At 50.2% G+C, this 115,343-nt stretch carries 85 protein-coding genes and 2 tRNA genes; 40 read left to right on the top strand and 47 right to left on the bottom strand.

The features are described from left to right. Positions 1 to 116: 116 nt before the first annotated feature. Together KOO62_04125 and KOO62_04130 are read right to left on the bottom strand one after the other, a co-directional pair. Entirely contained in the window at positions 117 to 899 is a 783-nt protein-coding gene (locus KOO62_04125) for a hypothetical protein (protein ID MBU8933174.1), read from the bottom strand. 175 nt (positions 900 to 1,074) lie between these two features. Further along, on the bottom strand, positions 1,075 to 2,430 hold the full coding sequence (locus KOO62_04130; protein ID MBU8933175.1) for a sigma 54-interacting transcriptional regulator: 1,356 nt from the start codon (positions 2,428 to 2,430) through the stop codon (positions 1,075 to 1,077). 357 nt (positions 2,431 to 2,787) lie between these two features. On the opposite strand from KOO62_04130, the gene KOO62_04135 reads away from it, so the two are divergent. From KOO62_04135 to KOO62_04170, 8 genes are all read left to right on the top strand, one after another. Further along, positions 2,788 to 4,275, top strand: coding sequence for a hypothetical protein (locus KOO62_04135; GenBank protein MBU8933176.1), 1,488 nt, complete (start codon positions 2,788 to 2,790; stop codon positions 4,273 to 4,275). A gap of 696 nt (positions 4,276 to 4,971) precedes the next feature. Further along, positions 4,972 to 5,682: a hypothetical protein gene (locus KOO62_04140; GenBank protein ID MBU8933177.1), complete on the top strand. Its 711-nt coding sequence runs from the start codon at positions 4,972 to 4,974 to the stop codon at positions 5,680 to 5,682. A 188-nt stretch (positions 5,683 to 5,870) separates the two neighbouring features. Next, a complete protein-coding gene (locus KOO62_04145) occupies positions 5,871 to 6,296 on the top strand; it encodes a hypothetical protein (GenBank protein ID MBU8933178.1) in 426 nt (141 codons plus the stop codon). A gap of 102 nt (positions 6,297 to 6,398) precedes the next feature. After that, entirely contained in the window at positions 6,399 to 7,712 is a 1,314-nt protein-coding gene (locus KOO62_04150) for a TolC family protein (protein MBU8933179.1), read from the top strand. Beyond that, positions 7,705 to 8,727: an efflux RND transporter periplasmic adaptor subunit gene (locus KOO62_04155; GenBank protein MBU8933180.1), complete on the top strand. Its 1,023-nt coding sequence runs from the start codon at positions 7,705 to 7,707 to the stop codon at positions 8,725 to 8,727. The genes KOO62_04150 and KOO62_04155 overlap by 8 nt, the downstream gene beginning before the upstream one ends. 10 nt (positions 8,728 to 8,737) lie before the next feature. Continuing rightward, a complete protein-coding gene (locus KOO62_04160; protein ID MBU8933181.1) occupies positions 8,738 to 11,833 on the top strand; it encodes a CusA/CzcA family heavy metal efflux RND transporter in 3,096 nt (1,031 codons plus the stop codon). 24 nt (positions 11,834 to 11,857) lie between these two features. Then, positions 11,858 to 12,493 (top strand): hypothetical protein, encoded by a 636-nt coding sequence (locus KOO62_04165; GenBank protein ID MBU8933182.1) that lies wholly within the window; start codon positions 11,858 to 11,860, stop codon positions 12,491 to 12,493. A 188-nt stretch (positions 12,494 to 12,681) separates the two neighbouring features. Then, positions 12,682 to 14,034, top strand: a complete 1,353-nt coding sequence (locus KOO62_04170) for a hypothetical protein (protein MBU8933183.1) — start codon at positions 12,682 to 12,684, stop codon at positions 14,032 to 14,034. 77 nt (positions 14,035 to 14,111) lie between these two features. Here the strand turns inward: KOO62_04170 and KOO62_04175 are convergent, their stop codons facing one another. The 6 genes from KOO62_04175 to KOO62_04200 all read right to left on the bottom strand — a co-directional run bounded on the left by KOO62_04175 (position 14,112) and on the right by KOO62_04200 (position 19,765). Then, a complete protein-coding gene (locus KOO62_04175) occupies positions 14,112 to 14,315 on the bottom strand; it encodes a zinc ribbon domain-containing protein (protein ID MBU8933184.1) in 204 nt (67 codons plus the stop codon). A 303-nt stretch (positions 14,316 to 14,618) separates the two neighbouring features. Further along, positions 14,619 to 15,008 (bottom strand): DUF302 domain-containing protein, encoded by a 390-nt coding sequence (locus KOO62_04180; protein ID MBU8933185.1) that lies wholly within the window; start codon positions 15,006 to 15,008, stop codon positions 14,619 to 14,621. 68 nt (positions 15,009 to 15,076) lie between these two features. Then, entirely contained in the window at positions 15,077 to 15,496 is a 420-nt protein-coding gene (locus KOO62_04185) for an OsmC family protein (protein MBU8933186.1), read from the bottom strand. Positions 15,497 to 15,574: 78 nt separating this feature from the next. After that, positions 15,575 to 17,704, bottom strand: a complete 2,130-nt coding sequence (locus tag KOO62_04190) for a thioredoxin domain-containing protein (GenBank protein ID MBU8933187.1) — start codon at positions 17,702 to 17,704, stop codon at positions 15,575 to 15,577. A 112-nt stretch (positions 17,705 to 17,816) separates the two neighbouring features. Further along, the gene (locus tag KOO62_04195; protein ID MBU8933188.1) at positions 17,817 to 18,260 is read right to left on the bottom strand and encodes a hypothetical protein; all 444 of its coding nucleotides are present in this window, start codon (positions 18,258 to 18,260) and stop codon (positions 17,817 to 17,819) included. A 404-nt stretch (positions 18,261 to 18,664) separates the two neighbouring features. Beyond that, positions 18,665 to 19,765 carry an aminotransferase class I/II-fold pyridoxal phosphate-dependent enzyme gene (locus KOO62_04200; GenBank protein ID MBU8933189.1) on the bottom strand — a complete coding sequence of 367 codons (1,101 nt, stop codon included), beginning with the start codon at positions 19,763 to 19,765 and terminating at the stop codon, positions 18,665 to 18,667. Positions 19,766 to 21,049: 1,284 nt separating this feature from the next. On the opposite strand from KOO62_04200, the gene KOO62_04205 reads away from it, so the two are divergent. The 4 genes from KOO62_04205 (at position 21,050) to KOO62_04220 (ending at position 25,565) form a co-directional block, all read left to right on the top strand. Further along, positions 21,050 to 22,588: an outer membrane protein transport protein gene (locus KOO62_04205; protein ID MBU8933190.1), complete on the top strand. Its 1,539-nt coding sequence runs from the start codon at positions 21,050 to 21,052 to the stop codon at positions 22,586 to 22,588. An 11-nt stretch (positions 22,589 to 22,599) separates the two neighbouring features. Next, a complete protein-coding gene (locus KOO62_04210) occupies positions 22,600 to 23,940 on the top strand; it encodes a hypothetical protein (GenBank protein MBU8933191.1) in 1,341 nt (446 codons plus the stop codon). A gap of 64 nt (positions 23,941 to 24,004) precedes the next feature. Further along, positions 24,005 to 24,721 carry a bacillithiol biosynthesis deacetylase BshB1 gene (bshB1, locus tag KOO62_04215; protein ID MBU8933192.1) on the top strand — a complete coding sequence of 239 codons (717 nt, stop codon included), beginning with the start codon at positions 24,005 to 24,007 and terminating at the stop codon, positions 24,719 to 24,721. A 226-nt stretch (positions 24,722 to 24,947) separates the two neighbouring features. Continuing rightward, the gene (locus tag KOO62_04220) at positions 24,948 to 25,565 is read left to right on the top strand and encodes a hypothetical protein (protein MBU8933193.1); all 618 of its coding nucleotides are present in this window, start codon (positions 24,948 to 24,950) and stop codon (positions 25,563 to 25,565) included. 27 nt (positions 25,566 to 25,592) lie between these two features. Here KOO62_04220 and KOO62_04225 read toward each other — a convergent pair whose 3' ends face one another. The 6 genes from KOO62_04225 to KOO62_04250 all read right to left on the bottom strand — a co-directional run bounded on the left by KOO62_04225 (position 25,593) and on the right by KOO62_04250 (position 35,129). Then, entirely contained in the window at positions 25,593 to 27,428 is a 1,836-nt protein-coding gene (locus KOO62_04225) for a tetratricopeptide repeat protein (protein MBU8933194.1), read from the bottom strand. Then, on the bottom strand, positions 27,425 to 30,841 hold the full coding sequence (locus tag KOO62_04230) for a hypothetical protein (protein ID MBU8933195.1): 3,417 nt from the start codon (positions 30,839 to 30,841) through the stop codon (positions 27,425 to 27,427). The genes KOO62_04225 and KOO62_04230 overlap by 4 nt, the downstream gene beginning before the upstream one ends. An 81-nt stretch (positions 30,842 to 30,922) precedes the next feature. Continuing rightward, positions 30,923 to 31,531 (bottom strand): DUF4159 domain-containing protein, encoded by a 609-nt coding sequence (locus KOO62_04235; protein ID MBU8933196.1) that lies wholly within the window; start codon positions 31,529 to 31,531, stop codon positions 30,923 to 30,925. 365 nt (positions 31,532 to 31,896) lie between these two features. Further along, positions 31,897 to 32,823 carry a protein translocase subunit SecF gene (gene secF, locus KOO62_04240; GenBank protein ID MBU8933197.1) on the bottom strand — a complete coding sequence of 309 codons (927 nt, stop codon included), beginning with the start codon at positions 32,821 to 32,823 and terminating at the stop codon, positions 31,897 to 31,899. A gap of 20 nt (positions 32,824 to 32,843) precedes the next feature. Next, a complete protein-coding gene (gene secD, locus KOO62_04245; GenBank protein MBU8933198.1) occupies positions 32,844 to 34,577 on the bottom strand; it encodes a protein translocase subunit SecD in 1,734 nt (577 codons plus the stop codon). A gap of 108 nt (positions 34,578 to 34,685) precedes the next feature. Further along, positions 34,686 to 35,129 (bottom strand): hypothetical protein, encoded by a 444-nt coding sequence (locus KOO62_04250; GenBank protein ID MBU8933199.1) that lies wholly within the window; start codon positions 35,127 to 35,129, stop codon positions 34,686 to 34,688. A 214-nt stretch (positions 35,130 to 35,343) separates the two neighbouring features. On the opposite strand from KOO62_04250, the gene KOO62_04255 reads away from it, so the two are divergent. The 5 genes from KOO62_04255 to KOO62_04275 all read left to right on the top strand — a co-directional run bounded on the left by KOO62_04255 (position 35,344) and on the right by KOO62_04275 (position 40,997). Further along, the gene (locus KOO62_04255) at positions 35,344 to 38,049 is read left to right on the top strand and encodes an insulinase family protein (GenBank protein ID MBU8933200.1); all 2,706 of its coding nucleotides are present in this window, start codon (positions 35,344 to 35,346) and stop codon (positions 38,047 to 38,049) included. A gap of 153 nt (positions 38,050 to 38,202) precedes the next feature. Continuing rightward, a complete protein-coding gene (locus tag KOO62_04260) occupies positions 38,203 to 39,327 on the top strand; it encodes a Na/Pi symporter (GenBank protein MBU8933201.1) in 1,125 nt (374 codons plus the stop codon). 14 nt (positions 39,328 to 39,341) lie between these two features. Continuing rightward, on the top strand, positions 39,342 to 40,025 hold the full coding sequence (locus tag KOO62_04265) for a hypothetical protein (protein MBU8933202.1): 684 nt from the start codon (positions 39,342 to 39,344) through the stop codon (positions 40,023 to 40,025). Between the two features lie 121 nt (positions 40,026 to 40,146). Beyond that, on the top strand, positions 40,147 to 40,734 hold the full coding sequence (locus KOO62_04270; GenBank protein ID MBU8933203.1) for a sigma-70 family RNA polymerase sigma factor: 588 nt from the start codon (positions 40,147 to 40,149) through the stop codon (positions 40,732 to 40,734). Further along, positions 40,731 to 40,997, top strand: a complete 267-nt coding sequence (locus tag KOO62_04275) for a zf-HC2 domain-containing protein (GenBank protein MBU8933204.1) — start codon at positions 40,731 to 40,733, stop codon at positions 40,995 to 40,997. Before KOO62_04270 ends, KOO62_04275 begins: the two co-directional genes overlap by 4 nt. Before the next feature lie 67 nt (positions 40,998 to 41,064). Here the strand turns inward: KOO62_04275 and KOO62_04280 are convergent, their stop codons facing one another. Together KOO62_04280 and KOO62_04285 are read right to left on the bottom strand one after the other, a co-directional pair. Further along, positions 41,065 to 43,200 (bottom strand): DUF4388 domain-containing protein, encoded by a 2,136-nt coding sequence (locus KOO62_04280; protein ID MBU8933205.1) that lies wholly within the window; start codon positions 43,198 to 43,200, stop codon positions 41,065 to 41,067. Next, on the bottom strand, positions 43,197 to 44,282 hold the full coding sequence (locus tag KOO62_04285; protein ID MBU8933206.1) for a type IV pilus twitching motility protein PilT: 1,086 nt from the start codon (positions 44,280 to 44,282) through the stop codon (positions 43,197 to 43,199). The genes KOO62_04280 and KOO62_04285 overlap by 4 nt, the downstream gene beginning before the upstream one ends. Positions 44,283 to 44,494: 212 nt before the next feature. On the opposite strand from KOO62_04285, the gene KOO62_04290 reads away from it, so the two are divergent. From KOO62_04290 to KOO62_04300, 3 genes are read left to right on the top strand one after another with little or no spacing between them, the layout of a single operon-like run. Next, the gene (locus KOO62_04290) at positions 44,495 to 44,860 is read left to right on the top strand and encodes a septum formation initiator family protein (protein ID MBU8933207.1); all 366 of its coding nucleotides are present in this window, start codon (positions 44,495 to 44,497) and stop codon (positions 44,858 to 44,860) included. A gap of 6 nt (positions 44,861 to 44,866) precedes the next feature. Then, positions 44,867 to 45,658, top strand: coding sequence for a DNA repair protein RecO (recO, locus tag KOO62_04295; GenBank protein MBU8933208.1), 792 nt, complete (start codon positions 44,867 to 44,869; stop codon positions 45,656 to 45,658). Between the two features lie 19 nt (positions 45,659 to 45,677). Further along, positions 45,678 to 47,018: a glycine--tRNA ligase gene (locus KOO62_04300; protein ID MBU8933209.1), complete on the top strand. Its 1,341-nt coding sequence runs from the start codon at positions 45,678 to 45,680 to the stop codon at positions 47,016 to 47,018. Between the two features lie 102 nt (positions 47,019 to 47,120). Here the strand turns inward: KOO62_04300 and KOO62_04305 are convergent, their stop codons facing one another. From KOO62_04305 to KOO62_04330, 6 genes are all read right to left on the bottom strand, one after another. Next, the gene (locus tag KOO62_04305; protein MBU8933210.1) at positions 47,121 to 47,378 is read right to left on the bottom strand and encodes a hypothetical protein; all 258 of its coding nucleotides are present in this window, start codon (positions 47,376 to 47,378) and stop codon (positions 47,121 to 47,123) included. A gap of 186 nt (positions 47,379 to 47,564) precedes the next feature. Beyond that, the gene (locus KOO62_04310) at positions 47,565 to 49,700 is read right to left on the bottom strand and encodes a hypothetical protein (GenBank protein ID MBU8933211.1); all 2,136 of its coding nucleotides are present in this window, start codon (positions 49,698 to 49,700) and stop codon (positions 47,565 to 47,567) included. Continuing rightward, the gene (gene selD / locus KOO62_04315; GenBank protein ID MBU8933212.1) at positions 49,690 to 50,718 is read right to left on the bottom strand and encodes a selenide, water dikinase SelD; all 1,029 of its coding nucleotides are present in this window, start codon (positions 50,716 to 50,718) and stop codon (positions 49,690 to 49,692) included. The genes KOO62_04310 and selD overlap by 11 nt, the downstream gene beginning before the upstream one ends. 215 nt (positions 50,719 to 50,933) lie before the next feature. After that, a complete protein-coding gene (locus KOO62_04320) occupies positions 50,934 to 53,267 on the bottom strand; it encodes an AAA family ATPase (protein ID MBU8933213.1) in 2,334 nt (777 codons plus the stop codon). Continuing rightward, on the bottom strand, positions 53,260 to 53,463 hold the full coding sequence (locus KOO62_04325) for a hypothetical protein (GenBank protein MBU8933214.1): 204 nt from the start codon (positions 53,461 to 53,463) through the stop codon (positions 53,260 to 53,262). Before KOO62_04325 ends, KOO62_04320 begins: the two co-directional genes overlap by 8 nt. Positions 53,464 to 53,715: 252 nt before the next feature. Beyond that, a complete protein-coding gene (locus KOO62_04330; protein ID MBU8933215.1) occupies positions 53,716 to 55,431 on the bottom strand; it encodes a dockerin type I repeat-containing protein in 1,716 nt (571 codons plus the stop codon). A gap of 276 nt (positions 55,432 to 55,707) precedes the next feature. Here KOO62_04330 and KOO62_04335 point away from each other — a divergent pair, with 276 nt between their 5' ends. The 7 genes from KOO62_04335 (at position 55,708) to KOO62_04365 (ending at position 67,158) form a co-directional block, all read left to right on the top strand. Continuing rightward, positions 55,708 to 57,840 carry a hypothetical protein gene (locus tag KOO62_04335; protein MBU8933216.1) on the top strand — a complete coding sequence of 711 codons (2,133 nt, stop codon included), beginning with the start codon at positions 55,708 to 55,710 and terminating at the stop codon, positions 57,838 to 57,840. A gap of 25 nt (positions 57,841 to 57,865) precedes the next feature. After that, positions 57,866 to 58,174, top strand: a complete 309-nt coding sequence (locus tag KOO62_04340) for an MGMT family protein (protein ID MBU8933217.1) — start codon at positions 57,866 to 57,868, stop codon at positions 58,172 to 58,174. A 142-nt stretch (positions 58,175 to 58,316) separates the two neighbouring features. Beyond that, entirely contained in the window at positions 58,317 to 59,105 is a 789-nt protein-coding gene (locus KOO62_04345; GenBank protein MBU8933218.1) for a response regulator, read from the top strand. Between the two features lie 136 nt (positions 59,106 to 59,241). Next, the gene (locus KOO62_04350) at positions 59,242 to 59,637 is read left to right on the top strand and encodes a RidA family protein (protein ID MBU8933219.1); all 396 of its coding nucleotides are present in this window, start codon (positions 59,242 to 59,244) and stop codon (positions 59,635 to 59,637) included. Positions 59,638 to 59,833: 196 nt separating this feature from the next. Next, positions 59,834 to 60,970 (top strand): VWA domain-containing protein, encoded by a 1,137-nt coding sequence (locus tag KOO62_04355; protein MBU8933220.1) that lies wholly within the window; start codon positions 59,834 to 59,836, stop codon positions 60,968 to 60,970. A 354-nt stretch (positions 60,971 to 61,324) separates the two neighbouring features. Next, a complete protein-coding gene (locus KOO62_04360; protein MBU8933221.1) occupies positions 61,325 to 65,017 on the top strand; it encodes a S8 family peptidase in 3,693 nt (1,230 codons plus the stop codon). A 92-nt stretch (positions 65,018 to 65,109) separates the two neighbouring features. Next, complete coding sequence (locus tag KOO62_04365) at positions 65,110 to 67,158, top strand: T9SS type A sorting domain-containing protein (GenBank protein ID MBU8933222.1); 2,049 nt, start codon at positions 65,110 to 65,112, stop codon at positions 67,156 to 67,158. A gap of 21 nt (positions 67,159 to 67,179) precedes the next feature. Here the strand turns inward: KOO62_04365 and KOO62_04370 are convergent, their stop codons facing one another. The 6 genes from KOO62_04370 to KOO62_04395 all read right to left on the bottom strand — a co-directional run bounded on the left by KOO62_04370 (position 67,180) and on the right by KOO62_04395 (position 74,169). Next, positions 67,180 to 68,220: a hypothetical protein gene (locus tag KOO62_04370; GenBank protein ID MBU8933223.1), complete on the bottom strand. Its 1,041-nt coding sequence runs from the start codon at positions 68,218 to 68,220 to the stop codon at positions 67,180 to 67,182. 337 nt (positions 68,221 to 68,557) lie between these two features. Next, the gene (gene folE, locus KOO62_04375) at positions 68,558 to 69,124 is read right to left on the bottom strand and encodes a GTP cyclohydrolase I FolE (GenBank protein MBU8933224.1); all 567 of its coding nucleotides are present in this window, start codon (positions 69,122 to 69,124) and stop codon (positions 68,558 to 68,560) included. 3 nt (positions 69,125 to 69,127) lie between these two features. Continuing rightward, the gene (ftsH, locus tag KOO62_04380; protein ID MBU8933225.1) at positions 69,128 to 71,083 is read right to left on the bottom strand and encodes an ATP-dependent zinc metalloprotease FtsH; all 1,956 of its coding nucleotides are present in this window, start codon (positions 71,081 to 71,083) and stop codon (positions 69,128 to 69,130) included. A gap of 90 nt (positions 71,084 to 71,173) precedes the next feature. After that, positions 71,174 to 71,725 carry a hypoxanthine phosphoribosyltransferase gene (gene hpt, locus KOO62_04385; protein ID MBU8933226.1) on the bottom strand — a complete coding sequence of 184 codons (552 nt, stop codon included), beginning with the start codon at positions 71,723 to 71,725 and terminating at the stop codon, positions 71,174 to 71,176. Further along, positions 71,682 to 73,079, bottom strand: a complete 1,398-nt coding sequence (gene tilS, locus KOO62_04390; protein MBU8933227.1) for a tRNA lysidine(34) synthetase TilS — start codon at positions 73,077 to 73,079, stop codon at positions 71,682 to 71,684. Before tilS ends, hpt begins: the two co-directional genes overlap by 44 nt. A gap of 73 nt (positions 73,080 to 73,152) precedes the next feature. Continuing rightward, on the bottom strand, positions 73,153 to 74,169 hold the full coding sequence (locus tag KOO62_04395) for a potassium channel protein (protein ID MBU8933228.1): 1,017 nt from the start codon (positions 74,167 to 74,169) through the stop codon (positions 73,153 to 73,155). A gap of 137 nt (positions 74,170 to 74,306) precedes the next feature. Between KOO62_04395 and KOO62_04400 the strand changes: the two genes are divergently transcribed. From KOO62_04400 to KOO62_04425, 6 genes are all read left to right on the top strand, one after another. Continuing rightward, positions 74,307 to 74,720 (top strand): VanZ family protein, encoded by a 414-nt coding sequence (locus KOO62_04400; GenBank protein ID MBU8933229.1) that lies wholly within the window; start codon positions 74,307 to 74,309, stop codon positions 74,718 to 74,720. A 537-nt stretch (positions 74,721 to 75,257) separates the two neighbouring features. After that, entirely contained in the window at positions 75,258 to 80,591 is a 5,334-nt protein-coding gene (locus KOO62_04405; protein ID MBU8933230.1) for a T9SS type A sorting domain-containing protein, read from the top strand. A gap of 76 nt (positions 80,592 to 80,667) precedes the next feature. Beyond that, positions 80,668 to 81,744, top strand: a complete 1,077-nt coding sequence (locus KOO62_04410; protein ID MBU8933231.1) for a T9SS type A sorting domain-containing protein — start codon at positions 80,668 to 80,670, stop codon at positions 81,742 to 81,744. A gap of 162 nt (positions 81,745 to 81,906) precedes the next feature. After that, entirely contained in the window at positions 81,907 to 82,917 is a 1,011-nt protein-coding gene (locus KOO62_04415) for a protein phosphatase 2C domain-containing protein (protein ID MBU8933232.1), read from the top strand. Between the two features lie 111 nt (positions 82,918 to 83,028). Then, positions 83,029 to 83,102: transfer RNA gene (locus KOO62_04420), tRNA-Arg, on the top strand. Between the two features lie 131 nt (positions 83,103 to 83,233). Then, the gene (locus KOO62_04425; protein MBU8933233.1) at positions 83,234 to 83,932 is read left to right on the top strand and encodes a hypothetical protein; all 699 of its coding nucleotides are present in this window, start codon (positions 83,234 to 83,236) and stop codon (positions 83,930 to 83,932) included. Positions 83,933 to 84,011: 79 nt separating this feature from the next. Here the strand turns inward: KOO62_04425 and KOO62_04430 are convergent, their stop codons facing one another. The 3 genes from KOO62_04430 to KOO62_04440 all read right to left on the bottom strand — a co-directional run bounded on the left by KOO62_04430 (position 84,012) and on the right by KOO62_04440 (position 87,288). Then, positions 84,012 to 84,758: a hypothetical protein gene (locus KOO62_04430; protein MBU8933234.1), complete on the bottom strand. Its 747-nt coding sequence runs from the start codon at positions 84,756 to 84,758 to the stop codon at positions 84,012 to 84,014. Positions 84,759 to 84,841: 83 nt separating this feature from the next. Then, positions 84,842 to 86,638 (bottom strand): OmpA family protein, encoded by a 1,797-nt coding sequence (locus tag KOO62_04435; protein MBU8933235.1) that lies wholly within the window; start codon positions 86,636 to 86,638, stop codon positions 84,842 to 84,844. Positions 86,639 to 86,832: 194 nt separating this feature from the next. Continuing rightward, positions 86,833 to 87,288, bottom strand: coding sequence for an NUDIX domain-containing protein (locus KOO62_04440; protein ID MBU8933236.1), 456 nt, complete (start codon positions 87,286 to 87,288; stop codon positions 86,833 to 86,835). A gap of 186 nt (positions 87,289 to 87,474) precedes the next feature. On the opposite strand from KOO62_04440, the gene KOO62_04445 reads away from it, so the two are divergent. Further along, positions 87,475 to 88,425 carry a serine/threonine protein kinase gene (locus KOO62_04445; protein MBU8933237.1) on the top strand — a complete coding sequence of 317 codons (951 nt, stop codon included), beginning with the start codon at positions 87,475 to 87,477 and terminating at the stop codon, positions 88,423 to 88,425. An 18-nt stretch (positions 88,426 to 88,443) separates the two neighbouring features. Here KOO62_04445 and KOO62_04450 read toward each other — a convergent pair whose 3' ends face one another. Together KOO62_04450 and KOO62_04455 are read right to left on the bottom strand one after the other, a co-directional pair. After that, complete coding sequence (locus tag KOO62_04450) at positions 88,444 to 89,697, bottom strand: GNAT family N-acetyltransferase (protein ID MBU8933238.1); 1,254 nt, start codon at positions 89,695 to 89,697, stop codon at positions 88,444 to 88,446. A gap of 53 nt (positions 89,698 to 89,750) precedes the next feature. After that, the gene (locus KOO62_04455) at positions 89,751 to 90,107 is read right to left on the bottom strand and encodes a DUF4430 domain-containing protein (protein ID MBU8933239.1); all 357 of its coding nucleotides are present in this window, start codon (positions 90,105 to 90,107) and stop codon (positions 89,751 to 89,753) included. A 432-nt stretch (positions 90,108 to 90,539) separates the two neighbouring features. Here KOO62_04455 and KOO62_04460 point away from each other — a divergent pair, with 432 nt between their 5' ends. After that, positions 90,540 to 92,327, top strand: coding sequence for a hypothetical protein (locus tag KOO62_04460; protein ID MBU8933240.1), 1,788 nt, complete (start codon positions 90,540 to 90,542; stop codon positions 92,325 to 92,327). A gap of 48 nt (positions 92,328 to 92,375) precedes the next feature. Continuing rightward, the gene (locus KOO62_04465; protein ID MBU8933241.1) at positions 92,376 to 93,731 is read left to right on the top strand and encodes a DUF418 domain-containing protein; all 1,356 of its coding nucleotides are present in this window, start codon (positions 92,376 to 92,378) and stop codon (positions 93,729 to 93,731) included. Between the two features lie 68 nt (positions 93,732 to 93,799). Here KOO62_04465 and clpX read toward each other — a convergent pair whose 3' ends face one another. From clpX to KOO62_04510, 9 genes are all read right to left on the bottom strand, one after another. Next, positions 93,800 to 95,077: an ATP-dependent Clp protease ATP-binding subunit ClpX gene (gene clpX / locus KOO62_04470; protein MBU8933242.1), complete on the bottom strand. Its 1,278-nt coding sequence runs from the start codon at positions 95,075 to 95,077 to the stop codon at positions 93,800 to 93,802. Positions 95,078 to 95,154: 77 nt separating this feature from the next. After that, complete coding sequence (gene clpP / locus KOO62_04475) at positions 95,155 to 95,772, bottom strand: ATP-dependent Clp endopeptidase proteolytic subunit ClpP (protein ID MBU8933243.1); 618 nt, start codon at positions 95,770 to 95,772, stop codon at positions 95,155 to 95,157. A gap of 27 nt (positions 95,773 to 95,799) precedes the next feature. Further along, the gene (gene tig, locus KOO62_04480) at positions 95,800 to 97,080 is read right to left on the bottom strand and encodes a trigger factor (GenBank protein MBU8933244.1); all 1,281 of its coding nucleotides are present in this window, start codon (positions 97,078 to 97,080) and stop codon (positions 95,800 to 95,802) included. Between the two features lie 105 nt (positions 97,081 to 97,185). Next, positions 97,186 to 97,270 (bottom strand) — tRNA-Leu (locus tag KOO62_04485). 303 nt (positions 97,271 to 97,573) lie between these two features. Next, positions 97,574 to 98,884, bottom strand: coding sequence for a TolC family protein (locus KOO62_04490; protein ID MBU8933245.1), 1,311 nt, complete (start codon positions 98,882 to 98,884; stop codon positions 97,574 to 97,576). Next, a complete protein-coding gene (locus KOO62_04495; GenBank protein ID MBU8933246.1) occupies positions 98,877 to 102,059 on the bottom strand; it encodes an efflux RND transporter permease subunit in 3,183 nt (1,060 codons plus the stop codon). Before KOO62_04495 ends, KOO62_04490 begins: the two co-directional genes overlap by 8 nt. A gap of 8 nt (positions 102,060 to 102,067) precedes the next feature. Continuing rightward, entirely contained in the window at positions 102,068 to 103,213 is a 1,146-nt protein-coding gene (locus tag KOO62_04500; protein MBU8933247.1) for an efflux RND transporter periplasmic adaptor subunit, read from the bottom strand. Between the two features lie 260 nt (positions 103,214 to 103,473). Next, positions 103,474 to 103,923: a nuclear transport factor 2 family protein gene (locus tag KOO62_04505; GenBank protein MBU8933248.1), complete on the bottom strand. Its 450-nt coding sequence runs from the start codon at positions 103,921 to 103,923 to the stop codon at positions 103,474 to 103,476. Between the two features lie 96 nt (positions 103,924 to 104,019). After that, the gene (locus KOO62_04510; GenBank protein MBU8933249.1) at positions 104,020 to 105,378 is read right to left on the bottom strand and encodes an NAD-dependent succinate-semialdehyde dehydrogenase; all 1,359 of its coding nucleotides are present in this window, start codon (positions 105,376 to 105,378) and stop codon (positions 104,020 to 104,022) included. Positions 105,379 to 105,665: 287 nt separating this feature from the next. On the opposite strand from KOO62_04510, the gene KOO62_04515 reads away from it, so the two are divergent. Further along, a complete protein-coding gene (locus KOO62_04515) occupies positions 105,666 to 106,331 on the top strand; it encodes a hypothetical protein (protein ID MBU8933250.1) in 666 nt (221 codons plus the stop codon). Positions 106,332 to 106,399: 68 nt separating this feature from the next. Here KOO62_04515 and lepA read toward each other — a convergent pair whose 3' ends face one another. The 3 genes from lepA to folP form a co-directional block, all read right to left on the bottom strand. Continuing rightward, positions 106,400 to 108,202, bottom strand: coding sequence for a translation elongation factor 4 (gene lepA, locus KOO62_04520; protein MBU8933251.1), 1,803 nt, complete (start codon positions 108,200 to 108,202; stop codon positions 106,400 to 106,402). A gap of 110 nt (positions 108,203 to 108,312) precedes the next feature. Further along, positions 108,313 to 109,074, bottom strand: a complete 762-nt coding sequence (cdaA, locus tag KOO62_04525; GenBank protein MBU8933252.1) for a diadenylate cyclase CdaA — start codon at positions 109,072 to 109,074, stop codon at positions 108,313 to 108,315. Then, positions 109,071 to 109,958, bottom strand: coding sequence for a dihydropteroate synthase (gene folP, locus KOO62_04530; protein MBU8933253.1), 888 nt, complete (start codon positions 109,956 to 109,958; stop codon positions 109,071 to 109,073). Before folP ends, cdaA begins: the two co-directional genes overlap by 4 nt. A 189-nt stretch (positions 109,959 to 110,147) precedes the next feature. On the opposite strand from folP, the gene cysK reads away from it, so the two are divergent. Beyond that, positions 110,148 to 111,071 (top strand): cysteine synthase A, encoded by a 924-nt coding sequence (cysK, locus tag KOO62_04535; protein MBU8933254.1) that lies wholly within the window; start codon positions 110,148 to 110,150, stop codon positions 111,069 to 111,071. A gap of 30 nt (positions 111,072 to 111,101) precedes the next feature. Further along, positions 111,102 to 111,716, top strand: a complete 615-nt coding sequence (locus tag KOO62_04540) for a serine O-acetyltransferase (protein MBU8933255.1) — start codon at positions 111,102 to 111,104, stop codon at positions 111,714 to 111,716. Between the two features lie 55 nt (positions 111,717 to 111,771). On the opposite strand, the gene KOO62_04545 is transcribed toward KOO62_04540, so the two are convergent. Together KOO62_04545 and KOO62_04550 are read right to left on the bottom strand one after the other, a co-directional pair. Beyond that, positions 111,772 to 112,734 (bottom strand): hypothetical protein, encoded by a 963-nt coding sequence (locus tag KOO62_04545; GenBank protein MBU8933256.1) that lies wholly within the window; start codon positions 112,732 to 112,734, stop codon positions 111,772 to 111,774. Positions 112,735 to 112,801: 67 nt separating this feature from the next. Beyond that, positions 112,802 to 114,151 (bottom strand): sodium:alanine symporter family protein, encoded by a 1,350-nt coding sequence (locus KOO62_04550; protein ID MBU8933257.1) that lies wholly within the window; start codon positions 114,149 to 114,151, stop codon positions 112,802 to 112,804. A 242-nt stretch (positions 114,152 to 114,393) separates the two neighbouring features. On the opposite strand from KOO62_04550, the gene KOO62_04555 reads away from it, so the two are divergent. Then, the gene (locus KOO62_04555) at positions 114,394 to 115,290 is read left to right on the top strand and encodes a DMT family transporter (GenBank protein ID MBU8933258.1); all 897 of its coding nucleotides are present in this window, start codon (positions 114,394 to 114,396) and stop codon (positions 115,288 to 115,290) included. The last annotated feature ends 53 nt before the right edge of the window (positions 115,291 to 115,343 follow it).

Below are 115,343 nucleotides of genomic sequence, written 5' to 3' on the forward strand. Positions count from 1 at the left end.
CTGGTTTTCTGGTGGATACGAAGGCCTTTTGTCTCTCCTCCGCAGTGATCTGTCTTGTTCTCATCTAATCTCCAGTCCTAGCCGTTGTCGTTGCCACATCATAGGGCAAGTCGATTCTATTCATCGTGATCATCTTTTTTTGGTAATACTCCGCAACATGCTCGCTCGTGGCCGATGACCAGTCCCTCCAGAAGAGGAATCTTGCTGTTTGTTTCATCAGAGATTTGTTTCGCTCCCGGGTCCGGATCGATCAGTTGTATTCCATATTCCCGACAGCAACTCAGAATGGCTGGCTGTGAGGGACATACAAATACTCGAGCATTGCAACCAGAGGATGTTGCGCAGTGGAACTCAGCTATTTCCTGCTCCGGTCGATAGGTATGTGCACCACAGCAGATTGCTACCCGCACAGGACGATTACACACTGGACAATCAATCATGGCCACCAGATCAATGAGGAAAGCATCCTGGCCGGGTCCTTCAGAAACCGTATAGCCATGCTCTTCAAACAGTGTGCGAGCGTGATCAACCAATTCTTCGTGAGGCAGTGGACACAGTTCGGCCGGCTGGATATATTCTTCCGTCACTGAAGCCAGTTTGCCTGCGATGAATTGCCGGAGAGCATCGTCGACGCTCATACTGACTTTAGGGAAAACTGTTACGCCCGAGGCGGTTAGCATGTCAAGGTAGGAAGCTTTGATACCGTTGCAAATCAAGACCTTGACGCGGTGAAGCTGGAGCATCCGCAGACACTGGTAGACATCGGGACCAGCACAGGGCATGGACACCGACGAAATCACATCAGGCCCGTCAATCGTAGCAATTACAAGCATTTGGGCAGCCTCGAACCGGGGAGCCACCGCATCGCCAAACTGAGGTATTGCAACCCTTGTTGTCATGTACATGCAACATCGCATATACCATGCCAATCGTCATGAATACGTGTAATACGCTATATTATAGTATGATACAATAATGACAATTGTAATAACGCTGCATTCGTTGCAACAAAATATGTTGCATGCTGCGGTAGAAAGTGTTGCATGCAACGGTCGAAAATAGAGTGTGGAACGATCAGTCGGGTTGGTCAGAAGTGATCTGGTAGCGTTTTAGCTTGCGCCAAAGGGTAGTTCTGTGAATGCCAAGTGTAGCGGCGGCGGCTGTCATATTGCCGCCATGATGTCGCAGGGCGGAGATGATACGGTTCCGTTCGTCAATGGACTCAGCAATCGGATTACTGACTGATATCGATGGCTGGCTGGGTGATTCGGTACCGGTGAGTAGTTCTGTTGGCAGGTGCTCTTTCTGAATTATTGATCCGTGGCAGACTACGAAACCGTATTCGACTATGTTTTCGAGTTCCCTGATATTGCCGGCGTAGTCATGTTGCATCAAAACGCTCATCACCTCCGGATTGACACTCAAAATCCGCTTACCTTTGCGCGCATTGAATCTCTCGATAAAATAATCTACGAGGTAAGGGATATCCTCGCGTCGTTGGTTGAGTGATGGCAATCCGAACTTGACCACCGCCAGTCGAAAATACAGGTCATCCCGGAATTTTCCCTGAGCTGCCAGTCCCTTCAGGTCCCGGTTGGTGGCGGCGATAATCCTGATATCGGCTTTTATGGGTGTCGTTCCACCGATCGGTTCATATTCACGTTGCTGGAGCAGGCGTAGAAGTTTGACCTGGGTTGCAAATGGAAGTTCGCCGATCTCGTCGAAAAACACGGTGCCACCATCACCACTGGCCAGTTTGCCCGGCTTATCTTCCCTGGCATCAGTGAAAGCACCCTTGACGTAGCCAAACAGTTCCGATTCAAACAGCTGGTGCGGTAGAGTACCACAATTGATAATGACCAGCTTTTTGTCAGCGCGTGGGCTGAGATTATGGATAGCGTGTGCAAATAGCTCTTTGCCGGAACCGGATGGTCCCTGAATAAGAACCGTACTTTCGCTCTGAGCAATATCCGGCATGATGGCAAACAACTTGTGCATTTCAGGGCTCTTGGAGATGATGTCCTCAATCGAGTACGTCCGGCTGAGTTCTTTGCGCAGATGTTCGATGGCTGAGAGATCCCTGAAAGTCTCCACCGCACCTAAAACCTCGCCATCGTCATCCTTGAGCACAGCTGTTGATATACTGACCGGTATCTTCTCTCCGCGACTGTCGATAATGCTCACCGGGCGATCGATAGCCTCGACACCGGTTTTGAGCGTCTGTTCGAGCAGACAATTCTCACAGATGTCTGAGTGGAAAACATCCGAACAATGCCGTCCGATAGCTTTTGAGGCCGGTATGCCGGTGATGCGCTCGGCGGCAGGATTGAAACTGGTGATCGTGCGGCTGCTATCAACCGTGAACACACCGTCCGCAATAGAACTAAGAATGACTTTGAAAAACCTGAGGTCTTGAGGTGTGTTTTTCACTTCCTATACTCCAAATGACGCATGCTCACCTTCACTCGTTTATGGTATTGAATAATTCGATACTCCACAAGAAGAACTACCCCCCCGAACGACGCGTTCCAATAGCGTGATGCCCGGACTCTCTAAGAAATTACCGACGAACAACAAGCACATTATTGGAGGCATGATTCTTGCGACCAGCGGCTTCCGTCCTGCTGGTCTCTGACTCACGATTAGATGTGATCTCTATTTAGCGTGATAGCGCATTGGCGTTCTCGAGAACGGCTCTGGAGGTCTTAGTTATTGCAATATCCAGCCCTTTCGACTATATTAAATTGGATATTGATCAGTTTAATACTATCAATTGCGGAGGGAATCATGGCTACGCATGCTGTCTTGCAAAAGGTACTCATCACTCTCTTGACTGTCCTTGTCGCGATACTTACGACACCGGTAGTCAATGCAGAGGTACCGAGGACCATCAATTATCAGGGTCTACTTACTGACCAGGACACTGGTGAACCGATTACCGGAACAGTCGGAATTATGTTTCGGTTCTACAGACTGGAAACCGATAATGTTGGCGACTCCCTGTGGGGTGAATTGCATTTAAATGTCAGTGTCACAGAAGGTTTATTCCATGTTATCTTGGGTTCGACGTATCAGATACCAAACTCTGTTTTCAGCGAACCTGAATGTTTTTTGGGAATACAAGTTGGCTCTGATCCTGAAATTCTACCTCGAATCGAAATGACATCTGTAGTATACGCGTTTATGTCTACTCGTTCAGATACTGCAACATATGCATTGGCAGCTCCCGCCACATCAGACGGTGACTGGACAGTATCTGGAGGAAATGTCTTTCGCGAGAGTGGGAATGTCGGCATAGGGACATCAGATCCTTCAGATGATCTCCACATCGAAGGTGATCAGGTCAGAATCAGATTCAATGGAGATTCAGAGAACAATCTCTTGATAGTTGCCCCATACAGCCTTTCTCATGGTGGTCGCATCCAGTGCGCAAATGATGGTGGTGGGTCTCTTAAGGGATTGGAATTGCGCGCTGATCCAGTTGTGCTAATGGGCGGTCCAGTCGGCATCGGCACATCTGAGCCTGGCGGTTGGGCTAGACTACACGTTCAAGAGCTGTCATCGTCCAATTGTGCCTTCTTTGAGGGAGTGATGCGAGGAGTTATGGCGCGAGCCTACGGTCCGGCATCGGGTTCCTTTGGCGTTCAAGCAAGCTCCACTAATCCGGGCAACATAGATAATTATGGCGTTTCTGGAAGAGCTGATAGCTCGACCAACAATTATGGTGTCTATGGTAGTTGTAGCAACTCTTCAGCTGACTATGGAGTATATAGCTACGGGAATTTCCATGCAACTGGCTCGAGTACCAAGGGTGGCGGTGGATTTAAGATCGATCATCCGCAGAATCCTGAGAATAATTTCCTGAGTCACAGCGATGTCAGTTCGCCAGATATGAAAAACGTGTACGATGGCATGGTGACGATTGACGACAACGGCGAAGCAGTTGTTGAACTGCCACCGTATTTTGAATCGCTGAATGAGAGTTTCCGCTACCAATTGACCTGTATTGGTGACTATTCGCCGGTCTACATTGCAGAGAAGATCAGCGGCAACCGTTTCACGATAGCCGGTGGAAAACCATCCATGGAAGTTTCCTGGCAGGTGACCGGTATACGCAAGGACGCTTTTGCTAAGACCGTTTCAGTCGGAGTCGCTGAGATGAAAGAATCAGACAAGCAAGGATTGTACATGCATCCTGAGGCCTTCGGCTTCGGGATGGAGAAGTCACTGAATAAAAAGAATCATGAGCTGATGGAGGACTTCGAGAATCATTAAGATCGAGATTGAGTCGTTCATTCGGATTAGCTAATACAGGTGGGCAGGAGCAACAAGTTCCTGATCCTTGTGCCGTAAATACAGATCACATCCACGATATGTGGGTTGAACGATGGGTAGTTATGAGCCGCCTTCTTTCTTGTCTTTCTTCAGCAGTTCTTGGAAGCTCGGATCGTCGTGGAGCTGATCCCAATCTGGGCTATGTCTAATAGCGGTAGCTGAAACATTACCTCTAATACAATTCTATAAAAAAATCAGTTGTTACAATAATATCGCTGACAATTATGATATTTGTCGGTTGCTTCTCTCACGGAACCGGTGAAGAGCAAGTGTTCCACGTCAGCCTAATCAGAACAAGTTGGACTTGAAGTTTAGCCGTGATTTTGTAGATTTGGCATGTCATGATGGAGTTTGCATGAATCGCTAAAAAACGTAACTTCTATTTGGCGTGATACCACATTGGCGTTCTCGAGAACGTTCAGTTACGCCACCACGTTGACTCTTGCACTATCTCAATGTATACTTCACCAGAGCAGATGACAGGTCTTTCGTATCACCAACGGAGAGCTGGTACGTGGGAGCGAAAGAAGAGATACTGATCCAACGTCTGGAGATACCTGAAAGCAGTGGTAAACGCATAGAAATGATGTTTAGGTCATCCGGTATGCAGTAGATAATGAGGAAGGTATAGCTCGAATGTTTGCGATGTTACTCAAAGGAATGCTGATTATTTTCATGTTGGCCGGAGTAGTCGGTATACTCTATGGGGCTTGGGAAATCTGGCGCACGGTGAGTTTTGTGTCAAATTCGACAGACAAGGTCGAGGGAACCTTTGTAGGGTATCATCGGGAAATTCACAGAACCACTTCAATCAGGTCATATTCGCCCTCCAACCCAAATATGCCAAGTACCGTTGTATCAAATACAGTGGCAACCTATCCGGAGTTTGCCTACCGTACCGATCATGGTGATGAGCAGGTTATACGCGAATCCAAGGTGCATGTGTTTTCGGTCTACGAACCCGGTGAAGAAGTGGAGGTTCTCCTTTCATCTTCGGATCCACCGCGCATGGCTAGCTTCTACTCGCTCTATTTTCGAGACCTGGTGATTCTTGGGCTTGGTCTTATCGCTTTGTTATTGGCTCTCGTATTCTGGAATTTCGCTCTCCCGCTTTTCACAACGCCGCATCCGGTGGAGGTATACTCGGAAGGAACATCGCCCGGCACCGACACCCTCCAATCCCAGGATACAACATCAAGTGCAGAAGATGTCTTCAACGGGATCATGAATGAAGCGCTGGATTTCAAAGTTGGACCCATTACTATGCGCCAAATTCTTTATGGATTTCTTGCGTTGATGATATTAGTGATCATCCTGTCGATTTGTTTCGGCTCCAGCCGGACGTAGGAGATAGGTGGGCAAGTCTATGTCTGAGATGAAAATACGAGATTATTTTCTTAGTGAAACCAACAGTTCTCTGAGCAATTTGCCGATTCCCAAGGTATACAATCAGTTGATTGTAAAATTTGAACAGATTTAGTTCATTTAAATTCTGGTCATTGACAAAATACAATAGTTCATTATATTGCTACACTATGGGATTACTTCGAAAATCAATTACCTGGCCACTCTGCCTTCTGCTGGGTCTTAGCCTCTATTTGAGCAGTTTCTCACAGGTGCTGTGTATCGGCGATCAGGGCAATATCAAGATAGAATCAGCCCTTGCTCAGTCCTGTTGTGAGACCGAGTGTCCATCAACTGTTGTTGCTATCAAGACCGAGAGCAATCACCACCACGATTGTGCTGGTTGTTCGGACATTCCTCTCGACGGTTCTCAGTGGTGGCAACGTTCTAAAATTACTGACAGACCGGTTACAAGATCCTTTTCCCCGCCCCAAGCCAGTTTCCTTAGTGAATGGGCGGTTATTACCAACGGTTGCTCTGGTCGTGCCTGGGCACCAGTTGCCAAAGAGAGACGAACTGTTCCGATTGAGATGATTCCAACAGTTCTTCTCTCTTGATCTTCTTTTTTTAACACTACGCCAATTCTAACATGTCTGATTGGGAGACCCCTCCTGTGGGTTTGCCCTATCTGGAACGATGAATTTTATGGAGAAAAATGCATGAAAGGACGATTGTATACACTGGTGTTATTGACGCTACTATTATTATCTGCGCTGACAGCACCCGCAAGTGGATCTGACCGTTGGGAAGCCCCGTTTGCTATCATCGAGGCAACGGTCGGAGTCGATGATTCGGTTTTGACCCTTCCAGAATTGTTGCATCTGGTTGCTACGCGAAATCCGTTGTTGCCATCTCTTGACCTGAGACGAGAGGCGGCGCAGGGCGAGATTACCCAGGCCGGAGTCCGACCCAATCCGGAGCTTGAGGCTGAGCTTGGCGGAGTGACCTGGGATACTCCCGGTTTCGACGAATCTGAAATCGGAGTTTCCTTGTCTCAGGAGTTTGAGCTTTTCGGACAACGAGGAGCCCGAAGGAAAGTAGCTGAAGCTGAATGGCAAACATCTGAATTCGATGCCAGGGTGGCCGCGTTTGATCTCTATCTGGAGACGCGAGTTCGCTATTTCGCGCTGGCTCATGCCCAGGTACAGTATGATCTCTCGGACATTTCGATTGGGTTAGCTGAAGACATTGTAGCCACAATCCAGCAGCGAATTGAGCAAGGGGCAGCACTTCAGTCGGAATTGCTACTGGCCCAACTGGAACTTCAGCGTGCCAGACTGGCCAGCGGGGAGGTGGAACTGGACTTTGAGACCGCCCAAATTTCACTCGCGTCATTGTGGGCAGGAGATCCCGGAATCAGAGTGGTCGTGCCTGCCGAGCCGGATTTCAAATCTGTTTTGGACCGAATCACTGAATCTATAGCTGACTCGACCCGAGAGTTAATAACTTTGGACCGTCACCGGGAAGAATTGAAAGCCCAGCGATACCTGGCAGATGCCGAGGCAAAACCCAATCTCACTTTGAGCAGCGGTTACACACGGCTGGTCGCTGACAAGTCCAACTCTCTGATGTTTGGTATCTCCCTGCCGTTACCGTTTAGGGATCAGAATCATGGCGTTCTGCAGAGCCTGGATGCCGAAATCCAACGGATCGATTTTGAACGTCGGCAGGCACAGATAGAGAGTATGGCGGCGGTTGCATCCGGACTGGCACGTTTGAGACAGCTGAATAACCGCCATACCGCCCTTAACGCCGAGTTACTTCCGACTGCGGAGGAAACGTATCAGACGATGCAGGTTCTGTATCAGTCGGGCCGACTGCCATACACCAATCTATTGGAGGCAAATCGGGCACTGGTGGAGCTAAGATTCGAACGTAATGACATAGTGCTCGCTTTTCGCGAGCAGATAATAGCAATGGAACGGCTTGGAGGAAAAATCCTTCAGGCTCACGAGGAAACAAACAATGACTAATCGCATTTTGATACTACTATTGATAGTGCTGTACCTGGCATCGGCATCGCTGTTTGCTCAAGACGGACACGAAGGATGTGATCACAGTAGTAACACAGTTAATGAGTCGACGCCAGTTGTTGTGGAAGCAGGCGACCACGACCATGATTCCGATGCTCCGTGCGATGGAGATGACCATGATGAAATCGTAGTGAACCTGTCACTCGAGGCTCAGAAAATGGCAGGGCTAACTTTTGCGCGGGTGGCACCGGGGTATATTGTTAAAACGAGTGAATTGCCCGGTGAAGTCGGTTTCAACGAAGATCGATTGGTTCACATTGCACCGCGGTTTGCCGGAATAGCACTTGAGGCACGGTGTCGGGTGGGCAGCTATGTCAACGCCGGCGACATTGTCGCGGTGGTTGAGAGTAATGAGAGCATGAACTCGTATTCGATAGAAGCGCCGATCTCGGGTTGGATCATTGAGAGACACATAACTCCCGGCGAGTATGTTTCCGGCGAAAGCAGTATCTTCGCGCTGGCCGATCTTTCCACCGTCTGGGTCAATCTGGCTGTTTATCCCAAAGACGCCGGTATGGTCAAATCCGGTCAGGAAGTGCTTATTACGGCGATTGGGTCCAAGCAACAAGTGACAGGCACCATTGATTTTGTAACTCCCGTGCTGGACATACTCACCCGGAGCAGCACAGCACGAGTCGTTCTGCCTAATCCGGACAATGTCTGGCAACCGGGAACGTTTGTTCACGCACAGGTCGTTACTGAAGCCGGGGAACGAGGGCTGGTAGTTGAAAAAGAGGCAGTGCAGTTGATTGGTGAGGAGAGCGTCATCTTTGTAGTTGAAAGCCCTGACGAATTTGTCGCTGTGGAAGTAGTCGTGGGTGATTCAGATGAACATCATGTTCGCATCATAGAGGGGATAACCGAAGGGACCGAGTATGTGGCCGCAGGTGCCTTCGAGTTGAAAGCCCAGATCGTTACCAGTTCCTTGAGTGGTCATGCCGGTCACGGACATTGAGGAGAGCGAGATGAAATCCTTTTTTGAGTACGCTCTTAAGAACCGCCTTCTGGTAGTCATTGGCTTGATAGTGATCATAATGATGGGTGTTTACCAGTATCGACACTTACCGACTGATGCCTTCCCGGATATTTCACCGGTAATGGTCCCTGTCTTCGCTGAAGCACACGGTATGGCCCCCGAAGAAATCGAACGAATGATTACCTTTCCAATCGAATCAGCCATGAACGGTCTGCCCGGAGTGACGCTGATTAAGTCGACTTCTGCTTTCGGTATGGCCGTTATATATGTCTATTTCGGTGATGACGTAGACATTTACTTCGCTCGCCAGATAGTAGCCGAGCGCTTGGCTGCCGCTACCGCAGAACTCCCTGAGATGCACGATCCACCTGCGTTGGGGCCGATCTCAACTGGTCTGGGTGAAGTGTTCATGTATTATCTTGAGGCCGACAGTACGGTTGACACCGAGGGCAAGCATCTGACCACTTACCTGCGAGAACTAAACGACTGGGTGGTCAAGTATCAACTGCAATCTGTGTCCGGCGTGACTGAAATTCTCTCGATGGGTGGCCATGTCCTGCAATACCAGATTGAACTCGATCCATACGCACTCAACAAGTACGATCTGTCGCTTGAGGATGTGGTAGAAACCGTCAATTCGAACAACCGAAATGCTGGCGGACAGTTTTTGGTGCTGGGTTCAGAGGAATACCTGGTTCGCGGCATCGGGCTTGTGGAAGAACTTGAGGACCTTCGCAATCTGCAGATGAAAGTTGTGCGAGGTCGCCCGGTACGGTTAGGTGATGTCGCCGAGGTTGAATTCGGTCAGGAACTTCGACGTGGAGTAGTCACACGCAACGGCGTAGAAGAAGTGGTGGCCGGTATCATTTTGAAACTGTATGGCGAAAATACGTCAGAAATAATCGAACGTCTGGAATTATCTTTTGCCAAGGTTCAAACCTCGCTTCCCGACGGTGTGACGCTCGTGCCCTATTACAATCAGAGTACGCTGGTTGGTAGCGCCGTCAATACGGTGCTGACTTCTCTTTGGAAAGGTGCTCTATTGGTAGTTCTCGTGTTGTTCCTTTTCATGGGGAATGTACGCAGTGCCTCAATTGTGGCGTTGTCACTGCCGATCTGTGCTCTAGTCGCTGCTATCTGCATGGGATGGGCGGGACTGTCAGCCAACTTAATGTCGCTGGGGGGAATTGCTATCGCTATCGGGATGCTTGGTGACGCCTCAATTGTCATTGTCGAGAATGCATCGAGGCACCTCAGTATGGAGCGTAACAAAGGCCGGAGAAAGGTCGAGGTGATAGTCGCAGCCTGCCAGGAGGTGGCGCGACCGATCATCTTCTCGGTGCTGATTATCATCATCGTTTTTGTACCACTCTTCACGCTCGAAGGTGTAGAGGGAAAAATGTTTTCTCCGATGGCGTTTACTGTCACCTTTGCACTACTCGGCTCGCTATTGGCAGCTCTGATTTTTTCGCCAGCGTTGTCGTCGTATCTTCTTAAACATCGTGCGACGCAGGACCCTCTACTGGTACGGATTCTCAAGCGGTTCTATGTACCGTATCTAAAATGGAATCTTCGCCACAAGCTGGTGGTGCTGATCGGTTCGCTGGTAGCTTTTGGTGGGGCGCTTGCTTACGTTCCGCATCTCGGCACAGAGTTCATACCGACGTTGGAAGAGGGAGTAATCCAAATCAATGTTGTTATGGCGCCTTCTATTTCGCTCGATAAAGCAACCGAAACGATCATGAAGTTGGAGCGGGAGATCGTTTCCTTTGAAGAAGTGGAGCAGACAATCGCGAAGATCGGCCGACCCGAAGCCGGGAGTCATCCCCACCCCGTCAATTTTGCGAATATTCAACTGACGTTGAAGCCGCCGGCAAGTTGGGTCAATTACGACAACAAGGCACAACTGGTGGAGGCGCTCAACGAACGGTTATCATTGTACCCCGGCATACAGCTCAGTTTCACGCAACCGATCCAGAATCTATTTGATGAACTCCTCTCGGGGGTGCGCACCGAGCTTGCCCTCAAACTGTATGGCGAGGATCTCGGGCTGCTCCGCTCTCTGGCCGAGGAAATCAAAGATGTTATCAAAGATGTCCCCGGTCTGGTTGATCTGTCGGTAGAACAGAGTTTCGGTCAACCCCAGGTTCAAATAGTGGTTGATCGCGAAGCCTGTGCCCGATACGGAGCCAGTGTAACCGACATCCTTGAAGTGGTCGAATTGGCGATCGGCGGTGAGGTGATTGATCAGGTTTTTCTTCATACGCGACGGTTCGGAATCCATGTCCGATTTGACGAACAATATCGCAAAGACCCCGAGGCTATTCGATCGCTGTTAGTACACACATCGGAAGGTATGCTGGTTCCGTTGTCCCAACTGGCCGAAGTCAGGACCGAAATCGGACCGATACAGATCAATCGGGAGAAGAACCAGCGCCGCTGGGTCATCTCGGCCAATGTACGGGGCCGCGACATGGGGGGGGTGGTCAAAGATATCAAAGCGGCCGTAGATGAACATATCGGCCTGCCTCCGGGATACCATTTGGAATACGGGGGTCAATTTGAAAACCAGGAACGGGCGATGAGTCGGCTTGTCGTTATTGTTCCGATCACTTTTGGGTTGATCCTACTGTTGCTTTATGTGTCACTCGGTTCCTGGCGGTTTGCGACGCTCATTTTTGTGAACGTACCTCTGGCTCTAATAGGTGGCGTACTTGGATTGTTTGTCAGCGGGGAGTATTTGTCAGTACCTGCCTCGATTGGGTTTATTGCGTTGTTTGGGATCGCCGTTCAGAACGGACTGGTGCTGGTGACGTATATCAATCAACTGTTGCATGAAGGTACTCAGATGAGCGTGGCGATTGTCGAAGCCTGCTCACAGCGACTGCGACCCGTGCTCATGACAGCATTGACGACTATTCTTGGGTTGGTGCCGCTGCTTCTTTCGCAGGGCATGGGTTCGGAGGTACAACGTCCTTTGGCGGTGGTCGTGGTGTTCGGACTGGTTTCGTCGACTTTCCTGACGCTGGTATTGATCCCGGTATTGTACGAATGGTTTGCTCCGAAGCAAACGCAAATCAAGTAACCATAACACCTGAAAGGTTTGGACATGAACAAGATTCTCGTGAATTTACTACTCATATTACTATTTGCAGGAACAACCCTCGCCCAGGAATGCGGTCCTTCTTGCCCCGTCTGTTCCGGGGCAGGTAACAATGATGGTGCTTTACTTGCCCGGGGATCAATGATGATCTCCGGATTGAGCATTCCCACCGCTGATGAAGAGACTACAGTGCTAAAAACCAGATATGGAGTATTGAACTGGCTTGATGCCGGGGTTGGATATGCCTTTCGCTCTGAAACAATTCTCTGGAATGTGAGAACCCAACTGCTAACGGAAAAGACGAATGACTGGAGACCCGGCCTTATACTGGGCACCGGCAGCGTTCAGACTGGTGGTAGTGATCAGTCGGTGTATGTTCAATTCATTAAATCTTTGGAAATCGGTGGGATCCTGGACGTACGGCTATCGGTCGGAGCAGCTACACTCGTCCCGGATTTTGACGAGGTTTTCGGTCAAGCTGGTATTACGACGAGTCTCTATGATCGATACACTATCTTCGCCAATTATGATGGCGAATCGTTCCATGAGGGAATATCCTGGACACCTTTGGATTGGCTTTCGCTGTCATTCCTGATGGTTGAGACTGAGTACCCGGCGTTTTCTATCGCACTCAAGAGGTAGTTATTGAGAGTATTAAAATTATCTCACGAGATGGTAATTTACAGTCATCCGAGCCTGAGTTACAAGAGTTCAGTTGATTTCGAACGATGAAACTGAGATAACAAAATTACAATAAGGCAATTGCCAAAGAGCAAACCGTGTCTTAAATTTCAATGGACTTTATCCAGATCGATTGAAGACATACGGTGATGAGTATTACAAACGCACGCAAAGCAAAGCAGTATGGAAGTCCACTACCTATAGCCCTGATCAGTTTGATCATTTTCTCGTCCCGAATTCCGTTTTTGACTCCAGGTTATGGCAATGACCCTGATGCCTGGAGGGTGATCGAAGCCGCCAGGAATATTGCGCAAGGTGGACAATACGCGGTATCACGTTTCCCCGGGAACCCCGTTCATGAATTCGCTTGTGCTCTGTTATGGGATGCGGAACCATTTGTTCTCAATGGTTTAACTGCTTTGCTAAGTGTCATAGGGATAATCCTTTTCATGAAAATTGCCCAGTATCACCGTTGCAAGGATTATCTCTTGGCAGGTATAGCCTTGGCTTTCATCCCTGTATTCTACATAAATAGTGTCAACCTGATGGATTACCTTTGGGGATTAGTCTTCGTCCTGAGTAGCTACTATCTTGTTCTCAGAGGATATTCTGGTTTCGCAGGTATTTTTCTGGGACTTGCTGTCGGATGTCGCATAACTATGGGGATAATGGTTATTCCTCTTATGGTGCTCCAATATTATCACGGTATACCAAGTAGGAGATTCTACAGAATAATCCTATTTACAATTTTGACCAGCATCACCAGTATTCTTTGTTTTTTACCTTCAATCGATTCTTATGGCCTGGGCTTTTTCAGATTCTATGACACCAGTTACCCGGAACTCTCCCAAATAATAAGTGTGGCCACCGTTGGTATCTTTGGACGTCTGGGAGTAATTGCCATACTTCTGGCATTCATCTCAATGCTATTTGGTATCAAGAGAACCAGGGTTCATTTTACGAATGCAACTGCTTCAGATAGACTCAACGCTGTAGTGTGGCTTATTGTCATCATATTGTATTTGGCGGCGTTCTTGAGATTGCCTCATGAATCCGCTTATCTCATACCATTATTGCCATTCCTGATGCTTGTGTTCGCAAAACTGCTGAGAAGAAGTATATTCGTGATTATCTGTATCTTGTTCATTTCATCATCTTTTGTCAGTTTTGGGAGAACCGGTATATATGAAGGAGATATCTTCTCTGATCACGATACCCGGATCGAAAACGAAGAATTCGTCAACAAGATTCTCCAGAAAGTAGAATCCATTAATCATAAGTCAGTGATAGTTGTGGGCTGGTGGCGGCCCAAGCTTGCCATCAGACCGCTAGCCTTGTCGAATCAAATTGTTGAGTATATTTACGATCTGGAAGAATCAGAAGTTGAAGTGTATCTCAAGAGTGATTATGATATTCTTTATCTGCCCTCAATACGTGACTACAACCTGAGGAAATGTCAATTTGATTTGAATCGATTCGAACCCCTTGGTTTGGATTTGTAGTCTCGGGCGAGTCGAAGAACAATCTGTCTGATAATGGGTTGGTTTTGAGTTCTACCACCGGTAGAATGAGGTCATCCTCAGCCGGCTTTGGCGCTGCCGCATTTGCTCGGCACGCATGATGAGCCACAGCCGGAAGCAATCCCCTTCGATGAAATCAACGACACCATCTTGACCACATTTCCCGACGCGCATTTTAGGCAGGAGGGTTTTTCGCTGCTACTGAGAACAAGTTCCTCGAACTGTTCCTGACAATCTATGCACTGAAATTTAAATAGCGGCATCCGGCTACTTTCATCCTAATCTGTTATTGACATGACCGCACCGATCACAGCCCCTGCTGCCGTTGGCAGGTAGGGGTTACACATCAGCGGTCACGTTGAACCGATGTTAATGTACAGCATATACAGGCCGAATCCAAGTATTCCGCCGACAGCTGTGAAGCCGAAAGTTCGTTTTTGGAAAAGTTTTTTCATAGTCTATTTCTTTGAGTGTCGGTTCTGTGCTTTGGGTGGCCGGCTCAAACTCGTTTGGGCTGGAGTTTCGTCCGACATCATGCTTCGACTCCGCTCAGCATGACAAAGCACCTACACCGAAGCCTTCATGATTTCGACCAGAGTTTTCTCGACATCAGTGGCAAGGTCATCCAGACCGGCCTGAGGCAACATCTGGGCGATCATTGAGGGGCGAGCCAGGTCAATGATGGTTCTATCGCCATCGCTGTGGACGGCGAACCGGCACGGCATAAACAATGCCACCCCGATTTCCTTTTTGAGCGCCTCATAGGCAAACTTCGCGTTGCAGACCTCAATGATCTTAAGCGGGTTGCGTTGCAACCCTTTTTCGGCCAGAGTAGCCTGAATATCATGAACAACCAGAACCCGGAACTTGTGATCCGCAGTTTGTTTCTCGATGTTCTCGACTACCGCGTCAAACGACTTGTCCGATTCCATCCTCAAGGCAAACTGGTCATCCATCAGTAACTCCTATCCGATCAACAACTGTTCTTTTATGTTGGATAGATAAAAGGGTAAAAGGATTCAAGTTAATCAGTGATAATCTCATAGCTGGTTGTCACTTTTGCTTCGCTCTTGATCGTCTGGCTGACCACGCAATACTTGCTCTCGGATAACTCGATGGCCCGGGCGAGCGCCTTTTCATCGACGTTGTCCCCCCTGGCGATAAACTTGATCTCGACCGTATGAAACGGTTTGGGATATTCATCGTTTTGGTGGGCGGAGACTTCGACGGTTAGTTCTTTCAGGGGCTGGCGTTTCTGTTCCATAACGCGGACGACGTCGATGCCGGTACAGCCGGCGATGCCATAGAAGAGCAGCTCGGTCGGTTTGTAGCCGGATTCCTCGCCGCCGAACTTCTTGCCGCCGTCGGTTATGATTGTGTGGCCATACGCACTGGTCCCTTCAAATTTCAGACCACCTTTCCAATCCATTTTCACTGATAACATATTGTCATTCCTTTCTTTCGATACTGAACCCACCGCCGGTGGGCATCAAAACATTTGACGGAGATGATAAGGCAGGAATCAGAGTTCGTCCAGTTGCATCTTGAGGTCTTGCAGAGTTTCAGTCGGCAGACCACAGACTGAGTTGCGGCAGATGTAGGCTTTTGCCTGACCGGATGACTCACGACCTTGAAAAAGGGCCACGTTGTGGCAGTTACCGGGACCAACTGCGAGGACAACATTGGGCAAGTTACGGCGGTATATTTCTGCGATCATTTTCTCACGGACCGGACCATCTCCAACCACAACGATTTCTAGTTTGTCGTTGAGATAATAATCGACAGCCAAAAGGGCGGATGCCATAGCTTGGGGGCTTTGCTCCAGGAGTAAGGATATTGCAATTAGCCCTTTCTCTGCTGTGTCCAGGAACTCCTTCCGGCCAGATATGCGGTTAAGCTTCAAGAGGCAGGTCATCATTACCGATCCAGGGGCGGGCGTGGAGCCGTCGGTTTCGTCCCTTGGTCGCACTATGAGATCCTCTTGCCCGGCTGGGCGCAGGAACCAGCGACCATTTTCATCCATAAATAGTATGATAGCTCGTTGAGCTAACACCACTGCAAACTCCAGCCACTCACTACCGTGATCAATATCGGTTTCTACGAGATCAAGTAAGCCCTTGACATAGTAGGCGTAATCCTCAAGGAATTCCTCCCGCAGCTGTTTGCCGTTGCGGTAGGCATGAATCAGGGCGCCGTCTTCAAACAATGTGGATTTCACAAATGCTGCGTTACGGCGAGCGGCCTCCAGATATCGTTTGTCGCCGGTGATCTGATAGCCATCACACATTGCGCTCAGAGCCAGCCCGTTCCATGAGGTTAGAATCTTGTCGTCGGTAGCCGGTCGGATTCTCCCTGACCGGGCCTTCAGTAGCAGGGGAATATAGTCTGCAGCTATGAGATCAAAATCTTCAGCATCGGTCACATTTCGTACACGATCAGAATTGGAGTCGACGTTAAGGATGTTGCGCCCTTCGAAATTGCCACCTGATGTAATGTTATAAAAGTCACAGAACAGCTTGGACTTGTCACCCAGAAGAGCGTCGATCTCATTCTTGCTCCAGGTATAGAATCGCCCTTCTTCTCCCTCGCTGTCGGCATCAAGGGAGCAAAAGAAGCCGCCATTATCGTCAGTCATCTCTCTGAGAATGAAGTCGAGGGTCTGACGAACAACACTCAAATAAAGTGGTCGGCTGGTTGATCGGTATGCCTGGACATAGGTTGAAGTCAGCAGGGCATTGTCGTAGAGCATCTTTTCGAAATGTGGCACCAACCACGCGCGGTCGGTGGCATAGCGTGCGAAGCCCCCCCCGACGTGATCATAGATTCCACCTCGCGCCATGGCAGTCAGTCCCTTCTCGGCTGCCTTTAGAAAAACATCGTCGCCGGTCGCTTGATGATACCGTAAAAACAGCGACAATTCGAGGGAATGAGGAAATTTAGGGGCTTGGCCGAAACCGCCGTACTTGTCATCGAAGCTTCCTCGCAGGCGCCGGACACCTCGCTCAATCATCTCTTGCTTGAGAGTAGAGTTGGCTTGTGTCACGCTGTTGAATCTGGCTGACATCTGAACGAAGACCTTTTCGGCTGTTTGGGTCAGTGTATTCTTATCGGTACGGTAGGTCTTGAGAAGTTCGACGATAATGCGTTTGAAACCGGGCTGTCCATACGAATCCTCGGGCGGAAAATAGGTTCCGGTATAGAAAGGTTTGAGGTCCGGAGTGAGGAACACCGACATTGGCCAACCTCCACGCCCGGTCATGGCGGTGGTGAAGGCCATGTAAATCTCGTCCAGATCAGGCCGTTGTTCGCGGTCCACCTTGATACAGACATAGCCATCGTTGAGGATGGTGGCGATACTTTCATTTTCGAACGACTCACGCTCCATCACGTGACACCAGTGACAGGCGGCGTAGCCAATGGACAGGAAGATCGGTTTGTTCTCGTCCCGGGCGCGACTCAGGGCTTCCTCGCCCCAAGGGTACCAATCCACTGGGTTGTGGGCATGCGACAACAGATAGGGAGAAGCTTCGTCGATCAGATGGTTGGTATGTTTGTGTTCGGTCGAATCCAGGTTCGAATCCTCAACGTTTGGTGTTTTACTTTGAGGTGACATTGACAAAGCCATAATCAGCCCGACAGCCATGAGCACCATGTCTGATCCTGTCTTTCTGGTTTTCGCGAGACAATGGGAGAGTGCGGTCGCTGGTCCGTTGCGACCGCACTCATCCCATCCATCACAAAGGAGAGAGGCAATTGGTCCGGATTTACATCTCAGACGACTGCTTCACAGCACAGCCATCCATCGTCTTGCAGTGGTCACACCAGCCTTTGGTCTTGCCATCAACAGCGAACGTCTTCACATCCATCATGCTGGAATTGGCGAACATGGTTCCGGAGATTGTCATATTCTGGTTATTGTACTTTTCGCCTTTGACCAAATCCGACGAATACTTATTCTCAAGCAGATTGACGTACCGGCCGTCCTTGGTTTTGAGGGCGTGTTTGTGTCCATACGCAGAGCATTCCGACCGTGCTCCCTCGGCTTTCTTCAGGTCACAGCCAAGACAGACGAGAGTACCGCTTAGAGTAACTTCAGCAGTCTTTCCAATTACACCCGTTGTCTGAGTTTCCCCGCATGCCATGGCGGTCAAGCTGGTCATAGTAACCATCGCGACCAAAGCTGTTACAACAATCATTATCTTTCGCATGTGCAGTTCCTTATATAAGACATTGTGGATTCATATACTCTCTGTTCGTTTAACCGGCAAAGGGGGCGATTGTTCCCGCAAACAGACGCAGTCGAGGAGTAGCAATTAGTATTGAATCGATCCAGCTCAGCATGGCCGCCTGTTCAGATCTGTAACTGCCTGTAATATGGAAAGTTGGGTCGAATAGAGAGGACTGCTCGGGTTGCTTAGTCTACGCTCAGTTGTGATGAGAAAAAAGGCGTAGATGTTCAGATGCACAAATGGAAGCGACTTGTCGTCGCCGGATACGTGGACAGTATTGCATATACCGTCGATTTAGCATCTATACGCCCTTCACCCGGGCGCAGGTATGAGACATTCAATCCGGTTCAACGGCCGGTCACGATTTGTGGACCGTCGTGGCTCTATAGGCGTTCTTTGATCGGCTGTTTGGACGCGAGAGCTACTTTCCGATCCGATGACAATTCAGGGGCTTCCTGACTCAACCCTGGGGTGCGATCTGCAGTCGTTCGAAGTCGATTTTCTGACAGTGAAGGGGCGTGGTGATCATGGCGCATTTTGACGGCTCTCCGGTCGAGAGATTTCATGCGATACAGTTCCGTCGGCATTCTCTTGAAGGCGCTAATTATGGCATCATTCGATATCGGCGATTGGATCTGGTACTTGACGTAGTTATTCAGACTGTGGTATCCGTCCAGGTTTTCAATGGTCACTCTGCCCCGGGCCAGACTGTTGCCCACACCAGCCGGATCCTTGACGCGCAGCAGGACAAAATCGGTCGCCGTCAAACGACATTGGACTCCGATTTGGCTCAGTTCCTTAGCGAGGCGTAGACCCTCATCGTGGATTTCATGGAGATGGTTCTGGAGGGCCACATCGTTTACCAGCGTGGCCCGAATGGTCTTGCGAATGATAGTCGAGACCCTTGACTGCGGCAGGGAGTTGTTGATGCGGCTAATCGTTTCAGGGGCGGCCATGATGAAACCAGCATCAGATGACCGAATACCAAAGGAGGCTGCGAATGATCGCAGAATCACTATGTTAGAGAACGATTCCAGCAGTTTTGCACCGGAGATACCAAAATGGTCATGGTAGTACTCGTCTATAATCAGCACTCCCTCAGGGATTGCCTCGGCCAGATATTTTACTTCTGCCAGCGAGAAATTGGCACCGGTGATCCGGTTCGGATTGGCAATGAAGATCATGTCTGTGGGAGATGAGACAGCATCCAGTGCTGATTCGATGTCGCCGCTGAAGGGGGAGATGCCGATCGTTTCATGCAGCTGGACTTCAGCTCGGTCGGCTGCAATTTCCACCGCTGGATCAACATGTCCGGCGGCGACCATTCTGGCGCCAGGTTTGTAATAAAGGCTCAGCAATCCGGTCAGAACGTCGGTCGAGTCGGCAAACGGCCAAATCATATCAGTCGTGGTCTTTGTCTTGCGTACCATCAGTTCGATGATCTCGTCGAGGGTGTTCAAACTGTCTCTTTGCAGGGTTGTCATCTTTTCACCTCACGTTGCTGGGTCCGGCCCTGAGTTGCCAGCATTATGTGCTGACCGCGGTTGCGGGGCAGGGGGGGCCTACTATTGGCGGTTAGTCCGCCGGTTATGATTGCGTATCGATATTTCATGCAGTTCTATGGATTGCAAAGCGAATGCCGGGTGTATCATTATTGCACAATTCTGTCATAACACATGACAACACAGCACGTTAAGGTAGTATATATCTGGAGGGATGGGGGATGATTTGGGCGAGAAGATATTTTGTTGGTAATGTTTTTCCAGTTTGAGACGAAAATCATTCCGGCTTAAATATGAAAGCCACCATGGAGTTGGAGACAACTCCCTGGTGGCAGTAGGAAGGTAGGAAAAGATGGGCAGCAGCTTCAGAAACCGCTGCACGAGTCATAACGTTTGGTCATCAATTTTTCGTATTCCAAGGTCGTCTTCAATCTCATTTGGTCGGAGCTTACATTTCGCTGATCAGATACACCTTAGTAAGCATTCCGACTATCTCGACCGTTGCAACCATTGGAGTACAGTGATCGTCCACACCGACTTCCGACAGGCAGTAGCAGCCGTTTCGGAGCAACGAGCAGGGCAATAGCTCATCGCAGGATTCTCCGATGTCCTACGCCAGCAGAGCCCGGAACCAGTTTAGCGAAACCAGAACAATAACCAGGACAAATAAGATCAAAATTCTTCTCACGATCAATACCTTCCTATGGATCGGGTCCACAGAATGGGCTCTGCCCATTGCTGTCATAATCTGTCAATTGTCTAAGCAAAGCCAGTGCCGACATATAACCGTCAGGCTAACGTGCTGTCATTCAGGCGTATGTGGATGTTTTGCGGTTTAGGGGCGAGCTGTTTTTGGGGTCGATACAGAAAGATATTCTGTGTGATAATGATGAATTTTCCTGTTTGACCATTTCGTAGTTTTCTGTCTGAAGCCGTCAGGAGGTTGTGACGGGTTCAAATGGCTTTTCTCATGGTGTGCTATTCAAATTCATCCCGCGAAAGGAGAACTTTTGGTTTGACGGTTGAAGCTGTTGAAGCGTCCAGATACTGTGCGAGCTAAGACACAATTTGTCATCCGTCTGGTTGCCTGCAAGAGAGACCAAAAAAAGGGCTTATCTCTTGACAAGCAAAGGAGCTTGGCATAACTTGACTGCCTGTTCGTGGAAATAAATTGGCGGTTGCCTGAAAGGGCGCAGGATTATTCTGAATGTGTCGGATGGCACTCAGGATAGCCGAATTGGCCGTCACATTGGAGATACCAAACGTATGATAAGAGAAATCTTGAGTTGTACTGTTATTACGGAGATCAGGATGGGATTAGTCAGATTTTCTGCTGCAGTATTGGTAATCCTCGTAGTTCTCGCTCCCGGTCTTTATGCCGGTGGGTTTGAGAATTCCGGAGTGGGTACCAAGGCACGAGGAATGGGAGGTGCATTCCGGGCAATTGCCGATGACTGGTCGGCTGCTTATTACAATCCCGCCGGTTATGCGAATGCTCTCGATAACCAGTTGGGTGCCAATATCGCCTTCGTTCACCATCGGGATGAGATCATTCCGGATTATCGTTGGAACGGAGAGTGGGAGACCGGGATGTTCAATGATCGGACCAACTATAACACCCACGAAATACTCTCAAGTCCAGCGGCAGGCTTTATGGTGAGGCTACCTGTTTGGGGTGAGACGGTTTTTGGTCTGAGCGCTTATCAACCGTTTGATCGTAACGTTTCATGGGAGATGTTCCAGATGCTCCCGACCTATAACAGCAAGACCTCTTTACCGAGTGATCAATATCAGGTCAATCTTGACGTTGTGGCTTTTCAGTTAACCGCAGCGAGGGAGTTCATGGAAGACAAATTGTCTCTCGGAGTAGGATTGCAGCTGTTGCGGGCCGACCTGATCTATAAGAATATCTACTTCCGGGATAATCCTTTAGCGCTTATTGATTCTGTCTCCTATGACATATTCAGAGATCGTCCATTTCGTCGGCTTCCTCAGTGGAGTAGCAATAACGGCTCAGGTTATGGCTTTGGTCTGCGCATGGGGATGATGTGGAAGGCAAGTGAGAAGGCCGATATCGGTGCTACTATTGCTTTGCCATTCTCCGTTACGATAACCGGCAACGCTGAGAATTATTTTTATACGTCCGACCGACCCACGATATGGCCCACACTGCCGGATGGTTATCAGACGACTCTCAAATACTTATTCCTGGCCGGACAAACAGTTCGACACCAGGCTAATTTTGAGACCAAGCTTGATCTACCTCCGTCTCTGGGGTTGGGATTTGCTTATCGAGCTACAGAGAAACTAACCGTTGCAGTTGATGTTGAGTACACGCTCTGGTCCGGCTATGAGGGCTTGGAGTTCAAATACTCTGATCATGAATTACCTTTCGGTGCAGCCAGTGATACGGCCACTGTAGCGCCTGACTTCTTTACGTCCGATTTGTCTGCTCCGGTGGAGTGGGAAAATGCAGGTAAGTTAATGTTGGGTACGATGTACGACTATGCTGACTACCTCACCTTGCTTGGCGGCATTTCCTTCGAGCAGTCGCCGGCACGCAATTCGGATCAGATGGTTACCCCACAGTTTATTGACGCCAGCAACAAAATGGGACTCAACTTTGGTTTCATTGCCCATATTGACCGTTGGGATGTGGCCTTGACAACGAGCTATCAGTCGCAGTCAAGTCTGTCGGTGGATGGTTTTGGGGATACCGAGATCGGGGAGACGGTGCAAGCTTTCCCTGGTGATTACGAGGCCAGCACCTATGAAACTATACTCTCATTTAATTACCGATTCTAAGGAGGTCAGAGATGCATAATATCCTAAAGACTGTCGCAGTCTTGGCGGCTCTGGCCCTGGCTATTTCGATGGCTTGTTCTGATCGCGGAGCAAATCAAGCTCCAGATATCGTGGATTTGCCGGTTGCGCCTGCACGTTTTGATCATTCTTTCTCAAATGAATTTTTTCTCCAGATAGCAAATACTGGCGAGATGGCTTTGGTGGATGCCTATATTCCCAACAGAGTATTTCAACAGGATCAGTTACCGGTGGTGGTTCTTCTCCCTCCTCAAGACGGTTCAGAGGATTATTATTACCGGCATGGTTTGTCCAAGATTGCAGATGAGCTAATTGCCAATGGGGAAATTGTCCCCATGGCCATCGTAACGATCAACAACCATGAGACGTTTGGCGGGTTTTTCTGGGCCGGCAACGGTGGAGCATCAGGCGACTACGATGCTCTCTTTGGCCGTCCTTTGCTTGACTGGCTGAGTTCCCACAGTGGCGATCTGTTTAAGGATGACGGCAGGTATCGTGGCATAGGGGGCATCGGGCAGGGAGCATATGGCGCTTTCAGAGCGGCAATGCTGCATAGAAACGAGTATTCTTCGATCGCTGTCGCTGACGGACCACTTGATTTCGATGGAGCTGACGGTGTGAGTGGGTTTGAGGATTTGTTTGCGGATGTTTTGTCGGAGCAGGGATTACTTGATTATGTGCAGGTCGGTGATACAAGTTGGACTGATAAATTTGATAGTTCTGCCAGTGCATATCCCCTCGGAAGGATGTTCATCGGCGGAGCGTTGGCATTTTCACCAAACGATACGCTCGTTTTCCCGTATGGAGAACGCGGCTATATGCTTATCCCGATTCCTGTTATTGACACATTCTACGATACGACATTCATTATTGGATATCCCAACGTGATTGACACACTCTACGATACGCTACGCTACCAGATAGATGACGAGGCGACCCTTTGCACTGAGATCATTAATATTGCTGAGAACGATTTCGAGTTCCATCTACCCTTTGACGTTCATGGTGAGCCATACGATCTCATTTGGGATTTGTGGTTGAAGAATAACCTGGAGACTATTCTGAGTGATTCCGGCGATGGTTGCCTGGCAGATGTTGACATTTGGATTGGTACTACCGAAGATCCCAGTGAGCAGGACATGACTTTCGGGTATCAGACACACTCATGGATTAACACACTCCAGTCACATGGACTGTTGGACGCTACTAATGTGTATGAGTATTCGGGCTACAGTACTAACCCGGCGACTAAGGATCAGTATGTATATGATCTGTTGCGGGAGATGCTGATTTTCCACTCACGCAATTTCGAAGCAGCCCAAGCTGCCGAATAGCTGAGGCTAGATATTATCTGACCCGGAGGAGTATTTCTTCCGGGTCTTTTTTTGACCGGAACCAATGAACGAACAAACTTATGATCTGCTGGCCATAGGGGCGCATCCCGACGATGTCGAGGTGGGTGCTGGGGGAGTATTGATTGATGCCGCTGGCCGTGGTTACCGGTGTGGCATTGTCGTTATGACTCAGGGAGAGATGGCTACCGGCGGCACTCCGGAGATGCGGTCCGATGAGATCCGTGCTGCGGCAAAGATCATGGGTGTCGATGTGATTGAGACCTGGGACTGGGGGGATACTCGACTTGCTGACAACATCGACAAACGTGTTGCTTTGGCGGAAGTGATACGACGTACCCGGCCACGAATCATCCTGGCCCCGTACCCTCGCATCGGTCACGGTCGCCGTCAGTCGCACCCCGATCATGTGGCAGCTGGAGTGATAGCTGTCAATGCCGCGCATCTGGCGTCACTGACCAAAGCTGACTTGCCCGGTTCTGCGCATTTGGTTCAGCGCTTGTTTCACTATTTCCTTCCTCCGGGGGTGGCACCTGATGTTGTGGTGGACATCACTTCTCACTATGAACGCTGGATAGAGGCTCTGTCTGCCCACAAATCACAGTTTCTCAATCCCGGTAAGTCTAAAGACTATCTCGAACACCTTTCCGCTATGGCGCGATCGTTCGGTCTTCAGTCTCGGTGCAAGTATGGTCAGGGATTCTGTACTGCCGAGCCGATCACGGTCAATGACATTATGGCCCTGACGGTTGAAGAAGCCTGACTTGTGGCCGTTACCGCGTCGTAATATCCCCAGTACTACCGAAAGCTACTCCTAAGTACAGAATACACACTGTCGAACACATATCTTAACATATCATAATCTCTACCAGCGAGTGGATCGGGGGTTTGCCACAGGGAAAAGAATCCTCGCGGAGTTGGTGAATATCCGGACTGGCTGACGCGTATGTACATCAAGGTGATGTACGAAGTCAGAAGGGATGGTCGATATGTTCTGCCCCGAATGCAAGTGTGAGTTCATTGGCTGGAAGGCGAAGTGCCCGGCGTGCAAGACTCCCCTGGTTGAGAAATTCCTTCCGAGGTATCAACCTCAGGGTAAGACAATCGCCTACGATGACCTGGTGGCACTGGTCCGTGAGGCCGGAGGTCGGCTGGATATAGAGCTAACTGCTACTGAGGTAGGTAAGGCGCGGAAGTTTCGTTTTCCTTATGTCGGATACGGCTTTGCATGGGCCAAGAGAATGGCGGGAAACAAGAATGATATGTCCATAGAACTCTGGACCAGTGAGGTTGGTACTGACAGATCCTGGTCGTTTTTCTACTTCGGTCATGGTTTTGCATGGGCGAGAAGAATGCAGGGGTATGTCGGCGGGAATGAGATTGACTTGGTAGTGACAGAAGTTGCTCGTGAGAAAAAATGGCATTTCCCATTCCGCGGGTACGGGTACGCATGGACGATGGAGATGTCTGGCGAGTGCGGCGAACGCCTGCGGGCCAAATTTGTCACGACTAAGACGGGACGAGAGAGGGATTATGGATTCCCATATCAGGGATACGGATATGCATGGGCCGACAAAGCCGTAGTGGCGCTGACGTTAGTTGGGTAGACGATATCTCCTGGTAGTAGGCTTCCGCTAGCTCGTCTGGGTGTCTTCTTCCAGTTCGCGGAGGCGTTTGCGGACATCGGAGATGAAGGGGTAGTTCGGGTATTTTTCAAGAAGATGCCGATATATCTCCTTGCCGGCTTCCAGCGAATCAATTTTCTCCAGCAGTATGTCCGCTTTTATCTTAAGGCCATAAGGGAGATAGTATGATTCGGGAAACTGCTCCGTCAGGCGATCAACGTAGCTAATCGCCGCCGCCGAATCCGGTTGGTCAAGGCTGATTTGCGACAGTTTGTACAGGGCGATGTCGGCCAAAGTTGGGTCAGATGCAGTGGCCAATTCTTCCAGCATAATCATGCCTGAGTCGGGGCGTTGTTGCAAGTCGAACATCAGGAATCGAGAATACTGCTTCAGCAGATTGGGTGAATCCTTGGCTTCATCAATCAGGAGCATCAGGCTGAGGGCATCGTTGACATAAAATCCGCGTGGGAAATCCACTAGCAGGCGATTGAATGTCACCCGCGATGAATCGAATGACAGCTGAAGAAACTGGACTAACCCCATGTGGAAATGAATAGCTTCCATTATGTCGTCGTTGAAAGTACGTCGGGCCAGGGAACTGAATTTCGAGAAAGCCGCGTCGAGATCCCCCTGTCGCAACAGACAATGTGGTGCGGTCAGTAGAGCTTTCATATATCCGTTTCCGGATCGGTAGTTGGCCGAAACGGAATCAAATATAGCCAGTGCGGCTTGGTAGTCGTTGAGGTAGTTGAGATAGATATCACCAACGTAGTAGCAAGCCAGAGCTTTGTCCTGCTCGCGTGGGAAATGGGCTACGATAGTGTCATAGACAGTTATTGCGCGGTCGTATAGACCCATATGAAGGAGGGCGTCAGCATAAATGAAATATGTTTCCTCGAATACCGACTGATCGCCGTATATTGACAGGACTTCCTCGGAGGCCTTTACAACCTCAGCGTATAACTGTCGTTCCTGGCATACTCTGATATATCGTAGCAAAGCGTGACCTTTATTTTCCTCCAGTGAATCCTGCAAGCGAGCATAGCGGAAAGCTTCTTCGAACCGGTCTGTCTTAAGGCAATGAGTTGAAAGCAACCTTGCGGCACGAGCCTGAAGTGTTGTCCCGTCCTTTCGTAGGAGTGCTGTTTCAATTTCACTTCCGACACCGACGAAAGACAACAGGTTCAGCAGGCGATTCTCGGCTTCGACTGCGATTTTGGAAGAGTCGTCGAGTGCGACGAAGTACTCTTCGGATGACTCCCCATAGCGCGTCAGACCCTCCAGGATTTTTCCGGCATCAAGTGCCATCAGGGTCGGATTGGTCGCTTGTTCTCTGGCAGTAAGGATCAGATCCAGGGCGTTGGTAGCGAAGCCGTAACGCTCCATACTTCGAACAGTCGTAACATATCGTGAGGGGTCCTGATCAGCAAGCAGATCGATTACTTGTTGGTAGGCTACATGTGCTCCGGCAGTATCATTTTGAACAGCCAGATTCTCGGCCAGAAACAGATGCAGAGTGAAATTGGCAGTCGATGTTTCCAGGAGACGACGAATCAGCAGTTCAGATTTGGCGAACTGTCCCTGCTTGTCGTAGCACTGTCGCAGGAGGTTGGTCACGGTTGAGTTGTCCGGCTGGCGTTCGTAGACTGATTCGAGCAGTCCTGCCGCGCGGAAGAAATCTTTTGCCCTTATCATCTGACGAGCCAGCCTGATAAGATCGGCGTTGCTGGCAGTCTGGAGATCAGGCGGTTTGTCTATGGCCTTCGGAGTTTGGTCTGCACTTACATTAAGACCCAGGGTGAACACAATGCCGATTAATAAAACAAGCTTGCTTGATATTTTCATTGACCGGCTCCGGGTGCAGGAGTGGTTGATCGATCGGGCGACTCGGTCTGAAGAAGCGCTTTGAAGTAAGCCTTGATCTGCTCCTCATACTGAGGCGGATAGCTGTCGCCGAGGAAGCGGCGCAGCCGATCTTCAAGCTTCACGCGGCTGTCAAGAAGTTCCGCCGGTAGACTTGACGGAATAACAAACAGTTGCTCTTCGGCGGCGGTCGCTTTGCGCTGCTGTGTGAAATCTTTACGTTGCAATGAACGACTGGCCTGGAGCATACGCGAGTAAATGCGGAGCTGTTTCTGGAGTGTCTGCTCGCCGATCTCGCCATCAGCGAGGTCTTCTTCAACTTCCTTCATTTCCCGGGCAATATCCTGGAGTCGCCCCAGAACCTGTCGGGAACTACCGAACTCATCGGCTAATTGCTCCATTGATTTGCGAATCGATTGTTGCTCGCCCATCAGTCTCTGAAGTCCTTCGCGAGCGGCATTTCCCTGGGCCGCCGGATTCATAGAAGGCTTGTTGCACTGGCCCTTGGTTTTCTGGTTCAACTTGTTCTGTTTGTTGCACATCGATTCCAGCTTAGACATGTTCTTGTCGCAGTTGCCACCCTTGTCACACTGTTTTTGCTGATCGAGGGATTCCAAAAGGCGGACAGCCGCCCGGTTGAGATCCACCATTGCCTGACGTTGTGAACGACAAGCCTGACTGGTTTTATTTTCAGTGAAGCCATCAATGGCCTGCTGCATGTTTTCAGTTACTTGATTGACGAGCATCTCCAGTTCGGCGGCTATGAATGGCGACTCTTTGCCCAGTTCGGAAATCCTCTTTTTCAAACCGGAACATGCCTTCTGAAGGTCCTGTTGGCTGGTTGCCATTTCCTGTAGCAGAGTCGATTCGGCCGTCATTCGGGCGGCCTCTTTGAGCAATTGTTCCTGATCCCGGGAGAGTTGGTTGGCATCCTCCATAGCCATGCGGATCGCTTTCGTTGTTTCGTCGTCGTTACTCTCGGTCATAGCCATCAATTGCTGTTGCATCTGATCAAGCATCTGCGATAGTTTAGACGCGGCGCTACCGCCCTCGCTGGCAGCCTGATCCTTCTGCATCTGCTTCAGAGCGTCGGACATTTGCGCCATGTTCTCATCGGCATCCGTTTTCTCGACCGCATCGGCAAAAGATTGGGCTTCAGGAGAACCCTCCATCTCGGCCTGCTTTATTAATTCCCGCAATTCCTCTACCTGATTCTTAAGCGATTGTAGCCCCTGCTCGATTTCATCTTCCTGTTTGCTCAGAGAAGGGAGGTCTTCGGTTGCAGACGAATCAGTCTTGGCATTCTGGGCCTGTTGTTGCTCCAGCAGTTGCTCGGCCTGACGGACCATAGCTTCCATTTTCTGCTCAACCTGCATTTTCTTCAGGAGAGCGAGGGTACGTTCCAGCCGTTTGAGCAATTCTTCCTGAGACATCTCGAAATCTTTCATGGCTTCGAGAACTTTCTGGCGATCCATGTTTTTCATGGCTTCCATGAGCTTCTGCTGCGCTGCTTTCATTTCGGGGGTCGCTACATCCTCAAACAGCTTCTGTATCTGCTGCAGTTTCTCGATAACCTTACGACTCATAGTGGCGTTGTCGGCCATTTTCTCGACCGATTTCTCCATCTCCTCGGCCATCTTTTCCAAGTTGTTGACGAGTTCCTGGTTTTTCTCAGCGAGCGCCTCCAGTTCTTTCTGATCCTGCCAGTCAGCCTTCTTCGCAGATTTGTTCTGAGCTTGTATCCGTCGCGCCATGTTCTTGAGCTTGTCCGACATATCCTTACCTTGCTTAAGCATCTGTTCGGTCCGGCTGATACGCTGCGCACTTTCGCCTTCGGTTTGTGCGATTAATTCATCAAGTGAAGGTAGTCGGGCGATATACTGTCGGGAGCGTGACACCTTGGGACCAGAAACGTCATCGTTGTCGGCGATTTCAAAATGATATACGACATAGTCACCCGGATAGAGATGCAAAGCATCCATGTCCCAGTCGAATTCAACGTCGCCTTCGGTCTTGATCCGGTCCGAGAAATGCAGCACAATGACGTTTTCTTCTCCGGCTCGTCCGCGAGTTACCTGTGTATATTTCTTTACCAGCGTCGAGAACCCGAAATCGTCGAAAATCCTGACTTTCAAAGGCAGGATCATCTCATCCGATAAGTTAGCATCGAAACCCGGGCGCAGGACATCCACCGAAGGATATTCGTCTGGAATGGCTGTAATGTAATATTCAATCGGGTCGGGATTCTGTTCTCCGAGATGATCCAGAAGACGAATGTGATAAGATAGGGAGCTATCGATTTGCAGAGAAACTTCACCGGTCCGACTGTTCACGGTTAGTGGTGTTTGGCTGGAATCTTCAAATACAAGGCCAGCCTCTACAATTGGCAGGTTAGTTCCCACAACCATATTAAGTCGCGTGCCCTTCAGAGCTGAGAAGGAACCATTGTTCTCATTGATTATGTTTGGCGGCAGACCTGAATACTTGGGATAGAACAGGGATAGTTTAATGTCGGTCACTCGCGGTCGGTCAACGACATCGATTTCCTGAATCTCAGTCTTCACACGGCCAGCCTCGACATAGTAGTCGAAGGATCGGTTCACCTGACGCAATTTAATCTTACAGACAACAGTATCGCTGTCAAAAGAGGACAACCCCGACGAGGAAGGCAGATTCACCGCGTTGTGCTGCCAGTTGCCTCCGACGAGTCGATGATAAATGATAGCTTCGTCCGGGAAAGCGGTCCCGGTCAAAGTGGCACCGATCTCTATGTCGCGGTATTTCACCCACTCCACCGACCCAGGCGTTGCTTCCAACGTATATCCGAGTGGCGGTGCCACCTCGGTCAGGGGTTGTGAGTACACTTCCAGCGAATACCGAAAGATCCCGGGGAGGGTAGCTACCAGGATTATGGCCATCAGAGCCGAGATCACAAACAAACGTCCGTTGCGCCAAATGGTGCGGTACGAAACAGCCTGTCCCAGGTCAATCTGCTTTGCCCGTTGGATTGCTTGTTGTTCGGTAACGGCGACTAACTCCTGTGAGTAGCCAGCGAACCGGCTTCCGAGAGCAAACTGCACGGCGGCGATCAGGCGGCCTTTGAGATGCGGATTTTTCTGTTCCAGGATAACGGCCACGTTTTCTACTGATCCTCCGAAGAGCCGGACGATGGCATAGCGTATAAATAGTGCCAATGCGACTATGCCCATTGCGGATAATAGTGTGACTTTGAGCCACACCGGCAATACTGATATACTTGCCAGAAACGACAACCCGATTGCTATCAGAAGAAGAACCCCGGCTGTCAGGAACACTCCGGCGAGAAACCGAACCAGACGCTGACGCAAGAGTACTGATTTCAATCTTCCCAGCAGGGCGAGGCTTTCGGTTGTCACGATGCTATCCTCAATTCAAGCTAATGTAGCTACTACTGTTTATCGGTCAGTTACCGGCGAGAACAAAACGTCTTCCGACTTCTAATTCAACAAAGCATAGGTCAGTATGTTTACTCCCATTCGTAGTGCGGCCTCACGCAACTCCGGAGGGTCATTATGTACCTGTGGATCTTCCCAACCATCACCGATGTCGGACTCCACGAGGAAATACAGTACTACTCGTCCGTTGAGCAGAATGCCGTAGCCGCGCGGAGCTTGTTTGTCATGCTCGTGAATCTTGGGCGGTCCGTTTGGAAAATCATAGAAGCAATGATATATGGGATGGTCGAGAGGTAGCTCCACCAGCTCCCGTTCGGGATACAGTTTGGCTACTTCTTCCAGAAAGGTCCGCTCCATACCATAAGAATCATTAACAAAGAGAAATCCCCCTCCGGCGAGATAGCGACGTAGACGATCTTTCTCATCAGCGGAGAAACGTATCAGGCCGTGACCGGTTGCAAACAAGAACGGATAGCGAAACAGGTCGGCATCATCAATCGTAACCACGCGTTCAATTGTATCCACCGGGAAATCCGTATTGGTGGCTACGAAATGCAGGAAGTTTGGTATCGCCGAGCTACCCCAATACCAGTCTCCGCCACCCGAATAATGCAAACGAGCAACACTGACAGCTGAGGGATCAGCAGGCATCTCCTGATTTATTGCAGCCGGTACGTCAATTCGGTTAGGGCGTTGCGCCGTTGCCGGAAGAGTGCCGATTAGTAAGGTGACAAAAGCCGCGCCGAGAGTCTTGAATACAGGTTTCCACATACTAAGTAATATACAGTTGAAACAGGGCTGGCAGTGAAAAAAAGTGAGGTTGATTTCATTTTGTCTGGCGTGAACGGAGGAACATTTCCTGATCCCAACAAGTTAAAACCGGCCGCCTGGAGGGAGTTGTATCCAATGGGGCAAACGACTGGTAGCACCTGGTTGGGTGTCTCCCGCCCACTGAAAAAAACGGCAGGCCTTTGCAGGCCTGCCGTTGAATAGTCACAGATAGATATAGACAGAGTCTACTTGAATCGCTGTGGTCTGCGAGCTTCCCACTCGACCACAATTGGGCTGGCCACAAAGATCGAAGAGTACGTTCCAACGATAACACCCAGCGTCAGCGCCAGGGCGAACGTTCTCAGCACTTCGCCACCGAGGAAGAACAGCGACACGACCACAAACAACACCGTAATGGAGGTGTTGAAGGTACGTGACAGTACTTCGTTGATAGAGCGGTTGACGGCCGTAGCAAATTCGCCTTTGGCGCGCCACTTTTTGAGGTTCTCGCGAATTCTATCGAAAACCACAACTGTGTCGGTCAGCGAGTAACCGGCCAGGGTTAAAAGCGCTGTGACCAGGAGAAGGTCAAACTCGTATCCCAGAAGCAGCATGATCCCCAATACTGCCAGTACATCGTGAAAAGTCGCGATGGTAGCGGCAATACCGGAGCGGAAGTCAAACCTGATCCAGATGTAGAGGATAATGCCCAGCAGCGAAAATAGCACTGCCTTCTGGGCGTCTTTTCTAAGTGTTTCACCTACGGCTGGTCCAATGATATGCTCCGAAATCACTTCGAAAGGGTTTCCGGCGAAACGCTCGGATAGCATTCCTTCGATGGTATCCAAATGTGATTGCCCTTCCCCTTCAGATTTGGGACTTTTGGTCTTGATAATGAAGGCGTTGGGTTTCTCGAAGCCTTTTAACTCGGTAATCTGGGCCTCCGGGAAATCAGTGGTCAGAACAGCTCGCATTTCTTCGATACTCACCGGTTGCTCAAAGGCAATGTAGGCCATCATGCCCCCGGAGAAGTCGATGCCGAGATTGGCACTTCCGGTCCACACCGTTACCAGTGCGAACATGCCCACGGCGATCAGCGCCAGTGAAATCACGAAAGCGATCTTACGGACACCGATAAAGTTGATATTGGTCTCTGGTATTATTCTAAACATTCCCATAACTGGTCTCCATGTCAGATGCTAAGGCTTTTGTATGCCTTGCGGATATTAAACACCTGCCTGGTGATTATATACGCCGTGTACAGTGAGATCAACACACCCCAAAACAACGTGACAGCAAAGCCTTTGATGGGACCGGATCCCAGCAGGAATAATGCGCCGGCGGTTATCAGGGTGGTGACGTGTGAATCGAAAATAGCCACAAAAGCACGATCGTAGCCGGCATCAATGGATGCCCTCACTGTTTTTCCGGTACGCAACTCCTCGCGGATGCGTTCAAAGATGAGGATGTTGGCATCCACCGAAATACCTATCGTCAGTATAATACCTGCTATCCCTGGCATTGTCAGTGTCGCTCCCAGAGCGGCCAGAATGGACAGTAGGAAGAAGATGTTGAAGACCAAACCAATGTCGGCAATAAGTCCCGACAGGCGGTAATAGACTCCAATATAGACCATCACGATGAGAAGACCCAGCAGGCAGGCGTAGAAACCTTTCTTGATGGAATCCGCTCCGAGGGTAGCGCCTACGACGTTTTTCTCGATTATCTCAACCGGAGCCGGCAGTGCGCCAGCCTTAAGAACGATCTCCAGGTTGCGAACATCTTTCATGGTTGCGCTGCCACCCATAGTGATCTGTCCATTACGGCGAATCTTGCTGTTGATGAAGGGTGCCGACTCGACCTTGTTATCAATGACAATAGCCAGTGGTTTGTCGATATTGGCACCGGTCAACTGTGCGAAGCGAGCCGCACCGTCACCTGAGAGTTGGAAATCAACGGTGAATCCACCATAACTGTCCTGACCAAGCGAGATACTCTCCAGGAATTTACCCAGAAACTGCACTTTCCGTTTGACCAGATATAGTTCATAGACCTCGCGAGAATTGCGGATCTCAGAACGGGTGGACCAGTTGAAGACAACGTCGATCGGCATGATCTTTTTCACTTCCGGTAGTTCCAACCACCGGTTGACAAGTTCACGATCCTGTTTGGCAATTACATAGACTGGCCAGCTGGTACCGGTGCGATCCCGTCTCAGTACGTCAATAACTCTCGAAGTGAGAGGTTTTTCGTTCTTATCGAGGCCAAACTCCTCGTCAAAGGCAAAGGGGTCATCGGTAGTGGCGCTCACCGAGTCGCCCATGAGTTCTGCAAGGATGTCATCCTCGGTGGTTTCCGCTGAATCGGCCGCAGCCGTTTCTGTTTCAGTCTCTGTTGGTTCCGTTGGCTGAAGCGTATCGGCTCCGGTGCGGACCAATTCATAGGCGTGGATAACAGAATCCAGCTTGGTCATCAGCAGATTGGCATTATCGATTGTCTCCAACAGCTTGAACTCAAGCAAAGCCGTTTGGCCGATAAGCTCTTCGGCCCGGTCGGCGTCGGTGTAGCCGGGAAGGTCAACGATGATGCGATCAGAGCCTTGTTTCAGTATTACCGGCTCGGCAACACCGAGTCCATCCACACGGTTGCGGATGATCTGGATAGCCCGTTCGACGGCATCTTCTTTGGCAGCGGGGTCAAGTTCTTCCATCTTGACCCGCAGTACAACGTGGATTCCACCTTGCAGGTCGAGACCGAGTCGGATGGCTTTTTGTTGCAGACGCAGCAATTCGCCCGGGTTGTTTTCTTGCATCTCGGCTTTTTCGTCGGCGCTCATCGTCCACAGATTGAACGTGTGCCAGAAAGCCACACAGGACAGGATGATGAGCACGGCGGTCAGGCCGATACGCCAGTTGTGTTTGGACATAGACATTCCTTTTGGTCTATCTTGAGTGACAGTTACTTAGTTTTCGTAATCTACAGAACCCGGATTGTCAGAAGACAGAATCGGGTCTTGGAAAGGAAGGACTGGACTTCAGCCGGTACCGGAAGGTTTGGCGCCGACCAGCGTATGCTGCCGAGCGAGGTGCGAAGACACCTGGGCAATTGAGGTCGGGGTAGCCCTGAAAGAATCCCGGGGAGCGATCGAGTCATGAGCACTACTGAGAGAAAACTTCTCCGGCAATCCCCGCCTGAAAGTATTGTCGGTCTTATGAAGGAGGGGAAGAACTACATAGGCTGGTCCTTGAGTTGTCGGCAGACCATCAGGGGTCATGTCGGTGCCACTCTCACCCGGAGTCGGCGGGTAATTACATATATAGTCCTGAGTTGTTGGCAAGGCCTCATCAATGGCTGTCGTCCGATGCCCAATCCAGCCACTGGAGTTGGCCCATCCGGTAACTATTAGTAGTACCAATAGCCAGGCTGATGCCGTTGTAGCGGCAGAGGTCAGGGCTTTATGTCGTATCAAATTACTCATAATATGAAGTGCCGAATATACAATATGGGTGCTACTTGTCAATGTCTATCTGCTATCCTAAACGACTGGTTGACAGTGCTTGCTTAAGCTAATACTATTCCTTCTTATCGCGTTACAGACGCGGAGCTTTAGTAGCAACCACATATTTCTGGAGACCAATATGTACTTGAATAGAGTCTTGACAGGATCCAAAACAGCAACCATTTGCATTATAGTGTTGGCAATCGTTATCGTTTCGACAGTCGGTGCCACCGAAAGCTATCGACTGGACAACGGAATGAAGGTGATTCTCAAAGAGACCCACGCCTCGCCGATGGTGTCCAGTCTTATATTTGTCAAGTCCGGGAGCAAATATGAGACCCGCTACGAAAACGGTATCACACATTTTCTGGAGCATTTGCTATTCAACGGGACGGCCAACCTGTCACGAGAGGAATTGGATGTATCAATTGCCGATCTGGGCGGTTATATAAATGCCTTTACACGTCAGGAACTAACTGCCTTTCTGGTCTTGCTCCCCCAACAGTATATCGACTATGGCCTTACGATCCAGGCTGATATGCTCTTCAACTCCATAATCCCGGAAGGGGAGCTGGCAAAAGAGCGCAAGGTTGTTATCGAGGAGATCAAGCGTTCGTATGATTCCCCTGATGCTCCGGTGGAAGATTTCTTTACCAACTATGCCTATGCTGGAACACCTTATGAACACCCAGTGCTGGGCTATGCCGAATTTATCGAGAATATTCCGAGAGCGGCCATAGTCGACTATTGGAAGTCACACTATATCCCGAGCAACATGACCTTGCTGGTAATTGGGGATTTCAAATCCTCGGATATGAAAAAGACGGTTGCGACGATCTTCGGGAATCTGGAAAATCCACCCACAGAGTTAGAAACTCCCACTCACCGCGACCTGGCTGAACACGGTGCAGCATACAGCTCTCTAAAGGGAGCGCAGGTTTTCGACACGGTGGCCAACGTGACCTCAACACATATCAATTTTTCCATTGCCGCCCCGTTACACAGTGATTCTGACTATACAGCTTTTGATCTGCTTGCGGAGTATCTCGGAACCGAGGAGAGCTCCCCGCTTGCTGAAGCCCTCACCTCCGGGGACAATCCACCGGTCACGGAGTTGTCGGTTGGCCTTGTGCCCTACGAGGAATTCTCCCGGCTGGAAATTTCGGCTGCTACTGATGATCCTGAGCGGGCTGATACGATTGTGTCGTTGGTGCTGGAACAGTTGGCATCACTCTCTGTCCACGAGGCCAATCCGACTACATTGGAGGGGATCAAAACCTCAATCCGGTGTCATGATCTCTACAATTCGGCCAAGTTGCATTATTACGGTTTCATGATCGCGCCGTACTTGATGTCGGCTGGTTGGGACTATGTGCTCACCCGAGCAGAGCGTATCTCTGAGGTCGAGTGGACGCAATGTCGCCAGACCGCCGAAAAATGGCTGCGGACTCCGGATTTTGTCGCCACCATAGTCAGACCAACCGACGAGAAAGATGGAGATTCCTATCGTCCGATGAGCATGTCGGCTGAGGAAGTGATTGCACATTTTGATACAGCCACATTTCCAGAGTACGATCTGCTTACGGGGCATGAGATTGAGTTTCCGCAGTTGAGTCTCACCAGCCATGAGTTGAGCGACCCGGCTGTCTATCATCGGGAGAAATTGCCCAATGGTTTGACATTGATTGTCAAATCACTGCCTGGCAATGAAGTATTCGGAATGAATGTAATCGGAAAAAGACGGACGGCCAACGAAGGGGACCGACAGGCGGGCATCACTGACTTTGTTAATCGTTGTCTGGAGAAAGGCACTAAGAACCGGGACGCCCGACAGTTGTCTGATGATCTCGCCTTGATAGGAGCCAATGTCACCCTGTATGATAATCCGTGGATTCCGTATGATGATCGTTATACTACACGCCGTTTTTCATTCATGAAATATGAGACAATTGACGAGTATGCTCAAGAAGGTCTACAGCTTTTCAGCGAGATGGCTTTCCATCCGGCGTTTGATTCCTCCGAGGTGGAGAAAATCCGGCGGTCGATGATCGGAGTCCTGGCAAGGAAAACCGGTAATCCACGAAATGTTGCACGGGGGTTGTTCTTTGAGTCTTTATTCGATGGCGAGCGATTCGCGCGACCGGTTATGGGGTCCCCTGAGACTGTCGGATCGATTACTACGACCGACCTTCGCCTTCATCACGCCCGGTTCTATTCGCCGGAAAATGTGATAGTGGCTATAGTTAGCGGTCATCCGGTGGATAGTGTAACCGAGTGGGCGAAAAAGGTACTGGGGGTTCGGCCAGCTATGGGAATTTTGATTGCAGTCCCGGATCCCTTCAAGGAAAGGACTGATTCCGCAACTGTACATGTGGACATGGACAAAGAACAAATCGCTATCTACCTGGGTGGCCCATTACCGGGTGCAAGTGACGAAGAAGCGATAGCCCTTACGATTGGCTCCTACATTCTCTCCGACCGCCTCTATCGCAATTTGCGCGAACGGCAGGGTTTGGCGTATTCGGTAGGTTCGTCGGTTGCCTTCGACCGTAGTTTCGGCTGGTTCTATTGTTCGATGGCAACCTCGGCCGAGAACTATCAACAGGCACTTGATGGTATCACCTTTGAGATTGAGAAACTACAGATCGACGGTCCCACTCCGAGTGAATTACGGCGAGCGAAGAACCGTATCTGGGGGCGTCTTATGAGCGCCAAGTTGTCTGCGATAAATCAAGCCTACTACCTTGCTGTGAATGACTACCTGGGCCGGCCATTGGATTACGATCAGAAGTTGCTGGAAGGGTTGAGCGAAGTATCGGCCGATCAGATAAGGCGGGTGGCTTCACGCCATTTCCGAACAACTGGTAATATACTGACTACAGCGGGTCGAAAACCCTAGCACGATCGGCTGTAACGGCCTGTAGCAGAAGGAATTGCATCAAAGTGAGGGAGGGATATTTCGATTCCTCTTGACAGTTATCCGAGGTGCAGATACATTGGCCGCGAGATGGTCACTTAAGCATTTTCGAGGTGGGAGCAATAGTAGCCTCATATGGCTGAATCAGTCCAGCCCATCATTACCGAAAGCGATCGTTCGTCGTCGTTGCCGGTTGTGATTCTCAAGCTTCTGGCCCTGTTCGGGCTGGTGTATCTGTTTATTTTGTCTATTGTCCTGTTGGGGGGAACATTCAAGCTATTCGGCAAAGAGTTCGCCGAGGCGATGTTCCATGCCACCTCGAATCCGATTGTAGCGCTGATGATTGGCGTGCTGGCCACAGCTATCATTCAATCATCATCGACGACTACATCCATTGTTGTCGGTTTGGTAGCTTCGGGAGTGCTGTCGGTTGAGGCGTCGATTCCAATGGTAATGGGGGCCAATATCGGTACCTCCGTAACTAATATCATAGTCTCGATGGGTAGTATCTCGCGGCGAGATGAATTCCGGAGGGCATTCTGTGGTTCGATGCTCCACGATTTTTTCAATGTGTGCTCGGTTGTGGTTCTCCTGCCACTACAGATATATTTCAATCTGATTGGTAGAACGGCAGAGATTATCGAGGGTGTTTTCGCCGGATTTGGCGGGATGACCTTCGCTTCTCCGCTTGCCGCTATAACCAAACCGGTAGCCAAAGCCATTATCCACATGACCGGTGACTCAGCGTGGTTATCTGCCTTTATTGCCTTTGCTTTTCTTTTTATCGGGTTGCGTTATATTGTGAAGCTCTTGAAATCGATGGTGTTGAGTCGTGTGGAGCGTTTTTTTCAGAGATATATTTTCCGTACACCTATTCTGAGTTTCATCCTGGGTGCAATCGTAACAGCTATGGTGCAGTCGTCATCAATTACTACCTCCATCATTGTGCCTCTTATCGGTGCGGGTGTGTTGCGTATTGATCAAATATACCCCTACTTGTTGGGGGCCAATGTGGGCACCACTATTACGGCCTTTTTAGCGTCATTTGCGACCGGTTCGCACCACGCTATCAGCGTTGCATTTGCTCATCTTGTTTTCAACATCTACGGGATAGCTATCTTCTGGCCCCTGAAACGCATTCCGATTTGGCTGGCTGAGAAAATGGCGGAACTAACTCAGAAATCGAAGGCAGTTCCGATATTGTATATAGTGGTGGTGTTCTTTATTTTACCTGGTGTGATTCTGCTCGTGGCAGATTAACAATGGAGTAGACGATGTTCAATAAATTCAAAGAGTTGTTTGGATCAGAGAACCTTCTTGAGGGTGCTTATGCCACCACGTTGAAGATGCTCAAGTCGGACCTCAAGATGTATGAGGCATCGTGTACTACCCTGCGTTCGACCGACACCGCCGAACTGCCGTTTGACATCAGAAAGATGGATCGTCGCATCAACAAGTACCTGCGCGAAGTACGCCGGAATGTACTGACCCATCTGACAATTGCCGGTACTCAGAATATAGTACCAGGGCTGGTGTTGGTCTCCATCGTTATTGATGTGGAGCGTATTGGTGACTATACGAAAAACATATCCGAACTGGCTATCATGCACCCCAAGCGCCTTAAAGCTGGTCCGTTTGAGAAAGATATAGTTCATATGGAGGGAGTGATCGGGGACATATTTCCTCGCGTCATTCATGTGCTTAGTGAGCAGGATAAGGATTCTGCCAGCGATATACTTCATTTGGAAGACAAAACCGGAAAAACAGCCGATGACATACTGACATCATTGATCACAAAACAAAACAAGTCGCTCTCAACCGGTGCGTCCATCAGTCTGGCTCTCTATGTTCGCCATCTCAAACGCATCAACGCTCATTTGACCAACATCGCCAGCTCTATAGTTAATCCTTTCCCACGGATAGGTTTCCGACAGAAAACGAAGAAGAACAAGAAGTAGTTTTTCTACTCAGTCTGACGCCGAATTCGCGATGATGTGTGCTCTCACAACCTGTGGCACGCGTTTGAATTGGAGAGCAACAGCTTGCCTTTACTGATGGCTTGGGTTATGATGGGAGACGATGCCAACTCCAGAAGCTAACAATTCAATCCAGCGGATCACCTTTGAGACTGAGGCTCTGCCCCACATGGACGCGCTTCATCGCACTGCTCTCCGGATGACCAAGAATCCAGCCGATGCCGACGATCTGGTTCAGGAAGCCTACGTAAAAGCCTATCGCTTCTGGAATAAATTTAAGACGGGCACAAATTGCCGGGCTTGGTTGTTTAGAATAATGACCAATATATTCATCAACGAGTATCGCTCGAAGTCGCGTTCGCCGGTTTCGATCAATGTTGATGAAATTGACGACAGTTTTCTCTATGGTCAACTGTCGGCTGGCCGACAGGTTGAGAATCCAGAGGAAGAATTCCTGGCCAAGATTCTCGACAATGACGCCAGGAAGGCAATTGAAGACCTGCCGGAAGATTTCCGGTTGGTTGTTGGCTTATCATTTATCGAAGAATTCTCGTATCAGGAGATCGCTGACATTATGGATTTACAACTGGGTACGGTAAAGAGCAGGCTACACCGCGGCCGAAAACTGCTGCAGAAAGTCTTATATGAGTATGCAATCAAGAACGGTTACATCAGGAAGACTGCGAAATGAACTGCGAGGAAGCCCTTCATCTGCTTTATGATATTATTGATCAGGAAGCCTCTGTGATTGATACCGAACAAGTGAAGGCTCATTTTAAGAAGTGCCGTGACTGCGGCGACCTTTACAAACTTGAGTCATCCTTCCACAAATTCATTTCTATGAAGCTCCAGGCTACTGAGCCGTCCGCCAAACTAGAGGTTCTCAAAGCGAGGATTATCACCAATCTGGACGAGATAGACTGCAGCGATTTTCACTCAGGAACTGATGACTGATCGGCTGTTGTTCCAGATGGGACAATAGTTTTCAAATCACTCGTTGCCTTTGTGTCGAAAATGGATATCAAAGCAATTGACCGGATTTGGCCTTTTCATCCATTAGACGACAACCTTCCAGCAGGATAGATTCAGTCGACAAGGTATTGTTGGGCTCGGGCAAGTTGCGGTGAGACACAGGCCCAACAACCCAGGTACCGTCGGTCCATCCTATCGCTTCATAGATGGCCTCAGCCCCGAGTTTATCCAGGTAGCGAGCATAGCAGATGACCCCATTATTCAGGTAAATGGTCAGCTCTCCTTCTTCAGCGATATTTGGAGACACGCTGACTTTGGCGGTCTTACGGCTGGGGCCGAGAGCTTGTAAAAGGTCAACCAGATTCATGTCAGCCAGTCGTCCAATAGTACCAGTGGTTTGGCTCGGCAGCGTTTCTACTTTCCGTCGTCGATCCTCGAGGCTTGCATGGATTTTTTGCATTTTAGCGACCAGCAGATCCGGACCCACATCAATGGCCAGGACATCCTCGATACCCTGCTCCAAGAGGTTGGTCAGGTGGGGAGTGACGTCGTCATCGGCCAGGACAAAGGTGGGGACATCTTCAACATTAATTCCGTATTCCGATAATGATTCAATATGGCTCGTGACTTTGTCCTGAGTCCCCGGTATTGCCAAAACCAGGATATCGGGCTGGCGACGTTGGAACATACTACCCGACGAGTCAAGCGACGATGCGCTCAGCACGTGGAATCCTTCGCGTTTGAGGCGGAGTTCGAGAGGATACGAACGGCCAGCTTCGCTGGAAATTATCATCACCTGGCTGGAAGTGTCGAGCGTCTGCTGGGTGAGTATTTGCTCCTGAATCATAGTCACCAGAGCATCGACTACTTCTCCCAGGAACAGCTTCCCGGTGAGGTCCCGAAACTTCTTCTTGATGGCGTCGAACTTGTCCAGACTAAGGCGCTCATCGACAGCAACGTTCTCACAGAACAGATCTACGATAGTAAGGATATTGCCGCCCAGTATTTCAATTGGTAGCCGTTTGGTGTATTTGCCTCCGAGGTCGACATACATGGATCGTAGCATCTCCACCACCACCGGAGGATAGTTCACCGATTCGAGGAGTTTGACGGTCAGGTCTATGACTGATCGTGGATCATCCGACGAGGCGGGTGAATGGTAGTACTTCGCCAGGTCGTGCAGGTATGCGGCAGTGGTGACTTGTAGCCTCTCTTTAATAGGCAAGCCCAACTGCTGACATAGCCGATTGGCGTATTGCCCAACGGCGGCACCGTGATTAAGAGCTGATCGATTCCCGATGGAAAGAAGCGAGGTCAGCAACTCCAGACTGCGTACCGCCATATCTTCCTGCTCGGTCATCGGGTCGCCCCTAAGGATCAACCCGGCGGCGGACTCGTAGTAGCGTACAATGGTTTGCGGAGAATATTTCCTTAGGCGGTCGATCAGATCGATATAATCTCCGGGCACGGTATCTTTGATCAATACTGTGTGGAAACGACCTTCACTCAATCTGTCGATGGCATCATCGGCCGAGTCGGTAATGATGATACGATAGTTGCTGCGCTCGATTATCGATTTCAACATCTGGGCTGAGTATTCTTCATCAGTGACGAGCAATACATCGCCGCGGCTGCCGGCCGACATTTCCTCTCGCACTGCGTCAGTTGCGTCAGGTATCTCACCCGTGTCGGTAGCAGCGTCGGGGATTTCCAGAAGCAGGTTGTCATCAAGGGAAACATCACGTCCGAGATAGAAACGGGCGATGGCAGTATTGAGAGCAAGTTCCGCAGCAATATAGAGCTCGATCTCTTTGCCGCTGGCCACGAAATTGAGTTCGCCAACTAATCCTTCGTCATTAGGTTCCTCGCAAGCGACTTTCAGGACGTTGCGTTGCGGATCATAGTCAAATGGGATAACCTTGCGAGCTATCACCACTCTTTTCGGGATGAACTTCAAAACTTCGGAGTTGATCTCTATGTCTGATAGGAGCACGCCACGACATTCAAACTGGAGTGTAAGGGCCTTAACAAGTGCGGCTTCATCAATGTAGCGATGATACAGAAGCTGCGATCCCACTTTTCCGCCGTGGGCTTTCTGACGCATTAGAGCTTCTTTGATCTGATCTTCCGAGACAAGCCCTTCCCGGACTAATATCTGGTCAAGTCGTAGGTTGCATGAACTCATGTTGTCTCCACCAATTCCTTATCGGGGTTAAGCGCTCGTTCGCAGAACTGACTCGGGTCAGCAGCAACTCGAACCGCCTCCGAGACATTAACAATTCCAGAGTCTACCAGGGCTTTGAGATGGCTGTCCAGCTGTCTCATGCCCAGTTTCCGCGACGACTGAATCACGTTTGGAATCTGATGCGTCTTGCCTTCTCTTATCAGGTGAGCAATGGAATTGGTACGAACAAGTAGTTCGTAAGCAGCCACCCTTCCCGGTTTGTCGGCCCGTTGAACCAACTGCTGGGAAATGACTCCCAACAGGCTGTTGGCTAGCATGACACGGATCTGTTGTTGCTGGTCGGCTGGGAAAACGTCTATGATACGATCAATAGTGTTTGCTGCCGTGTTGGTATGCAAAGTTCCGAGAACCAGAAGGCCAACTTCGGCGGCCGTAATCGCCAGCGAAATTGTCTCCGGGTCGCGCAACTCGCCGACTACCACTACATCCGGATCCTCCCGGAGTGCGGCTCGCAATCCGGCGGAAAACGATCCGGCATGGAGTCCAATCTGCCGTTGTGTTACGAGTGAGTTCTTGTTCTCATGAACATATTCAACCGGATCCTCAAGGGATATTATGTGGCGCGAGAAATTGGTGTTGATGTGGTCGATCAGAGCGGCTAACGTTGTTGTCTTCCCGGAATTAGTCGGACCAGTAACGAGCATTAAGCCTGATCTGGCCTGGACCAATTCACCCACACTTTCCGGAAACCCGAGGGTATCCAAAGTCGAGATTCGATCTGGAATCAATCGCACTGCAGCGGCCACGCCCCGGTAGGCATGAAACACATTGATACGAAACCGGGCTATTCCCTTCACACCGTACGAGATATCGAGATCGCCCTCTTTCTCGAATCGGCGGATTTGGTCGTCCGTCAAAATCTCATAGATGAGAGATCGGATACTCTCGCTGTCCAGTTTCTTGTGGCGTGTTTTCTGGAGACTGCCAGCTACTCGAACCAGCGGTTCGCTCTCAGCAGCCAGGTGCAAATCGGACGCTCCAGCTTTCTTAACGATATCAAGCAGTTGATCTATCTTGGGCATCTTCCTACCAGCTTGTAACTGTGCTCTCTTCAGTCAGATATTTACAGTATCGGCTCGGTTCGCCAAGGATTGAGTCATCGATGGGAAAACACGATCTGTGCGATTATTGAACAGCGGCCAAGGTCGCGGTTTGGTATGGGTTCAGCGGTCAATACACACTCGTGTTCGAGTTAAATCTTGCTTGTTGTTGGTCTCTTATTTACCAATCGATTATGCCGCGACGAAGCAGAAAAACCCGGTCTTTCTTCGCACCCCTGACTGATGGCCTATGGCAGCGTATGAGCGACCATAATTCCCGGGTACGGCGACGCGTGATTCGGGTTGGATTCTGGGTGATTGGGGGGTTGTTTTTATACTCGCTGATGTCGGGTACCTATGGTATACCACGCATCGCCAGATTGGAATTGGAGCGAAGATCGCTGGTCGAGGCTAACCGGTATTTGACCGTGGAGCTGATCGAAAACGACCGGCTGCGCCAACTGCTGAGGTCAAGTCCAAGCTACATCGAGGGTATTGCCCGCACTCGCTACTATATGGTCCGTCCGAACGAGACAATCTACCGCTATCGCGGCCAATAATACCGCATGGCTCTCAAAACCACAGAGGCGGTTGTTCTCAAGGCATTCAACTGGTCGGAATCTTCACGAACAGTCGTTTTATTTACGCGCGATAAGGGCCGCCTTGCTCTCACCGACAAGGGCGGTCGGCGGTTCAATTCACGTCGGGGGCGGCTTATTCCATTCTCAAGACTGGAAATCACCTACTACGATTCCCAGAAAGAATCCGCAGGATACATTTCCGACGTATCATTGGTGGAGTCGTTTTCCCTGGAAGGGGAGGGTGCCCTGGGACGGCTGGCTTATGCATCGGCGGCCTGTGAACTGGTGTTTCATCTACTTCCTGATGGCCAGGTGCAGACCGATCTGTATCGGTACTTTATTACCCTGTTGAGCTTGCTGGACAAGGTTGAACGACAGTCATTACCGGCTGTCTTTCTGACTTTCTTCATCCATCTCCTATCCTATCTGGGCTACCACCCCTCGTTGTCGAGTTGTCCGGGTTGTGGTCGGGATGCTGGGGAATTGACTGTTGACGGTAGTGTCTTTTTCTGTCCTGAACGGGGCGGGGGGATATGCAGCGCTTGCCAAAGGACCGGAGAACAGTATATTCCAATCCCAGAGCCTGGCTACAAACTGCTGGTGCAGTTGCAGCGGGCTCCATTAACACAGGCGGTTAGCCTGTCGATGGGATACGGAGAAACCACGTTGCTTTTGGAGGCGTTGATCAAGTTCGTCGGCTATCAGACCGACCTCAAGGCAAAACTTAAATCGTTGGAGTTTCTTGAGAAACTGAAAGACAGCAACAACACATCGTAAGAGAAAGACATAGCTGGTTATGGGCAACAAGAAGAAAAAAGACGACCTGATGGAGAAACTGGTCTCGCTTTGTAAGCGGCGGGGTTACATTTTCCCTTCATCGGAAATCTATGGCGGACTCACTTCCTGCTGGGATTATGGTCCTCTGGGAGCCGAACTGAAGCGCAATCTCAAGAATTTCTGGTGGAATTCCATGACCAACCGGCGGGACGATATCGAGGGGCTTGATGCCGCTATTTTGATGCACCCGCAGGTATGGCATACGTCCGGTCATGTCGCCGAATTTAATGATCCTATGGTTGACTGCAAAAAATGCAAAGCGCGCTTCAGGGCCGACAAACTCGAAGAAAGCGTTTGCCCCATGAAGCCGTCCAAATCTCCCCTGGAGTGTGGCGCGGAATTGACCGAGGTCAAGCAGTTCAACCTCATGTTCAAGACCTTCATGGGACCGGTGGAAGACAGCGCCAGCACTATCTACATGAGACCGGAGACTGCCCAGGGTATCTATGTCAATTTCCTGAATGTAAAGAACTCATCGCGGCAGAAAATACCGTTTGGTATCGCCCAGATTGGCAAAGCTTTCCGCAACGAGATCACCCCCGGCAATTTCATCTTCCGTACCCGTGAGTTTGAGCAGATGGAGATGCAGTATTTCGTCTATCCTGACGAGGACGAAAAGTGGTTTGAATACTGGCGCCAGCAGCGTTGGGCATTCTATCTCGAATTGGGCATCAACGAAGAAAAACTGCGCTGGCACGAACACGGCGAGAATGAACTAGCCCACTACGCCAAGGCAGCCTACGATGTTGAGTATCTTTTCCCCTTCGGTTGGCAGGAATTGGAAGGTGTTCATAATCGAACCGATTTTGATCTTACCCGCCATTCTGAAGCGACCGGCAAGGATATGCGTTACCGTGATGACCAACGGAACGAAAAATTCCTGCCGTACATCATTGAAACCTCGGCCGGATGTGACCGCACTCTATTGACCTTGCTCGTCGATGCTTATGACGAGGTTGAGATCAAGGGTGAGAAACGAGTTTTCCTGCGTCTATCACCGAGGGTTGCGCCGATCAAAGCGGCTGTGTTCCCGCTCGTTAAAAAAGACGGGATGCCGGAGTATGCTCAGAATGTGTACCAGGAACTCAAAAAACATTTCAAAGTTTTCTACGACGTCGCTGGCGCTATTGGTCGGCGGTATGCCCGGATGGACGAGGCTGGGTGTCCGTTCTGTGTGACGGTTGACGGCACGACGCTTGAGGATGATACGATGACGGTCCGTGACCGTGACAGCATGGAACAAAAGCGGATGAAAGTCGACGAGTTGGTGGCGTTCCTGAAGGAGAAGACAGCGATATAGGGAATTGTTCAGAAATACTCAACTCAGGTCATCCGACCTGGCAATGCCAGTGAGCAGAGTCGAAGGATGACATGTGTCGATAAGCAACTTCAGTATTTACCCCTACAGCTCCCAGGCGTATTGTTCTAGCACGCGGGCCATGTCGTCCTTGTCAGGAAACATACGAGCTTGTCCCTGACGTGGTTCTGAACGCAGGTCTTTGATAGTGCGCCCATTGACAATCAGGGTTAGTGATTTTACCGGCTTGACCGACTCAACAACCTTCGCCAGTATCCCTCGTTCGCGGATGTATTCTACAACAAAGTCACGTGCTTCGGTCTGGCGAGGATCATGCTTGGAATAAACTAATCCAACTTCCACAATTCCCTCCTAATACTTACTACTTATACAACGTTGCTGGTCATATAAAAGTTTTAATTTTCTTGCCCGGCAAGAATTCTGTTTTGCCGTGAAGCAGTCGAATGGAAAGTTCGCCATGCGAGGATTATTATGTCCGCACGAGAGAAGAGACGGAGTATTTGCTCAGACAGATGGAGTATGTGTGATTTAGGGGGTTGGGTTAGCCTCGCGCATCTGTTGTGCTGCGCGATCCCAAATATTGCGCGCATAAGCAGCACGATAAGGGTTGACTTCGACCGCCTTCGCAAAGAACCCCTGGGCGGTGTTCATCATCGCTTGATCTTTAGTCAGGTAGGCCAGTCTCTGTAACATCTGACCACACTGTAGCTGGACGAAGAAATTGGTCGGGAATCTCTGTCCGAGAGAGATCAGGACGCTGTGTCCATGTTGAAGTTGACCCGTCTGGAGTAGCAGCGATGCAAGTAGCAGTCCAGTCGAGTTTGATTCGGGGTGGAGTCGGTATGTCTGAGTAGCCAGAGCCATGGCACTGTCGAACTGCTGTGCTCTTACGTATGCGACGGCCCGCTCGTATGGACTGGGCTGGTATGCAAGTGCGTCCTGATTTTCAAACAGGTCGTTGATCCTGAACAATCCCACTTCGACATCCCGTATCCAGTAAGTAGTTTCCCTCTGAAGTCCTTGAAGTGCCGGGTAGTTTTTCACGGCTTCGGCGTAGTTAGACATATCAACCGCCAGATGCGTGATCGGATTATCGTCGAATAGTCGCTCGTCCACATTGGCTACACGGAAGAGGTGGATAAAAGAATGCAGATCGGTGTCAACTGTCAGCGTGGGGCCGTATGGCCCGGAGATGATGGCGTTAGGACCGACAATGGTAGCCAGATCGGCGTTGGCTTCAGAGATATTGTAATTTGTCTCAAGGAAATATGAGCGGTGAATGTGTATTCCATTGGCCACGACCGAGGTCGCCATTACTGTGGCAAGGGCTATCATCCAGGCTCGTTTGGAGATCCGATGACTGAGACCGGTGGTCAGCAGACGTCTGGCTAAAAACGCCAGTCCAATCGCGACGGGCAAGGTGGTCCAGGTGATCATGCTGATCGGCCTGGGGAACGTATCAAAAAACAGGCCGTTGCCCGTTAGATGTGCCAAGAATAGCCAGAAAGCACCTACCAGGAGAACAAGTTGCCAGCGTGCCACATTTGCTGTCCCTTCGACTCGCGCATTTCGCACGCAATCAAACATTGTGAAGCACAATACGATCATGGCCGGAATCACCAACACGGCATATCGAATCGGTGAGTAGTTAAGGGGTGATAAACCAATTACCGCCAGAGCGGTCCAGGAAATAGCCAACCACGTAACCGGTGTTAGTTTTGTTCTCTGGAGTCGGAATTGAACCGGGAGCACCATGCCGACCACCAGGAACAACAGCAAATCGGGCGTAAGGAAGAAGAGGTGGTTGCTGAATCCATACGTGACAAGCCTTTCCACGAATGCCCAGGGAGATTTCAAGCCATCGGGAAATCCGCGCAAGCCGTAAGTCTGTTCGCCAAAATAAGCACTGATTGCGGAGAATTCGGGACCATAAAGAGCTGTCAGCAGCAGTAGCGTAGCAGTGGCAAAACCTGCGGTTGTGGCAAGTATCAGTTTCCAACGATATGTCCCGCCGCTGAAGAAAATAGTCAGCATCAGGGCCGGGAGCATCATCGCTCCAAAAAGCTTGCCGGTTAGCATGGCGGCGGCAACTAATCCACCGGCTATCGCTGTCCCAACCATGTGCTTTCCCCACCAGGAGTATACCCAGAAGGCGGCCGCCAGCATGAACAGCATACCGTTCTCAAGGTATGATAACCGACCGTGCGTCAGCATGGTAACGTTCAGAACGTAGCAAAAAGCAATCGCGGCCGTGACCCAGGGTCGATGATGACGAGCTACGCCCAGCATCAGAAGTACAAGAGCACCCAGCGAAAGAAGCACTCCGACAATAGATGCGGTTGTTATCGATACACCGAACAGAGCGAACGTGCCCCAGGCAACCAGAGAGGTCAACGAATGCTGGTAGACCGCCCAGCGTGGATAGTCGAAAGGATCAAAATCACCAAACAGCACCTGGTTACGGGCATGAAAAGTATACTGGGCCGGATCGGTAGACAGAGACTGCCCAATCCCGGAATAGTACATAGGAGGATCGGCTGACAGGTTACTTTGCCAGGCTACGAATCCAGCCACCACGATAACCGCCGCCACAACGAAGAACAGCCACGCTCGGCGACTATTACTTTTAGTGTGTCGGTCGGTACGGGGGTGTCTATTCCACAATGACACTAATGTCAATTTGCGTCTCGACCTCACCAATCTTCTGGACGAAGATTTCTTTGTCTTTACACTCTTGCTCAAACTTCTGAACCCTATCCCTGGGAATTGAGATCAGCAGCCCACCAGATGTCTGCGGGTCAAACATTATGTGCTCAATATTACTGTCAGTGGACGAAGCAATCCGTATTCGTCCTTGCAAGAAATCACGATTAGCATTGGCCCCGCCGGGTATCATGCCGGCCTCGGCCAGACGGGTTGCCTCCGGCATAAGCGGCAACTGGTCGGAGATTAGACGGATGGTGACATTAGAAGCTGAAGCCACTTCAAAGGTATGGCCAAGCAGCCCGTAGCCGGTGATGTCGGTCGCGGAAGTAGCGCCGCATTTGACCATAACCGCTGAAGCGTTGGCGTTTAGCTGTGTCATCTGCCGCATCGCCAGTACAGCGAGGTTCTCATCGACGGCATTGCGTTTGATGCCCGTGCTAATCAGCCCAGTGCCGAGCGGTTTGGTCAGGTACAGGCTATCTCCGGGTCGAGCACCGGCGTTGGTGATGATCCGCCGAGGATCAACCACACCAGTCACAGCCAGACCGTACTTGATCTCCTTGTCCTGGATGGAGTGACCGCCGACTACGACCGCTCCCGCTTCTTCAACCTTGTTACTACCGCCTTGCAGCATCTCGGTCAGAACCGATGAAGGCATATTGCCACTTGGGAAGCCGACGATGTTCAAAGCGGTTATCGGACGACCACCCATAGCATAGATATCCGAGAGAGCGTTAGCGGCGGCTATCTGGCCAAACCGGTAAGGATCATCGACAATCGGAGGGAAGAAATCGACCGTTTGTACCAGGGCTAAATCATCGCTGAGTTGAAAGACACCAGCGTCATCAGCGTTATTGAATCCCACGAGTAGATTCGGGTGATTGCTGGACGGCAAATCAGCTAATGCTTCCGCCAAAACCTTTGGCGCGAGTTTAGAGGCTCAGCCAGCGCAGCTGACTTCGGCGGTTAGTTTGATAGTGGCTTCCCGTCGTCGGTCGTTCAAGGCTCAATATCCCCAGATAGTATCATGTTAGTACAACGGTGGTCCTTTAGAGCAATAGCTACCATGTGTTTCATTTATCCTTCCAACATTGGACCAAACAGCATGCGAACCACTGTATAGTAAAGGATACGACTTGCGAGGTGTGATGTCAAGGATGAGAGTGGGAATACGCGCCCTGCCTTGCACTACTAGATGCTCGTGGGGGTCATTCGCGCAGCCTGTTTGCGACAGGTGCAACGACGCGCGGTCCCCTCTTTGTTTATGACTCTGGCTAGCTGGCCACAATTGGGGCAGACCATCGCTTCAATCAGATCGGCAGTGGCCAATCCGAATTCGCGTATCTCATTATCTGGGATTTCCATGCCGTGTACACTGTAATGACAGCCAACTTGATTTCGAGCAAATGACACTTCCTCCAAACGGTCAAACGCCGCACCGGCACTGGTAGACTGGAAATCTTCTGTTTGGCCATCCCTGTTCCAGTTTTTGTTGATCTCGACTGACAGGTTCCGCTTCGTGAACAGCTTCCTGGAGGCGTCAACAAGTTCACCGAGAGTGTATAGATTGTCTTGTTTCCTTGGCACATGCATACCGTACAAAAGGGCGAGTTGATCTAGCAAGCATTCGAGCAGAACACCAGCCTTGGAGGCTGTCGCCTGCCTATTGAGAAAATCAGCCTTGGACATATCTCGAAGTTGTCTATGTTGGAGCGGCGAGTTTTGGACACAAATACCATTTCCTACTGTCCATCTGCCCAACTTTATTCGCTCAACACCTTGGGCGTTCTGATAACGGTCCCACCAAAGGCGAAAATGCGTCGCCACGAAGACCTGGAGGAAATTTGGTGCTTCGGCAATGAGCAGTCCCACGATTCTTCCAACATGCAGATTATCCACCGATGTGAAAACGTCGTCTATGAGTAGTATCGTCTCCTTAGGGTTCTTTCGTTTGGCCAGCGCGAGCCATACGCAAAAGCCCAGTGTGTCGAGGTGTGACTCGCTGAAAACAGTCTGCGGCAAGACATTGGTGTGGTCACCGAAGGACCCACTCTGCTCCACGGAACTCCGTTTCTTTTCGTCCATTCTTAGTTTGCTAAGCCCAATGTTCTCTCTCGGATGTAGTATCCCGAAGAGACGGTTGGCTTCAGATGTGATATCATCAAGAATGTTCTGAACAAATGCCACTCGCATATCGTGTATGATCTTGTGCGCCTGAGAAAGTCGTGAGCGAATGTGATTCAGGAAGTCTAATTTCTTGATAGATTCACAGAACCCGTCATATGGCTGTGTGATCAAGTTGTGCTGGTTGATGTCCCTACCGAGGTTCTCTTGCTTTGTCTTAAGCTGCGCCCTTACGGTTTCAAGTTTTTTTCCTACCGGTAGTAACAGAGAGCAGTCAACGGGCGTCTTCGACCAATCCGGCCAGGATATGTTGAGCGCCTTGATGTCTGGGAGGCTTGTTGATTCTGATGTCTGATGAAAATGCTGCATCGAATTGGTGAGTTCTTTGGCGGCTGTGTAAGCATTGGACAAAGCCGCATCGCTCTGTCTTGCAATCTCGGCCTTCTTATCTATGAGGGCCGTTAGCGCCTTCAATTCTTCAAGCTGCTTATCGACAATGAGGATTAGTTCGTCTCGGACGATTTTTCTCAGACATGTGGGGCATTTGTCCAGCTTCGTATCAGCGTCAATGTAGGCCTTGGCCTCACGGAGCGATTTAGCTAAAAGCACGGTCGTTGTTGTATTAGCGTCCGAAGCAGTCTTTATCGTGTGCTCCACGCTCTTCAATTTGAGACTCAGAGAATCGACTGACGATCTGTGCTTCATGTAGTTGTTGCAGTCTGCTATGGCAGAGTCCATCGCATCAATGACGCTCTCCAAGCCAGTTTGCTGACTTTGCAGGGCAGTAATTGATTCTTTTGCTTTTTCGCTTGCCCAGCCTAGAGCAGAGACAGACGGGCCGGGGCGTTCTTCACTCTCCCACAATTTCTCAAGCTCTTCGCCCTTGCTTTTTTGAGCGATCTCTAGCTTCTCTCTTTGCTTGTCTATCCCCTTTAGCTCGGACAGTAGATTGTTTTCTGACTGTTCAACTACTACAGTATCAATGAAGCTCTTGAGTTCTTTGTAACGCTCATTTGGTTGAGCAGTGACAAGGGATAGAATCTTCTTTCGCCTGAGTATTCGCACTGATGGTCTTTCATCTGGACCTGCTACTTCAACAGTGCTGCTATCCAAAGTTGCGCACCACGATTCACTGTCCGAATGAACCGTAGCCCGAAGCGTGCCCACCTTGGCTCCTAATGTCTTCAGATACTGAGCAGGCCCCCGCCCAACACTCATGTCCTCAAGACCGCCTGTACTGCCATTGCAGACGACGTCAATTGCATCCAAGATAGTGGACTTGCCCGAACCATTCTCACCAAACAGTAGTGTCAGATCTTTCGTCCGGTCGAACGCCAATTCAAAGGGTTCGCTCGCCCCGCGAAAATTACAGAGTTCTACCTTATCCAGCGGCTTAGACATCGCCCCTATCCCCATCTTTCTCATGCGCAGTGGCTTCTTTGATCCATCTTTGCCAATCGTCCCCGCTAATTCCGCTGGTCTTGAGTTTGGCTTCGAGATCGTTTCTTCTGTTCTCTTTGACGAGTCCGGATTTCACCAACTCCTTAGATATCTTTTCTGCCAGTAGTTCGTTTGGTGACTTTCCTTCTGCAGGCACTGCTTTCCCCTTCAAGGCTAAGGGTCAAAGAGCGGACAACGGCATTCCTTATTGGTTTTGGAGGGCGTATCCAAGAGGGCGCTTCGTCCTGTGCCAGTACCGCTTTTTGACCGTCGTTTTGATATTCGATGTATAATGTACGAGAACTCGTTGGGAGATCAAGAACAAAGTGCTCCAGAACCATCTATCCTAAGGCCATTAGCAACAAGATGAGGCTGATGAATTGGGTCAGTGCTCTCTAACAGCCAACTCCTAGGGTATACCTAGGAAGAGCATCTGCACGAGTCGCGTGAGGTCCGCCACATTAACCAAGTCGTCCAGATTGACATCACCTGCCTCATGGGAAGGAAGGCGGCCACCCAAAAATAGATGAGATGTGAGCAGGGTGAGATCGGCTATGGTTACTTTGCCATCAAGGTCCACATCACCTGATGTATGAGACACTAACACAAATGTTCCATTAAGGTCGAATTGCCGACCGTCGAGAAACGATCCGGAGATATCGAACGGTTGGTTGGATGTGTCATATAGCAAGCCATAGGAGAGCACAAAATCTCTGGCTGGAATGGATAACTGAATAACTTCACCGGTGAAGCTTGGGTAGGAAGGCAAGATTGTCACAGTGACCGAAAGAACCCCGCCATTTACCGATAGAGACCCAATATCAACATCGGCAACCGTATATCCATCAGCCGGATCGCCGAGATATATGTCAATGCTGTAGTCATCCACAGTGTGAGCCATAGCAGCGAAGATCGTATCCGGTTCGATTTTCTTCTGCAGAAGATAACCTGTGTAAGCAGTGTCCTTGATAATCGCTACATACGTTTGGTAGTTCATTGAAATGTCGTCGTAGTGCCAGTTAGTACCTACCTGCGCAACTGTTCCATCAATGTCAAGGTGACCAATATCCAGTGACGTCGAAGATGTACTCCACTGATCGTCAGTAACCTGATAGTCCTTGTGCCAGATTACGTTACCGAGGGCGTCGGTTTTGAGCACCATACCACTGAGCCAGTAATACTCATTCTGGCTGCCACCCAGATAGATGTGACCATCACTGCCAACATGGACTTCAAACAGGGTGCTATTGAAATAATCATAGACCTGAGTCCACACGGAGTCGCCTTGAGCATCCACTTTCATAGCCATACCGTTACTGAAGGGCAACTCGAAACCGAATGAACGAGCACCTGCCATAATAAACCCGCTATCAGATGTTACCGCCACACCATACGCCTTCATTGGATCACTTCCGAATGTCCGCAGCCAACGCTCAGTTCCGTCCGGTGCAACTCTTAGCACAAGCACCTGTTCTCCGCTTGATCCGGCGATGACGTAGTCACCCCCCGGGACCCATTTGACCGTACTTGCGATGTCCGCTCCCAAGCCCCCATAAGTGGTCGAGCGAACTGCTATGCCGTACTCGTTGACCAACACCAGGTAAACATCATAGTCTCCCGCACCGAATGAATTGGTTGATCCGCAGAGCAGAAAGTTGCCGTCGGAAAGGGGCAGGACCGACTGGAACACATCGTTTCCCTCTCCGCCAACCGTGCATGTCCACAGTGAATCACCGTTGTTGTCGAGCAGGAGTACGTAACCGTCCCGTTCATCAAAGGCATCGTCAGTGGCTCCGGCAATGACGAATCCGCCATCGGGTGTACACTGGATATCAAAGGATGATATCGGAGGATAGTTTCGTACGATGCCGTCGAAAGTGCGAGTCCATAAAGTATCACCAAGACTGTTCAGACGAATTACTATGAGCGCTACCTTAGAGTCAGGTTCCGAAACGCTGAACCCAGCTAGGACATACCCGCCATCCAGCGTGGTTCTGATGGTGTGTCCGTTGTCGCGGTAGTCACCGCCGTATGTTTGATCCCAGACTACTTCCTGGGCCGTGAGATGAGCTGTTGGGGAAAATACCAGGACAAGTGCAAGAAGCAGTGTTATTGCCGTCTTCATAGGTTATTCCTTCTGCGATGAGCAATCGTAAAATCACCCTCCCGGAGGACAATCTCCAGCAGGTATCTTATGGTGAACTAAACCGTCCTGAGTCAATATAAGGCGATATTGCCTTTTGTCAATGAGTCTGTGACATTACCGCTTATCTGCCGTTCTCGCCCTGTGCAATAGGACTGGCTTACCCCTTCACCAGGTACTATAATCCGAACAAATGGACAGGACGTTTCTGTTCCATGTGAGCGTTGACACATTTGGATTTCTTGAAGGGAGAATATCATGACCACTCGCTTTGTTTCGATAGTGTTTCTGATAGTAATTGGGGTGTTGGCATTGGCCGACAATGGAATCGCCGAAATATCGATCGTGCGTTTCGAGCAACACCAACTCCGCATCACAGTGGATGTTCCTGCTCAGACGGCTCAAATAACCGATGAAGGAACGTTCGAGATCGCTCAGGGTGGGAACCTGTTCTATCTTAACCGGACAGCCGTGATTGATTCATTCCTGGTTGATAATCTTCCCCTTGAATACACGGCTGTTGCTCTGACCGACACAGCCCAACTGCCTCAGGAAATCCGCGATTCCCTCCCCGGGTTTGATCTGGAAGGCGAACCGCAGTTAGTCCTGTTTCAGGCCGATCACAGTGGCTCGGTCTCGTTCCGAATTACATACCGGGCTGAGTTTGCCGATGATGTCGCCAACACACGTTTCTCGAACGAAAATGTCGGTCGCGAAGTGTCCGGTACCATTCTCGATCAAGGAGCGTATTTCAGCCCGTCATCATACTACTATCCACAGGGGGAGGAAAACGCCTTTCAGTGTGTGTTGACAGTCGATATTCCCTCCACCTGGGAATCGGTCAGTGACGGCAATCGCCTGGCCAATGAAACGACCGGAGACCGCAAGGTGCAAACCTGGGAAAACCCATTCCAATCTGACGGTGTAATGCTCATGGCTGCTCCGTATGTGACGCGCACGAAGTGGCTCGACAGCATTGAAGTCGCCTGCTATTTCTTTGAAGCGGACACCGGGCTGATTGATAATTATCTCAACGCCACTGTTGATTATATTGCAATGTATTCGGAACTGATCGGACCATATCCCTACAAGCGCTTCACAGTGGCGGAGAACTTTTTTCCTACCGGATACGGGATGCCCGCCTGGACGCTACTTGGTCAACAGGTAATCCGTCTACCGTTCATTATACGGACTTCGCTGGGGCACGAGGTATTACACAACTGGTGGGGTAACAGTGTATACGTTGACTACGAGCGAGGGAATTGGTGCGAAGCGGCTACCGTCTATGGTGCCGACTATCGTTACAAGCTGCTTCAATCACCCGCCGCCGCGCGTGGCTATCGCAAGGATATTCTCAAACAATACGTGAGCTATGTCGATGAACAAAACGACTTCCCCATCCGGGAGTTCACTTCCCGTACCAGTCCCGGCACCCGCACTATTGGTTACAACAAGGCGATGATGGTCTTCCACATGATTGAGGAGTCAATTGGCACCGACGCTTTCTTTGATGCCTGGAAGCGAGTGTATGCGGATTACAAAGGGAAATATATATCATGGGAAGAGTGGCTTGACACATACGAGAAAACCAGTGGCGTCGATCTTTCCTACGTTATTCCGCAGTGGATCGACCGGACGGGTGCGCCGGTTATCGACATAGAGATCGATAAAAGTGCGTCCGACGTTGACGGCCAGACGAGAACAGTCTCATTTTCGCTGTTTGAGAACAGTGGGCAGGAGTATCGTTTGAAGATACCATTGCGGTTCGAAAGTGACGGCACGACGATAGATACTTTCGTAGTATTGAATTCACCCGAGTCAACCTATGTGATGACGGTGCCGGCCGACGTAACTACATTGGCGGTTGATCCTGAGAGTAATCTTTTCCGTAAGCTGTATTCCGATGAGATCGAGCCGATTGTTTCTTCCATCCTGGGCGGTTCGCAGAAACGGTTTATCTCCTTTGAGTCCGAATCTCATTCTCTCCATGAACCGTTTGGATCTTTCGGTGAGAACCTTGTGGGCGACACGGTGATTGTTCTAAGCTCAGATGTCCTACACGAGAACGGACCAGACGATGTCCCGATCATTCTTAATCCTCCGGAACTACCATTGTATTTTGGAAAGAGAGTTCGCTATGCAGGTGACTCAGTGATAATTGAGGGCACATCGTATCCGAGAGAAGGCCATACTTTTGTGCTCTCCGGCCAGGACTGGCAGGATATCGGAAAGTACCTTGTGATCGTAACCGACGATGGGGAATCACTCCCGCGGCTGGGGCAGCTGGTCCCTCACTATGGAAAATACTCGTTTCTGGTGTTCAACGGAGCGCGCAATGTTGGCAAAGGGAATTGGACAGTAGAGAAATCCCCATTGAGGAAAGAGCTTTGAAGAATTGACATGAAGCATTAATCTAATGACAAGCTCGTTCCACCAAAAGGCTATTGCGGCCATACTGAAAATCCCGCTCGGCAAAGTTGCCACCTATGGCCAGATCGCATTGCTGGCCGGAAGTTCACGCGGAGCACGTCAAGTAGTACGGGTGTTGCATTCGTCATCGAAAAAAGCGAGCCTTCCCTGGTATCGGGTGGTTAACCGTGAGGGTCGTATTTCGCTCGGACGGGGGCAGGGCTACGAACTCCAGAAAGCACTTCTTGTGGACGAGGGGGTAGAATTCCGCCTCAACGGTTCCATTGATCTGAACGAATACCAGTGGACGCCATAGTCCTGACGATCAACCAAACTTCGACCAATATCGGGTTTTTCTACTGCTCAATCTACGGAAGTCAAGTGTTGACAATCCTGTCCGATAATGTAGTTGATTACAGTTCTCAAATGTTGCACAGCAAACACCATGGAGATTCGACTTGAAAGTACTGATGATTGGGCATAGTTCGCCAGCTTGGGATTCGCTGGCTGGCAACGTCAGCGATGCGGGCTACGACGTGATTTCAGCCTACTCTGATAGGCAGAGTTTCAAAATGCTCGAACAAAACATTGAGGCGGGAATTGTGCTGTTGGATGTGAGTTCTGTCACTGATAATGGAATCAAATTCCTCAGGGATGTCAAAATAGACAGACGACTCCAATCTGTGGCGGTCATGATGGTTGGGCAGAAATTTGATGAAGCAACGGTTCGCGAGTATCATAAACTTGGCGTCCATGACATCATGATGCTGCCTATCGCTATGCCTACGCTGGTAGCCAAACTCTCAAAGGCAGAGTTAGATGTCAGACGAACCATCCTCGTTGTGGATGATGAGCCGATGATCGTCGAATTACTAACTAATTTCATGGAGATGGAAAGATACGAGGTTCTCGCTGCATATTCCGGCGAACAGGCTCTCGAACAGTTACACTCAACCGCCGTTCACGCGGTCGTTTCGGATATTATGATGCCCGGAATGAGCGGACTGGAACTTCTGGTAGAAGTCAAGCTCAACTACCCCGGAATACCGTTCATACTGATTACAGGACATTCGGGCCAATATACTCCTCAGTCGGCTATTGAGGCCGGTGCCGATGGTTTCTTCAGTAAACCCTTTCACAACATAGATTTGTCTTATACTCTAAGAAGAGTGCTGCAGCATATTCCGGCGACCATCAACTCTCATACTGTCTCCAGGCAAAAGAAAGAAGTCACAACCGACCAGTGACAAACGAGCTTGGTATCGTTCATGCACTTTGACAGTGCACGGCACCTAATGCATGGGAGCCGCTAGAAACTCAACGTATTTATTCTACTATCCCGACTATTTGGTCCCTATATTTCAATATAAATACGGAGACCATATGAAGAAAATCATTAAAACTAACCATGCCCCCGACGCGTTGGGGCCATATTCGCAGGGCGTCAAGGCCGACTGTGGGACCGTTGTCTACACTTCGGGCCAGATCGGGATCGACCCCCAGACAAAACAATTGGCAGGAACAACCGCCGCCGAACAATGTCGCCAGGTGATGGAGAATCTGAAAGTTATCCTCGTTGCAGGTGGAGCAGACTTGTCTCATGTCGTTAAGACGACGATCTTTCTGGTCGACATCGCTGATTTTGCTGCTGTTAATGAGGTCTATGGTGAGTATTTCGATGACAACCCGCCAGCCCGCGCCACTATCCAGGCGGCGGCGCTACCAATGGGTGCATTGGTCGAGATTGATGCGATAGCGGTTGTGTGTGATTCGCATTGAGTAGACATATGCTGCCCGCATCTCATTTTTTATTGACAACCGATCGGTTAATCCTGTTCTTGCGGCCTGAAGTTGATGGTGGAGAACAGGCGTAGTTGCGTTTGGCTCGTACTTGTCGATAGGATAAGTACGACCCTTGGTGATGCGCCGAGGGTGGATAATGAGACGTACTAACATACACAGGAGCATGCAGAAGATGCATAAAATGCTGCTAATTCTGTCAGTGGTGGCGTTGGCCATACTGATGATTGCGGTCGGATGTGACGACAAGGATCAGTCCTATCTGACCAAGTACTATGATTCCCCGAACCAACAGGATGAGGGGCCTCCTGATATTGAGTGTAACAACATCGTTCCTTCAGCGAGCTTCAGCACTGAACCTGGCAATTCCAGCCATGTGCGGATCAATGTTTCCGGACTCTACAATCCGGTGACGGAACAGCCAATTGTTCCTCAGGCTGGTGTGAATTTCTTTGTCGAAGAGGATGGCGTTATCAAAGCCATTCAGATAAAGCGTGTTGATACGAGCAATACTCTCATGGCTGATGTTGTGTTTACAGTGGACTATTCGGAGAGTATGTCCGGGGAGGCAGATGCGGTTGCGGCTGGCATAATTGACTTTGCGCAGCAGCTTGAGGCTACTGGTCTGGATGTGCAATTCGGCTGTGTAGGTTACTATGGCAATATAAGAGGGGCTATCAATCTGGGCACTGCCGCCCAACTCGAATCATATCTCAACGAGCGCAATGGTGTTCCGCGATCCGGGACGAGTCGGGTTCGTGATTTTGCCGGCCTGGATAGTACCGCGCTACATGACGAAGCCGCAACCTTCGCTTCTGATCATAACACAAGTGCTGAGAATGGCATTGTAGGCGTTTTCTTTGCCGATTCCATGTTCAACTGGCGTTCAGGAGCTTCGAGGCAGTTCATCAATTTCACTGATGAATCTACCCAGCCCAGCGGCATTGCACATTGGGGAACGGAATACATGTGCCAGCAGCTCGCCGGACATGTGAACATTCATACAGTTTTCAGCGGTTTCAGTCTTAGTGACCCGTTTGTACCGGCGGATACGATCGCATCCTGGACAGACCTGTACGACGAACGTCCGTGGTGGATGTCGGAATGCACTGGTGGAACAATCGAGTTTATTGATCCAGGCGATGCCACGTTTGATCTGAGTAACCTGCCTGTAGTTGCGGCCATGTCTAACAGCTACCTGGTTACATTCACGACCAGTGATCCGGACGGTACCCATACCATCAGAATATATGTCTACGATGAAGGAGCCGATGGTGTCATCGAATTCATTGACATCCAATACGGACCCTGAGTGCTAAACTGACTAAATAAAAAGACCCGCTTGTTGCCAGGCGGGTCTTTTTTGTGTGATGAATAGCGAGATGTGGCTTCGGGGATACCGTCCTTCGACTCAGCCCACCTATGAAAGACAGTCTGCTGACAATGTCATTACGCTTCCGAGAAGACAAGTATCCCATGACAGTATGATATTGCCATGTGATCCAGCGACTTACGTAAAAGTCTTGACAACTCCTTGTACTATATTATCTTAGGCATAGTCAACGCTGAATGTTCTACTTGGTCCGAGCGTTGCTATTCCATGGTACTTGAGACTTTCAATTGAGATACTTCTGGATACCGGGGATTGCTGCTCAAGAGGCTGATAATGCACAAGATACTGTTTTTTGGGCTAATCATATTTTTTGTAACGGGCGCATACGCTTCTACAGGTGCGTCTGGTCCCGTTCCCAATAAATTCGTTGTACGACTGAAACCGCAGATCGATCCTGCTCATCTGAATCAGGCACTGGGCAGAAGTGATATTTTTCAGCAGATGTCTCGATTGCAGCTGCAGATTGATCTCGACGGCACAGAAGCGTGGGAGCGGACCTATGTGCTGCATTTTGATGGGCAGGCGTTGTCCGAGGTCGATGTAGTCTCGATACTGGGGAAGGATAACATCGAGTTTGTCGAACCTGATTACTATCTTGAGTTCTTCGATCTGCCCCATGATTCCTTATTCTCAAACCAGTGGTATTTGTACAATGTGGGACAGCCCTATCTGGCTGTAGAGCGCGTGGCCGGGCCATACAATGATGAATTGATCACAAGGGTTGGGATCCCCGGCAAAGATATCCGGCTTATCGACATATACCAGGCTCCTCCGGCTCAGACAACCAGAGTCGTAGTAGCTATAGTCGATAGCGGCATCGATCTGATGCATCCTGAACTTGAAGGCAGAATCTGGCGTAACAACGATGAAATTCCCTACAACGGTATCGATGACGACCACAACGGCATCGTGGATGATACTATCGGCTATGACGTTTCCGGCGATGTGATCAACATTCTTGATCCCACAGGTGATATTGACCCAACCGACATTCATGGTCATGGAACGCACTGTGCAGGTCTTGTTGCATCAAACGCCGATGGGGTGGGCATAGTAGGCGTGGCACCCTGGGTAGAGTTGATGCCGGTAAAGATACGTCCCAACGGTACCAGTGCGGTAGGGGCGGCAGGTATCCTCTACGCCGTCAATGCCGGTGCCAAGATTATCAACGTGAGTTGGGGAACACCATTTGAATCTGTCGTGCTCAAGGATGCTATCGATTTTGCCCGGCGTAATGGAGTTCTGGTCTGTATCGCTCCCGGCAACACCGGTGACAACACCAGGTTCTATCCGGCCGCGTTCGATTCCACATTCGTGGTCGGAGCCGGGAATTCCGATGGACTTATGACCGATTTCTCAACCTACGGTGCGCATATTGATCTCATTGCCCCGGGGCAGGATATCCTATCTCTCAGGGCGGCAGATACTGACATGTATGGACCTTACCCAGGGCTGGAGCCGGATGTACGAATCATTGCCGATCATTATTACCTTGCGGACGGTACTTCGATGGCGACTCCGATTGTTGCCGGAGCGGCCGCGTTGCTGCTGTCGGTACGACCTGATCTTTCCCTTGAAGAACTTCAGGATGCTCTTTTACACGGCGCTACTGATCTTCTGGACCCGCTCAGTACGGGGGAGTTTCTTCCCGGTCCGGATACCATTTGCGGTTATGGATACCTTAATATCGATGCTTCCCTCGCGTTGCTGGAAGATGGAAGTGTATTCATCGTGGAGCCAATCCATCGTAATCGGTATGAAAGTAACATTCCAATCAAGATAGCCTCTGTGGCTGGCTACTCCGGTGGTTGGAGCCTCGAATATGCATGGGGACTCAACCCGGAGGACTGGATATGGCTTGCCTCGGGTGCGTCTGTACCTTCTGATTCGCTCGCCTGCATTTTTGATGCCACAAACAGTTCCGGATTCCTGAGTTTCAGGTTGACTGACGACAATGGTTCAATATCGAGCGTTACTATTGTCTACGTTCGATCAAATCATCTTGAGATAACTTCTCCCATCAATGGGGAGGAGCTTTTCTATAGCATTCCTATCTATGGTTCTGTCTACGGACCGGATTTCGATTCGGTAATTTTCTCCTACCGTGACGGTTTAGGGAGTTTGGAGTGGTTGGGAACATCAACTGGAGAATTTTTTGATTCCTTGATGTTCGACTGGTCAGTGTCCGGGTCTGATACTGGCCATTTCGTGATTTATGTGGACGGGTTTTTTGGTGAACAAAGAGAGATTGACTCGGTTGCCATACACGTAAGTTCGGCGTTTGCTCTGGGCTGGCCGCAACACACCGGTGGGCGAGGAGGAATGACACCAGTCTGTGCCGATCTCAATCACGACGGCGTGAACGAGGTGATTGTCCCGACAACAGCCGGACTCGCCATGTACCGTGGTGACAATGGTCAGGTGATTGATGGTTTCCCCATTCTACCGAATAAGGACATGCGGTGCGTACCGGCCATTTATGATGTGGATGGTGACGGATGGGATGAAATCATTGCTACCAATACAGACGGTATTCACATCATTCACTGGGATGGCACACCGATAATCGATGATGTCTTGCTGGAGTGTTACACGGGACTGATTGCCTATGAATATGCCTACCCCAACCCTACTATCGGTCGCCTGCGTGTGGATGCGGAGCAGGGTGCCACGCCCGATTCAGCTATTCTTATTCTCAACAAGCTGGGTCAGGTTTTGGCCTATCGGTTTGATGGCGAGCCTTATTTCTTTGGGTTGGAAGGTCTTTTTGCCCAGTTCAGTGATCGCATCTCATTTTCCTATGGGATCGGCGGCGGGACTTCACCCTTTGTGGCTGCCACCAATCTGGATGATGACGAATGGTTTGAAGTAATCGCGTCCTACAGTTCTCCATATCCGTATACGGGTTTGGGTGTGTTCGGTGGCGCTGACGGTCAACCAGTCTATGGTGATGATAACCCTACTGTGTTGAGTATCCCCAGCGTGTATGGGACTGTACTGACTGATCTCGACGAGGATAATCTTCCTGAGATTGTAGTGGCTGGCTGGGAGTTCGGAATGTCCCGAATCTGGGCTCTGACGCGCGGTGTCGATAACCTGCCGGGCTGGCCGGTGGATCTACCGAGTGTAGTGGGCTGGATCGGCTCTTATCCCATAGCTGCGGATCTTGATCTGGATGGTTCTCCGGAGATACTCGTTACCTTCTTTGAATTTGATATTGCCTCGCTCTTTATCTTCCGCGCTGATGGTACACCATATGTCTCTCGCGATGGGCGACCGGTCGGTGAAGCCTTTTCCGCGCCGATGACTTTTGGTACGCCAGGAGTGGCGAACCTTCTTGGCGACACCTACCCTGAGATCATCTTCCGGTCCGGCTATATCCTGCCAGGTACCGGTCCGGAGCAACTCCATATTCTTGATCACAATGCTGTCCCGATTCCCGGTTGGCCCAGAGTTACACCGGCCCGTTCCAGCAATGTCGTTTCATCGCGTTACGCACCTCTGGTGGACGATATTGACGGAGATGGTTTGGTTGAACTGGCGCTACTGAGTGATGGCCATGAATTGCTGGTCTGGAATTTCGAGGCTTCTATCGATGACGGTAGCAATACTTTCCGATTCCTGGGCGACAATCTTAACAGCGGCCAGATGGGTTCAGTAAGGGTTTCCACTGACATAGATGATGGCGTAGCCGTTCTGCCAAGAAGAGTATCGCTTCGTCAGAACTACCCAAACCCATTCAACCCAAAGACCAGGATCGTCTTCTCTGTCCCCACTCGTCGGTATGTCAAACTGACTGTGTACAATATTCTTGGCCAGGAAGTACAAACACTTATGGACGGGGAAGTGAATGCCGGTTCCCATGAGGTCGATTTCATAGGTTCTGATTACGCCACTGGTGTGTACTTGTACCGATTGGAAGCGGGGAAGAACATAATTAACCGAAAAATGCTCCTGATAAAATGAAATGTATCCGTATCATATTTCTGTTATTGAGTTGCCTGATTACGGCCTCTCAGGGTTTTGCGCAGGCTGAGCTAGACGGCCCCCTTTATCGAATGCTCTGGAACAAGATGAAGGCTGTGCGAGTCATCGACGACCACTTTGCAGTGGGAATTTCTGACGATGCCGTAATCGTTGCGGAGTTGGTGGATTCCCTGCGAGCCTTTGAAGTAATCCGGGTTGCCCCGGTTGATTTCTTGCCGACCGATCTGAAAGAATTTGATACCTTGTTGATAGTGCGTGCCGAGGACAATCGTCTCAGTGCCTACCGGATTGCCAGTCTTCCCGACCTGGAGTGTCTCTGGACGGTGGATCCGGGTATCGTATTTGCCGACTTCACCTTTCATGAAAAATCACTCTACTTCTCTTCCTGGTACGATGGGCTGTGGCGGTTCACATTGGATGCAGACAACCGGGCCCAGTTTGTGGACTCCAGTATGGTTGGTATTCTGATGACCGACCTTGCGATAGACAACGATACATTGTATGCCCTTGACGAATACAATGGCATAGCTCGCTACGCTCTTGACGGGTACGATTTCGGACAGTTCCTCGACTACCTGTATGTATCTTTCGAAGCCTCAGGATTTGTGCGGCTGGATTCGATTTTCCTGATTACCCAGAAAACTGGTGGTGTTGTGACCGGTTCCTTTGGTCGACAGGGTCTGGGTATTATTGATACCTTGGCGGATGTCGGTAATCCCCGGCAGATATATCTAACCGCAGACGAATTGGTGTTTGTAGAGGACCGTTTTGTCCGAGTGCTTAATCGGTCAACTCTGGAAGTGACGAACATTACCGAGATCAAAATCGGTGGGTTCACCGGTGATATGTTCATCTGGAAGGGAAGGGAGCATTTGATTCTTCCCCGGGACGAGCGAGGACTAATCGCCTTTGACTTGCTCAATCCGTATCTTCCTCGGTCTATGCTGTATCGTTCGGGACCGGTGGAGGATATACTAGTAGTTGATGGACGGCTCATCACCGGCGGGGGAGCGAATCCTATAGATGTGTTTTCCTTTGATGTCGATCTGACGCCACAGTTGAATTATACTATGTACGAAGATCTGACCAATGTCCAGGCTCTGCAGAACAATGGTGATACTCTGATCGCCTATCTCGCTGACTCCAACAAGATTGTGTTCATTGTTCAGTCTCTTGATCCGGACTCGTTTTTCATTGAGCGTTCTTTCTATCTGGATGATACCCTGGCTGGTGAGTTGCTATGGCTCGATCACAAGCTCGATAGCGTTAATGTAATCATGACCGTTGGCAGGTCCCGCATCCAGACCTACACTATCTCAGATTCAACTATTATTACTGCTATGGAGCCGTGGCATTTCGAGGGTCGCATCACATCTATACTGGTTCACAGCAATATATTGTTTGTAGCCACCTCCAGGAATCAACTCTCAACCCACCTGATTACACCCGATTTTGAGCTGGAGCAATTATCGATAGAGAACCTCACCGGACCGGCCTACGAAATGATTTGGACGGACAACCGTCTGCTGGTTCCGGTTTATTATGACCTCGCCATCTATGATATGACTGATCCTCGCAAGCCCGAAGTTGATACCGTAATCAATCTTCCACTGACCGTCCTGGCTTCGGACAGAACCGAAGAGACTCTCTGTATGGTTGGTCCTGAGGGGATAGGTGTTATGGATATGACCGGCGATTACCCCGAGCTTATAGCTTTCGGTGGGGAAGGGGGCACTATGATTGATGTTGACGGTGACCTCCTGGTGGCATCTGATGGCGGTTCCATCAATATTTACAACATCGCCCATACAGATCAGCCGAATGAGCCGCCGATACTGCCAACCAGCTTTGTGACCGAACAGAACTACCCTAATCCGTTCAACACCGGAACTACTATCCAGTATTGTCTATTCACGCGGTCACACGTAGAGATTGACGTCTTCAATGTTCTGGGGCAGCGAGTGCGAACATTGGTGAATGCGGACCAATCTGCTAACTCATATGAAATCACTTGGGATGGTACCAACAACAGACATCAGTCTGTCGCCAGCGGTGTATATTTCTACCGCGTCCGGGCCGGGGATTTTGTGGCTACCCGCAAGATGCTGCTGTTGAAGTGATGAGGTCGTAGATTTTAAACGCTAATGCTGGTCGTCGATCTCCAGATCACGTAGATCAACTTCGTAATACTCGTCTGATCGCAGGACCGAGTCTGACGAATCTGAATGAACGGGACGCGCACTCGGGAAGCCATTTGCGGTGGTAGCATATCCACTCACCCAACCGTAACTACTGGGGAAAAAGACTGCTGTGAGTTGGTGATCCCATGACTGGGCTACGGCTGGTGGCGAGTTCATGGCGCGACCCTCCAGCCTAAACTCATATGTGCCGGCTTCCCGGTAGTACGTCCGTGTGACGTAGATTGGGAAGTAATTAGTTCCCGTATTGACATATCCACTCAGCCCAGCCTGTGTATAAAATGGATATTGCGACACGCCCCCCTGGCTCTCGTCGATCTGAATACGGGCGCTGTTGGTACCGGTTGTACCACTGAGCATGAGGTAGCACTTGCCGTAGAGAATGATGTAACCGTCGGCGGGTGTCGTGATTTCAATGTCTACCAGATCAGCCATCTCACCGGTTGACAGATCGACTTGACTGGAATTGGAGTATCCGGCGATGCCTGGCTCGTCGAGAATCTCAGATGAGTTCACCGATGACGGCGGTAAAATCACGGCCGAATCTCCCTGAAGACCTCCGTGAAGGATGATCCCCGGGTTGCCTTCAAAGTCAAAAAGATATAACGCCCCGCCGGAATCGACAACCGCCTGTAGAACAACCAGACCGGAGTCATCTGAAGCCCGTAATCCTTCAGCTACTATCGAGCGCGGGACCGATGTTAGCCGCGTTCTGGGCGTGATGGTCTGGCTCTCAATTGACAGCTCCAGATATAAAGGGTCATGGTCGGTAATCACAGAAGCCAATAGAGGCGTGATCGATCCCAGTAAATGCACGAACAGCCCGGACGTAGTCGCAACGGTGGCTGTCTCCTGCCACACAAGATCGCCTCCGGTGAAATCAGTATGTAGAGAGAACCCCACGCTGTGGGAGCCGTCGGTCACAGGTGTCCCGGTTGGCCACGTAAGCCGACCCTGATAGGAAATGAGTGTCTCGCCTGCCATTGCTGATGATGAACAGCACAGAACAATGAGCAAAAGAATGTTTATTAGATATGTGACGCGATGCAGAAACATGGTGTCCTTGTTTGCGATACCGGCTCAGATCCCACAGCAAGCTGATGGGCCACCCAGCCGGTATCTGGTTGGGTACTCTGGTAATATCGGTAATAACGGCTGGGAACACAACTGGTGATGCGGAGTTGACAAACCGAGTAGGCCGAAGTCCTATTCAATATCGATATACTCAATATCCGTTGTTGATGACTCTGGTTAAGATGGGATTTCTGTTTCCACAGCGACATCGTCGCGCAGGAATAACAACCAGGAGGTGCTTGACCCCTTACACACCTCTGCCCATAAGCGAGAGGGCTTCGTAGCGTGTGGCAGTTTTGCGCAACATACCACGCACCGCCGAGGTCACTATCCTACTGCCGGGTTTTTTGATTCCCCGCATGGTCAAACACAAGTGTTCAGCTTCAACAACGACGAGAACACCTTTAGGGTCGAGTGCCTTGAGCATGGCATCGGCGATCTCGGAGGTCATTCGTTCCTGTACCTGCAAACGATGCGAAAGAATGTCGATAACGTTGACCATATTGGAGAACCCTGCCACTTTGTCGTTCTGCGGAATATAGGCAATATGCACCTTGCCAAAAAACGGCAGCAGGTGATGCTCGCATAACGAATAGAACGAGATGTCTTTGAGGATGATCATCTCGTCCTTGTTGCTGGTAGTGTATTTGCGTAGTTCGGCGGCGGGGTCGGAAGCATAGCCGGAAAGCACTTCCTCAAAATACTCCGCTATCCGTTCGGGGGTACGTGTCAACCCTTCGCGATTGAGGTCTTCGCCGATCCCTTCCAGGATCAGTCGGGCTCCCTCTCTAATCTTTGCCTGATCGAAACCCACAGCTCATGCCTCCGGAGTCGGAGTCGGGGTTGGCGGCTCTACTGTCTCAAGATCTCCGGGTGAGCGACCGATGATCTTGTCGACCTCTTCACTGTCGATGGTTTCCTTCTCGAGCAACGCCTCAGCCAGTTTATGAAGGCTGTCGAGATTGGTCGAGAGAATCTCCCGCGCTCTCTCTTCGGCCAACTCAATCACGGCCCGCACTTCACTGTCGATTAACTCAGCCGTTGCGTCGGAGTAATCTTTTGGTCGGGACATCTCTCGACCGAGGAAAACGTGTTCTTCGGTTCTTCCCAGCGTAACCGGTCCAAGTTTGTCCGACATGCCCCAGTTGCAGACCATTTTCCTGGCCAGTTTGGTAGCGCGCTCCAGATCGTTACCCGCGCCGGTATCCAATTGATCAAAAACGATCACTTCGGCCACACGTCCGCCCATCAGAACGGTCAGGGTAGCTTCGAGATAATCCTTGGCATGCGTATGCTTCTCATCAATAGGAAGCGACTGGGTGATACCGAGAGCCATCCCGCGTGGGATAATCGACACCTTGTATATCGGATCAGCTTTGGGCTGGAACTTAGCTACGAGTGTATGCCCGGCTTCATGATAAGCAATGATCTTTTTTTCTTCCTCGGTAATGACCAGCGATTTCCTGGTCGCACCCATCATAACTTTGTCCTTGGCCTCTTCGAAATCGGACATGGTCACCGACTCGTGATCCCAGCGTGCCGCCAGCAAGGCGGCTTCATTGACGAGATTGGCAAGGTCAGCCCCCGACATGCCGGGTGTTCCCCGGGCGACCGCAGAGAGGTCCACGTCGTCAGCCTTCTTGATCTTAAGGGCATGTACTTCGAGTATTCCAAGGCGTCCTTTGATATCAGGATGGGGTACTACGATCTGACGGTCAAAACGTCCCGGACGCAACAGTGCTGGATCGAGCACATCGGGTCGGTTGGTAGCGGCCAGCAGGATAACACCTTCGTTGGATTCAAAGCCATCCATCTCGACCAGCAATTGATTCAGGGTCTGTTCGCGTTCATCATGCCCACCACCGAGTCCGGCACCGCGATGACGCCCAACCGCGTCGATTTCATCAATAAAGATAATGCACGGGGCGTTCTTTTTCCCCTGCTCAAACAGGTCCCGTACTCGACTGGCACCTACGCCGACAAACATCTCGACAAAATCCGAACCAGACATAGAGAAAAACGGTACGTCCGCTTCTCCTGCGACGGCTCGCGCCAGCAAAGTTTTTCCGATTCCTGGTGCGCCCAGCAAGAGTGCTCCTTTGGGGATTTTTCCGCCCAGCTTCTGGAACTTGCCGGGCTCCTTGAGAAATTCGATGATCTCTCCCAGCTCCTCCTTGGCTTCATCAGCCCCGGCTACATCGTCAAAGGTAACCTTGGGGCGTTCATCCGTTACCAACTTGGCCTTGCTCTTGCCAAAGGAAAACAATCCCTTGGGACCGCCTCCACCCTGCATCTGGCGAATGAAGAACAGCCAGATGAAAACCAGGATTATCCAGGGCGCAGCAGCCAGAATATAGCCCAAAAAGGCGCTATCAGCATCGGCGATGATCCTGACGTTCTGTGCCTCAAGTCGCTTCACCAGTTCATAATTGAAATCTGGGAATGGTATCCGGGTGCGGAACTTGGAAAAAGTCGCACCGCCGGTGCTTGATTCGAACGAACGAGCTTCCTTGAGAGTCCCTTCGATCTCCTGATCTCTGAAAGCGACTTCTTCCAAATTTGTCTGGTCGATCTGAACTACGAACTCCGAATAGGTAATCTGAGCCCGTTCCTGGTTGAGACCGTTGACGTAGGTCCAGCCAACGACTACAATAAGTGCCAGAGCCACCCAGAATAGAAGCGAGCGTCCCTGACCCTTGAGTCCACCAGGTTCGCGATCACCGCGATCCTGCCCTGGCGGGCGAGAGCTTTTCTTTTTATAAAACCTGGACACTAATACTCCACATCAGCTTGAATGTTGTTCCGCCAGTATTATACACTGTATCGGCCCATCTATTCAAAAACTATTTCCGGGCCATCCTAATTACTTCTCTACTACTCGTCCAATGAACGGGAGGTTGCGATATTTCTGAGCATTGTCAAGACCGAATCCTATAACGAACTCGTTTCCTATCGAGAATCCTTTGTATCTAATATCAAGCTTGAACCGATGGCTTCCGGGCTTGTCAATCAATGTAACCACTTCCACCGATTCTGGACCCTCATCACCAATCTTGCTGAGAAGCGATGAAACTGTACGACCAGAATCGACTACACCTTCTACGATCAGCACATGACGACCCTTAATAGGAGTTCTAATGCTGTTGTCGAAATATAATTCCTGGTCCTGTTCGGTTCCATTTCGATACGACGCCGCCGACAGGAAGTCCACTTCGAGCGGAAGATTGATTTCACGCATAAGATCGGAGAGGAAAACGAAACAGCCTTTGAGAACCCCCACTAACAGAGGTACCTTGCCGGCGTAGTCCCTGGTGATCTCTTCACCGAGTTCGACGATTCGTCTGGCGATAACCGCCTGATCCAGCAGCAACTCAAACGGTTGCAGGTTCGTTTTCTTTTCTCCTGGTGCGTTCAACTTTGATAACCTTTCTGCTACTCTTATCCAGCTTTACCCGGTCGGCGATTTCGTAACCAACCAGCCATATAATTCCACGTTGGTCGCACACAACCGGGATTTCATCTCGATAAACACGGTGCAGTTTCCGGTCGCCCAGATAAGCATTGACGGTCTTGCTACCCTTCATCCCGAGAGGACTAAAACGATCCCCTGCTCGCGAACGACGAACGATCAGTGGCGGTGTCACCTTGTCCGCATCCAGGGCAACATTTCCGGAACACCTGGCCCACTGCATATCGGTGGGTTTGTATGTCGTCTCGCGGTATGCAAAACTCAGTTGCAACCCGGGCAGACTGACTTTTCGGCCACGTTCAAGTTGTCGCTCATCAGTACCAGATTCCCGACCGTGCAAAACCATCCGATCTCCGACAAGAACGGCCTGAATTTTCTTGGGCAGCGAGATCGCTTTCTGCCGTCGAAGACAAGCAGTATCCAATCTTTCCACGGCCCCTTTATCAGGATAAGTTCCAGCCGTGGAAACGGCTACCAGGCAACGCCTTAACAAACGACGCCTTAACCACTTATCATAATCACAGAAAATATCAAGAGCAAGCTCTATTTTCCCCCCGGGAGAGAATGATATGCACTTCTTCACTGCACGCTCGACAAAGATACTCAGGAACTCCTCTTCCAATGCCAATGTTTCGGCCAGGTTCAGCAGAGAGGTCTCCACGCGAGGGCTGATCTGTTTTCGAATTGAGGGGAGCAACGAATGTCGGATGAAATTGCGCCGGATTGACATGTCTTCATTGGTTTCGTCGGTACAGTATTTGAGAGCGTTCTGATCGATGTATGACATTATCTGCAAGCGTGTTACATTCAGGAGCGGACGAACAATTCTGCCCCGACGAATAGGCATACCCATTAGACCGGTACGACCGCTTCCCCGCAGGATTCTAAATAGAATAGTCTCCGCCTGGTCATCGGCATGATGCCCCACGGCAATCTTGTCGTAGCCATCATCTTCGGCAATACGATCAAAGGCGCCATAACGAAAAATCCGCGCTGTCTCCTCGATTCCTTTTCTGTTTTCACGAGCCAGAGTTGGTATGTCTTCCGTTACGACAGTAAAGTCAATCTCCAGTTCGCTGCATAGAGACCGGCAGAACTCTTCCTCGGCTGCGGCAGGTTCGATCCTGATCTGGTGATTGACATAGACAGCCCCAAGCTGTATCCCGAGTGTAGGCTTTAACTGGTGCAGGACATGGAGCAACGCTACCGAGTCCGGACCTCCGGACAATGCTACGAGAACAGCATCCCCCTCAACGATCAGGTTGTCTTCGGCCAGAGTCTGTGTGACAATATCAATCATGGGCCAACAATATAACTGGAACCAGGGAAAGAACGAGTCAAAAAAACACCAACCGGAGTACCGTCACTTCTCATCAGCCGAAGTCCTTGCTGAGTTTCTCCAAACCATTTCTGGAGCCGACCAGGACCAGTACGTCACCATCTTCCAGAATTGTATTTGGCTCAGGGGCAATAGTGACACGAGCGTTGTGTTTTTTCATACCGATAATATTGACACCATAGTCCCTTTTGAGCCCGGATTCCACCAGTGTTTTGCCGTTGAGTCCCGAATCTTTCGGAATAACAACCTCTTCGATAGATAGCCCACCTTCACCGAGAGAAGTCATGTGCATAAAATCGACGACATTGGGACGCACCGAAGCCATAGCCATGCGCTGTCCACCGAGTACATGGGGGGAAACCACGTGATTGGCACCGGCCCGGACAAGCTTTTTCTCACCATCATCGAAATCAGCGCGGGCAATAATGTTCAGATCAGGATTCATGTGACGGGCCGTCAAAGTCAGATAAACGTTCTGGGCTTCATCCGGCAAAGTAGAAATCAAGGTTCTGGCGGAATCAATACCAGCCTCGCGCAGGATATCGTCGTCGGTCGCCGTGCCTTTAATATGAAGTATTCCTTCGTTTTGAAGATGCTCCAGAGCTTCATCGTCGATTTCGATGACGACAAATTTTTCCTTGCGACGTTTGAACTCAGCCGCTACCTGGCGACCCACTCGACCGTATCCGGCAAGAATGAAATGGCCGGAGATTCTACGCAATCCTTTCTGCATTCTTCTCCTTCCTAACATTGTTCGCAGCTGCGAGTGAAGAACCATCTGACCGATTACCGAGGCCAGAAAAGCTCCTGTACCCATACCAACCAGAATCAACACGATGACAAACGCCCGTCCCAGAGGATGCAAAGGCGTAACTTCTTTGAAACCTACAGTTGACAGGGTTATGACCGTCATATAGAGAGCGTCGAGCGCACCCATGTTCTCCAGCAACATAAAGCCCAGTGTACCAGCGGTTACCAGCACGACAAAAGCCACGAGTGCGGCCACCAGTTTCCGGGTCGGTCCCATTGATTCCTGTACATGACTAGACATAACCTATGAAAAGTTAGGTCACGGCAGAGGATTATTCCACAAAAAAGACCGCTGCACTGACACAAATTCATATCCTCGTTTCTCAGACCTGCTATTATGCTTGACCAGAGGTGGCTTATGTCTTACCGATATCCTACATGGCTACCGATCTCATTCCAAAGACCTTCCTGCGTAGATTTGTGTTGTATCACCTGCCGGCGTTGCTCTATGCTCTGGGTATAATAGCACTGTCATCCATTCCGAATTTAGCAACACCGCAGATTCGTATCATTGCCGTTGATAAGGTAGCACATTTTTTGGAATACGCCATTTTTGCGTTTTTGATTTTCAGATCAGTATCAAATCTGAGTAGGCGTCCACGCCTGCGGTGGATTGTGCTCTTGTCTGCACTTTTCCTGTGTATTTTTGCACTCCTGGATGAAATCTATCAGCAATATATCCCCGGACGGCATATGGATGTGCTGGATTTTGTTACAGATGTAGGTGGAGCTTTGATCGTTCTGACCATAATGGGAAGACGGTATCAGCAGGCTCAAAAGCGCTCTGAATAGCGCCTTCTTCGCCTTTTGTAATAGACCAAACGCGGGATTTGCCTTGACTTCTAAGCCTATGTCTTTATATTAATAACGGTCTGTAAAACTCGCCTTTCCAGGCGGAAAATGGAAGATTCAGAATACCCCTTTTTGTTCCAACATTTGGGTTGAGTATAGATTAATGATCCGTAAGAAATGTGCTGTCGGGTTTAATTTCCGGGCAACACAATTGCTGAAGTTGGTTTAGAAATATCAAAGGACAGTTACCGTACGCTGGATGGACGAATCTCCGAGCCAGCTTCCATACCCGTAGCATAGTGTTAAGGGGCTGAAGTTGGCATATTGGGTTTTGTCTGGCATGGAGCTAAGGGCAAGACAAGCTTCTGCGGTATGGGAAATGAAACCGGTGGAAAGACAATTCCGCAGGTTGGAATTTTTTAGAGGGCAAGTTTTTTGCATTGGCTCTGAAGATGTGATGTAGCCAAGATTATGGTAAACAATATGAATAAGATGTATGACTCGAAACTCTAAACAAAACTAATTGGAGAGCAAAACATGAAATTGAGAATCATCCTGTCGATGTTGGTCATTCTCGCTTTCGGTGCCGTAGGAGCGCAGGCGGGTGATGATCCGAACTTGCCGGATACTGTTGCCTTTGTGGCTTCGGTCGTTCCGGGGGCTGGCTCGGATCAATTGCAGATGGATATTTATGGTTTCTCAGATGAAACCCTCATGGGCTTTACTATGGGCATCATCTGGGACAACCCTAAGATCCAGATGGACAGCGCCAAGGCGACATCACTAATAACCGACGCTTTTGCGATTGGCCCATTCTTTTACGAAGAAGGTAGTCTTGCCACCACGAATACAAATCAGCGCTTCCAGCTGGGTGGTACAGCCATGATGTCCTACATCGCGGCCGATGCCGGTGGACGCCGACTTTGGGCCAGCTATTACTTCACGGCCACTGACTGGACAGAAAGTGATTGTGTCACGTTTGACACTTTGAAATACGGCTCGGGCACAGAATTCATGTTTGTGGACCCGGGTCCTCCGCAGAACCAGTTTGTACCCCGCTTTGAGGGTATTCTGGAAGTGGGAACCTGTGTTGAAGAGAACCTACCTCCGGTTGTCGATGGTATTCCCGATCAGACCATCACCGAAGGTTCGACCTTTGCCACGATCAGCCTTGATAATTATGTGGCCGACCCCGACAACACTGATGATGAGATGACCTGGACCTATTCGGGTAACACTGATCTGACGGTTGTCATCACTGATCGTGTTGCGACTATCACGACGCCGGGTGCCGAATGGAGCGGAGCCGAGACGATTACGTTTAAGGCTGCCGATCCTGACGGTTTGTTTGACGACGATGCAGCGATCTTTGAAGTCACCGCTGTGAACGATGCTCCGGTCGTTACAGACATTCCCGATCAAACAATCGCCGAGGGCGGTAGCTTTGCTACAATTACTCTCGATGATTTCGTCTCTGATGCGGATAACACCGATGAACAGATGATCTGGACCTTCTCAGGTAACACTGATCTGACAGTTGTTATTACTGATCGTGTCGCAACTATCACGACACCGGGTACTGAATGGAGTGGAGCTGAGACGATTACGTTTAAGGCTGCCGATCCAGACGGTTTGTTTGACGACGATGCAGCGATCTTTGAAGTCACCGCTGTGAACGATGCTCCGGTCGTTACAGACATTCCCGATCAGACCATCGATGAGGGTGGTAGCTTTGAAACAATTACTCTCGATGATTTCGTCTCTGACATAGATAATACCGATGAGCAGATGACCTGGACCTTCTCAGGTAACACTGATCTGACAGTTGTCATTACTGATCGTGTTGCGACTATCAGCACGCCAGCCAGTGACTGGAGCGGAGCCGAGACAATTACGTTTAAGGCTGCCGATCCTGACGGTTTGTTTGACGAAAATGCGGCGATCTTTACCGTCACACCCGCAGATGAGAATCCCCCGGTCATCACTGATATTCCTGATCAGACCATCGCTGAGGGCGGTAGCTTTGCTACAATTACTCTCGATGATTTCGTCTCTGATGCGGATAACACCGATGAACAGATGATCTGGACCTTCTCAGGTAACACTGATCTGACGGTTGTCATCACTGATCGTGTTGCGACTATCACGACACCGGGTGCCGAATGGAATGGAGCCGAGACTATTACGTTTAAGGCTGCCGATCCAGACGGTTTGTTTGACGAAAATGCGGCGATCTTTGAAGTTACCGCTGTGAACGACGCTCCGGTAGTTACGGACATTGAAGATCAGACTATCGCCGAGGGTGGTAGTTTCGCGACTATTACTCTTGATGATTTTGTGTCTGACGTAGATAATACTGATGAGCAGATGACCTGGACCTATTCGGGTAACACTGATCTGACAGTTGACATCACCGACCGTGTCGCGACTATCACGACACCGGATGCCGAATGGAGTGGAGCCGAGACTATTACATTTAAGGCTGCCGATCCGGACGGTTTGTTTGACGAAAATGCGGCGATCTTTGAAGTCACCGCTGTTAATGACGCTCCGGTAATAGCTGATATTCCCGATCAGACCATCGCCGAGGGTGGTAGCTTTGCTACAATTACTCTCGATGATTTCGTCTCTGATGCGGATAACACCGATGAGCAGATGACCTGGACCTATTCAGGCAACACTGATTTGACAGTTGTTATTACTGATCGCGTTGCGACTATCACCACACCAGCCAGCGACTGGAACGGAGCCGAGACTATTACGTTTAAGGCCGCCGATCCTGACGGTTTGTTTGACGAAAATGCGGCGATCTTTACCGTCTCTTCCGTCAACATTGCACCAGTATTGGCTGAGATTGGTGCGCAGAGCGGACCAGAAAACGCCGAGCTTAGCTTTGGTATTAGTGCCACTGATCCTGACGGAACTACTCCGACGCTGGACACAGCGGATGTACCTGCCGGTGCATCGTTTGTGGACAACGGTGGTGGTACTGGTACTTTCACGTGGACGCCGACCTACGATGATGCTGATGTTTACTACGTGACCTTCATCGCCTTTGACGGTGAGCTGGCCGACTCCGAAGTAGTTGAGATTACTGTTATCAATACAAACCGTCTACCAGTCGTAGATGCGGTATCTGACACTACTATTGACGAATGTGGCGAGCTTGTATTGACTTTTGTAGCTACCGATCCTGATGGTGATGATCTCACCTTCGTTGTTGATCCTCTGGCAGCCAATATGACATTTGATGATGCTACCAATACGTTCACATTTGATCCCGACACCACCCAGGCTGGAGTCTACAATCTGGTTCTGACAGTTAGCGATGGCATGGACCCCGTTGAGGAACCATTCGTTATTACCGTCGAAGACTGTATCATACTCTCAGAAGATACTTTTGTGTTTGAAACTGAGCCAGGTTCGAGTACCGGTAGTGCCACCCTTCAGGTGGAATCTTCCGGCGACCCCTTCTGTTTCACAGTAGTCGAAGATCCAGATGTGGAGTGGCTCGAGTTTTCCCCAGAGGGTGTTATTTGTGTACCTCCTTTGGCAGAAATCGTTATCTCCTATGACGTAACTGATATGCCTTCTGGAACATATGTAGCCAACTGCTCAATCGTTCCGGTTGACCCCGCAAAGGGTGCTGCTTTCGAACCGGTAGCGTTCACCGTTACTGTTATTGTTCCTACAGCAGACTTTATCACAATTGCCGGTGTTGGGGGAGTCCCCGGCAGTGAAGTAGTTGTACCAGTAACCTTCACAAACAACTCCTGTGACTTGGCAGGGATCTATGCGAATCTGGCGTGGACCTCTGAATACTTGTCCCTGGTTATGGTCACCTGGGAAGACTCTCGTGTAGAGCACTTCTCAATGAAAGAAGCTGCGATCAACCCGATTGCACAGACCGTGTTGTTAGCTGCTGGCGATGAATCTGAACTGATCGGTACGGGAACCGGCAATTTTGTCAATCTGCACTTCAAATTGGCATCAGATATTCCAGCTGGTACTTATAACATTGGCTTCTTGCCAAAATCTGCCTTCCTTCTGGATTGTGGTGATGGATTCATTGATGGTTGGCCGGAAGAAACTGCGGGCCATATCGTTGTTGGCGACAATCCCAACTTTGTGTGTGGATATGTTACCGATACCCTCGGTATCCCGATTCCAGGTGCAACTGTTGATCTCTATGGTGAGTTCCCGATCGGCCCAGTCGATATGACCACCATGTCCAGTGAAACCGGAGCATTTTCCTTCTCGGATATTATGCCCATTCCGTTTGATCTGTGGGCTTACCATGAAGGTTATTATCCGACTCTGGTTGAGAATGTGAACTATGGTGATATCGGTATAATGATTGAGCTTACTCCGGTCGAGCCCATTATCGAACATCACGAGTTTGTCTTCTTCTACTGTGGTGAGAATCTCTACTTCGACGAATTACTTCCAGTAGGATCAGTTATTGGTGCCTATGATTCAAATAACGTCCTTTGCGGTACCTGGTTCGTCAGTGAGCTTGGCGCTTACGGCGCCATGCCGGTTTACGGCGATTTGACAGATACCGAAGAAGACGAAGGAGCCGATCCCGGAGAAATAATTCGTTTCTTCATCAACAACGAATATTGGGCTCAAACTGATGTTGAAGCTATCTGGCAAGATCCCCTTGAAAGCTGGCAGGTCTGCCTGTCGGTTGGTGAAATAACCAAGACCTGTGACTTGTTAGAAGGCTGGAATCTCGTAAGCTGGTCGGTTGACCATGAAGATGACTACATCCTCGATGCACTGTCATCGCTTGGTGACACTCTTCTAATAGTAGTCGGATTCGAACAGGGTGGTCTCATCTACGATGCGGCTCTGCCTCAGTTCTCGACACTTTGGTATGTCGATCATCTCAGCGGCTACTGGATTAAGGTTTCCGAGAATGTTACGCTTGAAATGACAGGCGTCACCGTGTCACCAGCTACTCCTATTGAGGTGACGGCCGGTTGGAACCTTGTCTCGTACTTGCCGGATTATGCAATGCCGGTAGAGATAGCAGTTTCTTCGTTAGACGGCAACCTGATTGTCCTTTTTGGTCAAGATGGTGCGTATATTCCTGGTGACCTTGGGAATATGGCCGAGCTGGCTCCCTGCAACGGTTACTGGGTGAAGGTTGCCTTTGATGATGAGTTGATTTACGAGGCAAGTGGTCCTATGACTGCTCCGCAGCAGCGTCGCGAACTGGGTACGCTGGCAACAGCAGCAGCGATATCTGATGTGGTTGCATCCAACCGCTGGATGAACGCTTATGCTTCGAATCTGACTCTTGACGGTCAGACTGTTCTGAGTGGTGCCATAATTACGGCCCACGCTCAGGATGGCCATATGGTCGGTAGCTTCACAATGGAAGAGGATGGTTTGTTTGGCTTCATGCCAGTCTACGGTGACATTAGCTCGACTGAAGAGGTCGAAGGTATTCGCAACGGCGAAACTTTCTACCTGGCCATCGACGGTGTTGAGACGGCTGAAGCCTTTGCTTTCAGTAGTGGTATTGGCGATCGTGTAGAGATCACCAATCTGTCCACTGGTAAGTCTACGGATAACAACCTGCCGACGGTTTATGGTCTCTCGCAGAACTATCCGAACCCGTTCAACCCGACCACTAATATCGCCTTTACTCTGCCGAATAGCGGTACAGCCCGTATCGAGGTCTTCAATATCCTCGGTGAGTTGGTTGCTACGCCGTTTGACGGAATGGCGACGGCTGGTGAGAACAGAATCGAATGGGACGGTCAGAATTCCAGAGGAAAAACTGTCTCATCGGGTATTTACTTCTACCGTCTAACTGCCGATAACTACAGCGAGACGAAGAAAATGACCCTCCTGAAATAGGGTCACTTAGAATACACTGTAGTCTAACGTCCGGCCGGTCATAAACGACCGGCCGGACCAGGTAGGTGGATACATTGTGAAAAAGAACACGACATTTCTGTTGGTAATGAGTGCCCTGTTACTCGGCTTGGTGGCTTCCACACAAGCAGAAGTTTCTCCTACACACCTGTTCCATTGGTTTAGAGGAGATGTTCTTCTTAATGGACAGCTAGCTCCCGTTGGAACCATCGTCGACGCATACGACCCCGATTTGGTTCACTGTGGCACATACACAGTTGGAGTAGACAACTTCGTAGTTCCGGATTCGGCCGGGGTCTACGGATGGATGCTCGTATATGGCGATGACGCCACAGAACCGGGAGACCAGGGTGCCGAAACTGGTGATCTTATTTCTTTCCGGGTTATGAATCGCCCGGCCACAATTGACCCCGTCTTCAATAGCTGGGCCGACATGGAATTTGATACTACTAACCTGTCCGCGACGTCGACGATTGGCCTTGAAATTGTTGATCCGGCCGATCATGCTTCGGCCTCACCCTGTGACGGGGGAGGTTGCGATACGGTTCGATTCATGGTCGGAGTAGAAAACATCGGTAATGGAACAGATTTCTATGGTATTAATGTCACTTCCGCAAAAGACTGGGAGATCATCCCCTTTGACACCATTATCTTTGTTGGTACCGATTCGGTTGCGTATGTCTACAACCAGCCCGCACAGACGGCCTATGTCTTCTTTGATGTAGTGGTTCCGAACTGGCCGGGGGATGAGCCGGACACACTGTCATACGAAGTGTTCTCTCGGCTCGATGAAACCGTCACTGACAATAGTTCTGTTACGCTGACAATTGCCGTCTCTGGTGTTGGTGATGATCCGTTTGGATCCCTGCCTGAGAGGTTTAGCCTTGCGCAGAACTATCCTAACCCGTTCAATCCGACCACGACAATTGCTTTCAATCTGTCTTCACTGACTACTGTCCGCCTTGAGGTTTATGACATCCTCGGACGACAGATAAGTGAGTTTGATTTTGGGGCTCTTTCCGCCGGTGACCACGATTATGAGTACGATGCTTCGTCTCTCTCCAGCGGTATCTATTTCTATCGTCTGGTTACCGAGCTTGGCACCCAGACCCGTAAGATGGTTCTGGCCAAGTAGCGACATTCCCCAATAGATAGAAAACCCCGGCTTATGCCGGGGTTTTTTTGTTGTTTTGGATTGATCCTTCCTCGATTATGGCATTAGGTCTGCCGGGACTATGCGTCAGACCTTTTGATCTTGGAGACTTGCATCGTAGACCATACTTGAGAAGGAATCGCCGTGCCGTTGCGTTACAAGGTTGAAGGCAAGACAGATGTCGGGATCGTACGACCCGGCAATGAAGATTATCTTCACCTCGACCCGGCCAATGATGTCTTTGCAGTCTGCGACGGAATGGGTGGCCACCAGGCTGGTGAGGTAGCCTCTATGACCGCCTCGCTGACCCTCCAGGTGTTACATACCAGTTTCCGAGAAGAACTGTTGCGCGAGGAGTCGCTGAAACTTGGTCGAAAACTACCGACGTCGGGTGATTTGCTGGTGCGCTCGGTTCGACTGGCCAACCGTAATATCTATCTGAAAGCATTAGCCGATACTACCCTCTCCGGGATGGGCACCACTGTTGTCGCAATGGCTCTTGAAGGCGACATGATGTCTATTGCTCACGTCGGTGATAGTCGTGGCTATCGACTTGATCAAAGGACACTGATGCCGCTCACAAGTGATCATTCCTGGGTCCATGAGATTCAGGAAAGCCAGAAGTTGTCCCGCGAAGAAGCCGAGGCGGTGGTCGGTAAGAATGTGATAACGCGGGCGCTCGGTGTACGAGAGACGGTCGAAGTCGACTATCGCTTAATAAGGATTCGAGCTGGCGATATTTACATAATGTGCTCGGATGGACTGTGTGGGTTTGCCGATGATGATGAGATTTTCGATGTTGCCAATCGGTCCCGGACGGATATCAAGACGATGGTCGACAACTTGGTGCAGATGGCCAACGATCGCGGTGGGGCGGACAATGTAACCGTTATAGCGCTTCAAATCGAGGAAGTTCCGACCGGTGATCTGCCAGAGATTGAGGTTTTCACCCAAAGCGCAGAAACTGAAGCAGAACTGGCCGCAGAAGATGAGTGGGTCAATACCATCACCGAGGTCGAACGGAAACAGACATCGGAAGGCAGCGATGACAAGTCATCCAAATCGGGTGGAAGCAAGCTGTTTCTGACGTTGATATTCGTTGTCTTCGTAGCGGTGGCGTTCGGTATTATCTACTTCACCGATTTCCAGAAGTGAGAGTTCTCGATCCGCCAACTGGGGGAGTTCTTCTATCAGTAGTAGGGGAGGGTTGAGCCAAAAATGGCTTGACTTTATCGGGGGTGAAGCTTAATTGCTGATCTGATATATGCGCCCATAGCTCAATTGGATAGAGCGTCTGATTACGGATCAGAAGGTTGGGGGTTCGACTCCTCCTGGGCGTATTTTTCTACCGTAGTTCCAGTTCATTTTACAACATCAATAACCACCGCATCGATTGACTGATTGTCATAAATGAACTATTATGTATAAGAATAATTTACTACTGTACAACCTGTGGATAGGATTCGGATTTATGTTCACGAAGCACAATGTGATAATAAGATTGTTGACAGCAGTTCTTTTGTGTGCTCTTCTCGTGTTGGCCGGATGCGAGACCGAAGATGCATCCGACACCGGAACTGGCGATGATAACGGTGGCGGCGGCGGTGGAAATGGTAACGGTATTGACTACGACAATCCGCCCGATATCAGTTACGTTGCGGGACAACAGATGACCCTGGATCATGTTGATGGTTTGTTGGATGATACCAGTATCGTGACCGGGGAGCCGATCACTTTTCACATTCGACTCAACAACAACACCGGCTCGGCGCTTACCGGACTGACCAACGGTTTCGTGGTGTATTCTTTTGAAAATGCTGCGCGGTGGGATACGGCATACGGCATGTTCACATCAAACGTCACCGCTTCCATGTTTGATGGTGGGCGATTCATTCCCCCTCAGTTTATTGGAGACGGTGCAAATGTTGACACAATTGCGTTTGGTGGATACAATATCCAGGGAACGGGAATACCAGCCGGATTTGATGACATTGCCTTCACGATTCAGATTGGGCCGATTGATGCCGCCTATCACGGCAGGTGGATCTGTCTTGATTCAAGTTACTACCCCCCCGGCGGACCGTGGCTGTGGCCATTTGATGGCGGCTCTGTAAATCCCGACTGGGACGGTGCTCGCTGGTTCAGAATTGTTGATACAACATCCAATTGACCCGCTACACATCTGACGTAAAGTAAAAAAAGCGCGGCAAACATCTCGTTTGCCGCGCACATAGATCACTACCAACTAGCTACTTTCCACCCATACCCATCTTCATTTCAATTTTCTTGTATCCTTCAGGAATATCAAAAATACCAGCCGGAGCATCGGCTTCCTTGTATTCGAGAAGCTCCATCGTGGTTTTGATCTTGGTGCCCATCACCTCGATATGTCCCTCGTTAAAAACCGGCACACCTTTGATTTTCTTCATTTCGTTGATCATATCCTCAAAACCGGGCAACGGAGCCATCATACACTGATTGGAGAGGTTCAGAAGTTCGACGTCGATCTTGATGTCCTCGGTGGTATAGGTGTCCATCAAGGTCTTCATCATGGTCATATCCATTTCGACAACGTATTTCTTTGCATTCCAGTCTTTGATCTTTTTAACCTCATCAGTCGGTGTTACGATCGTTTTAATCGAACCCATCATACCAGCTACTTCATCGGTGGTTTTCTTATCCATTTTCTCGGTGGCAGTCTCGAATATCTCGGTCAGATCAATCGGCATTTCGGAATATGTCTTGGCGACGTGATCAACTAAATATGCCTTACCTTGATCGACCCGTCCAATGAAAACTCCTCCATCCGAGCTCTTGGAGTAGATCATGCCTTTGGCAATCCATGTTTCCGAGGTATCATAGCGGGCTGGTTGGGACTGTCCCATCATCTCCATGCCGTCCATGAAGGTTGCCTGCTTCAAGTAGCTATCCGCCATGACGGATCCGGCCACCAACAGTAGCATTGCTACCAAGCTAACAACTAATGTCTTTTTCATCCTCTAATCCTCCTATCGCTGACAGTTATTGTTTTTCACTCCACAGCACGGCAGGAGCTCAGAGCTCCTGCCCTACCCAGTGCTTATAGTTTTACCAGTTCTACGCGCCGGTTGTTGGCTTTGCCTTCGGAAGTGTCGTTAGTGCCTATCGGCTTCGACTCTCCCCAGCCTTTGGATTCCAATTGGCCGGCGCCGATACTAAACTTGGAAACTAGGTAATCCAGGACCGCCTTGGCGCGGTTCTGCGAAAGCGTAACGTTGTGTTCTTCGCTGCCGTCGCTGTCGGTATGCCCTTCGATGGAAAGTCGCAGACCGGGATCATCCTCAAAAAGTCGTCCGATATTTTTCAGCGTCTTGAAAGACTCTCCCTTGATGACATGAGAGCCGGGATCAAAGAGAATCCCATGCGTCACAATCTTGCCGTCCTCGTCAAGTTGTTCGCGCATGCTCTTGCCACCCTCGGCAAACCGGAATCCACGGAACAGGGTCGGGTTTGCAGCATCACTGTAAGGGCGGTGATAAAGGCTAAACCCAACCGCACCAAAATCGTCGATCTTCGGAACGTTGGCAACCCTCTCTTGATCGATATAGCATTTAATCGATCGATTGGTGGCCATGATCCGCATGGTGTGAATACCCTTGGTCAGGGGGGTCCTCAAGGTCTTGGAAGCCAATTGGTCGCCCTTGAGAGAGAGCCAGGTGCTGGTAGAACCGGTAATGCCCAGTTCACCGACCGTACTCCCCTTGGCGTCCACCCATCGGATGTAGAAATAGTTGCCGGAGTGTTCTTTGCCGTTGTTATAGAATTCCATCTCGACCGTATACTTCTCTGGTAAAGGACCATCCGGCATTTTGGGGCGAATAGTACCGTTATCAGTGGCCATGATCCAGAATTCCTTGCCCAACCGCACTACCTCGTACACACCATTTTTAAGATTCCATCGATACGGAAACTCGCCTTCTTCCTCATCTTTCATATCATCATAGAAAATAACCTTATTGCCCGGGACAAAGTCATACTTGGTGTACAGAGTCATGTCCTCTACAGCCGGAGCCGAGGGAGTGGTCGATGCTTGAGCAGGTGTTTCTCCGCCTTGTGATGACGGCGCTGCTTGCTGGGTTCCGCCACCCGACGGAGTATCTCCATACTGCGTAGTATACTGGCCCTGTCCGGTATAGCGATAATACTCCTGGGGGATTTCCTTTGAAATCTCCTCGACAGCTTTGGCCAATACGGCGCGCACAGCTTTTTCCATCGGTTCGTTGGAATACACCCCCAGATCGCCGATCATCCTAAGACCGTCCACACGTCCGCCCCCAGCCATATTGGTCTTCCACTTGTCGGACTTGCCTTCCAATGCCATCGCTTTCAGATAGCGTCTGGTGCGGATATCGATAATCTTGAGATCAATCTGTATCTTGGCAGTACTTTTTTTAACACCAATCTTGCCGAATGCCTTCTTGGTGATACCACCCAAGCCTCCACCGCCGCCACTGGCCTTGGGTTCAAATGCTGTTATGGCGCCGGTGATCAAGATATCGGCACCTTCCATCAGGCCTTTGTCGGCACCACGTCCCTCCTCAGTATACTCAGATTGCCCCAACTCGATCTCGTCAATAAGTTCCCCGACCTCCTCCTGGTTGGCTAGCACAATAAAGCGACCGGTATTGGTCAGTGCAGTACCCAACATCTCTTCGATTGAGGCCGCAATATTCCTAGAACATCGGCTGGCCTTGGATTTGATATTGCCAACAGTAATGCGTGCTTTACTCCCCTGGTAGGTCAAATTGTCCTTAGCGTCGGCTACGGCCGAACCGGCCAGCAGAGCTGCTGCCAGTAACACACATAGCACTACAGTGGCAGAGGTTGACTTACGCATAATGATTCCTCCTCCTGATCTATTGGTACTTGTCAATTTGGCTTGAAACGACACATACCCATGACATTAAACAAAACAACCGTATGGTCCCGCTGTCAAGGAAAAGGTAGCAACAGTGACTACGACGAGGTTTATTCATGTACGATCAGTGCTCAACATGAGTGTATGGGTTGATCTCGCATCAGCAAGATCGATTAGGGATCATATCCGATGGTAGATACAAACCTTTCCCAGCTCTGCCCTTTGATATAGTTCCTTATGATGTCAACCAGAGGACTTGGCTGAAAATTCACTCGATCCAATTGACCAATCGGTTGCCAGTAGAATCCAACCTGTTGTTCGTACGAGGTCGGGTTATTTCCCACACTCAGGTCTGGGAGGTCGGCCTTGAAAACCAGATTCAATTCATGATAATGGCGCATGCCATAATTGAAGGTATGTTCAACGGCAGCAATGAATTCCCCTATAGTGGAGTGAGTATGAAGTTCTTCCATCAGTTCGCGCTGTAATGCGTCGCGGGCGCTTTCGTTGTGCTCTATGTGCCCGCCGGGAAGAAAAGCATGGCTCTCATTGTGAGCCTGACACAGCAGTATCTGCCCGTTAGACACAACTACGGCACGACTGATAAGAACGAACACCGTCTCTGGCATACCAATCTCCATATTGCTCTGTCATTAGAAATGCAAGGGTTCCGTCAGAACAGTCTTACTTTCGTTCCCAAGATATGCCTAAACCGCTGCCAGACCAGGATTTTATAATGCGAAGCGAGCAAGGTTAACCACAATGCAACAAATATCACACTCAAGTTTCGGTTGCCGGTGTCCGTTAACATCAGTATGGACCAACAGTCGCCACTGCAAATACTTCAGTACGCTTTGACGGAAAAACTGGGGGAGAGAAGCGTTGGTGAAGTATATCAGGCATGGGATACGGCTCTGGAGCGAGTAGTTGCTTTGAGACTGATCCCGGCCGAATTGAATCGCGATCGCCTGTTTCGCGCCCAGTGTCTCTCAACTCTTCGGGGACTGGCTAATATTTCCCACCCCAATCTGTGTGGTATGTATGGGGCAACCGAAGCAGGTGGCAAACTGGTAGTAGTACTCGATTATGTTCCAGGTCGTAACCTCAAGAGTCTTATTGCATCCGGCCCACTCGACAATGCCGCCTTCCTGAAAATAGCCGTGGCTATGATTCGTGGTTTAGTCTATGCTCACGAGCATGGTATCGTTCATGGGAACATTAGACCATCGAATGTAGTTGCTACCAAAGATGGCATCATCAAATTGATGGATTTCGGACTATCTCTGCATGCCGTCAGCTCGGACGAGATATCTGCCAGCGCAGATCTGGATGCCATCAGATATCGTTCCCCCGAGCATATTGTCGATCAGGATTTAACCCCCATGTCGGACCTCTTCTCGATCGGAGCTATCTTCTGGGAACTTCTTACCGGTCAGATGCTGTTTTCTGGCAATTCAGCTCGCGCAATTGAGGATGCCATCCTGCGTACCCAACCCGATTTTAATCAATTACGTTCGGAATTCAATCTCCCCGGTGATACCGTCCTGCTGCTTGAGAAATTGTTGGCCAAAATACCGGAGGACCGGTTCCTGAGCACCAGACAACTTCTGGTAACTCTGGAGGAAATGCAATCCTTTGACGAAGGATACGCTACTCGGGAGTTTTTCCAGGTCCGCCCCTCGACACCTCGTCAGTACCTGGTGCTTTCGGTCTTGGCCGCTCTAATGATTGTTCTCTGGTTGGTGGTTACGACCGGGCACAAGTAGTCGTACTACTCAGTCCCGTCAGAAATCAGCAAATGTCACCGGCTTGCGATGCACCGAAAACAACCTGTCAATTGCATCGAGTTGTGAATTATCAGAGATCGTAGCCAACGAGTACTGGATCAGGCTACGGAAGTTCACTGCTCCCATTATTAGCGAACTGAAGTCTGCCACACTGAGGGCAATATCCACTTGTGAGGATCCAGTCTTGTCAAACCGCGCCCGACCATCTTCGAAAACAATATTATAACGATCGTCATTTTCGGGGAGAAATGTATCTGACAGATCAAACCCGATTGTTTGGTTGTCACCATCAAAGTGTCGGTCTGTCAGTGCCTCAAACAGGTGCGGCAGACTCAGTACACGATACATGATCCCCACCCCACTTCTATGGCACTCGTGGTGCACTGGGGGGATCATCCGTCCCGAGCGGTTGCGAGGGTTAGTAGGCAAGAAATGGAAATCATCATCGTAGCTGTCTATGATGACCCGGTTAATCTGATCCAACTGCGAGTGCAGAAAAGTCATCAATTCCAGAAGAGCTTCCGGCGTTTCGTAGATCATATGCAGGACGTGAATATGATTGTCTACGAAGTTCTCAGGATTGCCACGCTCAAACTGAAACATCAAATAACCATCGATCCGGCCATCATGTTCACAGCCCAAGTACTTCCATTTCTTGTTGCGTTCAAACTCAATCTCACGACCGATCAGTGTTTCTTCGATCATGCCTGTTGTCCGCGTCACCAAGCGGTTATGACAATCATTAATTGCGGGGATATCCTCGGGACCGAGGAATCGCACATGTTCACACGACGGACCAGTGGGGAGATGCTTAGGCTTGACTGCATATTGATGAATCTTTGAACTGTATCCGGCTCCCATGCGACGATAGAAATCCGGTCGAAACGGCCACAGTAAGGCCATTGGTGCACCCCTGTCGCGGTAGTGGCGAAAGAAGAACAACATCAGATCCTTGGCCACATGCTGCTTCTTATGAAGGAGATCAACGGCCAGTGAACCACCCCCTCCGGCCAACACCATCCTGCCGAAAAGATTCATCGAGTAGTCGTACAACTTCAGACCACCCAACAGCTGTTCGTCACGGTAGTATCCGTAGAGTGACACACGGTCATCACGAGAAGAGCGATCAAATCGCTCCCGCAGCTTCTTCCTTTCCTCGGCGGTCTTGACATCAAAGACCGGATATGCCATTACCATGATATCGAGGAATCGGCCCCAGTCACTCTCGGGAATCACTCTAATGTCTGTCATAGTAATCACCTGTTAGATGGGGTTCTATGATGTTGGGGAGGTGGAGCATAATTCTATTGGCTAAGAATCCGAAAATGCCAGCGAATGGTGTCATCGGGGCGGGTCAGGAATCGATCACAGGCTACCTGCCCCATATCGCCGTTCACTGAGTACATCCAATAAACATCGTTGCCATTTTCGATAGAGTCAATCGCCACCACAAAAGCACCCATAGCTGATGATTTCATCTCCACCGAGTGGCTGTTCATGAGGACATCAAGCACAGATTTTGACTCGATTCCCACCAATGTGATCACCAGGCTGTCAACTTGATCGACAGTATTAATCGAATCGGCGACGACTGGTTTCGATGAATCGTCCTCCACTTTCCTGATGCAGCCCGACGGAACAATAAGACAAATGGCCAGCATTAGGCCTACTAGGACAGCAAGATATCTGCGATACAGGATCATTGGTCTATCTCCACAATGTGTTTCAGTCACGCCAATAAATCACGCCCAGCAACATCACACAAGATTTCATTTTGCGTGCTTTTCACGATTGAGACCTTCTTTCTCCTTTTATATAGTGGGAATACTATGCGGACAGGTAGTTTCCAGGATTGTATCGGACGGGAAAGATGAAGATTGTCCAATCCCGGAGTCTTTATCCTCCTGTCGAGTGTATCATCCAGAAAGCTCGGAATAGTCTCACTAACCATGTGGACCATCATGTTCAACTCTCGGCAATTTAGATTGTGCCGCCCTCAGTCTCAGCCTATATTGGGCCGAATTGAAACGGCCACAAGATGATTCCGTGATCCCGGTCGTTCCGTTGGTTGGAAAGCAGATAAGGAGATTCTGATGTTTCGCATAGGCACCGTTGTTCTGTCGATACTAATGTTGATGTTGGTGAGCCTTCTCGTGGGTTGTGGCGATGATAATGGAACTGGTACAGATACTGTGTTGCCGGGAGACAACTGGTCCATCCGCTCCACCGGTACCGCCGAATATCTTTTTGCGGTTGAACGCTTTGATTCTTTGCTGGTAGCGGTAGCTGGAGGAGGTGTTATTCTTGTGTCGGAGACCGGCGAACAATGGACCCCTCAGATGAGCAACCTTGAGACCGATCTGTATGGCGTTACCAGCTCAGATGAGCGACTTGTTGCCGTTGGCGACGAAGGGGAGATCATTGTGTCTGAGGACGGCTGGCATTGGCGCAAGGTCGACTCAACCGTCACGAGTAACTGGCTCTATGATGTTGCCTGGTCGGGAAGTGGATTCGTAGCCGTGGGCAAAAGCGGCACGATTGTTACATCGGAGGATGGATTGACATGGGAACCGAATGATTCCCTGGTTACAACTTCCAATCTTTATCATGTCAGTTGGTGCGAGACCGATACGATATTTGTAGCGACCGGGATCGGTACACTTCTGGAATCAGCCGATGGGCTCGAATGGGAGGTGATCTCAAATCGACCGGCGATCGTAATGTATGACTATGTCAGAACGGACAGTCTTGAAGTCGTTGTAGGTCAGGATGGCACCATAATGACGTTTGGCCCTGATGACGACGCCTGGCAGACCAGGGTCAGGTTGGGACGGTCTTACTTTTTCGGCATTGCCTGGTCAGGAAACAAATTTGTAGTCGTGAGCGAGAATGGTATAATCCTTCAGTCAGTTGACGCGATCTCCTGGTCCTATGCGTACACTAATGATTCTGATCATTTGAGAGATGTCTACTGGGATGAGAACCAATTTGTGGCGGTGGGGATGACAGGAACGATTTTCACCTCCCCGGATGGAATCATGTGGACTTCGCGAGCCACTGGTCCGGATGGTACGCTTGCTGACGTTGTTTGGGCAGATTCTCTTTATGTGGCGGTTGGCGAAGCGGGAACAATAGTAAGGTCGGAAGATGCTGTCGTCTGGTCTCGCTGGAATTCGAACACGACTGACAGCCTGATTGGTGTCACCGGCAATGGAAATCTATTCGTGGCTGTAGGTGTCCAGGGAACGGTTGTAACATCGACCGATGCTCTTGTGTGGTCGGAACGCATTTCCGGGGTCAACGAGCAACTCGAAGCGGTGGCAGTGTCGCCCAACCGATTTGTCGCTGTTGGCGATGGGGGACGCATTATTTTGTCCAATGATGGTATCACATGGAGTACTATTTCGCCGGTGATCGACAAGCGATTGCTGGATGTTGTCTGGAACGGAAACCGATTCATTGCGGTCGGTGAGGATGGCACTGTTCTAACATCGTACAATGATGAAGAAGACTGGACACAGCAAAATGTCGGCGTGACAAAGGATATCAACGCCGTTGCCTGGTCAGGTTCCGAAGCAGTGGCAGTCGGTGACGGTGGCACAGTCTTGCTCTCAGGCAATGGTTTGACTTGGGAATCAATTGGGATCAACCCCAACTATAATCTGAGATCAATTACGGCTGTTGATTCACGATGGGTGGCCGTGGGTTCCGACACTACTGGTGGTATCGCATACGCGTTGATTATCTCATCTGATGATGCCATAACATGGGAAGTTCAGGTATCGGCTTCAGCCGACGTCCCGCTACTCAACAGCGTAACTTACGGAAGAGATACATTGGTTGTGGTCGGTGAGGGCGGCGCAATACTTACCTCCCCGTAAGGGAACATAAACGCGCCGGAATAACGGTCCTGGTTGTGAGGAGGTAACATGGTCGCCGAAAGCTCTGATTCTACTAACAATAGCAATGCTCCACAAACCACTGTTACGAGGAAATCCTCTTTGTCTCAACCGGTAACGGTCGGGGAACGTATTAACTCTATTGATGTCCTGCGCGGGGTGGCAGTGTTGGGCATTCTGGCTATAAACATCGAGTTCTTCGCTTTGCCGGGTGCCATCATCTTCAATCCCTCTGTCGCTGGAGGTTTCGCCGGGATCAACTTACTGACCTGGGAATTCGGCACCCTGTTATTCTTTGAGAAGATGATGGCTATTTTCTCAATGCTGTTCGGCGCCGGATTAATACTCATGTACCATCGGGCAGAGGCTTCCGGTCGGGCGTTTGGGGGCGTTTATTACCGGCGTCTGATGTGGCTGCTAATAATCAGTCTCGCGCATGGTTATCTTCTCTGGTATGGCGACATTCTTTTTCCCTATGCTATCTGCGGGTTGGTCATTTATCTGTTGCGACGGCGCTCGGCCAGGCTGTTGATTATACTTGGCGTATGCATTCTGAGTCTTGGTATTCTGACTCAAGTGGGGGCAGGAGTCATGTTAGGCAATCTTGGTGACGCAGTGATTGAGATAGAAACCGCCAGAGAGAACGGAGAGACATTGACACCCGAGCAGGAGGGCTGGGTTGAGGTCTGGGCGGCGATGAACCAATCCTTCAACCCCTCGCCAGAGGAAATAGCCACCGATATCGAAGCCTACCAGAGCGGATTCTTGAAGATTCTTACCCATCGTGCCCCGTTTACTCTCATGATGCAGACCCAGGCATTGATATTTATGATATTCTGGCGAGTGGCCGGACTTATGCTGTTAGGGATGGGATTGATGAAGCTGGGTGTGTTTTCGGCGCAGCGATCGCTGTCCTTCTACACGATTTGTATTGTCCTGGGGTATGGGATTGGTTTACCCCTCGTGGGTTACGGAATGGGTTCTCTCATTGAGCACAATTTCGATTTCATTTACCGCTTCATGATTGGCAACCATTTCAACTATGTGGGCAGCATCATGGTCGCTCTGGCGCACGTTGGGGTAGTGATGATTCTCTGCAAGAAAGGCTGGCTGACCGGTCTTACTCGCCGTCTGGCCGCTGTCGGTCGTATGGCACTGTCAAATTACCTAACTCATACAATAATTTGCACGACGATATTCTACGGTTACGGCCTGGGGCTGTTTGGCCAGATTGAGCGTTTCGGTTTGTTCGGATTCGTAGTTGCTATCTGGATTCTACAATTGGTGGTCAGTCCAATCTGGCTGAAGCATTTTCTCTTCGGACCGGCTGAGTGGGTTTGGCGTTCGTTGACCTACTGGCAACGCCAACCGATGAAGGTGGAGTAGGGCAGGAGCCCCGTGCTCCCTCTAGCGACATAGACAGTCGGACGAAACTTCTACGTGGGCAATTTTCCTCAGCTGGCTTTTTTCTTGCCTGTGTGCTTCGTAACTTTGGCTTTGGCACCTTCAGTGATTGTCTCGGCGGTGATTGTCACATTGGACACCTGGTCCATGGTGGGAGCCTCATACATAATATCCAGCATGGCCCTTTCGAGAATCGACCGCAACGCCCGTGCGCCTGTCTTCCGTTCCTCGGCGATATTGACTGCCGCCTGGAGCGCCTCCGGTTCGAAGGTCAGCTCAACCCCGTCCATACTCAGTAGCTTGGAGTACTGCTTGGTGAGCGCGTTTTTCGGCTCAGTAAGAATACTCAGCAATGCTTCCTTGTCCAGAGGGCGCAAAGCGGCTGTCACCGGCAGACGCCCAACCATCTCAGGAATAAGACCATAGCTTATCAGGTCGGGCGGAGTGACATTATCAAAAATATCCGGGGCATCTTTATCAACGAAACTCTTCTCGGCATCGAAACCAACCTGCTTCTTGCCAATACGGCGGGCAATAGTCTGGCCCAGGCCATCGAAGGCTCCGCCACAGATAAACAGAATGTTACTCGTATCAATCGGCACAAACGACTGCTCGGGATGTTTGCGCCCTCCCTTGGGAGGGATATTGGCTACCGTACCTTCGAGAATCTTGAGCAACCCCTGTTGTACACCTTCCCCTGAGACATCACGGGTAATGGAGGGGTTTGCATCGCGCCGTGAAATCTTGTCGATCTCGTCCACATAAATTATCCCGCGTTCGGTCTTCTGCTGATTGCAGTTGGCGGCCTGGTAGAGTCGCACGAGAATATTTTCCACGTCTTCCCCGACATATCCAGCTTCGGTCAGAACAGTCGCGTCGGCAATCGTAAATGGCACCTTGAGGAATTTTGCCAGAGTCCTTGCCATCAGCGTCTTGCCGGTACCGGTGGGGCCGATCAGGAGAATGTTGGATTTTTCGAGATCAACATCGTCCTCCTTATGCAATTCCGGTGAAGAAGGACGTTTGGACAGGGCGTTGATGCGCTTGTAGTGATTGTACACGGCGACCGCGACAGTCTTCTTGGCAAATTCCTGACCGATCACGTATTGATCAAGATGATTCTTAATCTCAGTTGGGGGAGGTATTGCCGGGATCTCACCGGGGGAACCATCATCGGGTGTGGACTGGAGCAAGTCGTTACACAGCTCCACACACTCGTCGCAAATATACGATTCGTAACCGGAAAAGAGTCGCTTGATTTCACTCGCCGGCTTGCCGCAGAATGAACAGCGCTGCGGACGACGAGACTTATTTGATTCCTTGGGCATGAGGCCTTCTCCTGACCGTCCGATGGTGCAGGTTGCCGGCAACAATTAGCGGGCAATATTGACCCACCAATCGGACGTTACTTCTTCTCCGCGTGTTTGAACTCGTACACTTTATCGATCAGTCCGTACTCTTTTGCTTCATCGGCGGACATGAAGAAATTGCGATCGGTGTCTTTTTCGATTCTTTCCTGGGGCTGGCCCGTGTGTTCCACCAAAAGCTCGTTGAGGCGTTTCTTGGTCTTGGTGAACTCTTCGGTCATTATGACGATATCGGAGACCTGTCCCTGTGTACCGGCCATCGGCTGATGGATCATGACTCGGCTATTAGGCAGACCGGCACGTTTTCCCTTGGTTCCGGCCGACAGCAGAAATGCGCCCATCGAAGCGGCAATGCCCATACAAGTCGTAGCGATGTCAGGCTTGACAAACTTCATTGTGTCATAGATAGCCATTCCGGCTGTAACCGAACCGCCCGGAGAATTGATGTAGATATAGACATCTTTTTCGGGGTCCTCAGCTTCCAGAAACAGTAGTTGGGCAATGACCAAATTGGCCACGTTATCGTCGATAGGGGTGCCTATGAAAATTATGCGGTCCTTGAGCAGTCGGGAGAAAATATCGTAGGCTCGTTCTCCGCGCCCGCTCTGCTCGACCACCATTGGCACGAGATGATTGGCAAAAATCTTGTCATCCATGGGTTTTCTTACTCATCTGAATTTTGTTCAACTGTCCTTGTTCTGGTCGGCTGGATCGACCTTAACGACCTCAGCTTTGCTTTTCAGCAGGTCTATGACTTTTTCCTCCATCAGTGTATCGCGAATCGATTCTGCTTTGCCGGTCTTCTGGAGAACATCCTTGGCCTTCTCCTCTGTCATATGGTACTGTTCGGCAAAGCCCTTTATGACCTTTTCGGTATCCGAAGGCAAAACTTCAATGCTTTCTCGATGAGCAATTTCATTGAACAACATGTTCCAGCGTAAAGTGTTCACCGCTACACCCTGATAGGCGTTGCGTATCTCCGCTTCATCCAGATCAGGATTCTTCTGGCGGACATCCTCCACCATTGCTCCAAGATACTCGTTGATCAGCCCGAGGGGAATTGGGACCTCGTTCTTCTGGCAGAGTTGACGAATGATCTCACCCTTCTGGTGACGCCGTAATTCGTTCTCTTTCTGGCGGCCGATGTCTTCTCGAATTTTCATGCGCAATTCGAGAGCTGTCTCGGCTGCGCCTGTCGTTTTGGCCAGAGCATCGTCAAACTCGGGCAGGAGCTGTTCCTGTACTGCCCCTATTTTGACCTGGTACTTGATCTGCGCCCCGGCGAATTTCTTGTCAGGGTAGTCTTCATCGTAGTTGACTTCGATTTCCTTTTCATCGCCGGCTTTCATTCCAGGGATCTGCTCCTTGAACTCTTTGACCGTCTGGGGACTCGACAGGTCAATTACTGAGCCGGGGAAACCATCTTCCTGGAGGATCATCTTGGGATCAAAGATCTTTGTCAGATCAGCAGTTACGACATCCCCATCCTTGGCCGGGCGTTCGACATCACGATAGTCAGCATAGGATTTGCGAACCTGCTCAACGGCACCATCGACCTCTTCATCGGTGATCTCGAAATCGACGGTTGTAACTTTCAAACCGTCTGTATCAATGTTCTCGATTTCAGGATAAACTTCAATCCTTGCCTTGTAGTTCATGCCCCCTTCGTCGGTGTAGTTGAGTTCAGTAATAGAAGGCGTAGTTGCGACACGCAGGTCCTTGTCGCGCAGGGCATCCGGAAAAGTGGCCTTGATGACCTGATCGGCCACGTCTTCTTTGACCTTATCGCCGAAGTCCGATTTTATACGGCTCATCGGAACCTTGCCTTTGCGGTAGCCGTCGATCCTGGCCTCTTTGCGTACTTCGGCAAATTGAGCCTCGAGTTTCTCATTGACCAGTTCGGGCTCGACTTCGATTAGAACCTCGTGGACGAGTTCTTCAACTTTCTTGATTTCTACTTTCACTCTCTACCTCTTTTGGCAATGATCGCCATCTTCTGAAATAACCCAGCCACCAAATTCTGATGGCAAATATGCTGGCCAGATCGAGTCGATCCAGCCAATATTATTTGGTGCGAAAGGGGGGATTCGAACCCCCATTCCTCTCGGAACTGGATCCTAAATCCAGCGCGTCTGCCAATTCCGCCACTTTCGCCCGCAGGAAGTTACAGCTATACCGGACAAAATGCAAAGGACTTTTTCGCTCTACCGGTCCCTCAAACCCCGCTACTATCCAGCGAGTTACTGGTATCGCTGTGTGGTCGAAAAGGGGTGTCCAAATAGAGTTTGGTATCAAACTTCAGTGTCTAAGGTTAACATCATAAGGAATCTCCGTCCTACATTGACGGTCGGGGACATAACCCGATGGCGACTTTTACTGATGGATTAGATTAGGCACTGAAGTCAACACTGAAGATGTAGACGACTGTCAAATCAAGTATTGTTTAGTACAGCTCGGTTAATCAATCTCCAGCGAACCGATGAGTTGTTCTATCTCCAGGCGGGAAATGCGTGCCTGATAGCGAGCAGTAATCAAAGAAGTTTGCGCTTTCGTCAAACTTAACTGGGCATCTCGAAACTCAAGCGAATTAACAATCCCCTGTTCCTGACGTTCTTTTTGCAAATCAAGATTCTGTTGAGCAGTTTCAGCGTTCTGTGCCTCTAGAGTAATGACTTCCATCCTCTGGTGATATGTGTCGAAAGTTTCACAAACGAGTCCGATCAGACGATTCCTGGCGTCACGCAGAACCAACGCCTGGTTGACGGCTTCAATCTTTGCATTTTGCAGCTCTATCCTGTTGCGCCTTCCGTTAAACAGATTTAGAGATAGCGACAGACCAACAGTGGTACTAGTGGTTTGAGTACCGACATCGAGACCCGGATTCAGCCCTGCCGTGCTGTTGGCAGTTTCGTCGGAGTAGCCGTAGTTTGCATACGCAGACAAGTTTGGCAGGAATGATGAACTTGCTTTTTGTACATCACGACCGGTGATTTTCTCGCTCAGCTCGGCTGCCTTTAGACTGCTATTATGTTCCAACGCCAAGTCGTGTACTTGCGTATAGTCCAGCGACAATTCTGGTATGAGGATCTCATTACTAACAGAATATGATGTGGCCGGGTCTTGCCCAAGAAGAACGTTAAGCTGTTGGCGAGCGATATTCACCAGTAACTGTTGGCTGAGAAGAGTCGACTGATCAGAATTGAAAGCCACCTGAGCGTGGAGGAAGTCGGTTGAGGAAGAGCCGCCGAGTTCATTTCGTATACGTTCCCGTCTCAGGCGTGCCTCCGAGAGGTCACGTGTATCACTAGCCACCTGCAGCAGCCGTTCCTGCTGAACCAGGTTGAAATAGGCTCTGGAGATGTTTACAATCGAACCCTCAATCTGATTTCTGGCCTGGTACTCACCCATCCGGGCCAACTCGTTGAACTTTTTGCGATCGACAAACATCCTGAAGCCGTCAAAAAGTGTCCAGCGAAGAGACAATTCGGCGGTTAAGTTTTCTTTCTCAGATTCAGCACTGGAAGGTGGCAGGTCTATCTCCAAATCGCCGTTGGTCAACCTATAGCCACCGGACGCATCTACTGTCGGCAGGAAGCCAGCCAACCCCAGCCCCTTGTTGTTGTCTGCCATTTGCGCCTGGTTGCGCGCTACTTTAATGTTATAACTATTTTTCAAGCCCAGGGCTATTGCCTCCTCCAGCGTCATCATTGGTTCAGCGCTGAGAGAGACTGCCAACAGTACAGCCGGGAGTAACAGTAGTCTAAACATGGCCAACATCCTTAACTTGGATAGGACTATCAATCATTATGGCTAACTCCTTCACTGCCGGTTCAACCGATTCTGCCGTCACTGGTCCACCCGATAATATACCGGCAAACCTTACCCTGATACTGTTGAAAGCCAAAAATGTTGCTGGCAGAACAATCAACAAAATCAAAGTGCCAAACACTAACCCGTAGGCAACCGCCGCCGCCATCGGTATCAGGAACTGTGCCTGTTTACTTGTCTCCATAATAAGGGGCGCCATCCCCAGAGAAGTCGTAAGAGTTGTCAGCAGAATTGGCCTCAAACGGGCGATTCCCGAATTGAACACCGCCTCCTTGACTTTCTGACCTTCACGAAGGAAGCGATTGATCTGGTCAACAAATACAATACTATCGTTGATGATAATCCCGGCTAAAGCCATCATCCCGGTCGCAGACAGCATGCTTATTTGCAATCCCTGGATTCCATGTCCCCAAATTGCACCCAGAACGCCTATGGGGATTAGCGAGAAAATGATGCCAGCCTGAGCATATGAGCGGAACACCAGGACTATCAGGATAAACATACTAAGGAAAGCCACTGAGAAGGCGTTCCGCATGGAAGTCATCATTTTTTTCTGTTCCCGTGACTGTCCTTCAAACAGGGCAGTAACTCCATGTACCTGGCTTAGCACACGAGGTAGAACTTCCTCTTCAATCTCGGCCAGAATCGGCGGCAAATCATCTTTGACGTTTGCCTGGTTAGCTTCAACCTTGATCTCGCGTTTCCGATTCAGATGGTTTATCTGTGTAAGGCCACGCTCAATCGTGTACTCAGCCAGTTCGCTAAAGGGGTACTCAGTTCCATTGGGAGTGCGGATACGCATCTGATCCAGAATCCCAAGGGCTGCCCGATCCTCAGGGCTGTAACGCACCCACACCTTTATCTCATCCCGACCACGTTGAATTCGCTGAATTTCCTGTCCGAAGAATCCCTGACGTACCTGCCCGACAACTTCCTGCAACGTCAGCCCCAAAGCATGAGCGCGGGGCTTCAAAGCAATGTCGATTTCCCGACGACCTCTCTGATCACTATCGGTGACATCCTTCAACGACGTGAAGTCCTCCAGTTCGGTCTTAAGCAACGAAGCGGCCTTGGCCAGTTGTTCAACATCATTTCCCAGAAGACTTACCGAAACCGCCTTACCGAAATGCCCGCTCTTCCCAAAAGTAATATTCTGTGCCTCAGGCACCTGCCCCACAGCCTTTTGGATGCGACGAGCTACTTCGAAACTCTCCATCCCTCTCTGTTCGCCATCGAGAAGGCGAAGAAACAGGCGACCGGCGTGACTACCAGTTTCCCCAAAATCATTACTGCCGATATCTCGTTTAATAGATACGATAACATCAAGTCCATCATCTCGCTCGTTCTTCAGCTCTTCATTAACTTCCCAACAGACATCTTCTATTGTCGCCAGAATTGCATCAGTGTCTACCTCCTGCCGTCCGGCCACAAGAGAGATATTGATCGGGAATTCATCACCATCAACATTCGGGAAGAAAGTAACCCCGATAAGACCACCGCCCAGCAAACCAACCGTGATCATAACAGCAGCCAATGGCATTACTAACACCATCCACTTTCGCCGCAACGCGGCCCTCAGTACCGGAGCATATATTTGATAGGTAAAATGCTTGATGACTTTTTCTATCTTTTCACGAATTGCTGGAATGTTCCTCTGGGGTTTCAGCCCCCTGGAGTGAGCCAGATGCGACGGTAGGATAAGAAATGCTTCGACCAGCGAAAAAAGAAGCGAGGCGATGACTACCAGGGCTACCTGCCAGATCATCTCACCCATGTTACCTTCAAGGTAGAACATCCCCATGAAGACAATAATCGTAGTCATGACTGACGTAAAAACCGGCGCAATCACCTCCATCGTACCATCAATTGCCGCCTGCAGCGCAGGTTTACCACGTTCAAAGTGAGCAAAGACATTCTCTCCGACAACGATGGCATCATCAACTAAAATACCCACCACTATGATCATACCCATCAGGCTCATGATGTTGACCGTGATCCCGGCGGCGTTGGCAATAATGAACATCCCTGCGAATGAAAAGGGGATACTTGCTGCCACCCAAAACGAGAGTCGCAAATTTAGGAAAAAACCAAGACAGATCATTATCAGGACCAGCCCGATCAACCCATTCTTGACCAGCAACGTGATACGCTGGTTAAGTGGTATGGTCAAGTCCCGGAGAACCGCGACCTTCACAGTCTCGTGAGTTTCATTGAACCGGTCCACAATCTTATTGGTCCGATCAGCGATTGCCAGAATATCCTCATCCTCGGTCTGGTTGATATCAAGTACAACTGTGTACTGGCCGTTGTAATACGACTTGATTGGAACATCCGCCCACTGTTCCCTGACAGTAGCAACGTCCCTTAAATGAATAACAGTGCCGTCGGGATTACCGCGAACCGGAATATCCAGCAGATCATCGGCATAGTAGTCTCTCCCCCAGGCACGGATAAGTATCTCTTCATCGTCACTGTCAATTTTGCCGCTGGAGATATTAACATTGCTCTGACCGACAGCCTGACGGATTTCATCGAACGTCAATTGATAACGACGCATGTCCGCTTCGGAGACTTCGATTGAAAACTCGAGCGCCGGAAGACCTGCGAGAGTGACCTGAGAAATCTCATCGGTAGCCAGCAATTCGTCACGCAGTTCCTCAGCCATGTATTTCAGGTTGTGCCGGTTCGTTTCACCATAGAGTCCAATCGACTGTGATCGAGAACGAAATTTCTGTTCGTAGATAACCGGCTTCTCGGCATCTGCGGGGAAAGAGTTGATCCGATCAACCGCGTTCTTGATATCGGCCAGAACCTTGTCGATGTCCGACCCCAGAACCAACTCCACAGTAACAACACCCGAATTTTCCCGCGAAACAGACGTAACCCGTTCTACTCCCTGCAGACCGTCGAGATTCTCTTCTATCTTGAGGATTACTCCCTCTTCAACTTCTTCCGGGGCAGCGCCTGGATAGACAACCTCAACACTTATGACTTTGGGTTGACTTTCCGGAAAGAAGGAAAAGCGCATCTGTGATAGCGCCAACGCCCCGTACAACAGAACGCCGGACATGAGAACGGTCACCCAGATGGGATACCGTATTAGGTAGGCAACCACTCTCTGCATCAGTGTCCCCGATTTTCATTTGACATTGTGCGCGGACGGGCCGGCATTCCCGGAGCTACTCCCTGCATAATTTCCACTACCAGCGTGTCATCGTTCTTGACGCCATTATCAATGATGACCCGGTCGGGTTCCCGGCGGACAATCGTAATAGGGCTGCGTTCCAACTTACCATCGGCAATCAGATAAACATACCTGTCTTCATATATCGCTCTGGGCGGGACAGCATAGGCATTGTCGATGCTATGACCAGGGATACGCGCCTCAAGGAAAGTCCCATTCAACAATGCGGTTCCCGGTCCATTGTTCATAGATACAAATACTTGTACAGTCTGTGAGCGGGTGTCAATGTCACTTCCTGTCCGTGTAATGCTCCCAGTCCATTGACCCGGGATCTCGGTTGAAGTGAACGTAATCAATTGCTGTCGATCAATCCATTGGATGTCCTTAGCTTCCACCGGCATCGCTATTTCCATCTGCTCAAGGTTGATGATCTCCCCCAGCAGGGTACCGATTCGAACCGAAGAGCCAACCCGCAAGTTGGCCGATACGATTGAGCCGTCAAAAGGAGCGTAGAAATAGTGCTTGTCGAGCAGAATCTCCAGATTGCGAACAGAGAAGTACAACTTGTGGACATTGAACCTGGATAGAAACAGTTTAACCTTCGGATTGCTTGTCTCCGGAAGAGGCGCAATCTTCTTGTTGAACTGACAAGAATTGAAGTAATCCTGCCATACTTGATATTCGTCTGGAAAATCAACTTTGATCTCAGGAAGAACTGTAGCCAAGGCCGTCATTAAGTCACTTAACATACTATTCAAATTGAGGTGAGCCTGGCGATCATCGATTTCCACCAGCAAATCACCCTTTGAAAAGGACTGGGCCGGCTTGAAAGGAACTGTCCCCGGCTGAAGGGTACCGGCAACCTCAGCATGAAGCAACACTGGTTGAGAACTGGTAACCCTTCCGTAGGTAATAATCCTGGTCTGAACGGGTTGTAACTGGACAATCACGGTTTCGACCATCTTCGTTCGAATCTCCGGTGACCGCTTGGGCGTTCCTGACTTCAGGCTTAGCAATGCCCACATACCCAAAAAACCGGCCACAAGTATCAGTAGTGACAACGTTATCCTGGCTGGTAGTTTCATAAGTTTCCTTTCAGTAACCGTAAACGCGCTACAACTCTACTATTACCACTGACTGCTGTCAATCAATGGATCGCAGAATACTCAGTTTATAGCGCCACAAACTCCAAGACTAATTGTTCAGGACAGTCTCATTCAAAACAGTATCATGTACAACTATTCAAGAGGAGATAAGTTCCTTCGAACCTTCTTCAGCACCTCTGCAAGGGGAAGCATATGTCTACAGCACCGCCTTTCCCCGGATTCGAGGATCCCATCCTTTTTTAGCTCGCTTCATCATCGGAAGAACGGTCAGTCGGTGACGAAAAGTGCATTTGCACTATGACCCATCGGGCATTGCGCTTCTCAAGTACACCAGTCCAACGAACATCCTCCCAATTGGCGGTTTGACCTTGCCATTCGTTGTAGTCATCCAGACGGGCATGATACCAGGCCACATCACCAGACCGAGAGAGATTCACATGGAGGTCCTTGATTTCATAACTGACTGCCTTGAATTCCTCTGCCATGAAAAATGACTCTGTTAGATTGACAAAGGCTTGACGGCCATGGATCGTGCCATCATCTCGAGGACAGAAGTAGAACAACTCCTTGTCATCGGCAAAACAACCAAATAGCAATTCCTTGTCCTTATTCGCCGCCCAGCCGATACTGGAATGGATGACGGTTTGAATCTGCTCAATTTCGGCATTAACATTAGACTGCTGATTCATATTTGTACATCCTCCTGCGATGATTATTGAAAACACGACTGTAAATAACCACTGTTTCCTCATAGTTCCTCATCACCTATCGTTCTTAGAGTGCAATCAGGCAATCCAGATCGTCTTGATATTGACAAACTCCTTGATTCCGTAGTGTGATAGTTCCCGACCATAACCTGATGTCTTGATACCACCAAACGGCAGTCGCGGGTCTGATTTGGACATTCCGTTGACAAACACCGCGCCAGCCTCAATCCGCCGAGCGACAGACTCGGCCCGGTGGAGATCTCGCGACCAGACACTCGATGACAAACCGAACGGGGAATCATTGGCAACACGAATCGCCTCATCGGTGTCCTTGACGCTAATGACCGCCGAGACAGGTCCAAACGTCTCCTCGCTATAGACGGCCATCCCCGGCCTAACGTTGGTCAACACTGTCGGCAGGTAATAAGCACCGGGAAGATCGGCGCGTTTGCCGCCACACAGCAGGCGCGCACCAGCTTTAATTGACCGCTGCACCTGATCATCAAGTTCTTCCAGTAAATCCATCCGAGCCAACGGTCCAACCTGGGTAGTTGGGTCCAGTGGGTCACCGATTTTCATGGATGACAGTATTTCTGCCTGCCGCGATGCAAACTCCTCAACCAGTGACTCAACTACGATAAACCGTTTGGCCGCTATACAGCTCTGCCCCTGGTTAATCATCCTCGCCGTTGCCGAAGTCGTCACACACGTGTCAAGATCGGCATCTTCAAGCACTACAAATGGATCCGATCCACCCAGTTCCAGTACAGACTTTTTGATCATCCGTCCGGCAGTAGATGCAACTTGTTGCCCGGCTGGTTCGCTGCCGGTAAGAGTGACAGCTTTGACGAGTTGGTTCGTGATGACCGCCTCAACCATTCGAGCAGGAATGAGAAGCGTTCTGAATAAATTCTTCGGGAAACCAGCCTCACGGAATATTTCTTCAATCGCCAACGCGCAACCGGGCACATTCGAGGCGTGCTTGAGAACTCCCGCGTTGCCGGCCATCAGGGCTGGAGCGGCAAACCGCATCACTTGCCAGAAGGGGAAATTCCACGGCATCACCGCCAGCACAATCCCAAGCGGCTCAAAAGCTACCAAACTGCGGCTGGCGTCTGATTCGATCTCTTCATCGGCCAGGAAACGCTCAGCATTGTCGGCATAGAAATCACAAACCCAGGCACACTTGTCGACCTCAGCCAAAGCCTCGGTGATCGTCTTGCCCATTTCCAGAGTCATTATCTCGGCGTACTTGTTTCTGTTCTCGCGCTGGACCTCAGCAGCCAGATGCATCAATTGACTGCGGTGCGAGAACGATGTTTCTCGCCAAGTGTGAAAATCTTCGTCAGTATCGGAAATGATCTGCTTGATTTCCTCGGGGCTGTGCTCCTGATATTCTTTGATTAGTTCGCCGGTAGCAGGGTTGATTGCTTTCATCTTGTCCTCATTCTGAAGGAGCCTCGAATCGCTACACACGTCGTGGTTCTCGGTAGTATGGTAGTATTGATAAGCCAGTCTCGTCAAGGACCAACAGGTCAAACTGGCTCAGTTTCTCCTCAATATTCACAGGCCTTTAGTGCTGCCCACGAGAAGAACCTTGACACCATCCCTTTAGCCGGGTTTTTTAATAACTGTCTTTGAAACGATTCTCGATGGTGAGGTATGTTGTGAAATCACAGTCCCTTGTTCTCCTCTGTTCATTGGTTATTGTATCTTTGGGTTGTATGCTTTCCTGTTCGGATGATCCCACCGGCCCGGGGGAGGTTGCAATTGATTTCCCGAACGAGATTGGGTGGCACTGGAAGTATGAACTCAATCGAGTGAAGGAATTCGATACCACCATCGTTGACGTGAATATTGTTCTTGATACAACGGGTGCGAACGGCAAGCCGGCTACCATGTGGGTACTTGATTATCACGGGGTGCTGGATACAATAGTCTACCAGATTGGCGACAGTGTCTACACCTTCATTGGCATTCTGCCTCCCAATGATACGTGCCTCGTGAGCATCAATGGTGATTCGGTCGTTATTGTCAACCGCGGCTTCTTTGATTTCGAACGCATCATATATAAGTATCCGTTTGAAATCCCCATGCAATGGAGGTGGACCGACAGCTGGGGACGAACCGATCACGTGAGCGAGGTGATCTCAGTTGGTCCGGTGGAAGTGGGAGAGAAAGCGTTCCCGAACGCCGTTCGGATCGAAAGCATCTTCTATCCTTCCATGATCATCAACTGGAGCTATATCCGCACATCTGTTTGGCTGGTACCGGATGTGGGGATGGTGCAAGCTATTGAAAACAAAATCAAATATGACAATGCTACGCAGACCGAATCGTATGTCGAGATCAACGTGTGGAAGTTGATGGAGTACAAAGCTCCAGACTAACCGCAGGGATATTCGATGTCATGCTTCGACTCCGCTCGGCATGATAAAACTGAACGCGGTCTTACTCCTCATCGTTCGATCTTGAGGGCGGCCAGGAAGGCTTCCTGGGGGATCTCCACTTTGCCGAACTGTTTCATGCGCTTTTTGCCCTCTTTTTGCTTTTCGAGGAGCTTACGTTTGCGCGTGATGTCACCACCGTAGCATCGGGCCGTGACATTTTTTCGCAACGGCTTGACGGTGGCACGGCTGACAATCCGGCTACCGATAGATGCCTGAATGATAACCTCGTACATCTGGCGCGGGATGAGCTGACGCAGTTTTTCGTTAAGTTCCCGCCCCCAGCGATAAGCCTTCTCGCGATGGATTATTACTGACAAAGCATCAATTGGATCACCGTTGACCAGAATATCAAGCTTGACCAAGTCCGACCGGCGATAGAAAGGCAGATCATAATCAAACGACGCATAACCGCGACTGACAGATTTCAGCCGGTCGTAGAAATCGAAAATTATTTCCGACAGGGGAAAGACATAGGTGAGGCTCGCCCGAGTAGGTGAAAGATATTCCGTAGTCTTATATTCACCGCGACGTTCCGTGGCCAGTCGCATTATGGGGCCGATGTAATCCGCGGGAACAATTATCTGTGAATCAACAAACGGCTCTTCGATCTTTTCCATTTCCTGCGGGGACGGCATCAGTGCCGGGTTGTCAACTTTCAGCATGTTTCCATCGGTCGTATGGACGTGATATTCAACATTCGGGACCGTATTGATAATCGTCTGTCCGTATTCACGGGATAATCGTTCGGTAATGATTTCCATGTGCAGCAATCCGAGAAACCCGACCCGGAACCCAAACCCCAGAGCTGTCGAAGACTCCGGGGTAAACACCAGCGAGGAATCATTGAGCTTGAGTTTATCCAATGCCTCACGAAGCTGAGAGAAATCCTCGGCGATGGCCGGATACAGCCCGGAGAAAACCATTGGCTTAACATCAACAAATCCGCCAAGCGGTTCGTTGGCCGGCCGATCGACGATAGTAATGGTATCCCCAATTTTGGTGTCAGTCACTTGTTTGATAGAGGCGAAAAGATAACCTACATCACCGGCCGAAATCATCTCTTGAGGAAACAAGCCCAGTTGCAGGAACCCGGTTTCATCGACCTCGTAAGTCTTGCTGGTTGACATAAACCGAACGCGATCACCCTGACGCAACGTTCCATTGATAATCCTTACCAGCGGCATAGCTCCCCGGTAGCTGTCATAGACAGAATCAAAGACCATCGCTTGCAGCGGCGCCTCCGGGTCTCCCTTGGGCGGAGGAATAACCCTCACAATAGTCTCAAGCAGTTCATCAACACCGGTTCCCATCTTGGCTGAACAACGAAGCACGGAATCTGGAGTACAGCCCAGTAAATCCACCAGTTCAGCAACCACCTTGTCAGGCTGAGCATTGGGTAAATCGATCTTGTTGACCACCGGAAGAATTTCCAGATCGTTATCCATCGCCAGGTACAGATTCGACAGAGTTTGCGCCTCGATTCCCTGGGAAGCATCAACAACCAGAATAGCCCCCTCGCAGGCAGCCAGTGACCGGCTCACTTCGTAGGTAAAATCGACATGGCCGGGCGTATCAATCAGGTTGAAGCGGTAGACCTTGTCGTCTGCAGAATGGTATTCCAGACGGATAGCGTGCGCTTTGATTGTGATCCCACGTTCCCGTTCCAGGTCCATCGAGTCCAATACCTGGTTCCGCATCTGGCGTTTGGAAAGAGTCTCGGTAGCCTTAAGAAGCCCATCCGCCAGCGTGGATTTGCCATGATCAATGTGGGCGATAATCGAGAAGTTTCGGATTGTATTCAGGTCGTGCATAGGAAGTTGCTCGCGCCACCGTCCATAGAGTTTTTGTCAGCCATTCTTCGGACCGTGAACATACGTCCCCGATACGGATTAGTCAAGATGATCGCCCCGGTCTTGCAGGATTAGCGGGCAAGATACTTAGCCAGCCGGTCCCGGAATTCTGCTTTCTTGATGTCGGTCTCCAGTGCTCCCTCATGGGCGATAGAGATACCGGCGGTCTCTTCTGATACGACAACCACGACCGCGTCTGAGACCTCAGAGACGCCAATAGCCGCCTTGTGCCTCATCCCATATAGTTTGCGGAAGCGTGGATTGGTAGTCAACGGTAGAGAAGCTGCCGCCGCAGTGACAAACTCGCCCGAAACGATCACAGCGCCATCGTGTAAGGGTGTATAGGGAGTGAAAAGCGTAACCAACAGTTCGAAGGACAACTCCGAGTTGAGCCCCTTGCCAGTCTCCGCAAAGTTCCGCAACCCCGTACGACGCTCAATGACAATCAACCCTCCATAGCGCAACTCCGAAAGTCTGAGTACGGCACGAGAAACCTCCTCGACTGTGTGTCGTCGTTCGAGCATAACAAACCGCCGCAGGAGGCGATTCTGTCCAAGTTGAGCCAATACCCCACGAAGTTCCGGTTGAAAGACAATCACCAGCACGATCAGGCCGAACGTAGCCAGGTTGGAGAACAACCAGGTGACCCCTTCCAGTTGGAACCAGTAGGCAATAAAGGCCACGCCGAAGATCAACCCCAGCCCGATGATGATCTGCGCCGAGCGAGTACCTTTTACCAGCTTGAAGGCCTGATATATGATAAACGATACCAGCAAGACATCGAAAACGTCCTTCAGACCAAACTTGATAAACTCGTAACTGAATACCGTCATACTGTCTCTCTTACTGCCTGCGTCACTTTCAGCGCCTCAACCGTGAGAGCGACATCGTGAACGCGAACTATTGCAGCCCCATTGATCACGGCCGTTACAGCCGCCGCGATGGAGCCGCCTGTCCGCTTATCGGCGGTTTTGTCGCTGGGATGCAACATGCCGATGAATGACTTGCGAGAGGCCCCAATCAGGATTGGCAATCTAAACGAAGTGAACCGCCGTACCCCGGCCAATATATCAATATTGTCGGACAACCGTTTGCCAAAGCCAATACCCGGGTCCAGAATCAATCGTGACTTGTTAATTCCAGCGTTATGACAAGACTCGATCCGTTCCTCAAAAAAAGCCGCGATTTCCTCGACGCAATTCAGATACGAAGGAGCCTGTTGCATATCAAGAGGCGTTCCCAACATATGCATAAGAATGACCGGTCCACTCGCTTTGGCGAGTATAGCCGCCATGTCCGGATCGAATCGCAGAGCGGAGATGTCGTTGACCATGACTGCCCCCGCCTCAAGCGCTGCTTTGGCTGTCTGGGATTTGTAGGTGTCGATGGAAATCGGTATTTGCGACCGTTTGTGGATCGCCTCGATTACCGGTATCACCCGTTGCAATTCCTCATCAAGAGACACCGGCTCGGCACCCGGACGGCTCGATTCACCACCAATATCAATAATGTCTGCCCCTTCATCTTCCATTCGACAAGCAGCAGCCACAGCTTCGTCCTCAGAAGAAAAACGCCCGCCATCGGAAAAAGAATCCGGAGTAACGTTGAGAATCCCCATCACCAGAGGCCGTGACAGCCCAAGTTGCCGACCGTCGGCCAGACGTAATACCGGCTTGATTTCTTCCGATCCGGTCAGATGGTGTTTAGCAATAGTCATCAATTGCATAATAGTGAGCGTATCTCACCAAATCAAGAGGGAATTGACCCACCCCTGGGTTGGGAACAAACATGGACTTATTATGTTGTTTATTAAGTATAAGATTAATACCATCTGCGGACTGTGATTACTGGTGATTCGGTGTAAGGGAAATCCCCGGTTGGTTCGATATTATGTAGATAGGAGTGTATTATGATATTCGACAATATTGCTGAGGCTGTAGGCAGAACACCTTTGATCCGCCTCAATCGATTGACCTCCGACCGGGACGCCACCGTGTATGTCAAAATGGAGAGTTTCAATCCGGGTGGATCAGTGAAGGACCGGATAGCAGTAGCCATGATTGATGCCGCCGAAAAGGCTGGCAAGCTCGGTCCCGGAATTAAAATTGTAGAACCAACTTCGGGTAATACCGGTATCGGAATCGCCATGGTGGCTGCGACGCGTGGTTATCAATGTGTTTTCACAATGCCGGAGACGATGAGTCTCGAACGCCGGTCGCTCCTGAGAATGTATGGCGCCGAGTTGGTCCTCACGCCCGGTCCCGAGGGGATGAAGGGAGCCATTGCCAAAGCCGAGGAACTCGGCGCCAAGGACGGCTACTTCCAGTTACAGCAGTTCTCAAACCCTGCCAATCCGAAGATTCATCGACTGACTACCGGGGTGGAAATTATCGAGGATCTCGGCGATATCCCTTTGCACGCCTTTGTCGCCGGAGTGGGCACTGGAGGAACAATCAGCGGTGCAGGGCGCGCTGTTAAGGATAAATATGATTGCCGGGTTTTTGCCATCGAGCCGGATCAGTCTCCTGTGCTTTCCGGCGGCGATCCGGGACCACATCCGATCCAGGGTATCGGAGCTGGATTTGTTCCTGACAACTACGACAAATCGGTAGTGGATGAAGTAATTCGGGTCAAGAACGAGATTGCTTTTATGACCGCTCGTGATCTGGCTAAGAAAGAAGGACTCCTGGTAGGTATATCATCCGGGGCCATTATCTGGGCTGCACTTCAGGTGGCGCGTGATCTTGGACCGGGGAAAACAGTAGTAACGATTGCCTGCGACACTGGCGAACGCTATCTTTCGACAGTCCTGTTCGCCGAGGAAACGTAAACCACCAGAGCTGAGGATTTGCTGAGAATAATGCTACCCATCATTGAGGACATCAAAGCGACGTTTCGCAATGATCCGGCCTGCAAGAACATTGAGTTCCTGCTCTATCCCGGGTTTCACGCGATATTTGTACATCGGTTTATTCATATCTTGTACCGACTGCATATACCCTTCATCCCCCGGCTGCTCTCTCAAATCGGTCGGTTCCTGACCGGTCTTGAAATCCATCCGGGAGCTTCGATTGGTTCCGGTTTCTTTGTCGATCACGGAGCCGGTGTCGTAATTGGTGAGACGACTATCATCGGGAAGAACTGCGTCCTCTTTCATAATGTGACTCTTGGCGGGACCGGTAAGCACACGGACAAGCGCCACCCCACGCTCGGAGACAACGTTTTCATCGGTACCGCCGCCACTTTGCTGGGGCCAATCACGGTGGGTCATAATGTCAAGATCGGAGCCAATAGTTTCATCGTGATGTGTGATGTGCCGTCAAATTCAACCGTAGCAGGAACACCGGCCCGAATCATTAAGAAGAATGGCACCCGTTGTGATGAGCCTCTGCCACGCACCGTCGAAACTCCGGGAAACGGAGTTGCTCCAAAGGGCGATAAATCCAATAGCGACGTATCATCCAAGTCTTTGTAGTTCAGGACCCTTGTGGTCCTGACATTTGCGTCAGGAGGGCAAGCCTTATGATCTACTACGGCACCCGTTCTACATTGAGAATCTGACCGGGGCCGGCGTCGAACAACCAACGCACTTCGCCATCCTTGAAATCATAATAGACAAGTTGCATGACAGGGGCCTTTCTTCCTGACCGGCCCGCCATATTGCCGATGATGAATACGTCATCCCCCAAGGAGTAGATAGTTCTCTCGAACTTCAAATTAACTTCAATCCAGGCACGAACGCGAAGTTGGTCGTCGAGGAGTTTCAGTTTCCGCTCCGGCTTATCATACACCATTATCTCTGGACTGTTCAGAGGAATGATCGGACGATCGCCATGAGGGATTGTATCTATCGCGCTGGATGCGATATTGAACCTCAGTACCGACTCACCATTCCGGTAGTATGCATTTTTGCCTTTGTAGTCTAAGGAAAACTCCCCGAGGCAGTTCCCGGAACGATTGTCATCGCATGAATCGACGAAGATAAGAGTGTCGTTCATCTCGTCAAGAATGCAGATGGCAATCATGTGGTCTTGAGTGCTACTCATACCTATAACATACATGAGAGCAGTCAGTCCTTTGGGAGGATAGCACGAATGCGTATATGGGCTAACCGAGTATGAATCGAAGCCGAACTTCTCGACGAGATCCTGGTCCCACCCGTGTAGCTTAAGCAGCTCCCTAAGGATCGAATTGTCAGTATTCTTGAGCGAGAGCTTCCGCTTGCCAGGGTTGCCATAAATGTCTGGCTCTTTATCGCAACCGCAGAACATAGTTCTCCGCTCATCCCAGTAATCCCTCTCGATGGTGTACGAAGAGCCATTCCATGTATCGAAAACTTCAACGACATCTCCTTGATCACCAAACCCAGTCTTGTTTTCCAAGTATTCAATCCTCAGTCGTGGGTCTTCGCCTGCGCAAACCTCGGACCAGATGGCACAGCACAGCATACATAGTACTGCGAGCAAGATGAACCCGACATATCCGTTCTTCACAAAATCACCTCCGAAATTAGCCCAGTAGGGCAATCCGCCCAGGCGGACTGACCTACAAGCTACGACGCTACAGACCCATTCGCTGATAGTAGTCTTTCACAGCCGCTACGACTTTTCCCGACAGAAGCAACGCTCCGGTTAGAGTTGGAATAGCCATCAGGGCAAAGCAGGTGTCAATGATATTGACGACAGTATCCTGTCCCAGCCAGGCCGCCAGGGGCAGGCTCAAAAGGTAGACGTAGACATAGTAGCCGCCAACCTTGATCCCAAAAAGATACCGGGCGCATTTGAGACTGTAGTAAGAATAGGAGATCATCGTCGACACCGAAAACAACACGACGATCAGCGTCAGTAGATACCGACCGAATGGTCCCATAGCCGCTGTGAAAGCATTCACCGTCACAACCACCGCTTCACCGGAACTGCCGAGTTCCCCACTTAATACGCCCGAACTCAGGATCACCAATGCTGTGAGTGTACACACCAGGTTGGTATCGAGGAACGGCCCCAGCATGGCGATCAATCCCTCGCGCACAGGTTCTTTGGTTTTGGCCGCACCATGCGCCATCGGGGCGGTACCAACACCCGCTTCATTAGAAAACGCCGCTCTTCTGATCCCGGTTTTCATTACTTCGGCAAAGGCCACTCCCGCTCCGCCGCCGAGCAACGCCTCACCTCCGAAAGCACTCTTGAAGATGGAGGCAAAGATATCCGGCACAGCCGAGGCGTTTGCCAGTACGATGAATATCGCCGATCCAATGTATAACAGAAACATGGCAGGAACCACTTTGGCGGCAACTACGCCTACCCGTTTGATGCCACCCAGAATGACGATCCCGACCAGAATCATGCAGACTACACCCGTGCCAACGCGATCCCAGCCGTAGTCGGCATGGAGCAAACCTGAGAGTTGGTTGACTTGAAAAAGTGAGAGGCAGCCGATCATGCCGCAGATAGCGAACAGTATGGCCAGCGGTTTGAAGTACTTCCCCAATCCAACCTCGAGGTAGTACATCGGCCCGCCCTGATCGACGCCGTTCTCATCTTTTTTTCGGTACATCGTAGCCAGGGTGCAGGTGAAGAACTTTGTAGACATACCCACCAGACCGGCAATCCACATCCAGAATATAGCGCCCGGTCCGCCTACGGAAATTGCAATCGCCACTCCGGCAATATTCCCCATACCAATAGTGGCCGACAGGGCCGAACTCAACGCCTGAAAATGACTGATTTCGCCGGGGTCATCTTCCCTGTCATACTTGCCGCGTAGAATATTAAAGGCGTGTCTGAGACCGCGAAAAGGGAGAAAACGGCAAGCCGCAGTGAAATAGATCCCCGCTCCTACGAGCAACACTACCAACGGCAATCCCCACGCAATGTCTACCGCGGTGGACCAAAAGCTCTCAAACTGTTCCAAATGTATCCTTTGAAGTTGGGAGGGTAGTCCTCCTGGAGCATTCTTGGTTATAGTCTTTCTAATAAGCCAGAGATGACAACGCTTGGCAAGGTTTTAGCGAGTACATTCGAGAGCATACTTGAGAAGAACTCTCAAATGTAGTACCTTCCGGTTCATTAATCCTCTGCTCCCTTTGCGTAATTGTCTTTGGGATCGAGACATATTTAACGAAGGCCAGGAGCCTCGGTTGTGATGGACGAGCTATGACTGGATTTGAAAATTACATTGGCGAAGCCTGTGCACTATCAGCCGCCATAGTATGGGCGTTGGCTGTCATTTTCTTTCGTAGAAGTGGCGAAGCAGTCCACCCGATCGGCCTGAATATCTTTAAAAACATTCTGGCCATGATCCTGCTTGTCCCAACCGCATGGCTCTTTGGTGAAACACTTCTGCGGCCGACCCCAGTTGAAGATTACCTGTTGCTTCTGCTAAGCGGTGCACTCGGGATTGGTATTGCTGATACTTTGTTTTTCAAAAGTCTCAACATATTGGGTGCAGGAATGTCGGCTATCGTAGACCTGCTCTACAGCCCGGTAATTATCGGCCTGTCAATCCTGTGGTTGGGGGATCAGTTGAACTTCTGGCAGGTGGTCGGGGTGCTCATGATTCTCTCAGCCGTATCGGCCGCGGTGGGCGAACGAAAAAACAACCAGGTCGATCGGCGGCAAATGCTAATGGGTGTCCTGTGGGGTGCGCTGGCAATGCTTTCTATGGGGGTTGGAATCGTCATGGTCAAGCCGCTCCTGAACGTCTCACCGTTAATATGGGCCACCGAAGTTCGGCTCATCGGCGGAATGGCGGTTCTTGCCGTTGTGTTGATGTTTCATCCCTCACGCCGAGCTATCGTTACCTCTATCGGGACGCGCCACAGATGGGGATACATGGTGACCGGATCGATCCTGGGTGCTTATGTCTCGATGATTCTCTGGCTGGCGGGAATGAAATTCACCCAGACCTCCATTGCCGCGGCACTCAATCAGACCACGAACATTTTCATATTCATCTTTGCCGCCTTGATTCTGAAAGAGCGCGTAACGCTTATAAAATCAATCGCAATTGTTGCCGGTGTGATCGGAGCGCTGTTGGTTACGTTCGGCTGAATGAACAAAATCTATAGAACCAACAGCAAGCTGATGGGCCACCCAGAAAACAG

The sequence above is a fragment of the Candidatus Zixiibacteriota bacterium genome (genome assembly GCA_019038695.1).
Lineage (GTDB): Bacteria > Zixibacteria > MSB-5A5 > GN15 > FEB-12 > B120-G9.

What these genes read in the sequence shown, in the direction of transcription:
- KOO62_04125 (MBU8933174.1), bottom strand. Translation starts at nt 899, where the DNA reads ATGACAACAAGGGTTGCAATACCTCAGTTTGGCGATGCGGTGGCTCCC.
- KOO62_04135 (MBU8933176.1), top strand. Translation starts at nt 2,788, where the DNA reads ATGGCTACGCATGCTGTCTTGCAAAAGGTACTCATCACTCTCTTGACT.
- KOO62_04140 (MBU8933177.1), top strand. Translation starts at nt 4,972, where the DNA reads ATGTTTGCGATGTTACTCAAAGGAATGCTGATTATTTTCATGTTGGCC.
- KOO62_04145 (MBU8933178.1), top strand. Translation starts at nt 5,871, where the DNA reads ATGGGATTACTTCGAAAATCAATTACCTGGCCACTCTGCCTTCTGCTG.
- KOO62_04150 (MBU8933179.1), top strand. Translation starts at nt 6,399, where the DNA reads ATGAAAGGACGATTGTATACACTGGTGTTATTGACGCTACTATTATTA.
- KOO62_04155 (MBU8933180.1), top strand. Translation starts at nt 7,705, where the DNA reads ATGACTAATCGCATTTTGATACTACTATTGATAGTGCTGTACCTGGCA.
- KOO62_04160 (MBU8933181.1), top strand. Translation starts at nt 8,738, where the DNA reads ATGAAATCCTTTTTTGAGTACGCTCTTAAGAACCGCCTTCTGGTAGTC.
- KOO62_04165 (MBU8933182.1), top strand. Translation starts at nt 11,858, where the DNA reads ATGAACAAGATTCTCGTGAATTTACTACTCATATTACTATTTGCAGGA.
- KOO62_04170 (MBU8933183.1), top strand. Translation starts at nt 12,682, where the DNA reads ATGAGTATTACAAACGCACGCAAAGCAAAGCAGTATGGAAGTCCACTA.
- KOO62_04175 (MBU8933184.1), bottom strand. Translation starts at nt 14,315, where the DNA reads ATGCCGCTATTTAAATTTCAGTGCATAGATTGTCAGGAACAGTTCGAG.
- KOO62_04180 (MBU8933185.1), bottom strand. Translation starts at nt 15,008, where the DNA reads ATGGATGACCAGTTTGCCTTGAGGATGGAATCGGACAAGTCGTTTGAC.
- KOO62_04185 (MBU8933186.1), bottom strand. Translation starts at nt 15,496, where the DNA reads ATGTTATCAGTGAAAATGGATTGGAAAGGTGGTCTGAAATTTGAAGGG.
- KOO62_04190 (MBU8933187.1), bottom strand. Translation starts at nt 17,704, where the DNA reads ATGGTGCTCATGGCTGTCGGGCTGATTATGGCTTTGTCAATGTCACCT.
- KOO62_04195 (MBU8933188.1), bottom strand. Translation starts at nt 18,260, where the DNA reads ATGCGAAAGATAATGATTGTTGTAACAGCTTTGGTCGCGATGGTTACT.
- KOO62_04200 (MBU8933189.1), bottom strand. Translation starts at nt 19,765, where the DNA reads ATGACAACCCTGCAAAGAGACAGTTTGAACACCCTCGACGAGATCATC.
- KOO62_04205 (MBU8933190.1), top strand. Translation starts at nt 21,050, where the DNA reads ATGATAAGAGAAATCTTGAGTTGTACTGTTATTACGGAGATCAGGATG.
- KOO62_04210 (MBU8933191.1), top strand. Translation starts at nt 22,600, where the DNA reads ATGCATAATATCCTAAAGACTGTCGCAGTCTTGGCGGCTCTGGCCCTG.
- bshB1 (MBU8933192.1), top strand. Translation starts at nt 24,005, where the DNA reads ATGAACGAACAAACTTATGATCTGCTGGCCATAGGGGCGCATCCCGAC.
- KOO62_04220 (MBU8933193.1), top strand. Translation starts at nt 24,948, where the DNA reads ATGTTCTGCCCCGAATGCAAGTGTGAGTTCATTGGCTGGAAGGCGAAG.
- KOO62_04225 (MBU8933194.1), bottom strand. Translation starts at nt 27,428, where the DNA reads ATGAAAATATCAAGCAAGCTTGTTTTATTAATCGGCATTGTGTTCACC.
- KOO62_04235 (MBU8933196.1), bottom strand. Translation starts at nt 31,531, where the DNA reads ATGCCTGCTGATCCCTCAGCTGTCAGTGTTGCTCGTTTGCATTATTCG.
- secF (MBU8933197.1), bottom strand. Translation starts at nt 32,823, where the DNA reads ATGTTTAGAATAATACCAGAGACCAATATCAACTTTATCGGTGTCCGT.
- secD (MBU8933198.1), bottom strand. Translation starts at nt 34,577, where the DNA reads ATGTCCAAACACAACTGGCGTATCGGCCTGACCGCCGTGCTCATCATC.
- KOO62_04250 (MBU8933199.1), bottom strand. Translation starts at nt 35,129, where the DNA reads ATGAGTAATTTGATACGACATAAAGCCCTGACCTCTGCCGCTACAACG.
- KOO62_04260 (MBU8933201.1), top strand. Translation starts at nt 38,203, where the DNA reads ATGGCTGAATCAGTCCAGCCCATCATTACCGAAAGCGATCGTTCGTCG.
- KOO62_04265 (MBU8933202.1), top strand. Translation starts at nt 39,342, where the DNA reads ATGTTCAATAAATTCAAAGAGTTGTTTGGATCAGAGAACCTTCTTGAG.
- KOO62_04270 (MBU8933203.1), top strand. Translation starts at nt 40,147, where the DNA reads ATGCCAACTCCAGAAGCTAACAATTCAATCCAGCGGATCACCTTTGAG.
- KOO62_04275 (MBU8933204.1), top strand. Translation starts at nt 40,731, where the DNA reads ATGAACTGCGAGGAAGCCCTTCATCTGCTTTATGATATTATTGATCAG.
- KOO62_04280 (MBU8933205.1), bottom strand. Translation starts at nt 43,200, where the DNA reads ATGAGTTCATGCAACCTACGACTTGACCAGATATTAGTCCGGGAAGGG.
- KOO62_04285 (MBU8933206.1), bottom strand. Translation starts at nt 44,282, where the DNA reads ATGCCCAAGATAGATCAACTGCTTGATATCGTTAAGAAAGCTGGAGCG.
- KOO62_04290 (MBU8933207.1), top strand. Translation starts at nt 44,495, where the DNA reads ATGCCGCGACGAAGCAGAAAAACCCGGTCTTTCTTCGCACCCCTGACT.
- recO (MBU8933208.1), top strand. Translation starts at nt 44,867, where the DNA reads ATGGCTCTCAAAACCACAGAGGCGGTTGTTCTCAAGGCATTCAACTGG.
- KOO62_04300 (MBU8933209.1), top strand. Translation starts at nt 45,678, where the DNA reads ATGGGCAACAAGAAGAAAAAAGACGACCTGATGGAGAAACTGGTCTCG.
- KOO62_04320 (MBU8933213.1), bottom strand. Translation starts at nt 53,267, where the DNA reads ATGTCTAAGCCGCTGGATAAGGTAGAACTCTGTAATTTTCGCGGGGCG.
- KOO62_04330 (MBU8933215.1), bottom strand. Translation starts at nt 55,431, where the DNA reads ATGAAGACGGCAATAACACTGCTTCTTGCACTTGTCCTGGTATTTTCC.
- KOO62_04335 (MBU8933216.1), top strand. Translation starts at nt 55,708, where the DNA reads ATGACCACTCGCTTTGTTTCGATAGTGTTTCTGATAGTAATTGGGGTG.
- KOO62_04340 (MBU8933217.1), top strand. Translation starts at nt 57,866, where the DNA reads ATGACAAGCTCGTTCCACCAAAAGGCTATTGCGGCCATACTGAAAATC.
- KOO62_04350 (MBU8933219.1), top strand. Translation starts at nt 59,242, where the DNA reads ATGAAGAAAATCATTAAAACTAACCATGCCCCCGACGCGTTGGGGCCA.
- KOO62_04355 (MBU8933220.1), top strand. Translation starts at nt 59,834, where the DNA reads ATGCATAAAATGCTGCTAATTCTGTCAGTGGTGGCGTTGGCCATACTG.
- KOO62_04360 (MBU8933221.1), top strand. Translation starts at nt 61,325, where the DNA reads ATGCACAAGATACTGTTTTTTGGGCTAATCATATTTTTTGTAACGGGC.
- KOO62_04365 (MBU8933222.1), top strand. Translation starts at nt 65,110, where the DNA reads ATGCTCTGGAACAAGATGAAGGCTGTGCGAGTCATCGACGACCACTTT.
- KOO62_04370 (MBU8933223.1), bottom strand. Translation starts at nt 68,220, where the DNA reads ATGGCAGGCGAGACACTCATTTCCTATCAGGGTCGGCTTACGTGGCCA.
- tilS (MBU8933227.1), bottom strand. Translation starts at nt 73,079, where the DNA reads ATGATTGATATTGTCACACAGACTCTGGCCGAAGACAACCTGATCGTT.
- KOO62_04395 (MBU8933228.1), bottom strand. Translation starts at nt 74,169, where the DNA reads ATGTCTAGTCATGTACAGGAATCAATGGGACCGACCCGGAAACTGGTG.
- KOO62_04400 (MBU8933229.1), top strand. Translation starts at nt 74,307, where the DNA reads ATGGCTACCGATCTCATTCCAAAGACCTTCCTGCGTAGATTTGTGTTG.
- KOO62_04405 (MBU8933230.1), top strand. Translation starts at nt 75,258, where the DNA reads ATGAAATTGAGAATCATCCTGTCGATGTTGGTCATTCTCGCTTTCGGT.
- KOO62_04425 (MBU8933233.1), top strand. Translation starts at nt 83,234, where the DNA reads ATGTTCACGAAGCACAATGTGATAATAAGATTGTTGACAGCAGTTCTT.
- KOO62_04430 (MBU8933234.1), bottom strand. Translation starts at nt 84,758, where the DNA reads ATGAAAAAGACATTAGTTGTTAGCTTGGTAGCAATGCTACTGTTGGTG.
- KOO62_04435 (MBU8933235.1), bottom strand. Translation starts at nt 86,638, where the DNA reads ATGCGTAAGTCAACCTCTGCCACTGTAGTGCTATGTGTGTTACTGGCA.
- KOO62_04440 (MBU8933236.1), bottom strand. Translation starts at nt 87,288, where the DNA reads ATGCCAGAGACGGTGTTCGTTCTTATCAGTCGTGCCGTAGTTGTGTCT.
- KOO62_04445 (MBU8933237.1), top strand. Translation starts at nt 87,475, where the DNA reads ATGGACCAACAGTCGCCACTGCAAATACTTCAGTACGCTTTGACGGAA.
- KOO62_04450 (MBU8933238.1), bottom strand. Translation starts at nt 89,697, where the DNA reads ATGACAGACATTAGAGTGATTCCCGAGAGTGACTGGGGCCGATTCCTC.
- KOO62_04455 (MBU8933239.1), bottom strand. Translation starts at nt 90,107, where the DNA reads ATGCTGGCCATTTGTCTTATTGTTCCGTCGGGCTGCATCAGGAAAGTG.
- KOO62_04460 (MBU8933240.1), top strand. Translation starts at nt 90,540, where the DNA reads ATGTTTCGCATAGGCACCGTTGTTCTGTCGATACTAATGTTGATGTTG.
- KOO62_04465 (MBU8933241.1), top strand. Translation starts at nt 92,376, where the DNA reads ATGGTCGCCGAAAGCTCTGATTCTACTAACAATAGCAATGCTCCACAA.
- clpX (MBU8933242.1), bottom strand. Translation starts at nt 95,077, where the DNA reads ATGCCCAAGGAATCAAATAAGTCTCGTCGTCCGCAGCGCTGTTCATTC.
- clpP (MBU8933243.1), bottom strand. Translation starts at nt 95,772, where the DNA reads ATGGATGACAAGATTTTTGCCAATCATCTCGTGCCAATGGTGGTCGAG.
- KOO62_04490 (MBU8933245.1), bottom strand. Translation starts at nt 98,884, where the DNA reads ATGTTTAGACTACTGTTACTCCCGGCTGTACTGTTGGCAGTCTCTCTC.
- KOO62_04500 (MBU8933247.1), bottom strand. Translation starts at nt 103,213, where the DNA reads ATGAAACTACCAGCCAGGATAACGTTGTCACTACTGATACTTGTGGCC.
- KOO62_04505 (MBU8933248.1), bottom strand. Translation starts at nt 103,923, where the DNA reads ATGAATCAGCAGTCTAATGTTAATGCCGAAATTGAGCAGATTCAAACC.
- KOO62_04510 (MBU8933249.1), bottom strand. Translation starts at nt 105,378, where the DNA reads ATGAAAGCAATCAACCCTGCTACCGGCGAACTAATCAAAGAATATCAG.
- KOO62_04515 (MBU8933250.1), top strand. Translation starts at nt 105,666, where the DNA reads ATGCTTTCCTGTTCGGATGATCCCACCGGCCCGGGGGAGGTTGCAATT.
- lepA (MBU8933251.1), bottom strand. Translation starts at nt 108,202, where the DNA reads ATGCACGACCTGAATACAATCCGAAACTTCTCGATTATCGCCCACATT.
- cdaA (MBU8933252.1), bottom strand. Translation starts at nt 109,074, where the DNA reads ATGACGGTATTCAGTTACGAGTTTATCAAGTTTGGTCTGAAGGACGTT.
- folP (MBU8933253.1), bottom strand. Translation starts at nt 109,958, where the DNA reads ATGACTATTGCTAAACACCATCTGACCGGATCGGAAGAAATCAAGCCG.
- KOO62_04540 (MBU8933255.1), top strand. Translation starts at nt 111,102, where the DNA reads ATGCTACCCATCATTGAGGACATCAAAGCGACGTTTCGCAATGATCCG.
- KOO62_04555 (MBU8933258.1), top strand. Translation starts at nt 114,394, where the DNA reads ATGACTGGATTTGAAAATTACATTGGCGAAGCCTGTGCACTATCAGCC.